Source organism: Oligoflexia bacterium, from assembly GCA_035326705.1.
In the GTDB taxonomy this organism is placed as follows: Bacteria; Bdellovibrionota_G; JALEGL01; order JALEGL01; family JALEGL01; genus JALEGL01.
Window position 1 is genome coordinate 1 of the sequence record DAOLES010000004.1, and the last position, 115,343, is coordinate 115,343.

Annotated in this window: 109 protein-coding genes and 1 tRNA gene (1 of these 110 running past the window's edge); 58 read left to right on the top strand and 52 right to left on the bottom strand. The window is 37.9% G+C overall.

Annotated features, from left to right (window positions below; translation table 11 throughout):
* Positions 1-999, bottom strand: a 999-nt coding sequence (locus PKC21_06565; GenBank protein ID HMR24998.1) for a hypothetical protein, incomplete at its 3' end; no start/stop codon positions are given.
* A 432-nt stretch (positions 1,000-1,431) separates the two neighbouring features.
* Between PKC21_06565 and PKC21_06570 the strand changes: the two genes are divergently transcribed.
* Positions 1,432-3,429, top strand: a complete 1,998-nt coding sequence (locus PKC21_06570) for a hypothetical protein (GenBank protein ID HMR24999.1) — start codon at positions 1,432-1,434, stop codon at positions 3,427-3,429.
* Positions 3,430-3,575: 146 nt separating this feature from the next.
* Here the strand turns inward: PKC21_06570 and PKC21_06575 are convergent, their stop codons facing one another.
* Positions 3,576-4,310 (bottom strand): hypothetical protein, encoded by a 735-nt coding sequence (locus PKC21_06575; protein ID HMR25000.1) that lies wholly within the window; start codon positions 4,308-4,310, stop codon positions 3,576-3,578.
* A gap of 49 nt (positions 4,311-4,359) precedes the next feature.
* Here PKC21_06575 and PKC21_06580 point away from each other — a divergent pair, with 49 nt between their 5' ends.
* From PKC21_06580 to PKC21_06590, 3 genes are read left to right on the top strand one after another with little or no spacing between them, the layout of a single operon-like run.
* Positions 4,360-6,081 (top strand): ABC transporter substrate-binding protein, encoded by a 1,722-nt coding sequence (locus PKC21_06580; GenBank protein HMR25001.1) that lies wholly within the window; start codon positions 4,360-4,362, stop codon positions 6,079-6,081.
* 60 nt (positions 6,082-6,141) lie between these two features.
* The gene (locus PKC21_06585) at positions 6,142-7,068 is read left to right on the top strand and encodes an ABC transporter permease (protein HMR25002.1); all 927 of its coding nucleotides are present in this window, start codon (positions 6,142-6,144) and stop codon (positions 7,066-7,068) included.
* Positions 7,068-7,916, top strand: coding sequence for an ABC transporter permease (locus PKC21_06590; GenBank protein ID HMR25003.1), 849 nt, complete (start codon positions 7,068-7,070; stop codon positions 7,914-7,916). Before PKC21_06585 ends, PKC21_06590 begins: the two co-directional genes overlap by 1 nt.
* On the opposite strand, the gene PKC21_06595 is transcribed toward PKC21_06590, so the two are convergent.
* The 7 genes from PKC21_06595 to PKC21_06625 form a co-directional block, all read right to left on the bottom strand.
* A complete protein-coding gene (locus PKC21_06595; protein ID HMR25004.1) occupies positions 7,908-8,555 on the bottom strand; it encodes a hypothetical protein in 648 nt (215 codons plus the stop codon). The two genes, PKC21_06590 and PKC21_06595, sit on opposite strands and share 9 nt — an antisense overlap.
* A gap of 83 nt (positions 8,556-8,638) precedes the next feature.
* A complete protein-coding gene (locus tag PKC21_06600) occupies positions 8,639-10,033 on the bottom strand; it encodes a TolC family protein (protein HMR25005.1) in 1,395 nt (464 codons plus the stop codon).
* 2 nt (positions 10,034-10,035) lie between these two features.
* Positions 10,036-13,146: an efflux RND transporter permease subunit gene (locus tag PKC21_06605; protein ID HMR25006.1), complete on the bottom strand. Its 3,111-nt coding sequence runs from the start codon at positions 13,144-13,146 to the stop codon at positions 10,036-10,038.
* A gap of 81 nt (positions 13,147-13,227) precedes the next feature.
* Positions 13,228-13,476, bottom strand: coding sequence for a hypothetical protein (locus PKC21_06610; GenBank protein ID HMR25007.1), 249 nt, complete (start codon positions 13,474-13,476; stop codon positions 13,228-13,230).
* Between the two features lie 51 nt (positions 13,477-13,527).
* Positions 13,528-15,702 carry an AMP-binding protein gene (locus PKC21_06615; GenBank protein ID HMR25008.1) on the bottom strand — a complete coding sequence of 725 codons (2,175 nt, stop codon included), beginning with the start codon at positions 15,700-15,702 and terminating at the stop codon, positions 13,528-13,530.
* Positions 15,695-17,023: an MFS transporter gene (locus PKC21_06620; protein HMR25009.1), complete on the bottom strand. Its 1,329-nt coding sequence runs from the start codon at positions 17,021-17,023 to the stop codon at positions 15,695-15,697. Before PKC21_06620 ends, PKC21_06615 begins: the two co-directional genes overlap by 8 nt.
* Positions 17,024-17,059: 36 nt before the next feature.
* The gene (locus tag PKC21_06625) at positions 17,060-17,698 is read right to left on the bottom strand and encodes a TetR/AcrR family transcriptional regulator (GenBank protein HMR25010.1); all 639 of its coding nucleotides are present in this window, start codon (positions 17,696-17,698) and stop codon (positions 17,060-17,062) included.
* Positions 17,699-17,912: 214 nt separating this feature from the next.
* Between PKC21_06625 and PKC21_06630 the strand changes: the two genes are divergently transcribed.
* A complete protein-coding gene (locus tag PKC21_06630) occupies positions 17,913-20,645 on the top strand; it encodes a DUF2339 domain-containing protein (GenBank protein HMR25011.1) in 2,733 nt (910 codons plus the stop codon).
* Between the two features lie 457 nt (positions 20,646-21,102).
* Entirely contained in the window at positions 21,103-21,522 is a 420-nt protein-coding gene (locus tag PKC21_06635) for a hypothetical protein (protein ID HMR25012.1), read from the top strand.
* A 279-nt stretch (positions 21,523-21,801) separates the two neighbouring features.
* Here the strand turns inward: PKC21_06635 and PKC21_06640 are convergent, their stop codons facing one another.
* Positions 21,802-22,293 (bottom strand): DUF2391 family protein, encoded by a 492-nt coding sequence (locus PKC21_06640; protein HMR25013.1) that lies wholly within the window; start codon positions 22,291-22,293, stop codon positions 21,802-21,804.
* 37 nt (positions 22,294-22,330) lie between these two features.
* The gene (locus PKC21_06645; protein HMR25014.1) at positions 22,331-22,855 is read right to left on the bottom strand and encodes a hypothetical protein; all 525 of its coding nucleotides are present in this window, start codon (positions 22,853-22,855) and stop codon (positions 22,331-22,333) included.
* Between the two features lie 173 nt (positions 22,856-23,028).
* Here PKC21_06645 and PKC21_06650 point away from each other — a divergent pair, with 173 nt between their 5' ends.
* A complete protein-coding gene (locus tag PKC21_06650; GenBank protein ID HMR25015.1) occupies positions 23,029-23,679 on the top strand; it encodes a hypothetical protein in 651 nt (216 codons plus the stop codon).
* Between the two features lie 10 nt (positions 23,680-23,689).
* Here the strand turns inward: PKC21_06650 and PKC21_06655 are convergent, their stop codons facing one another.
* Both PKC21_06655 and PKC21_06660 read right to left on the bottom strand, forming a co-directional pair.
* Positions 23,690-24,724, bottom strand: a complete 1,035-nt coding sequence (locus PKC21_06655; protein HMR25016.1) for a metallophosphoesterase — start codon at positions 24,722-24,724, stop codon at positions 23,690-23,692.
* Between the two features lie 31 nt (positions 24,725-24,755).
* Entirely contained in the window at positions 24,756-24,905 is a 150-nt protein-coding gene (locus tag PKC21_06660; protein HMR25017.1) for a hypothetical protein, read from the bottom strand.
* A 215-nt stretch (positions 24,906-25,120) separates the two neighbouring features.
* On the opposite strand from PKC21_06660, the gene PKC21_06665 reads away from it, so the two are divergent.
* Positions 25,121-26,023: a hypothetical protein gene (locus PKC21_06665; GenBank protein ID HMR25018.1), complete on the top strand. Its 903-nt coding sequence runs from the start codon at positions 25,121-25,123 to the stop codon at positions 26,021-26,023.
* Positions 26,024-26,040: 17 nt separating this feature from the next.
* Here the strand turns inward: PKC21_06665 and PKC21_06670 are convergent, their stop codons facing one another.
* Entirely contained in the window at positions 26,041-26,550 is a 510-nt protein-coding gene (locus PKC21_06670; GenBank protein HMR25019.1) for a DUF2628 domain-containing protein, read from the bottom strand.
* Positions 26,551-26,592: 42 nt separating this feature from the next.
* A complete protein-coding gene (gene bcp / locus PKC21_06675) occupies positions 26,593-27,048 on the bottom strand; it encodes a thioredoxin-dependent thiol peroxidase (GenBank protein ID HMR25020.1) in 456 nt (151 codons plus the stop codon).
* 302 nt (positions 27,049-27,350) lie between these two features.
* Between bcp and dksA the strand changes: the two genes are divergently transcribed.
* Both dksA and PKC21_06685 read left to right on the top strand, forming a co-directional pair.
* Positions 27,351-27,731, top strand: coding sequence for an RNA polymerase-binding protein DksA (gene dksA / locus PKC21_06680; GenBank protein ID HMR25021.1), 381 nt, complete (start codon positions 27,351-27,353; stop codon positions 27,729-27,731).
* A gap of 129 nt (positions 27,732-27,860) precedes the next feature.
* Complete coding sequence (locus PKC21_06685; protein ID HMR25022.1) at positions 27,861-28,736, top strand: UTP--glucose-1-phosphate uridylyltransferase; 876 nt, start codon at positions 27,861-27,863, stop codon at positions 28,734-28,736.
* Between the two features lie 6 nt (positions 28,737-28,742).
* Here the strand turns inward: PKC21_06685 and PKC21_06690 are convergent, their stop codons facing one another.
* Positions 28,743-29,261 carry a hypothetical protein gene (locus PKC21_06690; protein ID HMR25023.1) on the bottom strand — a complete coding sequence of 173 codons (519 nt, stop codon included), beginning with the start codon at positions 29,259-29,261 and terminating at the stop codon, positions 28,743-28,745.
* Positions 29,262-29,453: 192 nt separating this feature from the next.
* On the opposite strand from PKC21_06690, the gene PKC21_06695 reads away from it, so the two are divergent.
* Positions 29,454-29,996, top strand: coding sequence for a hypothetical protein (locus tag PKC21_06695; protein ID HMR25024.1), 543 nt, complete (start codon positions 29,454-29,456; stop codon positions 29,994-29,996).
* A gap of 123 nt (positions 29,997-30,119) precedes the next feature.
* A complete protein-coding gene (gene priA, locus PKC21_06700; protein ID HMR25025.1) occupies positions 30,120-32,543 on the top strand; it encodes a primosomal protein N' in 2,424 nt (807 codons plus the stop codon).
* Between the two features lie 11 nt (positions 32,544-32,554).
* Here the strand turns inward: priA and PKC21_06705 are convergent, their stop codons facing one another.
* Positions 32,555-33,175 (bottom strand): hypothetical protein, encoded by a 621-nt coding sequence (locus tag PKC21_06705; GenBank protein ID HMR25026.1) that lies wholly within the window; start codon positions 33,173-33,175, stop codon positions 32,555-32,557.
* Between the two features lie 203 nt (positions 33,176-33,378).
* Between PKC21_06705 and PKC21_06710 the strand changes: the two genes are divergently transcribed.
* The gene (locus PKC21_06710; protein ID HMR25027.1) at positions 33,379-33,984 is read left to right on the top strand and encodes a biotin transporter BioY; all 606 of its coding nucleotides are present in this window, start codon (positions 33,379-33,381) and stop codon (positions 33,982-33,984) included.
* Between the two features lie 48 nt (positions 33,985-34,032).
* Positions 34,033-34,563 carry a YiiX/YebB-like N1pC/P60 family cysteine hydrolase gene (locus PKC21_06715; protein ID HMR25028.1) on the top strand — a complete coding sequence of 177 codons (531 nt, stop codon included), beginning with the start codon at positions 34,033-34,035 and terminating at the stop codon, positions 34,561-34,563.
* A gap of 262 nt (positions 34,564-34,825) precedes the next feature.
* Here PKC21_06715 and PKC21_06720 read toward each other — a convergent pair whose 3' ends face one another.
* The 4 genes from PKC21_06720 to dnaN form a co-directional block, all read right to left on the bottom strand.
* Complete coding sequence (locus PKC21_06720; protein ID HMR25029.1) at positions 34,826-35,317, bottom strand: HIT domain-containing protein; 492 nt, start codon at positions 35,315-35,317, stop codon at positions 34,826-34,828.
* 44 nt (positions 35,318-35,361) lie between these two features.
* Complete coding sequence (locus PKC21_06725) at positions 35,362-36,573, bottom strand: hypothetical protein (GenBank protein HMR25030.1); 1,212 nt, start codon at positions 36,571-36,573, stop codon at positions 35,362-35,364.
* A 28-nt stretch (positions 36,574-36,601) separates the two neighbouring features.
* Positions 36,602-37,657 (bottom strand): lytic murein transglycosylase, encoded by a 1,056-nt coding sequence (locus PKC21_06730; protein ID HMR25031.1) that lies wholly within the window; start codon positions 37,655-37,657, stop codon positions 36,602-36,604.
* A 367-nt stretch (positions 37,658-38,024) separates the two neighbouring features.
* Positions 38,025-39,137 (bottom strand): DNA polymerase III subunit beta, encoded by a 1,113-nt coding sequence (dnaN, locus tag PKC21_06735; GenBank protein HMR25032.1) that lies wholly within the window; start codon positions 39,135-39,137, stop codon positions 38,025-38,027.
* A gap of 759 nt (positions 39,138-39,896) precedes the next feature.
* Between dnaN and dnaA the strand changes: the two genes are divergently transcribed.
* Both dnaA and PKC21_06745 read left to right on the top strand, forming a co-directional pair.
* Positions 39,897-41,252: a chromosomal replication initiator protein DnaA gene (dnaA, locus tag PKC21_06740; GenBank protein ID HMR25033.1), complete on the top strand. Its 1,356-nt coding sequence runs from the start codon at positions 39,897-39,899 to the stop codon at positions 41,250-41,252.
* Between the two features lie 216 nt (positions 41,253-41,468).
* Complete coding sequence (locus PKC21_06745; protein HMR25034.1) at positions 41,469-41,900, top strand: hypothetical protein; 432 nt, start codon at positions 41,469-41,471, stop codon at positions 41,898-41,900.
* 311 nt (positions 41,901-42,211) lie between these two features.
* Here PKC21_06745 and PKC21_06750 read toward each other — a convergent pair whose 3' ends face one another.
* Both PKC21_06750 and PKC21_06755 read right to left on the bottom strand, forming a co-directional pair.
* Positions 42,212-42,715 (bottom strand): hypothetical protein, encoded by a 504-nt coding sequence (locus PKC21_06750; GenBank protein HMR25035.1) that lies wholly within the window; start codon positions 42,713-42,715, stop codon positions 42,212-42,214.
* A 51-nt stretch (positions 42,716-42,766) separates the two neighbouring features.
* Positions 42,767-43,183, bottom strand: coding sequence for a hypothetical protein (locus PKC21_06755; GenBank protein HMR25036.1), 417 nt, complete (start codon positions 43,181-43,183; stop codon positions 42,767-42,769).
* A 351-nt stretch (positions 43,184-43,534) separates the two neighbouring features.
* On the opposite strand from PKC21_06755, the gene rpmH reads away from it, so the two are divergent.
* The 8 genes from rpmH (at position 43,535) to mnmG (ending at position 51,767) form a co-directional block, all read left to right on the top strand.
* Positions 43,535-43,687 (top strand): 50S ribosomal protein L34, encoded by a 153-nt coding sequence (gene rpmH, locus PKC21_06760; GenBank protein ID HMR25037.1) that lies wholly within the window; start codon positions 43,535-43,537, stop codon positions 43,685-43,687.
* A gap of 17 nt (positions 43,688-43,704) precedes the next feature.
* Positions 43,705-44,058, top strand: a complete 354-nt coding sequence (rnpA, locus tag PKC21_06765) for a ribonuclease P protein component (protein HMR25038.1) — start codon at positions 43,705-43,707, stop codon at positions 44,056-44,058.
* Positions 44,059-44,077: 19 nt separating this feature from the next.
* Positions 44,078-44,287, top strand: coding sequence for a membrane protein insertion efficiency factor YidD (yidD, locus tag PKC21_06770; protein HMR25039.1), 210 nt, complete (start codon positions 44,078-44,080; stop codon positions 44,285-44,287).
* Between the two features lie 48 nt (positions 44,288-44,335).
* On the top strand, positions 44,336-46,048 hold the full coding sequence (gene yidC / locus PKC21_06775) for a membrane protein insertase YidC (GenBank protein HMR25040.1): 1,713 nt from the start codon (positions 44,336-44,338) through the stop codon (positions 46,046-46,048).
* 261 nt (positions 46,049-46,309) lie between these two features.
* Positions 46,310-47,359 (top strand): R3H domain-containing nucleic acid-binding protein, encoded by a 1,050-nt coding sequence (locus tag PKC21_06780; GenBank protein HMR25041.1) that lies wholly within the window; start codon positions 46,310-46,312, stop codon positions 47,357-47,359.
* Positions 47,360-47,416: 57 nt separating this feature from the next.
* Positions 47,417-48,796 carry a tRNA uridine-5-carboxymethylaminomethyl(34) synthesis GTPase MnmE gene (mnmE, locus tag PKC21_06785; GenBank protein ID HMR25042.1) on the top strand — a complete coding sequence of 460 codons (1,380 nt, stop codon included), beginning with the start codon at positions 47,417-47,419 and terminating at the stop codon, positions 48,794-48,796.
* 31 nt (positions 48,797-48,827) lie between these two features.
* Positions 48,828-49,661: a glucose-1-phosphate thymidylyltransferase gene (locus tag PKC21_06790; GenBank protein HMR25043.1), complete on the top strand. Its 834-nt coding sequence runs from the start codon at positions 48,828-48,830 to the stop codon at positions 49,659-49,661.
* Between the two features lie 228 nt (positions 49,662-49,889).
* Positions 49,890-51,767: a tRNA uridine-5-carboxymethylaminomethyl(34) synthesis enzyme MnmG gene (gene mnmG, locus PKC21_06795; GenBank protein ID HMR25044.1), complete on the top strand. Its 1,878-nt coding sequence runs from the start codon at positions 49,890-49,892 to the stop codon at positions 51,765-51,767.
* A 15-nt stretch (positions 51,768-51,782) separates the two neighbouring features.
* Here the strand turns inward: mnmG and PKC21_06800 are convergent, their stop codons facing one another.
* On the bottom strand, positions 51,783-53,288 hold the full coding sequence (locus tag PKC21_06800; protein HMR25045.1) for a hypothetical protein: 1,506 nt from the start codon (positions 53,286-53,288) through the stop codon (positions 51,783-51,785).
* Positions 53,289-53,509: 221 nt separating this feature from the next.
* Here PKC21_06800 and PKC21_06805 point away from each other — a divergent pair, with 221 nt between their 5' ends.
* From PKC21_06805 to PKC21_06820, 4 genes are all read left to right on the top strand, one after another.
* Complete coding sequence (locus tag PKC21_06805) at positions 53,510-54,325, top strand: AAA family ATPase (protein ID HMR25046.1); 816 nt, start codon at positions 53,510-53,512, stop codon at positions 54,323-54,325.
* A gap of 35 nt (positions 54,326-54,360) precedes the next feature.
* Complete coding sequence (locus PKC21_06810; protein HMR25047.1) at positions 54,361-55,275, top strand: ParB/RepB/Spo0J family partition protein; 915 nt, start codon at positions 54,361-54,363, stop codon at positions 55,273-55,275.
* 111 nt (positions 55,276-55,386) lie between these two features.
* Positions 55,387-56,352, top strand: a complete 966-nt coding sequence (locus PKC21_06815; GenBank protein HMR25048.1) for a hypothetical protein — start codon at positions 55,387-55,389, stop codon at positions 56,350-56,352.
* Between the two features lie 126 nt (positions 56,353-56,478).
* Positions 56,479-56,994: a hypothetical protein gene (locus PKC21_06820; protein ID HMR25049.1), complete on the top strand. Its 516-nt coding sequence runs from the start codon at positions 56,479-56,481 to the stop codon at positions 56,992-56,994.
* A gap of 53 nt (positions 56,995-57,047) precedes the next feature.
* Here PKC21_06820 and PKC21_06825 read toward each other — a convergent pair whose 3' ends face one another.
* A complete protein-coding gene (locus tag PKC21_06825; GenBank protein HMR25050.1) occupies positions 57,048-57,860 on the bottom strand; it encodes a prepilin-type N-terminal cleavage/methylation domain-containing protein in 813 nt (270 codons plus the stop codon).
* Between the two features lie 327 nt (positions 57,861-58,187).
* On the opposite strand from PKC21_06825, the gene PKC21_06830 reads away from it, so the two are divergent.
* Positions 58,188-62,834: a hypothetical protein gene (locus PKC21_06830; GenBank protein ID HMR25051.1), complete on the top strand. Its 4,647-nt coding sequence runs from the start codon at positions 58,188-58,190 to the stop codon at positions 62,832-62,834.
* A 17-nt stretch (positions 62,835-62,851) separates the two neighbouring features.
* Here the strand turns inward: PKC21_06830 and PKC21_06835 are convergent, their stop codons facing one another.
* From PKC21_06835 to PKC21_06845, 3 genes are all read right to left on the bottom strand, one after another.
* A complete protein-coding gene (locus PKC21_06835; GenBank protein ID HMR25052.1) occupies positions 62,852-63,097 on the bottom strand; it encodes a glutaredoxin domain-containing protein in 246 nt (81 codons plus the stop codon).
* Positions 63,098-63,154: 57 nt separating this feature from the next.
* Positions 63,155-63,583: a DNA starvation/stationary phase protection protein gene (locus tag PKC21_06840; protein ID HMR25053.1), complete on the bottom strand. Its 429-nt coding sequence runs from the start codon at positions 63,581-63,583 to the stop codon at positions 63,155-63,157.
* A 132-nt stretch (positions 63,584-63,715) separates the two neighbouring features.
* Entirely contained in the window at positions 63,716-64,927 is a 1,212-nt protein-coding gene (locus PKC21_06845; protein HMR25054.1) for a fatty acid desaturase, read from the bottom strand.
* Positions 64,928-65,062: 135 nt separating this feature from the next.
* On the opposite strand from PKC21_06845, the gene PKC21_06850 reads away from it, so the two are divergent.
* The gene (locus PKC21_06850; protein HMR25055.1) at positions 65,063-65,827 is read left to right on the top strand and encodes a type II secretion system protein; all 765 of its coding nucleotides are present in this window, start codon (positions 65,063-65,065) and stop codon (positions 65,825-65,827) included.
* Between the two features lie 22 nt (positions 65,828-65,849).
* Here the strand turns inward: PKC21_06850 and PKC21_06855 are convergent, their stop codons facing one another.
* Positions 65,850-66,353, bottom strand: a complete 504-nt coding sequence (locus PKC21_06855) for a hypothetical protein (GenBank protein HMR25056.1) — start codon at positions 66,351-66,353, stop codon at positions 65,850-65,852.
* Positions 66,354-66,432: 79 nt separating this feature from the next.
* Between PKC21_06855 and PKC21_06860 the strand changes: the two genes are divergently transcribed.
* Both PKC21_06860 and PKC21_06865 read left to right on the top strand, forming a co-directional pair.
* A complete protein-coding gene (locus PKC21_06860) occupies positions 66,433-67,065 on the top strand; it encodes a class I SAM-dependent methyltransferase (GenBank protein ID HMR25057.1) in 633 nt (210 codons plus the stop codon).
* A gap of 1 nt (position 67,066) precedes the next feature.
* The gene (locus tag PKC21_06865) at positions 67,067-67,471 is read left to right on the top strand and encodes a hypothetical protein (protein ID HMR25058.1); all 405 of its coding nucleotides are present in this window, start codon (positions 67,067-67,069) and stop codon (positions 67,469-67,471) included.
* 46 nt (positions 67,472-67,517) lie between these two features.
* Here the strand turns inward: PKC21_06865 and PKC21_06870 are convergent, their stop codons facing one another.
* Positions 67,518-67,979: a GNAT family N-acetyltransferase gene (locus PKC21_06870; protein ID HMR25059.1), complete on the bottom strand. Its 462-nt coding sequence runs from the start codon at positions 67,977-67,979 to the stop codon at positions 67,518-67,520.
* A 182-nt stretch (positions 67,980-68,161) separates the two neighbouring features.
* Complete coding sequence (locus PKC21_06875; GenBank protein HMR25060.1) at positions 68,162-68,425, bottom strand: Trp family transcriptional regulator; 264 nt, start codon at positions 68,423-68,425, stop codon at positions 68,162-68,164.
* A gap of 311 nt (positions 68,426-68,736) precedes the next feature.
* Between PKC21_06875 and PKC21_06880 the strand changes: the two genes are divergently transcribed.
* Positions 68,737-69,693: a hypothetical protein gene (locus PKC21_06880; GenBank protein HMR25061.1), complete on the top strand. Its 957-nt coding sequence runs from the start codon at positions 68,737-68,739 to the stop codon at positions 69,691-69,693.
* A gap of 18 nt (positions 69,694-69,711) precedes the next feature.
* Here the strand turns inward: PKC21_06880 and PKC21_06885 are convergent, their stop codons facing one another.
* The gene (locus PKC21_06885; GenBank protein HMR25062.1) at positions 69,712-70,614 is read right to left on the bottom strand and encodes a COX15/CtaA family protein; all 903 of its coding nucleotides are present in this window, start codon (positions 70,612-70,614) and stop codon (positions 69,712-69,714) included.
* 68 nt (positions 70,615-70,682) lie between these two features.
* Positions 70,683-72,086, bottom strand: a complete 1,404-nt coding sequence (locus PKC21_06890; protein ID HMR25063.1) for an aminotransferase class V-fold PLP-dependent enzyme — start codon at positions 72,084-72,086, stop codon at positions 70,683-70,685.
* 123 nt (positions 72,087-72,209) lie between these two features.
* On the opposite strand from PKC21_06890, the gene PKC21_06895 reads away from it, so the two are divergent.
* Both PKC21_06895 and lpdA read left to right on the top strand, forming a co-directional pair.
* Positions 72,210-72,953, top strand: a complete 744-nt coding sequence (locus PKC21_06895) for a DUF547 domain-containing protein (GenBank protein HMR25064.1) — start codon at positions 72,210-72,212, stop codon at positions 72,951-72,953.
* Positions 72,954-72,959: 6 nt separating this feature from the next.
* On the top strand, positions 72,960-75,101 hold the full coding sequence (gene lpdA / locus PKC21_06900; GenBank protein ID HMR25065.1) for a dihydrolipoyl dehydrogenase: 2,142 nt from the start codon (positions 72,960-72,962) through the stop codon (positions 75,099-75,101).
* A gap of 88 nt (positions 75,102-75,189) precedes the next feature.
* On the opposite strand, the gene PKC21_06905 is transcribed toward lpdA, so the two are convergent.
* Together PKC21_06905 and PKC21_06910 are read right to left on the bottom strand one after the other, a co-directional pair.
* Positions 75,190-75,387 carry a DUF2892 domain-containing protein gene (locus PKC21_06905; protein HMR25066.1) on the bottom strand — a complete coding sequence of 66 codons (198 nt, stop codon included), beginning with the start codon at positions 75,385-75,387 and terminating at the stop codon, positions 75,190-75,192.
* Positions 75,388-75,459: 72 nt separating this feature from the next.
* Positions 75,460-75,771, bottom strand: a complete 312-nt coding sequence (locus PKC21_06910; protein ID HMR25067.1) for a metalloregulator ArsR/SmtB family transcription factor — start codon at positions 75,769-75,771, stop codon at positions 75,460-75,462.
* A gap of 95 nt (positions 75,772-75,866) precedes the next feature.
* Here PKC21_06910 and PKC21_06915 point away from each other — a divergent pair, with 95 nt between their 5' ends.
* The 6 genes from PKC21_06915 to PKC21_06940 all read left to right on the top strand — a co-directional run bounded on the left by PKC21_06915 (position 75,867) and on the right by PKC21_06940 (position 80,384).
* Entirely contained in the window at positions 75,867-76,391 is a 525-nt protein-coding gene (locus PKC21_06915; GenBank protein HMR25068.1) for a rhodanese-like domain-containing protein, read from the top strand.
* Positions 76,392-76,416: 25 nt separating this feature from the next.
* Entirely contained in the window at positions 76,417-77,292 is an 876-nt protein-coding gene (locus tag PKC21_06920; protein HMR25069.1) for an MBL fold metallo-hydrolase, read from the top strand.
* 67 nt (positions 77,293-77,359) lie between these two features.
* On the top strand, positions 77,360-78,859 hold the full coding sequence (cls, locus tag PKC21_06925; protein HMR25070.1) for a cardiolipin synthase: 1,500 nt from the start codon (positions 77,360-77,362) through the stop codon (positions 78,857-78,859).
* 95 nt (positions 78,860-78,954) lie between these two features.
* The gene (locus PKC21_06930; GenBank protein HMR25071.1) at positions 78,955-79,917 is read left to right on the top strand and encodes an ankyrin repeat domain-containing protein; all 963 of its coding nucleotides are present in this window, start codon (positions 78,955-78,957) and stop codon (positions 79,915-79,917) included.
* The gene (locus tag PKC21_06935; GenBank protein ID HMR25072.1) at positions 79,907-80,029 is read left to right on the top strand and encodes a hypothetical protein; all 123 of its coding nucleotides are present in this window, start codon (positions 79,907-79,909) and stop codon (positions 80,027-80,029) included. Before PKC21_06930 ends, PKC21_06935 begins: the two co-directional genes overlap by 11 nt.
* Positions 80,030-80,072: 43 nt before the next feature.
* Positions 80,073-80,384 (top strand): DUF2947 family protein, encoded by a 312-nt coding sequence (locus tag PKC21_06940; protein HMR25073.1) that lies wholly within the window; start codon positions 80,073-80,075, stop codon positions 80,382-80,384.
* 92 nt (positions 80,385-80,476) lie between these two features.
* Here the strand turns inward: PKC21_06940 and PKC21_06945 are convergent, their stop codons facing one another.
* Positions 80,477-80,998 carry a hypothetical protein gene (locus tag PKC21_06945; protein HMR25074.1) on the bottom strand — a complete coding sequence of 174 codons (522 nt, stop codon included), beginning with the start codon at positions 80,996-80,998 and terminating at the stop codon, positions 80,477-80,479.
* 355 nt (positions 80,999-81,353) lie between these two features.
* Between PKC21_06945 and PKC21_06950 the strand changes: the two genes are divergently transcribed.
* Positions 81,354-82,106, top strand: a complete 753-nt coding sequence (locus tag PKC21_06950; GenBank protein ID HMR25075.1) for a prepilin-type N-terminal cleavage/methylation domain-containing protein — start codon at positions 81,354-81,356, stop codon at positions 82,104-82,106.
* Between the two features lie 97 nt (positions 82,107-82,203).
* A complete protein-coding gene (locus PKC21_06955) occupies positions 82,204-83,409 on the top strand; it encodes a hypothetical protein (protein ID HMR25076.1) in 1,206 nt (401 codons plus the stop codon).
* 84 nt (positions 83,410-83,493) lie between these two features.
* Here the strand turns inward: PKC21_06955 and PKC21_06960 are convergent, their stop codons facing one another.
* Genes PKC21_06960 through PKC21_06975 form a run of 4 tightly spaced genes read right to left on the bottom strand, consistent with a single transcriptional unit; the run spans position 83,494 to position 87,480 of the window.
* The gene (locus tag PKC21_06960; protein HMR25077.1) at positions 83,494-84,252 is read right to left on the bottom strand and encodes an SDR family oxidoreductase; all 759 of its coding nucleotides are present in this window, start codon (positions 84,250-84,252) and stop codon (positions 83,494-83,496) included.
* Positions 84,253-84,277: 25 nt separating this feature from the next.
* Positions 84,278-85,027, bottom strand: coding sequence for a protein kinase (locus tag PKC21_06965; GenBank protein ID HMR25078.1), 750 nt, complete (start codon positions 85,025-85,027; stop codon positions 84,278-84,280).
* Positions 85,024-86,046 carry a succinylglutamate desuccinylase/aspartoacylase family protein gene (locus tag PKC21_06970; protein ID HMR25079.1) on the bottom strand — a complete coding sequence of 341 codons (1,023 nt, stop codon included), beginning with the start codon at positions 86,044-86,046 and terminating at the stop codon, positions 85,024-85,026. Before PKC21_06970 ends, PKC21_06965 begins: the two co-directional genes overlap by 4 nt.
* Entirely contained in the window at positions 86,047-87,480 is a 1,434-nt protein-coding gene (locus PKC21_06975; GenBank protein HMR25080.1) for a hypothetical protein, read from the bottom strand.
* A 141-nt stretch (positions 87,481-87,621) separates the two neighbouring features.
* Here PKC21_06975 and PKC21_06980 point away from each other — a divergent pair, with 141 nt between their 5' ends.
* On the top strand, positions 87,622-88,629 hold the full coding sequence (locus tag PKC21_06980) for a questin oxidase family protein (GenBank protein HMR25081.1): 1,008 nt from the start codon (positions 87,622-87,624) through the stop codon (positions 88,627-88,629).
* Positions 88,630-88,661: 32 nt separating this feature from the next.
* Here the strand turns inward: PKC21_06980 and PKC21_06985 are convergent, their stop codons facing one another.
* The 3 genes from PKC21_06985 to PKC21_06995 are packed head-to-tail and all read right to left on the bottom strand — an operon-like array spanning position 88,662 to position 91,221.
* Positions 88,662-89,219: a MarR family transcriptional regulator gene (locus PKC21_06985; GenBank protein HMR25082.1), complete on the bottom strand. Its 558-nt coding sequence runs from the start codon at positions 89,217-89,219 to the stop codon at positions 88,662-88,664.
* 6 nt (positions 89,220-89,225) lie between these two features.
* The gene (gene ectA, locus PKC21_06990) at positions 89,226-89,726 is read right to left on the bottom strand and encodes a diaminobutyrate acetyltransferase (protein HMR25083.1); all 501 of its coding nucleotides are present in this window, start codon (positions 89,724-89,726) and stop codon (positions 89,226-89,228) included.
* A gap of 4 nt (positions 89,727-89,730) precedes the next feature.
* Positions 89,731-91,221 carry a KamA family radical SAM protein gene (locus PKC21_06995; GenBank protein HMR25084.1) on the bottom strand — a complete coding sequence of 497 codons (1,491 nt, stop codon included), beginning with the start codon at positions 91,219-91,221 and terminating at the stop codon, positions 89,731-89,733.
* A gap of 573 nt (positions 91,222-91,794) precedes the next feature.
* On the opposite strand from PKC21_06995, the gene PKC21_07000 reads away from it, so the two are divergent.
* The 3 genes from PKC21_07000 to PKC21_07010 all read left to right on the top strand — a co-directional run bounded on the left by PKC21_07000 (position 91,795) and on the right by PKC21_07010 (position 94,138).
* On the top strand, positions 91,795-93,006 hold the full coding sequence (locus PKC21_07000) for a hypothetical protein (protein HMR25085.1): 1,212 nt from the start codon (positions 91,795-91,797) through the stop codon (positions 93,004-93,006).
* A gap of 140 nt (positions 93,007-93,146) precedes the next feature.
* The gene (locus PKC21_07005; protein HMR25086.1) at positions 93,147-93,626 is read left to right on the top strand and encodes a hypothetical protein; all 480 of its coding nucleotides are present in this window, start codon (positions 93,147-93,149) and stop codon (positions 93,624-93,626) included.
* Between the two features lie 128 nt (positions 93,627-93,754).
* Positions 93,755-94,138 (top strand): DUF393 domain-containing protein, encoded by a 384-nt coding sequence (locus tag PKC21_07010; GenBank protein HMR25087.1) that lies wholly within the window; start codon positions 93,755-93,757, stop codon positions 94,136-94,138.
* Positions 94,139-94,185: 47 nt separating this feature from the next.
* Here the strand turns inward: PKC21_07010 and PKC21_07015 are convergent.
* A tRNA-Trp gene (locus tag PKC21_07015) sits at positions 94,186-94,261 on the bottom strand.
* 268 nt (positions 94,262-94,529) lie between these two features.
* Here PKC21_07015 and PKC21_07020 point away from each other — a divergent pair.
* The gene (locus tag PKC21_07020) at positions 94,530-95,870 is read left to right on the top strand and encodes an MATE family efflux transporter (GenBank protein HMR25088.1); all 1,341 of its coding nucleotides are present in this window, start codon (positions 94,530-94,532) and stop codon (positions 95,868-95,870) included.
* A 20-nt stretch (positions 95,871-95,890) separates the two neighbouring features.
* Here PKC21_07020 and PKC21_07025 read toward each other — a convergent pair whose 3' ends face one another.
* From PKC21_07025 to PKC21_07045, 5 genes are all read right to left on the bottom strand, one after another.
* Positions 95,891-97,276 (bottom strand): zinc-dependent metalloprotease, encoded by a 1,386-nt coding sequence (locus tag PKC21_07025; GenBank protein HMR25089.1) that lies wholly within the window; start codon positions 97,274-97,276, stop codon positions 95,891-95,893.
* Between the two features lie 119 nt (positions 97,277-97,395).
* Positions 97,396-98,358: a hypothetical protein gene (locus PKC21_07030; protein ID HMR25090.1), complete on the bottom strand. Its 963-nt coding sequence runs from the start codon at positions 98,356-98,358 to the stop codon at positions 97,396-97,398.
* Between the two features lie 10 nt (positions 98,359-98,368).
* Positions 98,369-99,286: an RNA polymerase factor sigma-32 gene (locus tag PKC21_07035; GenBank protein ID HMR25091.1), complete on the bottom strand. Its 918-nt coding sequence runs from the start codon at positions 99,284-99,286 to the stop codon at positions 98,369-98,371.
* A 65-nt stretch (positions 99,287-99,351) separates the two neighbouring features.
* Positions 99,352-99,852 carry a DUF523 domain-containing protein gene (locus PKC21_07040; protein ID HMR25092.1) on the bottom strand — a complete coding sequence of 167 codons (501 nt, stop codon included), beginning with the start codon at positions 99,850-99,852 and terminating at the stop codon, positions 99,352-99,354.
* Positions 99,853-99,957: 105 nt separating this feature from the next.
* The gene (locus PKC21_07045) at positions 99,958-101,553 is read right to left on the bottom strand and encodes a DegQ family serine endoprotease (GenBank protein HMR25093.1); all 1,596 of its coding nucleotides are present in this window, start codon (positions 101,551-101,553) and stop codon (positions 99,958-99,960) included.
* 93 nt (positions 101,554-101,646) lie between these two features.
* Here PKC21_07045 and ftsH point away from each other — a divergent pair, with 93 nt between their 5' ends.
* The 5 genes from ftsH (at position 101,647) to PKC21_07070 (ending at position 107,026) form a co-directional block, all read left to right on the top strand.
* Positions 101,647-103,500, top strand: coding sequence for an ATP-dependent zinc metalloprotease FtsH (gene ftsH / locus PKC21_07050; GenBank protein HMR25094.1), 1,854 nt, complete (start codon positions 101,647-101,649; stop codon positions 103,498-103,500).
* A 129-nt stretch (positions 103,501-103,629) separates the two neighbouring features.
* The gene (locus PKC21_07055; GenBank protein ID HMR25095.1) at positions 103,630-105,051 is read left to right on the top strand and encodes a sodium:solute symporter family protein; all 1,422 of its coding nucleotides are present in this window, start codon (positions 103,630-103,632) and stop codon (positions 105,049-105,051) included.
* A 74-nt stretch (positions 105,052-105,125) separates the two neighbouring features.
* Complete coding sequence (locus PKC21_07060; protein HMR25096.1) at positions 105,126-105,449, top strand: cupin domain-containing protein; 324 nt, start codon at positions 105,126-105,128, stop codon at positions 105,447-105,449.
* 38 nt (positions 105,450-105,487) lie between these two features.
* Positions 105,488-106,426: a tRNA epoxyqueuosine(34) reductase QueG gene (gene queG / locus PKC21_07065; GenBank protein ID HMR25097.1), complete on the top strand. Its 939-nt coding sequence runs from the start codon at positions 105,488-105,490 to the stop codon at positions 106,424-106,426.
* Positions 106,427-106,462: 36 nt separating this feature from the next.
* Complete coding sequence (locus PKC21_07070) at positions 106,463-107,026, top strand: hypothetical protein (protein ID HMR25098.1); 564 nt, start codon at positions 106,463-106,465, stop codon at positions 107,024-107,026.
* Positions 107,027-107,056: 30 nt separating this feature from the next.
* On the opposite strand, the gene PKC21_07075 is transcribed toward PKC21_07070, so the two are convergent.
* Positions 107,057-108,088, bottom strand: coding sequence for a serine/threonine protein kinase (locus PKC21_07075; protein HMR25099.1), 1,032 nt, complete (start codon positions 108,086-108,088; stop codon positions 107,057-107,059).
* Positions 108,089-108,230: 142 nt separating this feature from the next.
* On the opposite strand from PKC21_07075, the gene PKC21_07080 reads away from it, so the two are divergent.
* From PKC21_07080 to PKC21_07095, 4 genes are all read left to right on the top strand, one after another.
* Complete coding sequence (locus PKC21_07080) at positions 108,231-110,093, top strand: 2-oxoacid:acceptor oxidoreductase subunit alpha (GenBank protein HMR25100.1); 1,863 nt, start codon at positions 108,231-108,233, stop codon at positions 110,091-110,093.
* A gap of 52 nt (positions 110,094-110,145) precedes the next feature.
* A complete protein-coding gene (locus PKC21_07085) occupies positions 110,146-111,159 on the top strand; it encodes a 2-oxoacid:ferredoxin oxidoreductase subunit beta (protein HMR25101.1) in 1,014 nt (337 codons plus the stop codon).
* 90 nt (positions 111,160-111,249) lie between these two features.
* On the top strand, positions 111,250-111,696 hold the full coding sequence (locus PKC21_07090; protein HMR25102.1) for a DUF2214 family protein: 447 nt from the start codon (positions 111,250-111,252) through the stop codon (positions 111,694-111,696).
* A gap of 68 nt (positions 111,697-111,764) precedes the next feature.
* Entirely contained in the window at positions 111,765-112,634 is an 870-nt protein-coding gene (locus PKC21_07095) for a hypothetical protein (protein HMR25103.1), read from the top strand.
* A gap of 259 nt (positions 112,635-112,893) precedes the next feature.
* Here the strand turns inward: PKC21_07095 and PKC21_07100 are convergent, their stop codons facing one another.
* Complete coding sequence (locus tag PKC21_07100) at positions 112,894-113,736, bottom strand: 2-oxoglutarate and iron-dependent oxygenase domain-containing protein (protein ID HMR25104.1); 843 nt, start codon at positions 113,734-113,736, stop codon at positions 112,894-112,896.
* A gap of 177 nt (positions 113,737-113,913) precedes the next feature.
* On the opposite strand from PKC21_07100, the gene PKC21_07105 reads away from it, so the two are divergent.
* Positions 113,914-114,186, top strand: coding sequence for a hypothetical protein (locus PKC21_07105; protein ID HMR25105.1), 273 nt, complete (start codon positions 113,914-113,916; stop codon positions 114,184-114,186).
* Between the two features lies 1 nt (position 114,187).
* On the opposite strand, the gene PKC21_07110 is transcribed toward PKC21_07105, so the two are convergent.
* Positions 114,188-115,343, bottom strand: partial view of a DUF3488 and transglutaminase-like domain-containing protein gene (locus PKC21_07110; GenBank protein ID HMR25106.1) — the 3' portion only. The gene runs 995 nt beyond the window's last position; the window shows 1,156 of its 2,151 coding nt (coding positions 996-2,151); its start codon lies beyond the right edge, outside the window; it ends in the stop codon at positions 114,188-114,190.

Sequence of the window (115,343 nt, forward strand, 5' to 3'; positions counted from 1 at the left end):
TGTAGATTCATTGACGGCAATTAAACTGCTGCCAATAATTTCTGAGGCATCATCTCTAAATTGCTTGTAGCTTCCTGTATACGTTAAGGTAAAGCCACTGCTTAAGGTTGTATAATTAATATCAATACTACCGCCAGTTGCAGAAGAAATGTCAGGTGTATAACTACAACTGCTAGGAGCAGGGATAATGGTAAAACTACTGCAATCTCCTGGGTCAACCACCTCTAAAACTTCTGGAATCACTTCGTTGATGGTCACATTGTTTAAGGTGACAGGCCCTGCAACTGTACCCGTGATGGTGACTGTTTCAGGATAGGATGGCCCAGCCCCAATGGCTAAATTTGCACTCAAACTGCCTTTACTGCTGGCAACTTCTTTATCCAAATCAAATATTTTGGCTGTAACATCATCTGTTGCTGGCACTGAACAAATGGTGTTTGCAGTACCGCAATCCCCAGCTACACCATTGACCATACCACCAAGCACATACATGCCTTGCGCATTTTTAAAAGTATAAGGTGTGCCTGCTAGGGCTGTAGGTGATCCCATGCCATCATCTGTAAAATCAAAACCAACTGTACACTCAATATTGGGTTGGCTGGGAGCATGCGAACCGATATTAGGTTTAATGGCAATAAAGGTTTCTCCGGGTAACAACGTGAAGATTTCTCCGGTAAAAGGGTCCTCTGCATCCAAGTTTGCAACTGCCGAAGGGTTGTTTTGCACATTGATACTTGAAACACCCAGACTTTCACAATCATTGCTGCCATTGTAGGTAAACTCAGCCGGTGCTATAAAGTGAAATGCTGGAAAAAACCCCGAATCCGCTAAGTCTGTATTATCTAAAACCAATCGCACAGAAAAAGGTGCATTTAGTAGAGGATCAACGTTATTAGAAGGTGCAGTAAAATTTAAACTAGGGACTGGAGCTGCAAATACGCCCGAGGTCAGTACACCAACAATGAAAAAAAATAAAACTTTGGTTAATGGATATTTCATAAGCACTCTCTAGTTTTTGTATTTAGATTGATCTCTTAATCATTAAAGCTGAAACTTTAATAAAACTCACCTAACAACTTGAAATCGTGAAGTAAAATTCAAAACTTGGCAAGCTTTTTCACCAAAACCTTGGCTTTATTTTTTGACGCTTCTTTGTTTTTTTACCTCTATTAACATGGAGATCTAATATTTTGAAAACATTACTTTTTTTTTGCATTTTTCACCTTGCACAATGCGTTATTTTTGTTATATAGAGTATTGCGTGTGGCATGCGTGCCCCGCTTGAGTTGATTGTTCCAAGCATTGGTAACTTTAAGTTGCTGATTTTATTGGAATAAAAAAATCAAAACTTGGTACGCGCTTTGCTTTAAAGTATTGCACGGACAAAGGTTTGTTAAAAAACCTGTGAACAAAGTTAAAAAGGTTAGGCTTATGAAATATATGCAAACATACAAACAATCATCTCTCCTACTTTTGATGACGGCCCTGAGCATGGGTTTGGCATCCTGTTTTCCTGATAGCAGACCTCAACAAGGTCTTATGGGCAACGGTGTTATCAGCAATGGTCGTAGCGTTGAAATTGGTGGTGATGGTATCAATGGTAACAACAATGGCTTAAACAATGGTAACAACAATGGCTTAAACAACATGGGCGACCCCAATCAAAGAAATGTTAATCAACCAGACCCTAACCAAGAACAACCTCAAACCAATGGTTTACGCTTTACCAAAAGAACAGAAGAATTATGGGAAATTGCCTGTAGCCAAGCCACCTTGGGCGATATTGGCATGAAAATCGATGATCCAAGTAATCCTGGCACACAAATTCCTGATCCCACTGCTATTGAACCCAGAGGAGAACCTGACAGTGACAACGATGAAATATCGGATAATTGTGAACTTTATCTTTCCAATCATAAAGCTTTTGAAGCCATGAACCCTCAATTGTTACACGGCTATGGCGTTGGTGTTGTAAGGCTCAGCGCACCTGTTCTTAGTAAAATTGCAGTTGATGCGGCAACCATCAACGGTAGTGAGGCGCCAAAATACAAAGAAGCATGGAATACTTTGGCTGGTGATTGGGCTGATCAAGCCGAGGGAACTGGTTTTATCAACAATATTACCAGCCGTTCAGAAAATGTACGCTTGTGGTTGGGTAGAGCCATGTGTGCTTTAAATATCTCAGGTAAAGTCAATGCCAGTGATCCTAAAAACACCTCTGACTCTGGCGGTGTTGTACGTGTGATTTATCGTGAGCACATGAAAGATGAAGCTTTACGTGTACAAATGGAACCGTCTAAAACTTTCAGCAGTAAAATTTTAGGGGTTCCTGGCCATCCAGAGGAAGAACCTTTTGCTATTATCACCGGCGGCATTACGCAAGCCTTAATACACAATGCTTTTTCTGATGGCAGTGATAAGTTTTTAAATGGTCCAGCTGATGACTATACCCGTGAAGATGTAGACATGTTGTACATTGCTGAAGCTTTGATCAACCCTAAAAAACCAATGAAAGCACAGTTGGTACATTTAAACAATCTGAATCAACCCACCAACGGTGAAGTGAAATCTGCATTCTTAATGACTTATGATGGGGATACAGAAATTTCATCTGTCAACGTTAAAGGCAGTTTTGACTTTTTCCACAACAAGCTGCGTTTTACAAAACCGGCCTTGATGGCAGATATTCAAAAAATTCAAAGTGAATGCGTGTTCAACAAAAAAACGGGCAACACTCAAACCACAATTCCTGCCAGCAGCAAGCCGGTGCACTTCATGTTGGCTTCATTCTTTTTGGGTAAGCAAAGTCAAGATACCTTTTTCAGAGATAACTTGATGGTACAATATGTAACACCTGAGCATTACGCTACCAGCAAAGAAGGTACAGCAGATACAGAAGCTTATCATGCCCGCATGAAAGAGCATGAAGAATACAAAGACGATGAAATGGGCGATAAATCCATGGCGGATATGGCTAAAGCCACCTTTGAGTTTATGCCACAAAACATTGCAACTTTAACCGATTCGCAACCAGAGTGGGGTGAGCGTGACCCAGCCTTACACAGAAATAGGGTATTGATGCCGTTTTATCCGGAAAAAGATGAGCTGCGTAACATTGCCTTGCACAGTGAATTATCCGGCAGCAAATATTGGGATGCATACAAAACAAGTGGTAAACGTTGGCCACAGCTTTTAACTGATCCAATAACTGTTACTGTAGGTGAGACCATCACTTATCCCGGTTTTGCAGCCTTGGAAATGTTCTTGGACCCAGACGCTCCTGACCCTTATGCAGGGTATGCCAATCACAACTCAGTTGAAGTTGATGGCGATGGCTCTTATGCCGGGGAACCTGTAGACGAGGAAAGTTATGTTGACCCTGAGGCCGCTGCTTATGCAGAAGAAGAACGCCAAGGTTTAGACGCTTAAGCCAAGAATTATAATCAAAGCTAACAGGAGCCTCCATTGTACAGTGGGGGCTTTTTTATTTAGTTAAACTTCTTCATTTAAACTTAAGGTGATCCCCTTTTGTTTTTCCCTCAATTTATCCCCTAACTGTGCACCCAGTAGCAAGTTTATTGAATCAACTTCCACTCTTTGCCTTCTAAAACAAATTTAAGTACCTGTGAATCTGATTTAAGACCATAATTCCAGGTGGCTTCTAAACTGGCTTGTGTGCCTTGATAATAGACCTGACCCAAACTAAATAAAGTGTTTTTACTGATGTCTTGCATTTCTCTGCGCTTGTTTTTGGGGATTTTTTTAAGTTGCTTGCGCACTTGGTTTTGCCTAAATTTGGCATAACAGGCAACCATGCCTTTCATATCTCCTTTCACAGAAGCACGACGCCAGGTTTCAAAGGTGTGTTTGGGTGTGACATAGGGCCCTTGTTGCATGTCTTTATCATTGGGGCCATTGAACAATTGCTCAAACAGCTCTTTGTCTTGTGCACTGGGCTGACTGAGCAAATCTTCATTTTGCTGTTCCAGCAAGGTATCTTTATTGTTTTTAATTTGAGCTTTTGGCTCTGCCTCATCATTAAAAATAATCTGGCTGATGTTTTCTTTAATAATTTGGCTTTTTTCACCTTGCTCATTTTCAATGCTCACGGTTTGCTCATCCATATTCAGGATTTTACCCACAACGGGGGCTTTGCCATTTTTTAAAATCAGTGTCGCAGCATTTACCGAGCATAAGTTATGATTATTAAAAAAAATTATACTAAAAAAAGTAAAAATGCCTACAGTTTTTAAATACTTTGCGTTATGAAGCATCATGATGAAAAAATTATTATGTTTAAGTTTAGTCATAGTCTTTAGTTTACTTCAGACTGCCTGTACAAAAAAGAATAAAGCGACAGTGAGCACAAAAAAAGTGCTGAATCATGCATTGGATGCAGAAATTAAAGGTTTTGATCCCTTATTCTGTGACGATAAATACACCAATGAAGTGCAATCGCAAATTTTTGAAAAACTGTTTGAGTACCATTACCTCAAACGTCCTTACGAGTTACAACCCATGTTAGCCAAAAGCATGCCTGAAATTTCAGAAGATGGCTTAACCTATACCATCAAACTGCGCAAAGATGTTTATTTTCATCAAGACCCTGCCTTTGGTGAAGGTGAAGCACAAAGCCAAAGAAAATTTAGTGCCCATGATGTTGTCTACTCCTATACTCGTTTTGCAGACCCACATTTAAAACATACCAGCTGGTGGATTTTACAAGATCAAATTGCTGGCTTGGATGAAGCCCACGAAAAAATGAAAGAGATGACTCCTCCCATTGATTACAAAACCATTGCCGTAGAAGGCCTAAAAGCTTTGGATGATACAACCCTACAAATCAAACTCAAACGTAAAAACAAACAGTTTTTATACCTCTTGGCCATGCCTAACACCGGTATTGTGGCACATGAAGTTGTGGATAAATACAAAGAAGACTTTGTTAACCACCCTGTGGGAACCGGTCCATTTGTTTTAAAAAACTGGGTGCGTAATCAAAAATTTGAGTTTGTTAAAAATCCAACCTACCGCAATGAGTTCTATCCAAAGTACGGTGAAGCAGGTGATGAAGAAAAAGGCTTGCTTAAAAATGCCAATCAAAAATTACCTCTGGTTGATGAAATGGTATTCTGGGTTTACACCGAACGTCAACCGATGTGGTTGAACTTTAGAAAAGGGAACCTTGATTTTTCAGTTATCTCCAAAGATGCTTATGAAAGTGTGATCAACAAAGACGGTTCTTTGAAAAAAGAGTACTCGGATAAAGACATGGTTCTCAATACCGCTGAAAATTTGGATATTATTATCAAAGTATTCAATATGGAAGATCCCATCATTGGAAAAAACAAACCTTTACGTAAAGCCATCAGTGCGGCCATCAATCGTGAAGAAAAAATTGAATTGTTTTACAATGGTAGAGCCTATGTGGCTCATGGCCCCATTCCAAAAGGTTTAGAAGGCTATGATCCTAATCTGGTTGATCCCAACGGTTACAATGTAGAGAATGCTAAAAAGTGGTTTAAAGAAGCACAAGCCATTTATAAAAAAGAGCACGGGACAGAAAATATACCGCCTTTGTTGCAAGATTTATACAGCTCAAGCTTTAGCCGACAAATGGCGGAAGCTGTTGATTATGAACTTAAAGAAATTGGTTACAGCAGCACCACGCGTGTGGGTACTTGGCCTCAATTTTCTGAGCGCATGAAAAAAAGCCAAGGACAGTTTTATCCTTATGCTTGGAACGCAGATTATCCTGACCCTGAGAACTTTTTACAGTTACTTTACGGCGGGAATAAAGCGCCAGGACCCAACTCTGCCAACTTTGATAACCCTGAGTATGATAAGTTGTATCTAGAAATGAAAAATATGCCTGATGGTAAAGAACGCAATGCCATCATTGCTAAAATGGTTAAAATCATTCATGAAGAATGCCCATGGGTCTTGTTTGCTCACCGCAAACGCGGTAACTTAGCCCATGGTTGGTTAAAAAATTACAAGGCGCATGCCATTAACACGGCACCTATGAAATATTTTGACATCGACGTGGATAAAAAAAATAAAATCTTACCAACTTTATAAACCTAAAATAAAGGCCCAAAGATTCTGTTTTGGGCCTTTATTATTTCTGGGGAACGCACAATGTGGAATTACTTTATTAGACGCTTGTTACAAACCATACCCATTGTTTTTGGTGTAGCACTGATAACCTTTACCTTGTTTCATTTTGTTGGAGGTGACCCCATCATCCAGCTCTTGGGCCCGCATGCCACGGCCAGTGAAATTGCCCGCCTGCGTGAACAGTATGGTTTAAATGATCCAATTTATGTTCAGTTTTTCAGATACCTCAAAGAAATTGTTACTCTAGATTTTGGCCGCTCTTTTCAAAGCCACCAGGTTATTTCCAGTATGATCAAAGACGGTGCTTTAATTTCTTTAAGCCTGACTTTACCCGCTTTTTTTATGAGTTTAATTGTGGCTATTGCCTTTTCCATGCTCAGTGCTTTTTATCGGGACACATGGTTAGATAGGGCACTGGTTATTTTTAGTATTGCAGGTATGAGTATCAGTATTTTGGCTTTTATTTTGTTTGGCCAATACATCCTGGCCTTTCAAATGAACTTGTTCCCTGTCTCTGGTTATGAACCCGGTCAAATTCAATACCTTTTGTTGCCTTGGTTGATTTGGATTATTGTAAGTAGCGGCGCCGATGTGCGTTTTTTTAGAACTGTTTTTCTTGAAGAACTTTCCAAAGACTATATCAGAACTGCTTATTACAAAGGCGCGTCCACAGCGCGGGTGTTGATTAAACACGCACTCCCCAATGCCATGCTACCCATCATCACCAGAGTGGTGATCAATATTCCTTTTTTATTCTTGGGGTCTTTGTTGTTGGAAAACTTTTTTAGCATTCCTGGCTTGGGCAGCATGACAGTAGATGCCTTTAACAATGCGGATTGGCCGGTGATCAAGGCCATGACCGTCTTGGGATCTTTGCTTTACATTGCTGGAAACATTTTATCTGATTTGTTGTATGCCAAAGTTGATCCACGTGTGAGGCTAAACTGATGCTGCTCCAACATACATACAATTTTTTAGGCAGCCTTAAACGCAAACCCTGGGCTTTAGCTGCTTTTGTGACCATTCTTATTTACATTATTATTGCTGTTTTGGTTTTAACAGGTTTGATGCCCGCTGATCCTTTTGCCAGAGATGGGCAAGCCTTCATGCCCCCGGGTGATGGATTTATTTTTGGTACAGATTACTTGGGACGCAGTATTGCTGCTAAAGTCTTGCATGGAACTTACATTGCTTTATCTGTAGGTTTTATTGCTTCATCCATTGCTATTCCTATTGGTGCCAGCTTAGGCTTGGCTGCGGGCTATTTTGGTAAACGGGTGGATGATTTTGTGGTTTGGCTGTATTCCACTGTTAACTCCATCCCTTCTATTTTGTTGCTCTTGGCCATCAGTTTTGTGATGGGTAGGGGACTGAGCTCCATTTACTTGGCGGTGGCCTTAACCTCTTGGACCAGCATTTGCCGTTTGGTCAGAGCAGAAACCTTTAAGATCAAACGCATGCCGTATGTGACTGCGGCTAAAAGCTTGGGTGTTTCCAAGTTTAATATTATTTTTAAACATATCTTACCCAATGTGTTTCACTTGGTGGTCATTGATTTTTCATTGCGTTTTATTTACGCCATCAAGTCTGAAGCCATCTTAAGTTACCTGGGGCTAGGTGTGCAAGGTCAACCCAGTTGGGGGATCATGATTGCTGATTCAAAAAATGAATTGCTCAATGGTTACTGGTGGCAATTGGCAGCAGCCACCGCCGCCATGTTTTTCTTGGTCTTGGCCCTCAATATTTTAGCCGATCACTTAAGAGATGTCTTGGACCCTAAAACTGAATCAGATTAGACCTTGTTTTAAACTCAATAAAAATCCTTCAATACAATGGGTAAGGTTGTAATAAAACTGTTTGTCTTTAGTTTCATAGACATCCATGGTTTGCATGATCTGAGGAAATGTATTTTTAATGGTCTTTATACCAAATTCTATGGAGTTTAGTCCTATCGCAACCTGTTTATTCAAACCTTGCTCAGAATAAATGTTGTTCAATTGGTAAAATTGTTTTTCATCTAGTTTAAGTGCGCTCAAGGCTGTTAAGTTGAAACTGTCTTCAACATCCATTAAATACTGTTCACTTTTTGTATGGTACTCAATGTAATGGTAGTTGGCATAACCCAAAGGTTCAGAAAAAGAAACATCCATCGCAATTGTAATATCTTTGTGGCTGATAAAATCATTCAGTTTGGCCATCATACTCATGCTTTGGCTATTTTTATTGATAGAAAACATGTAAACATTATCCATTTTGCCAACAATCAGTGCATTAAGTTGGGCTGGATTAAACACTGCACTGTCAAGATATTGGCAGTGCTCTATACTGTTATAGACTTCTGTAAAATTACATCCATTATCAGTACAGTGCATTTTTTCTTGGGCATACAGAACATTTAAACCCAAACAAAAAAACAAAAATAAAATTTTTTTCATTAGCTCTCCCCACTATTTTTAATAGACTGTTTGGAAATATCTTAATTAACTTTATAAAGCAACCCTCTTAGCACAAAGCGGCTTTAAAAAATACTTTCAACCAACATATCGTGCATGCTTAACCAGGCAATCATCAGTTGCGCATAATTTAATGATGCTTGTTGATTTTCATTGTTGTATTGAGCAAAATCTTTTCTCAGCTCTATCAAATCACTTAAACTGCGCGAACCAATTTTATAACGGCGTTCTTCATCTTTGATGATTTCTTGTTGCAAGTCTACTTTGCTTTGAGTTAATTCTTTTATTTGTTGTGCTTGTTTAAGCCTAACATACAATGTATCTCTGTCATTTTTTAAATCCAAGATCACTTTTCTTTTTTCCTCTATGGATTGTAAAAAACTGATCTTAGTCAAAGCGGCTTCAGCTTTGGTTTGTCTATCACCAATAGGGAAAGATAAATTTAATCCAAAAACGGTTTCTTGGCGTTCAATGGCTGTATTAAATCTAACAGAGTCATCCACTGTATAGCCCAGAACAAACTGCAAGTTGGGTAGTAAATTATTCTTGGATAAACGTGCTACTTTATTGGCAGCTCTTTGCTGTAAACTAGAAATTTGCACCAGCCGCAAATTATCAAGCTCATTGTTTTGTTTATCATTGATATCAATCACTTTTTGGTTGAGTACAGCAAACAAACTGTTTTTTTCTTGCTTGCTGATGGCAATATCATCACTGGCCAATCTATTGCTTAAAATGGCTTTCATTTGTTCAACATTGTTTTGATTGTTAATATAATCTTCGTAACTTAAAAGTGTCCCCAGTTTTGCCCGCGCAAGGTCTGTTTTACTGGCAATGCGTAAAGAATATTTTGACTTCACTTGTTTTTCCAAGTTTTGGGTGGCCTGATAAAGATCATCCGACAAAGAATAACTTTCTTGTGCAATATGATAATTAAAAAAATCATTGAGCACTTGTTCAACATACTGCTCATAACTTTCTTCAAGTTGCAACAGCTGAAGTTGCACTTCATCTTGTAAAGATGATTTTCTAAGCCTGGCATTGCGGCCAAAAATATTTTTTAACAATGATTGTTGGAGCAGCAAGCGGGTAACTTTTTCTTCTCTGTCTGGTCGTTTTGTCTGATTGTATGAAACTGACGTAGAGGTGCCGGTTTCAACAAACTCTTTGCTGAGCTCACCATTTAAACTTAAGGTTTGTTGGTTGCTTTCAGAACTAAAGCCTTTTTGTGCTGATAAATCCAAGTTAACCGCATTGGACATCATCTGCTGATCAATGTAGTGTTGCAGTTTACTCTTTTCATATTCAATAATTTTATAATTAGGATCATTTTGTTTGGCTTGTTCTAAAAGTTTTTCAAAGCTTTGCGCTTGAATTGTTTTACAAAAGACACATATGAAAAGCAAAAATAAACCTTGTATTTTTACACATCCTAAACCTTTATTTTTGTTCAGCTTCATATTTAAACTTCTCCAGAGATTTTATTGCGAAAATCATTGTAGTAAGAATACAAGCAAGGCACTAAAAATAATGTGATGAACATACCAAACAGCATACCCCAACCCATGGCCAACATCATCTCTGCTAACATGGAGTCATAACCTCCCAAACCATAAGCAGTAGGGAAAAGTCCAGCAACTGTAGTCACCGTGGTCATGACAATGGCTCTTAGTCTGGTTGAAGAAACCAGAGCTATGTTCAACAATCTTTTTTTATTATTAATTTTTGAATGGTTGAGCTTATCAATCAAGACAATGGCATCATTAATCACAACCCCCATCATGCCTAAGGTTCCAACAATGGCAAAAAACCCATACTGATCATAACCATGTAGATAAAAGGCTAGTGTTGTACCTACAATACCAAAAGGAATAATCATAGCGATCACCAGAGGGGTTAAAAATGAATCAAACAACCATATCAACAACAAATAAATCAAGGTCAGTGCCATCAATACTGAAACCAAAAAGTCAGACTGTGACTCTCTTGATTCTTCAACTTCACCTCTAAACATAATATGCGTTGATGGGTTGTTGTTAAGAACTTTAGGAATAATATGTGTTTCAATTTGTTCTGCCATTTCTAAAGGTGTCATGGAGCTACCGGCTTTGATATCTGCATACACTTTACTGGCTCGTTTGTAATTGACTCGTTCTATGGTTGAAGGTTTTTTTTCTGGTTCAAACTTTAAAATACTAGAAATAGGGACCAAGTAATTTTCTTGGTTGGCTACAGTTAAGCGAGAAATTTTGTTGATATCATCCTTGCTGACATCTTGCCCTGTCAATCTAACATCCACTTCTTCATCACCGTTATTAAGCGTATATAAAATATCACCTTCAACATAGGTTCTTAAGGTACTGGCAATGTCTTGATAGGCAATACCCAAGCGATCAACACGCGTTTTATTTAAAATCAACTGATAGCGATCTTTCTCTAAGGGCTTTTCTATTTCTACGTGATCAATATCTTTTAAATTTTCCATTTCCTGTTTAAGTTTTTGCGCAACACTGTCACGCAAGTCATCATTGTTTTCTTGAATCTCTAAGGCAATGGGACTTCCACTGTCAAAACCAAATCTGGATTTTAAAAATGTGATTTCTTTAAAACCGTTGAGTTTTTCTGTTTGTTGTTTCCATTGCTCAATCATTTTATTTAAAGAGACATCTCTTTCTGAGGGAGGGACAATTTCAACAATAACGGTTGCTTCATTTTCTCTGACTTCACCCCCACGCCAGCTTTGACCAATATATGTTCTAACTGAGGTCACACCATTGTCAGGCTTATCTAAAAAAATATTTTCTACTTGGCTTACTTTTTCAGCCATTTGCATGCGCTTAAGATCTTGATCAGCAACCACCTTCACTCTAAAGTCTTTAGATTCCTCACGGGGAAACATCACATAACGAAGATGCTGTTTAAATACATAGCCTGACAAAAACAAAAGACCTAAAAACAAGCCCAAAAGTAAAACTCTGTACTTTAGTGCACTGTAAAGAATTTTTGCATAGCCAGACTCTACGCGTTTTAAAAAACGTTGCCGCCAGTTTACTCGCTTTGGCTGTTTAAATTTATGCCATAGTTTTTCTAGCTTACTTTTTTTAGAAATATGTGCCGGTAAAATAAAAAAGGACTCCAATAAACTGGCACCCAACATTAAAATAATAATGGTAGGAATGTATTTAACAAACATGCCAAAACGTCCTTGAAAAAAATACAATGGCAGAAAAGCTGCACATGTTGTCAAGACACTGGCTACAACCGGTGAAGTCACCTGCAAAACACTGTCTACTACAGAACTGTCTTTGTAGCTTTTACCTTTATGTCTAACAATATTCTCTGCCACAATGATGGCATCATCAACCACAATCCCCAGAACAATAATGATAGAGGCTAGGGTCATGTTATTGATGGTATAACCCAAGACCAAAGCCGCCAGTAAGGTAAAGCCTAAAGAAAAAGGAATACCCATGGCCACCCATAAACCTGATCTTAAATCTAAAAATGCAAATAAGAAAAAAACAATCAGTATAAAACCAATCAAACCATTGGTGCCAATCAATTCTATTCTATTTTTTACGTCATAAGACTCATCATCAATAAAAACAAACCCAACGGGGGCATTAGGGTTACTCTTTACGTACTGTTCAAGAAAAGCATCAATAGCAGCTTGTGCGGATAAAATATCTGAGGTTGTGGTTTTTTGTACATTAAGGATAATGCCCTCTTTACCTTGTACTTTATGCACGCTGTTGCTTTTTTCAAAATTTTCTTCAACGTGCGCAATATCTTTTAACTTTAGACGTTGGCCTTCAAAACCAACATTAATCACGGCATTGGAAAGTGCGTCAATGTCCACCAACTGCGCATCTAAATTAATTTCTGTTTCTTTTTTATCCATTAAACTCCCAATAGGGTAGCGCACATGTTGATTGATGATTTGCTGTTTGACTTGTTCTAAAGCAATTTCATAGCGTTCTAATTTTTTTGGATCGATTTTAATTTGTATTTCTGGGCGTAAGTATCCTGAGCTATCAACACCGCTGACTTCTGGCAGGGATAGCAGGCGATTTTTAAAGTTAAGCACATAAGCTTGTAATTTTTGTCTGTCCTTAACATTTAAAATGTCCACATCTTTTAAATACACCCCTATATCAATGATGGCTTTTTCTGAGCTTTTAAATTGTCTGTAAACGGGGTCTTGCGCTTCTCTTGGAAAATCCACACTGTCTACCGCATCTTTTACTTCCTGCACTTTTTCACTTAAGTCAGGAACATTGGCATCAAAAAAAACTCTGACATTGCTCACCCCGTAAGAAGAGCTGGCATTGATTTCTTCTAAGGCTGAAACACCTTTAAGTTTTTCTTCAATGGGTTTGGTGATAAACAATTCAATGTCACTGGCTGACGCTCCCGGATAAACAACATTGATCCGAACCGAGTTAAAGGCAAATTCTGGCATTTCTTCTTTGCCAATTTTTTGCCAAGCCAGCACACTGCCAAACAGCACCGCCAACATCATGGCATTGACCAAAGCTGGACGTTTTAAAAAATAATGAACTAGATTTTGCATGCAGTGTATGTCATACCTAAGCACTTACAAAAAATAAACAAATATAAGGCTTAACTTCTTTATTGTTTTATTTTATGAATTTTAGGCTTTAAAATTACCTAATAATAAAATAACAAAAACAAAACAAGCTATACAACAACTGATGTAGTTGATCCATAACCATTTTTTTCTATTCTTTTTATAATAGTCCGAGTTTACTTTGTTGGCGTCATAGGCATTTTGATGTAATTTTTTAATGCGACTAAACGTGTATACAACAATCAAAATCAATGACAGCATAAGAACATCAAGAAAATCCATACCATAGCCAAACCTTGCTTTACTAATCATCTGTACTTCACGCATATTGATTTTATTCTCTCATCATACTGTTACTGTTGCTTAACTGTCTAAAAGATCTTTTTGCAGTTGCACATAGTCTGTTTTACCGGTGGCCAATAAAGGTAACTTGTCCATATGCATGATTGTTTTAGGAACATACAGCTCCGTCATGCCTTTGGCTTTGGCATGGGCTCTTATATCTTCTTTTTTGGCTTTTTTATTTTCGGTTACCAACAACAAAGCCTCACCTTTTTTGGCATCCGGTATGGCAACTATGGCATGATGATGCTTGGGCCATAGCTCTGCAATGTACATTTCAACTGCGGTTAAAGATACCATTTCACCGGCTATTTTGGCAAACCGTTTGGCTCTACCTTCTATGCTTAAAAAACCTTCTTCATCAAGACTGACAATATCACCGGTATCATACTCATCATTTTTGGGTGGCTGAATCACCCCTGGTTTGTCCGCTAATAAATAGCCTTTCATGATATTGGGACCTTTGACAATCAGTTTACCGCCCTGTTCAATACCTGGTACGGGTTCTAATCTATACTTAATACCAGGCATCATCCGGCCCACTGTTCCAGACTTATTGTGCATGGGTGTGTTGGCAGAGAGCACGGGTGATGTTTCCGTAGCACCATAGCCTTCTAAAATACGCACACCATATTTTTCTGACCAGAGTTTGCGCGTTTCATCTTTGAGTTTTTCTGCGCCGGCAAAAACGTACCTGACTGCATAGAAATCATAGGCATTGGCAAAACGGGCATAGCCCGATAAAAATGTATCGGTTCCAAACATCAAAGTTGCATTGCTGTCATAAACCAACTCTGGAACCACTCTGTAATGTAATGGAGAGGGGTAAAAAAATGTTTTTACGCCACAGAGCATGGGCAATAAGGTTCCACCGGTTAAACCAAAAGAGTGAAACATGGGCAGGGCATTGAACACAATATCGCCTGGTCCAAAATCAACTCTGGAAGACAACTGATAACGGTTGGCTTGAATATTTCTGTGTGATAACACCACCCCTTTGGGTGTACCTTCAGAACCCGAGGTAAATAAAACCACGGCTGCGTTTTCTGGTTTTTCCTCAGCATTGTATTTAAAATAATAGCCATAGGGGATAAAACTTTTAATCACGCCTTTAATTTTTTTAAACACGCTTATTTTTTTAGCCAAGTCTTCAAGGTAAACAATCTTAACCCCATGTTGGGTTATAGCGTCTATTAATTTATCTAATTTGGCCTGGCTAACAAAACGCTTGGAGGTTAAAATGCTTTTGATACTGGCTGTTGTACATGCAGATAAAACGTTGTGTGCACCTGTAGAAAAATTAATCATGGCTGGCACACGTCCATAGGCATGCAAAGCAAAAAAAGTAACCGCCGTGCCAATCATGTTGGGCATCATTACACCCACATATTCTTTTTCTTGAGTATAGCTTTGTAAAGCTTCACCCAAAATAAAACTTTTACTTAAAAACATGCCATAGCGAATAGGTTTACGACCCGTGTCCTCAGCAATGATATGCCTACGGCCATGAATCTTAACTTGATCCAACAGAGATTCAAACAAACTTTTTTCATAGTCTGAACTGTCAAACAACATTTGACTCATCAGATCATACAATTTCATGGCTGATAAATGCCTACGTTTTCTGCCTTTGATGCTTTCATCCAAATCAAAACGGCAAGGCTCAAGCATGGTTAAAGTGATTTTTGGAAACCAACGGGTGCGGACTTTACCCTTAAGCCTAGAAAAAAAACTGTACTGAGCTCCATCAATTCTAATGGGTAAAATCATAGCGCCAGATTTATCCGCTATCATTCCCGGACCATTGTAAATTTTCATCAAAGAACCGGTCACCGTGATTCTTCCTTCTGGAAAAATAACACATTTTTGATCGTTCTTAATTTCTCTAATAATGGCTTTGGTGGCCATGGGGTTGGTGGGATCAAGCGCAAAGGCTTTAACCAAAGATAAAAAAGGTTTAAAATACCAGGTTTTGGCTATATAACTGTTAACGGCAAACATAGGTTTTTCTGGCAAATAGACTGCAATCAACAAGGCATCCAACAAAGACATGTGGTTGGCTACAATCAAGACTCTATCACCTGCCTTATGAAAATTATCCAAGCCTTTGACTTCTACTCGGTAAACCGTGTCACAGAAAAACCGCAAAACAATTTTTAATCCTTTTGTTCCTAAGTCTGCAAGTGCATTAAGCATGTTTAAGTCTCCTTTGGACAACCCCTCTAATAATAAAGTAAACTGGAATGTTGGCCAAAGCCAATATTAAAAACAATTGTAACAAAGTTATCTTCATCGCAAATAAAACCAACATCAAGACACTGGCCATCACCATAAACAAGGCATTAATCACGTTGTTGGCGGCAATGACCCTGGCCATGTATTTTTCTTCTGTTCTATCCTGCATGATGGCATACAAAGGAACAATGTACAGGCCAGCACAAATGGCAAGACTGAGCAAACTTAAAACAATGGCCCAACTGCTTAAGCCCACTGCAAAAAATTCCTGAACATTGAGTATTTTATCTTGATACAACAGAACATGCTCTAAGTAATGCATTCTCTGTACTGTATATAAAAATGAGCTGCCTACAAAAGCAAGAATGGCCACTGTTAACCCAATTGAACCATAGGGCACCAACTTACCATTGATTTTACCTTTTAATAACTTGTTGCACCAAGCAGAACCTAGACCAATCCCAATTGAAAACAAGGTTAAAAACAAAGTCACTGTATGTTCATTACCGCCAATAACATCTTTGGCATAGGTTGGAAATTGCGTTAAGACCACAGAGCCAATAAACCAAAACCAAGATACACCTAAAACCGATAACCATACCGTGCGTTCATGTTTGGCATAGGCCATAATAGACCAGGTGGCTTTAAAAATATTTTTGTTGATCGTCAAGTTTACATCTCCAATAGGGGCTTTGGGAATGTTTCTACTGGCAAGCCAACCCATGCAAGCAAACAAAACTACAAAAACTGAAATCCAGAATAAACCCTGATGGGTTCTTACCACCAGCCCCCCAAACAAAGTACCCAACAAAATGGCCAAAAAAGTTCCAATTTCAATCAAACCATTGCCAGCCAACAATTCATTTTTGTGTAAATGCTCTGGCAATAAACTGTATTTGATGGGGCCAAAAAAGGTGGATTGCAAACCCATAAAAAACAAAAGGATCAACAAGCCCAAAACACTTTGCATATAAAAACAAACTGCACAGGCTAGCATCAGAACAATCTCAACCAATTTAATAATTTGTGTGAGCTTGCTCCTTTCATACTTATCTGCAATTTGTCCGGCGGTAGCAGAAAACAAAAAGAAGGGCAGAATAAACAAGCCCGCCGCCACACTGACCAAGGTTGCTGGATCCATGCTGCTTTTGCTGGCCATGTCATAGGTGAACCAAATTAAAAATGCGTTTTTAAAAGCATTGTCATTAAACGCCCCAAAAAATTGCGTGATAAACAAAGGTAAAAAACGCTGGGTATACAAAAGATGACTAAGTTTGCTCATAATACTCCCGCTCTACCAAAAGCTACCGGGTACCTTTTAGTACTCCTCTTTTTTATTCAACATTTTAAGTCCCACCAAAACTTGGTTGATGAGTAAATCCGTCATTTGACCAATAGACTCCGCTCCAACAGCTTCAAGTTTACCGGTAAGCCCCAATTGACAAATGCCATGAATGCTGGCCCAAATGACTTTAGCCATACTTTGTGCATGCTCTTGATCCAAAGTATGATCAACAAGTGACTGTTCCACCAAATCAAACAGTTTATGAATTTTAGCTTGATAATAGTTTGGTAGGACTTCGCCTTGCGGTAAGTTAAATTCAAATAAAGCTGTCCAAGCATGAAAATTTTTATGCGCAAAGTCGATGTAAGCTTTCGCCAGTTCCTTAATGTTTTTTTGGTTTCTCCCAGGGTAGGCCGTAGCTGGAGGGAAGTCTGTTGCTTTTGTTTCACTAACAAAGTGATATAATTTATCCAGTGTCATGGCATTAACGCGCAAAACAAACTGATTGTAAGAGCCAAATAAATTGTAGATGGTGCCCACGGTATAACCCATGTTTTTTGCCACTTGTCTAATGCTAAACTCACGATAACCTTTTAAGGCCATCATTTCATGGCCGATCTGAATGGCCAACTGGCTTAGTTCTTCTCTAGTATGATCACTTCTTCTTGCCATAATGTACTACATCCCTACATGCATAATTAATTGAACAGTGTTTAATTATCAATCAAAACATGGTATAAGTCAAGGCTGAATTTTAAACTTCAACCACGTTAATAATTAAGCTTATCAAGATAATTAAACAGTGTAAAATTAATAATTGAACAGTGTTGAATTTTATGCTAGAGTTTACGCTTAATCATTGGCTGCGGCTTATGGGAGAAGTTTTATGTTCTATTTGATTGGCATTGGGATTTTAGTGTTTGTGTTTGTTTCAGGGATTATTTTACCCTGGAGAAACAAAGCCAGAATTGATGAATTGCTGCAAGAAGTGAATGCTTTGCGGCATGCGCTGTGGGAAAAAATGGCTCAACTGGAAGCTTTGAGCAGAAATACAAAAAGTGCCGCTAAACATTCTGAGCAAAAAATCAATCAAGAGCCAGAAATAGGGCAGAAAACGGATACCGCTCCTAAATCCATGCCGCCGCTTGAATCCTTAACTCCAGTCAGCAAAACATCCGCACCGCAACAAGCCAATAAAAGCATGGCCTCTGTCAGCAAAACGGCGTCGGCAACCGAGCTTTTGCAACTCAAACCTGAAGCCATAAACATAGATCATGAACAAAACAACAATGACTCTTTTATCAATAACCTTGCCACCCAACTACCGGTATGGTTGGGAGCCATGGCCTTGGTCTTGGCTGGGTTTTTCTTGGTCAAATACTCTATTGAAAACAACTTAATGGGACCCAAAGTGCGGATTATTTTAGGTGCTTTAATGGCCTTTGCCTTTTTAATCAGTGGGCATCTAATCAGTAAGCGCCCCAAATTTGCCAATGGTCAACGTATCTCGCAAGCACTTTTGGGCGTTGGTATTGCTGTTGCTTACTTAGACCTTTTTGCGGGGTATCGTTTGTATGACCTCATCCCCAATGCTATGGCCTTTTTTGCTATGGCAGGCGTCACCGCTTTGGCGGTCTTTTTATCGTTAAGACATGGTATGCCTATTGCCATTTTAGGTTTGGTTGGCGGGTTTTTAACCCCAATCTTAATTGAGTCTAACAATCCTTCTGCTCCCGCTTTGTTTGCCTATTTGTTCTTTGTTTTTTCAGGGCTCATGTATGTCATCAAACAAAAAAATTGGTGGGGCTTGGCCATACCAACCAGCCTCATAACCTTTTTATGGACTTTGTTTTGGATTCTTAACTATTTCAGCGCTAGTGATGCGCCATGGGTCAGTTTATTTTTAATAGCTGTATGTATCAGTACAATACTTCATTCTAAATCAGCTTATCAAGAAGCACTGAACAAAAAAAATGAGTATTGGCCCTTGATTCCTGTACTTAATTACACAACTCTTGGCTTAACTTTACTGTTAATGGCTACCATCATCAGTACATCCAATTACACTTGCTTTGAATGGGGGTTTTTTGCCATGATCAGTGCTGCTACACTTGTTTTAGCACGGCTCAAAGAAACATTGTATGGTAAAGCACCTTGGATCAGTTTAAGCTTAAGTGCTGTGCTCTTGGTTTTATGGTCAAATCCTCCTTTACCAAGCTTTGCTATCATCCTAATTGGTTTTACTTTATTGTTTGGTCTAAGCGCCGTGTTATTTTTAAACCAGCAACGACAAACTTTATTGTGGGGTTTATTGCATGTCATCAGTAATGTTGTCTTTTTCTTGATTGCTTATTTTAGTCTGCATGTACGCTTGGCGGATCAGCTTATTCCATCTTTTTGGGGTTTTGTTTCTGTGTTGCTTGCACTTAGTCATGCCTTTGTATTTTTATACATCAAGCAGGATCAGTTTAAACATCCTTTTAAAGCTCAATTACTCGCCTTGTATGCTGTTGGTTTTTCAACTTTTCTATGTATGGCTTTTTTAATAGAACTGGAACAAAGTTTTGCCTCAGTTGCGGTTTCCATTCAATTGGCTGTCAGCGCTTGGTTTTATCAAAAACATAGCATCAAAGCCTTGCGCTCTGTTGGCATAGGTTTAAGCGCTGTGTTTATTGTACTTATTTTTCCACAAATTTTAATGCTTTTACAAATTGCAGCTTTTGCCTTGGTCGATGCTCAACTTAAACTCAGTAGCAACATTCCTATGGTGCAATGGCCGTTGTTGCAATTAGGTTTACCAGCCACCGCCTTTTTATGTGCAGCGTACTTCATCCGGCAAAACAATGAAGATGGTCCTGATGTTCATTGTTTAGAGTACATCAGTATTGGCCTCTTAACCTTGATGACTTACTATGGCATGCGGCATGTGTTTCACACTGACAGCACTGTTTTGTTTGAAAAAGCCTCTTTCTTTGAACGGGGTATCATGCATAATATTATTGCTTTAGGTAGTCTCTTGTGTTTTTACTTGGGTCGTTCATATAAACGCATGAGCTTTTCTAAGGCAGGCTTGTTGCTTGCAGGTATTGCCTGTTTTAGAATTTTTTATTTTGATGCTTTGATTCATAATCCATTGTGGACGCATGCGACCATTACTGGTTACCTTATCTTTAATACTTTATTGTTACCTTTTGCTCTGCCTATTGTTTGGGCTTATTTTATTGGTAAAGAACTCAAAGCCTTAAACTTAAACCCTTGGAAAAAGTTTACCGAGGTCTTGATGTTTATTCTTGCCTTTATCTTCATCAGTCTTAATGTTCGCTTTGCTTTTCATGGACACTTGCTCAATGCAAATCAAAGCAGCGGGGCAGAAATTTACACTTACTCTGCTGTTTGGTTGTTGTTTGCCATAGGTTTATTGATCATGAGTACTGTTAAAAAAAGTCAGGCTTTGTACAAAGCCAGTTATGCCATGCTCAGTTTGGTTGTAGCCAAAGTCTTTTTGTATGATGCTTCTGCTTTAAGCGGTTTATATCGAGTAGTATCTTTGTTGGGCCTTGGTTTAAGTTTAATTGGTATCAGCTGGTTTTACAGCCGCTTTCAAATCAAACGTGAATAGATTTTTTTGATCATTATCTTAGCTGACAAACATACTCTTACTGACCTAACTAAAGTTTATAGAATAAATTTATAATTTATATATTCTATCAGTATAGACCATCAAAAGGAGGGTTTTGTGAGCAGATGCAATGAACTTAGAGATAGATATCAAACACATTTAAAACTGAGTAAAAAATATAGGGCATTTATCAAAACCAAACCCTATACCTCTGAGTTCTATTATAATAGAACTTCTTTAAGCCTAAAACAACTTAAATTGTTAGCTTCAATGGCTTCTTTTATGACACTGTATATAACTTCTACTTTGAGCCAAAGATCACTGTAAATAATTTTGTGTCGGCATTGAAATTTTTTTACCCGTTAATAAATTACAGTCCCATAAATAAACGAAGGCTCAGCTAAAAATAAAACATTGTTCAGTTTCTGTTCATCTTAAGTTGCTAAAAACCTTAGCTATGAAACAGATTAATATTCCATTTACACAGAAAAAAATAAGTTTTATTCAATGGCTCTTGTCTTGGGGCGTTTTATTTTTAATTGGTAGTTTTTGTACCGAATATGTTTTAAAGAATCGCTGGGGGTTTTCACTCTCTATGTATTGGCTTTATTTTATTGGTACTGTCGGGTTAATCTCCTATGAGTTTATCCGCCGTGAGCCTTCTATTATTATTGCCAATATTTATGCTGCTGTCCTTTGGTTGTTGCATGCCTTTCTTTATACAACTATTCTTATGCAATATGTTTCTGGTCATTATGAAGCTTTAAAAGTTTTGTATGTTTTAACCATCATAGAAATTATTATTGTCAGTGTATTTTTAGTCACCAAAATCTTAGTAGGTGAGATAAAATCTAAAGATATAAATAATTTAGAGTAGTTTTATAGTTTAAATTTTAAGCATGCATTAGCTTGGTTTTATGATTAAAAACAGTGATCCGTATTTTAAAGCTATGGAATATGTGCATGCGCATCACTCAAGCTGTTATTACCAAAAATTACGGCTTGGGTGCCGGTGCCATGCCTGATCATGAATTTAAGAATATCCTGTAAACCTTCATTGGCACAATACAACAATCAACAAAGATCTTTTTTTGAAAAACATGCTCTTATAAGTTTATTAAAAACTAGATCTAAACAGAGTACATGTTTCAAATGCTTATTTTAATTGATCAGAAATCACTGCCCCAAATAAACTGGGGAAGCCAATGATAATCACTCTTTTTAGAGCAATCAGAGGCTGATCCAAAGGCAGCTTATCAATTAAAAATAAAACGCATATTACTGAACTTAAACAAATAATATAGGTGGCAAAGATCCGTTTAAAAAACTCTATCACATGACCTTTTAAGCGAAAACGATAAAAATTGTAGTAAATAAACCCGGTAATCACAAAAACCGAGACCAACAATAAACTTAAAACTTTTTCGCTTTTTAACTGAATGCTTAAATTCCAAACTTCCTCAGTAAAACAAAGTGAAAACGACACCAACAATGAACCCACAAAAATTTGCAAGATATCCCTAGGTTTAAGCTCTACCATCAATGGATTGATCACATATGATATGGGTTTGCCCGTGGCATCAAAAAAAGTGGTGACTTCTTTTAAATAACCATTGATGCGTTTTATTTCTGTTTGATGTTTGGACATAAAAAAATTCTACCGTGCTTTAAAGCATTTTATCCATTTAAAAGTTTGTTTTGTAATAAAAACCTAAGGCACCTTGATGCATGCCTGTGTTGTACTCTTTAAAAAGTTGCGTGTTATTCCATTGTTTTGCATTAACATTAATCTTTACCGTTCTTTCATCTGTTCTGATACTCATGGTGTAATGATAGCCTTCACCGTTTTTACTACTGATCATTGATCTTTCTTTTCTGATAATTTTTCCAATCAGAGGTTTTTTATCGCCAAAAGAAAACATACCATTGTAAAAAGTGACATACCCTATGGTTAGCATGGCTTGAATTGTACTGAATATGAGTCCTGTCATCAAACCCAAAAACAAGACTTGGCTTGGTTTGCGTTTTTTTTGTTTGACTTCTCTAAACAAAGCAAAAAGCAAAATTATAAAATTGCCAACAATCAAAATAGCTGCAAGATTGTTTACTGACCTGGCCAAAGGGGGTCCAACTTCTGTTTCAAACAGTACAATACTTATTAAAGTAACCAGTATTGTTAACGCTAAAAAGATTGCTTGATAAATAATCATTTTTTACCTTTATGTTTTTGCTTGGGATTTGTTACCGCATTATCCGCTAAGCTTAAACTAAAACAAACTTACAGCAAATAAAATGTTTATGTTTTCATTTCTTGCTTGATTGAATGATTAACAACAAATTTAGACATTGACTTTGCCATAATGACTTAGTATGTCATTTGTCTATGAAACAGTTCTTATGTAGATTTATTTTTTTTAATCTCAGTTTTTTTAGCTTGTTAACTTTTGCCCAAACAAGCACAGCATTTGTCAAAGGTCCCTTGCCCAGTAAAACATTTATTAATAACTTAGTGGGGACATATAAAATTGTTAAAACCGATGCCCAAGGTCAGTGTCCTTTAAACATAGATGATGAGTTCATTATCTCCTATACAACCGCTAACCATGGCCAAAAATCTTCTGTGGGTAAATTTACTGTTGAAGCGCATACAAGAGATACCTTTTATTTAGGAAAAAAAAATCTTCCCAACCTTAGTTCTGATCAGAGGGTGTCGACCGCTGTTCAAAGTACCGTTGATGAACAATCCTCCATACTCAGACGGCAAAAAACAGAATATCGCTCTGATGTAAATGCTTGGTTGAGAACAGTCCTAACTTTTGATGTTTCTTATGCACCCGGAGTTTATTTGCAAATTTGGCAAAACTCCAGTGTCTGCAACTCCTTTGAAAATGACATGCCAATTTGGAATGGTGGTTCTTCACAAAGGTTACCTGATAGTTGTACATTTATTGAAGATGAGAGTGACCTTATCCCAGCATCATTTTATTGCCTGGCAGTGAAACTTAATTTAGATAGCTTACATGCTGCTGAATAAAGCTTGGAACTCACTTAGGCATGTTTTTGGCTAAAAGTTGAATGCTGGTTATTTCTGATCGCCCATAAAAACGCATGGGTGGCCCCCAAAAACCTGTACCCGGATTAACATAAATTTGGGTTTGGCCATGTTGATACAAGCCTTTAAGATACGGTTGATCCAAAGCCACCAAAAACTGAAAGGGCCAAATTTGTCCATTATGGGTATGGCCTGATAACTGTAAATCTACTGCATGCTTTTCTGCTGCTCTGATTGACTTGGGTTGATGCGCCAGTAAAATATTAACTTTGTCTTGATGACACTGCTGCATGGCTAGTTCAAGGTTGGGGCCATGGCCTGGTAAAAAACTAGCCCCTGATTCATCATCTATACCTATCAAGTTAAAGCTATCTTCACCCTCAGTAATTTTCACTGATGTGTTGTGCAACGTTTGTATGTTTAAGCTTTGTAAATAGTCCATCCAAGCTTGCGCTCCCGCATAGTATTCATGATTACCGGTAACAAAATAAACTCCATGCTTGGCTGACAGTTGTTTTAGTCCTTGTGCTAAATGCGCCACATGCTCAAGCGGTGCATCAACCAAATCTCCAGTAATCACAATGAGGTCTGGCTTCTGGGCATTGCATAGATTAACCGTGTTTTTTATATACGCCTCTTGAATGATGTCTCCAATATGCAAGTCTGAAATTTGCACAATTTTAAAACCTGATAAATTTTTGGGTAATTTTGTCAGCGTGATATTTTGTGTTTTTATTTTAGGCCCTCGCTTAGCCTGCCAAAAAGAAAAAAGACTCACCACACTGGTTAAACCAATTGCCAAAATCATTTTAGTATAAGCATTGTTGATACTCATGTTTGCATCGTCTGCCGCAAACGACGGCAGAATAAAAACAAGATCAATCAGAATGAAACTGCACAATAAATAAAACATCATCCCCAGCCAACAATAGGCCAGATAGGCATGCACACTATGCAATACTTTGGGAATACGCCGGTACAGGCTAAGTCTACTTAATAAAGTTAAAAATAAAAAACCGATCAACACGCTCAAACTCCATTGCCAGACCAGAGATAACTTAGGTGCAAAAACCAGTTTCCAAAGCAAATAACAATGGATGCTTAACAAAGTGCTCATAAACACAACAACGATTGTTGGCAATCTTCTCTTCATCCATCTCCAGTTTCATATTCTTTTCTTTTCGTCTAATATATTCATCTAAAACCATTGCAGACCGTTTATGGCTTTATAACGATGTTTAAAAAATTATAAAATAAATAAATTATAATTTGACAAACATAAGTTGGTGAATTTACAATGCCCTTAGTGGTTGTTGCAACTTTTTGCTTTTTGCATAAGATTCTGTTTCATTACACGGCTTCTTACTCCACCCTACTCAACAGGTTGCCCATAACCAACTAACCTTTTTAAGGAGTGTGCCCCATGTCTAAAGACAAATTCCCAACTAAAGATGCCTATCAGGTCATGGAGCATAATCATCAGCTTAAAGAATTGGATAAGCTAGAGGATGCATTTTGGGATAACATTGATCAAGCCTTAGCAGATGAACTGTCTCCCACCACATTTGATGAAGAGATGTTGGTGGCGCATGACACCTACCACTCAACTTTTGCCAATATGGACCCTCCTGTCTCTCCTGCCATGTTGGCCATGCAGGAAACTTTATTGGCGGCCTTAGCCCTTCATCTCAATCCGCTTGCCCGATACATGAAAGCTTTATCCAAAGGCGAAGAGTCCACTGAAGTATTTGAAATCATAGAAATGATGATCTCTTCTCTGATTCCCAAATTAGAGGAAGCACAGTTGACCAAACATGCTGAAGAACTGATCTTTTTTAGATCGCTCATGTTTTTGATTTTGGGTGAATCTGATCAACACGCCATAGATCAACTTAAAAATATTATTTTAGAGGCCTATAAGGATATTCAAACAACATTTCAATTGGAGTATAGAGGTTACAGAAAAGCCATTGAAAACATAGTAGAATTTTATAGGGCTATGAAGCGAACACCCAGTATTCATGCTGAAGACATCCGTAGATTTTTTGGCATAGGCGTACCCTCAATTACTTGGGTTCGTAAAACCAAAAGCGAAGAACTCATTTCACTCAGTGGAATCAGCCAACAGAGCATGACAGAAATGAAAAAATTGGCCAATGTTTATCATTGCTTGCCCACTGGAGCACAAAGCATGCGCAGCAATTTTGGTAGAAGACAAAGTCTCAAACCTGAACCGTCTGTACCAACAAACACAACAACTCACAGTTTTGATGATGATCTTGAAGCCACCAAACCTGATATTTATGTTGATATTGCTGACTTCTAATTGATTCCCTAAAACCATTAATCTGGAATAGGTCCAAACATAGTCTCTGCTAGCATATACATGAGGATAATGATAACCATCATTCCAAAACCAGCCAATAGAGATAATGGCCAAGATTTTGCTGCTTTGTTTTTCAACTGGCTTTGTATTTCCTCTACACTTAAGTTTTTTGCTTTTAACTTTAGATGGTCCTTGTTGGCTTGATTGAGTAAAAAACCATTGCAAAATATTCCTAAAACAAGGGTTGCGCCTGTTGTCCTAATTGACGATAAAGAAAAATAAGCTTCAATAAACGGCAAGGCTGAAAAAATGCCCAACAAAGAAAAGTAAATAGGCCATTGTCGTCTAAACCCCAACCAAAACGGAAGCACTAAAATAGCGCCCCAATTGGCACTGATAGTCATGCTATTTTCATTTTCTTTGGCTTTATCATAAAATGACATCAGTTTATCTGAACCTTGGCCACAATACAGGGCAAAGGTTTCTCTATCTATCCATTGGCTGGTATCTTTGGGGTTAAACTTCATTGTTTGGTGCTTCCTTTAAACTAAATGTTTTTTTGCTACAAACTAACCAATCTCTTCCAACAGTTTTTGTGGGTGCTCCGCCGCTTTGCTGACTTTAATGGCTTTTTCTATTTTACCTTTTTCATCAATTAAAAATGTGCTGCGAATCACACCCATGACTTTTTTGCCATACATGTTTTTTTCACCAAAGGCACCAAAAGCCTTGGCCAGCTCATTGTCTTGATCCACCAATAAATGAAAGCCAAGGTCATATTTATCAATAAATTTCTGGTGGGATGCTTGTGAATCTTTGCTTACACCTAAAATGGTATAGCCTAATTTTTTATAGTCTTTGTACAACTGGGTAAAGCCTTGTGCTTCTTTGGTGCAGCCTGGCGTGCTGTCTTTGGGGTAAAAGTACAATAAAAGTTTTTTACCTTTAAATTGGCTTAAAGAAACCATTTCACCCTTTTCATTGGGCAATTTAAAATTTGGGGCTTTTTTTCCAACTTCTATCATTGCATACCTCGTTTTTTAGCTTTAATCTTAAAGACTTATCCTTAGACACCTTTACTACAGAAAGTACCCTGCATGCAACACATTGTCTCCCTTCGCTAAACTCGCACTTGCTTCCAAGGGCTTAAACAGCATAGTAACCGTGGATGCTATTTTTTTTCAATTTTTTTCTCCAAGTTTAGCCTTAATATGCTAATATGTTGCCCTGGCTTGGTTAACAAAAAAACACAATATACTTTAGTCTATTTGCATTAGCTTAGCAGTACATATATAGACGGCTGTTAACGTGTCCAAGGAGAAGAAGAATGGCAAAAAAGTTAAGTAAAAAAAAGTTAGAAGAATTTCGTAAAATCCTTTTAGAAAAAAAGAAAACGCTGGTGAATGAAGCTGTAGAAACCATGGGCGACCTAACTGAATCACAAGAGAATTATGCCGATATGACCGATCAAGCTTCTGCTGAAATGGATAGAAATTTTTTATTGCGCGTGCGTGATCGTGAACGCAAATTGATCATGAAAATCAACTCTGTTATTGCTAAAATTGATGATGGCACGTATGGAGTTTGCGATCTTTGTGGTGACCTTATTTCTGAAGCCCGTCTTTTAGCGCGTCCAGAAACCACGCAATGCATTGAGTGCAAAACCGATATGGAAGAAATGGAACGCAAAGCCAAAATGGTTGGTTAATTTTAACCTTTCAATTTTTCCAAGAGCCGTTGATTCACGGCTCTTTATCCACGCTTAGGCTTGGTAAATTTCCTTCAATTTTAAACCTGGCTTTTGACCATTGCTCTATTTCACTGTAGAACTTTGCGCATGAGCAAAATTAAAATTGCTGTGATTCCTGCTGCGGGTTTAGGCACGCGTTTTTTGCCGGCCACCAAACAAATACCCAAAGAACTTTTACCCATTGTCAACAGACCTGCCATTGAATATGTGGTGGATGAATTGGTTGAAAGCGGCATTGAAACCATTGTTTTTGTCTTGCATCCCAGTAAAATGGCCATTTTGGAGCATTTTAAAAAAAATGAACGGCTAGAAGCCGCTTTACAAACTCCAGATAAACAAGATCTTTTACATGCTGTCACGGCATACCAAAATAAAGTTAAGTTTGATTATGTGTTTCAGCATGAAGCCAAAGGTTTGGGACATGCTATTTTATGTGCAGAAGAAAAAATAAATGAGGATTATTTTGTGGTGGCGCTTCCTGATGATTTGGTTTTACACACTACACCTTGTCTTAAACAGCTGTTGCCTTGTTTTGAAAACTATCAATCCTCTGTTTTAGCCTTAGAGCATGTACCCATGGATAGAGTGCATCAGTATGGGATTGTTTCTGGGCAAGAAGTTGCACCACAAACCTTCAAAGTAGAGCATTTGGTAGAAAAGCCCAAAGCCGAGGATGCCCCCAGTCAAGAATCTGTCATTGGTCGTTATATTCTGCACAAAAATATTTTTAATTACATCAAAACCCAGCCCAAAGGTGCTTTGGGAGAAATTCAACTCACCGATGCATTATTAACTTTGGCCAAAGAGCAGGGCCTGTATGGTTATAGCTTTGCCGGCAAGCGCTTGGATACCGGTCAAGCGCATGGTTTTATTGAAGCAAACATCATGTATGCGCTTGAAGAAAACTCTGTTTACAAAGATAAAGTTAGAGCTATCTTAGAAGCAATACACGCAAACTTATAAAACTTTTTATGGCTGAGGATAACAATGCCGTATATGCAATAACTTCACTGCAAGCGGCGGATCAAGCGTTTCTTCGCTTGGTATTTCCATTAAATGTTGGCTAAGAAATACCATTTTATACTCATTCCACAAATAAAATGCCTTGGTATGCATCAAATCTTCATTAGAGGCAAAATAAATAAACACATCGCTGCCTGATAAACATTGCTTGTTTCTACGCGTATCCCCGGATAACCACATGGGTTGCGCCATTAAGCTTGTTTTATTTAAAACTGAAAATGATAAAATTTTACTTTCTACAAAATAAGAGCCTTGTTCTGTTTTTAAATGGTGAGGAACTTTAAAAATACTAAAAATTTTTTCTTCTACATCTGTAGCAAGCATTCCTTGTTCAACCATGCAACTCAAATAGGTTTCTGCGTCCCCATAACAATTATCATTCTCTTGAGCCAAGACTGATCCATGCCACATGAATAACATTTCTGCTGCCATAAACAGGAAAAATTTGTTTTTTATTTTTTTCATTAAAAATAACCCCTTACATCTTTTTTACTGCCATATTTAGTAGGGATTGGCAAATTCTTATTTTGCTTGAATGAATAGCAAAAACTAACTCTTAAAGCCATTGTGGGTTTTACACTGCGGCTTTTTTACGTCTTGACCTGGCCTGCATAATTGCATAGTCTTGCCAAAATCTATTGTATAGAAAGGGATGAAATGAAAAAATTAGTTTTAGTGTTATGTTTATGTTTATCAAGCCTAACCTTTGCGCAACAAGGGCTAAGCAACAATCTTGAGTTGACCAATTTGGTGATTAAACCGACCACCGAAGCGTTTGATGTTGAACAACTCAGTGCTTTTACCGGGACCTTTTATCCCAAAAACTGTGATGCCCGTAAGTTTTTTCCGCTTCAGTTCAGTGATGTCTTTTGGGCCACCGCTACCGATGGTGAAAACACTGCTGTAGGAATTGATATTTCTGGTGGTCAATATTTTTTGGGCAGTATTGAAATGGATGCCAAGTCTGTAACAACTTTGCCTAATCAAGGCCCCGGATCTTTAACCGGCGTCACTCAAACGGGGAAATATATTATTAAAACCAGTTTAAATGGTTCAACCTTGACTGTTTTTACCCGTAAAATGAGTGAAGATAACACCACCGTGTATAACTTAGATGAAAGTGGCAACAGCTTAACCGTCACCGTTAAAAACTCATTTAACCAAGTGACTGGAACTTGTCAGTATCAGCGCAGAGATTAATCACTGAATACCGTGTATTTGCTTTATCCAATTTTAAAGCCCAGCCTAAACATAGGCTGGGCTTTTTTGTTTACTTTAAAAAGCACTGGTCGCCCATGGCTGTTTTAAGGTATAAGCCTTTGGGTGACTCCTGTTGTTGACATTGCCTTAACGCTACCCTTGGATCAAACCTATACCTACAAAGTTCCAGAAGGTTTTTCTCCTCAGTTGGGACAAAGGGTATTGGTGCCTTTTCAAAACCGAACCTTAACCGGCTTTGTGTTTTCTTCCGTTAGACAAATGGATCCAGACCCAAACAACAGCAAACGTTATAAAAACATTCATTCTATTCTGGATCAACACGCTTTACTCAATGAAGAACAAATTGAACTGGTTCATTATTTGAGCCAATATTATGGCGCCTCTTTGGGTGAAAGCCTCAATACAGTTTTACCGCCGGGTTTATTGAAACAAAGCAAGCGCAAAATTGTGGTTGTTGCCCAAGAAAGTGCGCACACAGATACTAAGATCAATGCCGTTTGGCAAAACTTGTTTGGCCGCAGCACTTTAGATTATCAACATTTTTTACGGCAACACCCAAAAAGTCAAAGCCTTTTAAATAAACTGGCACAAGAGGGTTGGATACGTATTGAAAGTTTACTGCAAAACAGCACGGCCATTGAACATTACGAGAGTTATTATTCTTTATCTAAAAATGTAAGTGTTATTGGTCGTTTGGGAAAAAATCAAAAAAAGCTGCTTGATTTATTTTTGCATGACAATGTGATTATCAGTAAAAGTGACTTGGCTCACGTTGATCTTAAACTCACGCAAACCGCTAAGGACCTGGTAAAAAAAGGTATTTTGCTTGAAGAAAAAAGTTTAAAAGATCTTAACAGTCATGATGTTTTTTTACATGCGCCGCAACATACACTTAACCCTGAGCAACAGCATGCCGTTGAGCAAATTAACAAGGCTATTCTTGGTCAACAAGCACAAGAGTTTTTACTGTATGGTCCAACAGGCAGCGGTAAAACTGAGGTTTATTTAAACTGTGCTCAAACTGCATTAAGCCAAGGAAAAACCGTTTTGGCTTTGGTGCCTGAAATTGCCTTAACCCCACAGTTTATTGGCAGATTCAGAGCCCGCTTTGCCGATCAAGTGGCCGTCTTGCACAGTGCGCTTAATGCCAGTGAACGTTTAACCCAATGGCAAAGAATAGTGCAAGGTGAGGCCAAGGTTGTGATTGGTGCGCGCAGCGCTATTTTTTCACCCTTAAAAAACATAGGTTTGCTCATCTTGGATGAAGAACATGACAGTTCTTACAAGCAACATGAAGGTTTAAAATACCACTGTAAACATTTGGCACAAGTAAGGACACAAAAACAGCACGCTGTTTTGCTTTTAGGTTCAGCCACCCCCAGCATGGAAAGTTATTTTACCAGTACATTAGATCAATCAAAGTGCTTAACTTTATTAAACCGTGCGCATAAACACAGTCAGTTGGCAGACACAGAAATTGTTAACATCAAACAGGAGTTTAAAAGCTTTGCTGAAAAAGGTTTAATTTCAGAAAAATTAAAACATGCCTTACAAGAAACCTTAGAAAAAGGACAGCAGTCCGTTGTTTTCCTGAACCGCCGTGGTTTTGCCCCTATTATTTTATGCACCAGCTGTGGTGAAAGCCAAAAATGCCCGCATTGCAGTGTGGCCTTGACCTATCATAAAAGCAGTCAAAGTTACGAATGTCATTACTGTGGTTTTTCTAAACCCAAACAAAGCCGCTGCGGCCACTGCCAGCAAGGCAAAGTCATTCATTTGGGTTTGGGAACAGAAGCCGTAGAGCAAGAATTAAAACGCTATTTCCCGGACGCTAATATTGCCCGTATGGATCGTGACATCTTAAAAAAGAAAAACGCGCATAAAGATCTTTTACAACAATTGGCCTATGGTCAAATTGATATCTTGGTGGGCACACAAATGGTGACCAAGGGCTTGGATATAGAAAACGTTACTTTGGTGGGTGTATTATTGGCTGATCAAAGTTTACATTTTCCAGATTTTAGAGCGGCTGAAACGACCTTTGCTTTGTTAACCCAAGTCATTGGCCGCAGTGGTCGTGGTCAATTTAAAGGCAAAGCCTTAATCCAAACCATGCAACCTGATCACTACGCCATCAAACATGCCATGCAGCAAGATTATGCTGCTTTTTATGCGCAAGAAATTCAATTCAGACAAGAGTTGGCTTATCCACCTTTTGAACAAATGGCTTTGTTTAATTTTAGCAGTAAAGATGAACGTTTGTGTCAACAAACAGCACAATGGCTGGCTAAGCAGGCCACAGCTTGGCAAAAAAACTTAAAACTTGAACTTTCATTTTTGGGTCCAGCACCCTCACCGCTAAAAAAAATTAAAGATGTGTATCGCTATCAGTTTTTGCTTAAAGGCAAAGATAAAACAATTTTGCATGACTTTGTATTAAAGCTGCATCATGCTGCTAAACAGGCTTTAGCCACAAATAAAAAGGTCAACATCCATATGGACATTGACCCCTATCATTTTTTATAAGTTTTTAAAGTTTAGCTGGTGTGTTGCTTACAGGAGTATTCAACAAACACGATATTGCTTTGATTTTCTCCCTTTAGCAAAGAATACAACGGCATTTTAAACTCAGAATAGTTAAAAATTAAACCATAGCGGCTACCGTGCTTAAACGAAATTGGATCAAATACCAACATGGAAGGGAAACTCTTGCTAACTTCACCCGATGTTATTAATTCACTGGGTAGAACAAACATACGGGTATACGGTCTAGGACATCGCTCTGGATCAGAAATAATATCAGTAGATAAAAAATTATCTAGATCACCGTTCAATTGTTCATTGCTCATACTCCCCAAATATTCAATGAGAAATATTCTACTGCTTCGAGTATACGCTACTTCATCAATACGATAGCCTTCTTTTAGCATAACCACTTGTTCTGAAATGGTCCGTTTAGCGTGCGCATTCATGCGTATTAAACTGTTATTATCCTGCTTCATATAAACTAGACCATCTTGCAGCATGCTCCAAAAATTAACATCCACATCTTCCACATCTATCTCTACGACCGATCTTGGATTGAATGTTTGCGCCCAAACACAGGTTGTAGCCAAAAACATGCTTAAAAAACTTAACTTAAACTTTTTATACTTCATAATCATTCCCCTTGATAAAGTTACCCCAAACTTATGCAAATATGGCATTTTTGTCAAAAACATATTTTGCCTAATTTTTAATGCTATCTAACTGGTTTTATAGGTTTTTCTAGGACTATTATTTTTTTGACAAGGCCTTATAAAGTCTGTTTTAAACAATACTTAGGAATTGATGACCTATTTTTTAAAAAAAAGGAGCCCTTATGCACAAGCGTTTTACCCTGCACAAATCTACCACACTTATTGATGTTCTTTGGCACCCTGATACTTTCAATCAGACGCAAAGTTTGTTGCGTCAGATCACCTTGATTGTCTTGGGTTCAGTCTTGATGGCAGCCAGTGCCTATGTAGAAATTCCTTTTTATCCAGTGCCCATTACCGGACAAACCTTTGCCGTGATTTTAATTTCTTTATGTTTTGGCAGCCGTTTGGCTTTTTTAAGTACTTTAACCTATTTGGCTGAAGGTGCCTTAGGCTTACCGGTTTTTGCTGGTGGGGCAGCAGGTTACATCCATTTATTTTCACCCTCAGGTGGGTATTTGTTTGGCTTCTTGGCCGCAGCTTTGGTCAGTGGTTTATTTGCCGAACAGGGTTATGATAAACACCCCATCAAATTGGCTTTGGCCATCACCTTGGGTCACGCCATTATTTTTGCCTTTGGCTTAGTGGGTTTAGGTTTGTACTTTGGTTTTGATCAGCCTCTGCTGACCTGGGGCTTGTATCCTTTTATTCCTGGTTTATGCGTAAAAACCTTGGCCATTTTGGCAGTACTCTCTCCCGCTTGGGCCTGGGTAAAACGTTTTAAATAAACGGTTCCAAAAGGTACCCTGTACCTTTTAGTAATATATAAAAGTCCAATGGATTGTTTTTTTCAAGCTGCAGATTTGCTTTTTCAAAAACGGCTGAGTCCGACTGGGGATGCTATTCTTGCCTCACGCAAAACTTTTGAAAAAGTAAATTTTAATCATGTTGCCTTATTTATTTCTGACTGTGAATTAATCCATGCCGTTGACCCTGGAGGTGTTGAGCGCATTAGTTTAATGGATCTGTTAAGTTCAGGACAAAACATACACGTGATGCGGATTAAAACCTTAAGCCAAGATGAAAAAAATAGGGTGATCAACAAAGCTTTGGCACAATTGGGAAAACCGTATGACTTGGCTTTTTGTGGAGCAACAGACGCCTTTTACTGCAGCAGCTTTATCCAGTTTTTATTTCCGCAATACTTTGATCTGCAGCCCATGACCTTTAAGGATAAACAAACACAAATGTTTCATCCGTATTGGCTTGAGCATTTTAAGAAAATTGGCCAGGCTATTCCTGAAGGCGCTTTAGGCACGCATCCCATGGGTTTATTTCATTCTGAATATTTATCTGAGGTTTCTTAACACCTTATAATCCATAACGCTGATGACACGCTTATTTTTATATGTGCTTGGCTGATTGGGCTTTAGCCCTCAAGATCTTGGCACAATAAAAAATAGTCCTTCAAAATTAATTATAGCAAATGTGTAAAGCTTATACCTCAAGAAAATTTCTTACTCTCGCTAGTCCTTGCTACGCTGCGGAGACGATCGTTTAAAGAAATTTTCTTGTGCTAATATCACTCACTTAAAAGATTTACCTTATCAGTACATTCAACGCTGCTTTTTAAAACTCAGGCTTTAATTTTTGGTAGGTCTGTTCTAAGGTTTCTGGTAACACGCGGGTTTCACCAATGATGGGCATAAAGTTGCTATCGCCCACCCAGCGTGGGACCAAATGATAATGCAGATGTTGCGGAATACCGGCGCCACCGGCTTTACCTATATTCATACCTATGTTGCAGCCATCCATGCTGCTTTTGTTTTGTAATGCTTTTAGACTTTGTCCCATAAAGTTTTGCATTTCCTGATGACAGGCTTGGGATAAATCCAAGTAGTCATCACCATGCTGATAGGGAATGACCATGATGTGCCCGCAGCTGTATGGAAATTTATTCAGAATAATCAAACTGTGTTCACCGCGATACAAAACCAAATTTTGTGCATCGTTATTGGCATCATCTTCAATGATGCCACAAAAAATGCAAGTGTGGTTTTTTTGTTTATGCGGATTGTTCTTGATAAAATCCAAACGCCACGGTGTAAATAAACGCTGCATGCTTTATGTTTACCGTATCTTTGTCTATTGATAAATAAAAAAACTTACTGATCTAGGCCATTGATATACTTTACGGCAATATTGGGCGATTGTTCATACTCAACCAGTTTTTTAATTAAAGTAAACCTTTCATCTATGCGTTCTAAAAAACTCATGTTTTGTTGACTGTGCTTTTGATAAGCATGATGCAATCTTGGATAATCTTTTTTTATCTTTTTTATATGTTGTTGAACAATGTGAGTAAGTGCTCTTTCTTCTATGCTGTAGAATTGATCATTAAATACACTAGCTTCATTGTCTTCCATAGAAAATCTTTCAATCATCACTTTGACTGTATGAATGCCAGTGTCTTTTAACTGTTGCGCTGAAGGTAATTTTTTCATTGCTAAGGGTTGTTCTAAACTATGTGTATCAGAAAAAATAATCGCGTTTTTAACTTTTGCTGATTGGGGGGTGTACAAACCTAAATCAACATGACTAGCATCAATCTTTTTTTCAATTTTGTTACAATACATACGTCGGTATTTTTCAATTAACATAATTGTTAACCCTTGAGTGATGTTTTTTTCATCATGATTTTGGCCAAAATGTACTTCCTCTTCTTTAAAAAGGTCTTTTCTCAAACTGAAAACTGTTTTTTCAGGTATAGTGGTTACTTCATTCAATACCCATTCATAAAAGTCTACTTTTTCTTGTCTCAAATCACTTTGAATATTGCTATCATCGTCCACTTGAAAAAAAACACCCGTACTTTCCAGTGTTTTTGCTCCTAAGGCTAAAAAAACATCGAGAGCGTGAGATTTTCCTGTTTCAACAATAAGTAATTCACCTGCACTAAGTTGTGTGATTGCATTTAAAATAGTCTGTTGATAATTTTGTGAACGTTCATCCATAATATGATCACAGTCTATACTGCTGGTATTGATAAAAAATTGATTTCCGTCTGTAAATACATTGAAGTGACTAAAAAATTGTTTTTTTGTTAACCAATTTAAATTGTTAATAAAATCTTTTGCAAAAAAGGGTAACTTAATTTCTTGATCTTCTGAGTTGAAAAAACTTTTAAGATGATTGTCTGGTAATAATAAATAATTTTTTTCTATGGGTATTACTTTTCTTTCTGCCATAAAAAAATTACTGTGAGCATATTGGTTTAGCCAATCATTAAGTTCTAAATTGCCTGCTTGGGTCAATTGTACAAAACATACAATATTAAAAAACAATACAACAAAAAAATTTTTATTATTCTTAAACATCACTACTTTATTTAACCTTTATTAATATTTAATTTTTATTATTTTCTTCTATAAGTTCTTGCCAGCGTTTTATGGTTTGATCAGCAACATTAAACACATGTTCTCTATACCACACTGGGCTATTGTAAGAGCGTATAGCTCTATCAATTTGTGACCTTGACTCTCCCCATCTAAGAGCCAGATAACGTCCCATCATAGGAATGATGTCCGTTAAACTGTTGGGGTCTATATTTTCTTCCGCTTTGAGTATACTGCGCAAAGTTGTGGGCATAAACTGGGCGGGTGTAAAGGCCCCCACCCATGAGCCATGTGTATCTAATACAACTTGCTCTTGCCACTGCATGCTGTGCGCTAGATTCAAAAAATCACGCAACTGCACTAAAGATTTGTTAGCTCTATTATTGGCTCTACTGATCCAGGTATTTTTATTCACAAATCTAGAACCGCTGATAAAAACTTTATCGGTTTGATTGTCAGTAAAATTATGCGCTAGATCTATGGCTGTATAGTATTGTTGCAAGACATGATCTCTAAACCTTTCATCTTGCATGGCAACCCAGCTGACCAAGGTAGCTAAAGTAGGAAATTTAACCACGCCATCATAACTACCAAAAAAAGTTTCAATATTAACAATACCGCCAATAAACTGCGCGTTGACACCACAATTTTGTTCCATATCTGATAAAGTGTAACAATATTCTTCTAAAAATTTTTCTGTTTGTTCAATGGATGTTTCTGATTGCAGACGCTCTAAGACTTTGGTTAAGCCGCGGTTTTCATCTTTAAATTTTGCGCCAATGCTTAAATCAATCCACACCGCATAGATTTGAAAATCTAAATTTTCCGTTTGGATCAAATCCACCCAAGCCAGGTCATAAATGTCATTGTTAGTTTGTCCTGCACTACCCGAGCGTTTCGTGCTTAAGCGTTCTCTCACACTGGCTAAGGCTTCTTCCCAAAGCTGTGGATCAATCTGAACATTCTCAGTCCATTGCATAAACTCAGGCTTACTTGAAGAAGTTTCCTGCGCCCAAGTATTTTGCACAGACAATAAACATACAAAAATATATAAAAAAGATCTCATTACCCTAGACATAAAGAATCTTTAGCGCAAGTGGTCAAAATCAACAAAACAAAAACGTTTATAGAGGTATAACTATTTTTTATACTATTTTTAAAATTAGATCTCTGTAGAAACTGTAATTAAAAAAGAAAAAGATTTCTAGCCACTTAGACAGTGGGCCGTAAAACGGCCCAAACTCGTGGTACGAAATTCTTTTTCTTTTAATTTAAAATTTCAACTTCAAGCGCATTTTCTAATATACGCTGTTTTTCTTCCAATGTTTTATTTGATAATTTAAAGTTGTTGATAACATAAGGTCTTTCATCTTCAGGTAGAATCTAATAAACGCCTAGTTAATTAGATTTTCTTGTAGGTGGATATTTTTTCATCAAATCCGCATTGGCATGATGACGCTGACGTAGTTGTCTGTGTCAGGAAGTTTTACCACGCCGGGGCTTTGGTTGTGATCTAGCTCTAATTTGACTTTGTCAGTTTGCACAACAGATAGTGCATCCAACAAATAGCGGGCATTAAAACCAATGGTCATTTCATCCCCATTAAATTCTGCCAAAATATCTTCTTCTGCTTCTCCCAGTTCTGGAGAGTTAGCCGATAAATGTAAGCCATTGGGCTTAAATTGCATTTTAACGCATTTGGATTTGCCTTCAGATAAAAGGGATACACGTTTTAAAGATTCTTTTAAATCGTTTTTTTGCACCATCACTGTTTTGCGATCCCCTTGTGGAATGACTTTGTTGTACTCAGGAAAATCACCCACCACCAATTTCATAAAAATAGTGTTGCTATCATTGCTAAATACACAGGTGGCAGGAGATACTGAAACATTGATATTATTTTCTTCACCTTCGATTAAAATTTTCTTTAATTCCATAATACCTTTGCGCGGCAGAATAATTTTCTTTTCCATTTGCATGGTCTCTTCACTGCTTAGAGGACTTTTGTACAAAGACAAGCGATGACCATCGGTGGCCACCATGTTTAAATTTTTATCTGGGCCAATTTCTAATAGAATGCCGTTAAGGTTAGCACGTACTTCATCTGTGCTCATGGCATAAGAAGTGTATTCAATGCCTTTAAGTAAGGTATCTTTATTGACTTTGTAAAAAGTAAAATCTGTTTTGCGTGGCATTTGTGGGAATTCACCAGCATCAATACTGGCTACTCTGAAATGAGCTTTACCACTGGTGATATTTAACCAACCATTGTCATCTTTTTCTAAAACAACGGTGTTGTTGGGTAATTGTTTAACAATATCAATTAAAGTATGAGCGGATGTGCATAATTTACCTGCAAGTTCTGTATTGACACTGCAGGAACTTTCTACAGATATTTCTAAGTCTGTACCGTAAACGGTCAAGGTATTGTCTTTCACATCCAACATGATGTTAGATAAAATAGGCATGGTGGTTTTTTTTTCAGTTACACTGACCACCGATTGCAATACTTTCATTAGATTTTGTTGTTCACAGGTCCATTTCATGGGCTTTATCCTTAAAGTTATATAAAAATTAACGGTTTAATCTAACTATGCTTATACGATTTGTTTTGCTTTTTGTAGTTTTATTTTCATTTGCAGAGAAGAAATTTATTTAAATTGTATTTACTCCTCTAAGGTTTAATTTCAGATGTTAAAAGAATATATATATTATATATATAAAGTTAATCATCATAGTAAGCGTTGTGGATAAGTACTTTTAATGGAATAAGTTTTTATAATTTAAGCTTTTTTTGTTTATTTTAAATGTGGATAAAGATGTGTTTTTTGTGATTGCTTAAGGGATAAGTAATTTTAGGTTTAACTTATCCATGGTTTATCCATAAGCTCTTAACAGCTTATCCACAAAAACTATCCACAAGATAAAGTGTTTTTTACTGCATGGCTTTGATATTGTTGATTTTTTAGAAACGTTTTTTTTTATTTAGCCTGGGGATAAACATAGAACTATTTTATAAAATATTAAATTTAAAAAATGTTAAATATAAGCTAAAAAATAAATTATTAAGCTAAAGTGCTTATAGATATTTAATTTTAGGGTCATTCTTCTGTAAGATATTGAAAAAATGAAAAATTATAAAATGCGTCAAAAACAATAACAAAAGCAAAGACTTAAATTAGAAAATAATAAAACTTAAAACCATTGAAAAACCAAGGACTTATCCACAGGTAAAAAAAAGTAAATTTTTATTCTCCGATAAGCTTGACGGCTTTGCTTGTTTTCTGGCTTAGTAAAAAGTTCCTATGGAGAAGACTTGGCAAAAAACAATTCATCATTTGCAAGAGCGTTTGCCTGCGCATGCTTTTAATACATGGATTAAACCGTTAAGTTATAAAAATACCCAAGATGGGCAAATTTTTGTTGAGGTGCCCAACACGTATTATCGTGATCGTTTACAAAGTACGTATTCTAGTATGATTAAAAAAACTTTGCGTGAATTCAGTCAAGATTTGAATATGGATGTTTCTTTTGTAGTTTCAAGCAACACACCTGTTTATAGTCAGAATCAATTACAAAAAATATCTCAGGAAAAAACCAGGCAAAAATTAAGCCAAAGTAAACAGCAAGAAGAAAAGACCAACCCCAACTATTCTTTATACCCACAATATACTTTTGATCAGTTTGTTGTGGGTACGGGCAACCAGTTTGCCCATGCTGCAGCCCAGTCAGTGGCCAGTCAGCCGGGTCAGCAATACAACCCGTTATTTTTATACGGCGGCGTAGGTTTAGGAAAAACCCACCTTTTGTGTGCTATTGGTCATCAAATCAAGCAAAACAATCCGGGTGCTAAAATTATTTACGAAACCTGTGAACAGTTTACCAATAGCATGATCAATGCCATTCGTTATCAAAAGACTGAGAACTTTAGAAACCGTTATCGTAAAAACTGCGATTTACTGTTGTTGGATGATATTCAATTTTTGTCCAAAAAAGAACGTACACAAGAAGAGTTTTTTCATACCTTTAATGTCTTACACCAGCAAAATATTCAAATTGTAGTGACTTCGGATGAGTTGCCTAAGAATATTCCAGACATAGATGAAAGGTTGCGCTCGCGCTTTGAGTGGGGTTTGATGTGTGATATTCAAGCGCCGGATTTGGAGACCAGGGTTGCTATTTTGGAAAAAAAGATCAGTGACTTGCACTTGGACGTGGATCAAGAGGTTTTGGTTTACTTGGCAGAAAAGTTTCAAAACAACATACGGGCTTTAGAAGGCGCTTTGACCAGACTCAGCGCGCAAGCCACTTTATCTAACTTAAATATTGATAAAGCCTTTGCGCAAAAAGTATTTTCAGATCATGTCAGTGCCAGCGTTATCACCCTTGAAAGCATTATGGACAAAGTGGCCAACTTTTTTATGCTTGGTGTGGCTGACTTAAAATCCAGCAGCCGCAAGAAAAACATTGCCCTACCCAGGCAAATGGCCATGTATTTGTGCCGCAAACATACCAGACACTCCTTTCCGGAGATTGGGCAAAAATTTGGTGGCAAAGACCACACCACCATTATGCACGCAGTAAAAAAAATAGAAGACTTGTGCAACAAACAAGACGACATGGCGCATACCTTGGCGGCGATTGAAAAAGGTTTAAAATAGTTATTGACACAACGCATATATTTTATTACATACTGTGTCACTATGAAAAATTACATTAAATTTTATATACTTGCTTTTACTTTAAATTCATTGAGTGCGTCTTATGCATAAAATAATGATTATGTAGATGAAAACTACATAAGGAAGCAAATTACAGAACAAGTTGAAAACATTGTTGCCTGTAACGGTAAAATTAAAAATAGAAGAAAAGTAGGGATGTTTTTTGCTAAACATAAATTTTTAATTCTTGGTGAAACCATTGCAGCGGTTTCCAACTTAGCCTATCAAGACCAGTATAGATCGCGCATTGATGTTGGACAGTATGTTGCTGTTTCTGCAGGTGGAGCGCTTGCGGGGGCTTTTGTAGACAAACTGTTTAACAGGCATAAAGGCGCACTTTATAACCAAACTACTGAGGAGCTAAGACAATTAAAAGTCCTGCGAGCCATGATTGCTGATGAGACAGAGTCTAGTTCAGACTTAATCAACGAACACATTGAATCATCTTTAGGTTACATTCAATACAATGAGGATTTGGTCACAAAACTATTTTCTCAAGATGAAAAACTTAACCCTTTAAATGTTTATAATTCAATGATATTGCCTAATATTGTGTGTAAAGATTCTTCTGGTCAAACTTGGTATTAATAAAAAGTACCCTATAATACTAAGTGAGCTAAAAGATTATGAAAAAAACCAACTTAATAGTTTGGTTTTTTTCTTTGTTTATAAAGCATTTGGACCAAAAGTTTACAGTAAGCAAATACGGTAAAATTTTTAAGGATACGTTAATGATTTGGCCACTTGGCTTTGAACCATAGGTATACAATCTATGTTTAACAATGCCACACATGATCAATCGGTTAAAATATCTCTATGAATCAAAATACAGTGTTAAAAAGGTTATAAAAGTTTCATGTTGTATATGCACAAGCTTCTGCTGAGCTACAATGTACAGTTTAATTGTTGCATTCGGGCTGGTCATTTCTTAACTGCAAAAGTTTGTTGCGTATAAATTCTTTAAAATCGTGCTCGGTATCATGTCTTGCCACATTTTTATTGATGGGGCAGTCATGGTAGAAATAAATTTTATCGTTATCTCTAACATTAATATACTCAATGCCCGTATATATCGTAAGGCAGCTGGTGCTTGTATCTGGCTCAAGTGAATATCTCAAAGAACTTAGGGTTTTTTTAAGAATTTGTAATTCATTGTTGTTCATAAAATTAAATATGAAACAATGCTCATTTGAACTGTTTATTTTTGAAACCTTGCCAGCTATAACTTTATTATTCAAATCCAAGTCTATGTCTGCGGCAGCGAGTGCTTGTTGATTAAGTTTGTCTAAATGATATTCTATCCAGGCAACGTTTTCTAGGTTTAGTGCTTGATTACTGTTGCCACAAGCGTGCATAAAAGCAGTACTCAAAGCTAAAATCGATAACAATATTCTTTTTTTCATATCTTACGTTCTTTCTATAAAATGACTGATGGAAACAGTTAAATTGAAGTTCTAGCAATAAGGTTTACTTAGAGTAAGGTTGATGAAGCCTTCTCCGTTATCATCAACATAAATAACACCTTCGGCAGCCGTGACGCCACCACCACCGCATCCGGGGCCAAAAGCAAGGTTTATCTGGTAATACCCTTTTTGAAGACTGTTGGCCAAGCTCATAAAGCTTGGAAGACTTGTGTGGTCAGGATGTTGAGTTATTTCAAAGTCAATTTCTCCATAATATGGATTTGATGCAGGTGTTCCGACATCACAGCTTGCATTATTTCCTGTGGCGCTGGCTTCCAAACATCTTTTAATATCCAAGTGAATGGTTTTATTGTCATTAAAGAAAGTAAGTGTTTGCTGGCTATCCATTTCATTATTGTTAATTTTAATACCTATGCCGGTGTTTGATCCACATGATGCTGTAATCAAGCAGGCCCCCAAAATGAAGTAATATGCATGTTTCATAACTCTACTTTAACAAGTCATAGTTTTTGAATGTGAAAAAGATGCTCAAAAATTAAAAAGTTTTTAACTTTTGTTAAAATAACAGCTCAGCATTCACACACAACATTATAAAAAATGCTACTGAGGAACCTTCAGGGTTCTGCTCCATGCTTCTAAAGGTATAAATTAAGTTGATATAAGGATTGACAATTGTTGTGTAATATGGTTTTTAATGGGCCTGTTTCGTATTTGATTTTGCAGTTTTGAAAAAACTGAAGAAAAAACAGATTAATTTTAGGGATTTAAAGAGTTTAATAAACAAGGAAGAGTTGTAGTATGTCTAAAAGAACCTATCAGCCCAGTAACTTAAAACGTAAAAGAAAACATGGTTTCCGTGAACGCATGAGCACCAAAGCCGGCCGCGCTATTTTAAATGCACGTCGTCGTAAAGGTAGAAAAAGATTAGTTGTCAGTATCGCTAGCAAGTAATTGGATGATCTAGCGTCATGTTTGCCCAAAAGCATGATTTTCCAAAAAAGCAGCGGATAGCAGATAAAAAAGATTTTGCCCTGTCCAAAGCTGTAGGAAAACGTTTTTATCAGCAGCATTTGTTTTTATCTAAATCTGAAAACTCTTGTGGCTTTGCACGTTTGGCTGTGGTGGCCAGTAGAAAAACGGGCAATGCAGTTTTAAGAAACCAATGGAAAAGACAAATCAGAGAAGTATTTAGGCACGGTAATCTACAAGCTGGGGACTATGTGGTCATTTTAAAACCAAGCATTAAACAGCAAAGCAAAACAACGGTTGTCCAGCAAGTTAAACAGCTGTTTGTCCAGCATTCTGCAGATAAGGATAATTAAAGCGATGATACAGGCTGGCATGGTTGGAGTACTTAAAGTTTTGTTGAAACTTTACAAGCTTTTTTTATCACCTTTTTTAGGGACACGATGCCGTTTTCACCCAACGTGTTCTGTTTATTGTGTTGAGGCTATTGAAAAAAAAGGTTTAAGCTACGGCACTTTTTTAGCTTTAAAGCGTATCGTTCGTTGCAACCCTTGGTACAGCGGCAAAGACCATGTTTTAGAATAGATTAATTTTGGATTGAACGTAAAAGGTAAAAGAGAGAAGGATATCAATATGCAAAACCAAGAAAGTAAACCAGAAGGCCGTTTTTTCCTGGCCATGGCCATGACCTTTGGTTTTTTGTTTGTCTGGTACAATTATCTTGCGCCTAAACCGGCAAGCGCTATCAAAGAAAACGTTTCTAGTCAGCAAGATACATCAGTTGAAGATAAAAATACAAGCTTGCGTCAAAAGCAGGAAGTCACCAATAAAGTTGATACTGCCAAGCAAATGCCTGAACAAGATAAAAGCCTTGTTAACATTGCCACAAAACCTACAGCGCAACAATCAATCAAACCCGAACAAAAAACAGTTGAAACCAATAGTTTTGCTCTAAGTTTTAGCAATCAAGGCGGCGGTTTGTTTAAAGTTGTTTCAAAAGAACATATGAAAGTTAAAGGGGGTGAAGAGGGAGTTGTACTTTTGGCTGCAACCAAACATCATGCTTTACCACTGTCTTGGTTGTTTGACATCAATGGCCAAATTATTGACACAGGCAACATGCCTTTTAAGATGGTTTACAATGAAAGTGAAAAAACAGTTGAGTTTAATCAGCAGTTGGCTGCAGACCTGTCTTTGAGCAAAACTTTTTCTTGGCAAGAAGAGAGTCATTTGATTGGACATGCAATAAAAATTAATAACACAGGATCTAAACCCTATACCATTAAACCCATCATAGAATTGGCAGCGCAAGAAGCTGTGCAGACAGAAAAAAAACGCAGTTTCTTTTTTGCACCACAACTGAACCAGCTTAGCGGTTTGGCGGACATTGGTGATGATGTTTCACGTTGGCCAGTGAGTAAGTTTGGGACGGATGAAAAACCCACCAAAATTCCAACAGGAGGCATTGAGTGGTTTGGTTTTGATCAACAATACTTTTTGTTTTCAGCTTTACCTAAAGAAGGACGTTGGGAAAGCCTTAAAGTTGAAAAAGCTATTGGTGAAAATGAAGGTGTGATTTCTGCCCAATACCCAAGTTGGAGTTTGGCAGCGGGCCAGCAAAAAAGTTATGCGATAGATATTTATGCTGGACCAAAAGATATTCATGTCTTGGAGCAAACCAAGCCTGGACTTGAACAAGCCATTGACTTGGGGTCTTGGTTGGGGCCTATTGCTAGACCCATTTTAAGGTTTTTAAAATTTTTACATGATTTTGTACCCAACTATGGGGTGGCCATTATTTTACTCACCGTACTTGTGCGTTTGTTGATGTTTCCGTTAACGCAAGTGCAAGCCAAGAGCATGAAAAAAATGTCTTTGCATAAACCACAAATGGATGCACTGAAAGAACAGTACAAAGATGACAGAGAAGCTTATTCTAGAGAATTGATGGGCTACATGCGTGAGCATAAAATTAACCCAGCATCGGGTTGTTTTTTGCTTATTTTACAAATGCCGGTGTTTTTTGCTTTATACCGAGTATTGTATAACTCTATTGAACTAAGACACGCGCCATTTTTTGGTTGGATAAACGATTTATCGGCGCATGATCCCTTATTTATTCTTCCTGTGCTTTTGGGTATCTCCATGTTTTTTCAACAAAAACTTACCCCAACAGCTGGGGTTGATCCTGCTCAACAACAAATAATGAAATTTATTCCACTGATATTTACAGTGTTCATGATCTTTTTACCGGCAGGTTTAAATTTATACATTTTGGTCAGTACCTTGTGGGGCGTAGGCCAACAGTACTGGATTCAAAAAGGAACAAAGGCTGTGACAGCCTAAGTTTTTAAAAGGAGAGAAAAAGAAAGAGATTATTTTATGAACGTTCGGCTGATCGGGCAAGAGCCCTCAAGGCCTTCACTTATCATAAAGAATAATCTCATTTGAGATAAGAAGTAAGTTTCGCGAAGTCACTGTATGTGACTGAGCGCACGGGAGTGAAAAAACAAAAACCGCGGTTTTTGTTTTTAAGAGGGTCTTAGGACTCTCTTAAAAAAAGAGTGAAGCGGGAGGGGGAAGATCCCCCCTTAACAAGGAGGACAAATGAATCAGGCAATTGAACAGGATTTAGACCACGAGTGGTTAGAGATTGAAGGTAAAAATAGAGAAGATGCTTTGGAAAGAGCTTGTGTAGCTTTAAATACCACTAAGGCTTATTTAGATTTTGAATTTTTAAACGATAAGCAAACCAAGTTGCGGGCAAGAAAAAGCGATGAAGAACAAAACCATAGCCATAAAGCCAAGCCGCGCAAAAATGCAAACAACAAAACACATGAAAAAAATACAGAGCATGATGGCGATGATTATCAAGATGAAGCTGTGGAAGAGGTTTATGTTGATCCAACCGATATGGGTAAAAATGCTAAAGCCATTTTAGAAAAAATATTATCTTACATTGATGACAATGTTGAGGTTGACCTTAAGGAAACAGAAAATAAAATTTATTTGGATATTTTAGGTGAAGGTACAGGCTTGGTTATTGGTAAACGTGGTCAAACTTTAGAGGCCTTGCAACACGTTGTTGCCAAAGGTATTGGCTTGGATAGAAGTTCTGATAAACGTTTGGTTTTAGATGCAGAAGGTTATAGAGAGCGTCGCCAAGAAAGTTTACGGTCTTTGGCTTACAAAATGGCAGCCAAAGCCAGCCGTGAAAAACGTTCAGTTAGTCTTGAACCTATGAGTGCTATGGATAGACGTGTGGTGCACATGGCCTTGGCCAATAACCGTCATATCAACACCAAAAGTGTAGGTGAAGGTTTAGGACGTAAGGTCATGATTGTTCCTAAGAATGTAAGAAAAAATGGCAACGGTCGTTCCAATGATAGAAACAATAATCGTAGAAGTAATGGCAACGGTAATTACAAAGGAGATAAAAACTCTCCGCGCTTAGCCAGTGGACCAAGCCGCATGCACGATTCTTATGATGTGCCACATGCGCCAAACATGGATGTTTTTCCAGATAATATTGATGAGCTTGCAGACTTGCCAGAGCATGAGTTGGAAGCCCATTTAGAAGGCAATACACCAGAAACACAAGCCAACAAAGAAAACAAACCAAAAGCAAAATTGGTCACCCGCCAAGATAAAGAGTAAGGTTAAACAATAAGCCTATCTAAATTGTAGATGGGCAACATTGTTTATAAGGCTTGTATGTCAACAAAGATAAAGCATCGTCAATGTATTGTTGCCCCTGCTACTGGGCCAGCGCGCGGGGGTTTGGGAGTTATTCGTTTATCTGGTGAAGATGCTTTGTCTACCGCAAAAAAATTCTTTAAATTTAGAGATAAAATTAAAGATGTACGCAGTCATCAAATGTACTACGGGCACTTTGTTGATACCAATCAAAGTGTTGTCGATGATGGGTATTTTGTTTTTTTTGAATCTCCATATTCCTATACTGGAGAAGATACCGTTGAGTTGACGGTGCATGGTAATCCAGTTACCCTCAATCATATGGTTGATTTGATTTGTCAAAATAGCTCCGCCCGTTTGGCTGAGCCAGGGGAGTTTACGCAACGTGCTTTTCTCAATGACAAAATGAACCTAACGCAAGCAGAAGCAGTTGCAGAATTTATTCATGCTTCTTCTGTTGAAGCGTCCCGTTATGCTCAGTTGCGTTTGCAAGGGGGCTTGGCCCAACAAATTGAACAACTGTACATATTGGCTTTGGAAGTTTTAGCCGAGTGTGAAGCAGACATTGATTTTCCAGATGAAAATTTACCCATAGAAGACAAAGACCATATTTTAAAAAAACTGGATAATGTGATTGGCAGCTTACAGAGTTTATCCACAAGTTATAATGCAACGCGTAAAATGCATGATGGTTATAAGGTGGCTTTTTTAGGTCAACCCAATGTTGGCAAGTCCTCCTTATTTAATGCAATCTTGCAAGAGGACAGAGCCTTGGTGTCTGATATTGCTGGAACAACCCGTGACCGCATTCACGAAAGTTTATTGATAGAAGGTTGCCCGGTACAATTGATGGATACCGCCGGTTTACGTGCGGATACAAAAGACAGTATTGAACAAGCGGGTATACAATTGAGCTTAAAAAGTTTAGAGCAAGCAGATTTGGTTTGTCTGCTCACCGATAATCCGGAGTTTATTGAGTGGGATGCAATTGTTCAGGCGCAACAGCAGTACAATTTTAAACTTTGGAACGTGATAAATAAAGTAGATCTTAAGCCAGATTTACAAAAATTACACGCACCAAAGGACAATACCTTTGTTTTATCGGCTAAAAGCAAACAAGGTTTAGATGAATTTATGGCAGCTTTAACGCTACTGATACAAAATGAACTCAGTGATGAAAAAGTGTTGCTTGGAAACCTACGTCAAAAAAGGCTTATAGACCGATCATTAGAATCGTTTTTAAGCGCAAAAAAAAGTTGGCTAAGGGGTCAGGCTGAGGAATTTGTGGCTTTGGAGCTTAGAGAGGGCATGAGTGCTTTGATGACTTTACTTGGAAAAGAAGATATTACGGAAGAAATTTTGGATACCGTATTTTCTAAGTTTTGTGTGGGCAAATAATTGAGAGCAAGCCCTTTGTTGATCCCTATGTTTGGCTTATTGGATTAGCGTCCTTAAACCGGTGCATTGGAAAAACAAAGGTTTGTTGTCATGGAAAGAGGGTGATTATATGGATAATGTTTCACGTGAAACATCGCTGGATATAAACAGCTATATCAATGTAAAAAACTTATGGTTTAAAGATGTTTTTCCGGAGGCTGAACCTTGGGCAGTATTGGCGGCCAAATACAAAGAAGCGTGGTTACTAGCGTTTATTGAGCAAAAAAAATACATCGATTTGAAGGGACTTGAGCTGCCTGCGGTGGGTTTGGTGCAGGAGGATATAGTCTTAGAACATCCGCAAGCTGAAAAAAGTATAATTAAAGCTGGAGCCATCATTGCCAGCAAGGATGTTGTTGTTATGCCCGGGTGTAAGGTAGAGGCTGGAGCTTATCTTAATGGTCCCAGTATTTTAGGTCCAAAAACCATGGTCAGACACGCGGCTTATGTTCGTGGTGGCGTGCTGACTGGAAAAAACTGTGTTATTGGTCATAGTACTGAGGTTAAAAGCTCTATTTTTGCCAACGATGCCAAAGCCGCGCACTTTGCTTATGTAGGAGATAGTATTTTAGGCAATGCGGTTAACTTGGGAGCAGGAACCAAGTTATCCAACTTAAAGATAGTGACCGGTAATATAAAAATAAAAATTGATGGTGGAATGGTGGACACAGGTTTGAGAAAATTTGGGGCCATTATTGGAGATTCCTGTCAGACGGGATGCAATGCTGTGTTGAATCCTGGTGTGATTTTAAGCAAACAAAGCTTGGTTTATCCTTGCGTGTCGGTAAAAAAGGGCTTGTATAAAAGCAAAAGTTTAATTAGATAAGCGCTAAGTGGTCTTGGTCTTACGCTTAAGGTTTCTGGGCAGCATGTTTCACGTGAAACATATTAAGCTTTTAGGGCAGGGCTTAGGAATAGAAAGTTTTTAAACTATCAAGGTCTGCTTATAAAAAACTGTGGGCCTAGGTTGATTTTTGATGTTAAGTTTAGGTAAGCAACATGCTAACATGGAGTAAGGAAAAAAATGGTAGTTCCATTTTGAAGTGAGGATTGAATGTACGATGTATTGGTTATAGGCGCAGGCCATGCTGGAATAGAAGCAGCCTTGGCGGCGGCACGCATGGGAGTAAAAACCTGTTTACTCACCGGCAATCTGGATAGAATAGGTCATATGTCCTGTAATCCAGCCATTGGTGGCGTGGGTAAGGGCCATATTGTCAAAGAAGTGGATGCGCTGGGTGGAGAAATGGCCAAAGCCATTGATCATACCGGCATACAATTTAGAACCCTCAATACCAAAAAAGGACCGGCGGTTAGAGCCAGTAGAGCACAAGCAGACAAGTACCTTTATGCCGCTTACATGAAAAAAGTGGTTGAAAACACATCTAATCTTTATGTTAAACAGGGGATGGCGGTTGACCTGTCTTTTAATGATCAAGGCTGCACAGGTGCCATCACTGAAATGGGTGAACAAGTTTTAGCCAAAAAAACCATCATTACCACTGGCACCTTTCTCAATGGTTTGATCCATATTGGACAGTTCCAGCAAGCAGCAGGCAGACATGGAGACTTGCCAGCCTTGGGCCTAAGTGAAGCCTTGGCCAAAGCTGGTTTTAACATGGGTCGTTTAAAAACAGGGACTGTACCAAGGTTGGATGCCAGAAGCATTGATTACAGCAAGCTAGAGGAACAACCCGGAGATACGCCCTTGCCTTTGTTTTCTTTTTTTGGGCAAAGCACACAGGTTAAGCAAGTGCCCTGTCACATCACTTATACCAATCTTGATACCCATAAAATTATTGAGGATCATTTGCATGAGTCTGCTATGTACAGCGGCAATATCCAAGGGGCAGGACCGCGTTACTGTCCATGCATAGAAGATAAAGTGGTCCGTTTTGCGGATAAAGACCGGCATCAAATTTTTCTTGAACCAGAAGGTTTGAGCACGCAAGAAATTTATCCAAATGGCTTATCCAATTCACTGCCATTGCCTGTGCAATTAAAGTTTTTACGCAGCATTGAAGGTTTGGAAAATGTGGAGATGATGCGCCCCGGTTATGCCATAGAATATGATTATGCTGACCCAACCCAACTCAAAGCCAGTTTGGAGACAAAACTGGTGCCTAACCTATATTTGGCCGGACAAATCAATGGAACCACAGGCTATGAAGAAGCGGCTGGGCAAGGTTTGTTGGCAGGGGCCAATGCTGCTGCCAGTGTTTTAGGAAAAGACACACTAAATCTTAGCCGTAGTAATTCTTACATTGGTGTGATGGTGGATGATTTGATCAGCAAAGGTGTTAAAGAGCCTTACAGAATGTTTACCTCAAGGGCAGAGCATCGCTTGCATTTACGTGAAGATAATGCCGATGAGCGATTGATGCCCATAGCATATGAACAAGGACTTGTTTCACGTGAAACATTTGCTTTGTTTGAACAAAAAATGCAAGCCATTACCAACTGTGAGCAAAAACTCAAAAGCCATAAAATATCACCCACACCTGATATGCAACAACAACTGAATGATTTGGGAACCTCAGGCTTAAAAAAACAAAGCGATTTAACGGAATTGTTAAGACGTCCAGAGATCTCATGGGAAGATATTTTGGTCTTGGACCCAAGCTTAAAAGATGTTTCACGTGAAACATTTGCCCAAGCCTGTATTCGCATCAAATATGCTGGCTACATTAAACGAGCACAAAATGAGGTGAGTTTGGCTGAAAAAGAAGACAATGCCAAGATTCCAGACGATATAGACTACAGCCTAGTCCCCAGTTTATCCAATGAAGTTCGAGAAAAACTCAATCAACTCAAACCAGAAACCTTGGGCCAAGCCTCCAGAATATCTGGTATGACCCCGGCCGCGGTTGCTATTTTACATGTGTATTTGAAAAAAACCCAAAAACCTAAGCAATTAGCCAATAGCTATTAAATAAACCATTATAAATTAATACTGGTAACTGCAGCTTGATATGCAGTGAATGGCGCCACCGCTTAAAAAATCACTTCTAACGGGGATAACATGCTTAAAAACTTTTTTAAGCTCTTGCATGGCTTTAATGTCACTTGAACCTAAAACGTCAAAGGCTTGCTTGATTTGTACTTCATTGCGGCCGTATTCAACATCGGCTTGATCAAAGCTTGGAAAAACCGGCATGAGATAGGTATCATTGATAATCACACCGTTGACATAGGAGGCCGCATACGTATTGTCATTATTTTGATTGTCGGAGTAAACACCGGGTGAAGTCAACCAGTGAATGTTTTGTTGGTTAAAGCCTGCCCTTAGCAAAGCTTGGTAGTTGTAAGCATCTATGCTTTTTGCCTGCTGATTGAGCTGAGTTGCAATATTTTGATAGCAAGCATAGAGCTGATTAAAGTTGGACCAACGGTTCTGAGCCGCCTCCAAAAAGTCTTCTTGCGATGCGTGGTTTTTGAGCAGCTCAAAGCCACGCAGGCTGCTTTTAAAATTAAAAGGGTCATCCCAACGATTGAAAACAAAAACTCCCATTAAAAACAAGTCTTGGCTGGCAACACTGCACTTGCCATTTTCTTTGTTGCTGGCTTGACCCAAAGTTAAAAAATCGCCCGCAAGGTAGCTGCTGCTGGCTAAACTTCTTCGAGTCACAGGTCCATCTGGATGTTGAGTGAGAAAAGCATGGATTTGTCCAGTTTGATGATGTTTAGCAAACATGACAATGGTATCGGTGTCTTGGGTATGCTCCCATGGGTTGGCTTGAAGAAAAATCAACTGCTCAAAGTCAATGGATTGGCGTAAAAGCTGTTGAGCATCCACGGGGGATAAATTATTTTGGTCAAGCACGCGTTCAGTCATGTACAAATTGCCCTTGGCTCTGTCAGTAAATAAGTCTGCTGGACCATTCCAGTTTAAAGGAATACCAACAATGGTTGTGCCTTGGGGTAAAAGCTCTTGGCTATAAGCGTGATCCTTGTTTTGCATGCGCAAAAAAGCTTCATTTCCATTAAAATCTAAAACCTGTAAATGGGCTTTATTTCTCAACCAACTATAATCACGCTGTGTACACTGGTATTTTATATGATTAAGTTTACAGTTGTTTTGTGTTTGAGAACAACGCCCTAAAAAAGCTTGTTCAAATCGGTCAATGGCAGGATATTCAGACTTATAATCTTCTATAAGGTGTTTGCTGTTGGGATCGCAGTGAGAAAAATCAGATACAGTAAGCAATAAATTTAAATCAACTTGATTTTGCTGGGTTTGTTGGGCAATTCTTATGATGAACTCTTGCCATAACAAAGGCAGGCTGCGTTTGCCAGAAAAGTCATTGGCATAGTATTGTAAAGGAAAACTTAAGTTTGCAAGTTGACTGTACTCCGGTTGCACGGTTACTTGGCCGTAGCCAGCAAAACTGACACAAAAACAAGCTAAGAACAGCAGGTCAGTCACCAGCCTATAAAGGACATATTTTTTCATGATACCCCCGTAAAATGTTTCTACACCTTTAACAAAAAGCATGGGTGCATTGCAAGTCAAAAGCAAACTTTATATTCTATAAATAAAAACGAAGGTGCAGAAAGCTAAGAAGTGAAGCGCACTAAAAAAGAATAAAGAATTAAATAATATCAAGAGCTTAATCGTTTAAATAAAACATAGCGCTTTTCAAAATAGTTTTTGCGTGGTAAACAAGTCCACTTATGACACAGATTATTGCCATGGCCAATCAAAAGGGTGGAGTGGGTAAAACCACCACTTCCGTCAATTTAGCGGCCTCTTTAGGGGCGGCAGAAAAAAAGGTTTTGTTGATTGATATGGACCCACAGGCCAATGCAACCAGTGGTATAGGGTTGACAGAGAATGTAGCTGAGCAAAAAACCATTTATGAAGTCCTTTTGGGTGAACAAAACATCAATGACTGTATTCTTCAAGCCAAAACACCGTTTGTTTGGACTCTCCCAGCCACATCAGACTTGGCTGGTTTTGAAGTTGAAGCGGTTGATTTACAGGACCGTGAGTTTTTATTGCACAAAGCCATTCAAAATTTAAACACAGTGTTTGATTATATTTTGATTGATTGCCCACCGTCTTTAAGTTTGATTACCATCAATGCCTTGGTAGCGGCCAAGGATGTATTGGTGCCTTTGCAAGCAGAGTACTATGCTCTTGAAGGTTTAAGTAGGTTAACAGAAACCATTGAACTGGTACAAGAGAACTTAAATCCGCGGTTGAATATCAAAGGCATTGTTTTAACCATGTTTGATAAACGAAACAATTTATGTCACCAAGTGGAGACAGAGATTAATACCCACTTTCCCAATTTGGTCTGGCAAACCAAAATTCCGCGCAATGTACGCTTAAGCGAAGCCCCAAGTTTTGGTCAACCCATCATTCAATATGATATTACCTCGGTTGGATCACAAAGTTATTTAGACTTGGCTGCCGAATGCATCAAAAAATATGAAACATTATCAGCAACAAAACAGCCCAACAAGACAACAAATGCGCAGGCATAAAGCTGAAAATTAGATAAGAGTAAGGAGAAAATTTTATGGCACAACAACGCAAAGCTTTGGGTAGAGGCATATCCTCTTTGATTCGCAAAAACCCAGGTGTTATAGCTGACACAGAAACAAACTCTAACAATCAAACAGCAACTGCGCAAGTGGGTGAACTTAAAAGTAATAAAGGTTTTGTTGAGTTAAATATTAAAGACATTCAAGTCAATCCTCGTCAGCCCAGACGGCATTTTAATGCGCAAGCTTTACAAGAACTTAAACAATCCATTGAACAATCCGGAGTGATTCAACCTATTTTGGTGCGTGAAATTTCAGGTGGTTATGAGCTGGTTGCCGGTGAACGCAGGTTTAGAGCCAGTAAAATGGCGGGTTTAAGTACCATTCCTGCTGTGATTAAAAATATGAACGATCAAACGCAACTGGAAATTGCCATTGTGGAAAATTTACAACGTCAAGACCTGACACCCATTGAAGAAGCCAAGGGTTATGAACGCTTGAGCCAAGAATTTAATTTAAGTCAGGCACAAATTGCAGAGAAAGTGGGTAAAGATCGTTCAACAGTAAGCAACTTGCTCCGCTTGTTAAAATTATCACCGATGGTCCAAGCCTATGTCGATGAAGGAAAAGTGAGCATGGGCCATGCCCGAGCTTTATTGGTTTTGGATGTTGTCCAGCAAGAGCAGTTGGCTAAAAAAATCATTGATCAAGGTCTGTCAGTTAGAGCGGTAGAACAGTGGATCAAACAAAGCACAGAAAGCACCCAAAAACAAAAGTCCAAAAAAACAAACGCAGTGAATTTGGACCCCAATTTAAAATTTGTGCAAAATAAAATGCAACAACGTTTGGGAACCAAAGTCCACATTAAACCCAAAGGCAAAGGTGGAGAAATCAGTATTACTTATTTTAATTCACATGACTTGGAACGGATGGCAAAGCTTTTAGGTTAAAGAAACTTTTAAGATGGCTAAACAATTAATACAGTTATTACCTTTCTAAATATAAAGAGCAGGAATAAAAAAGCACTTGTCAAACGCTGACAATAAATTTATAGGCAGCGTATGATTAAAATATTACAGGTAGGTCTTGGACCTCTAGGACAAAGTATAGCTAAACAAATTGAACAAGACCCGCGTTTTACAACCGTGGCCAGTGTTGATTTAAATCCTGATTTTGTGGGTAAGAAGCTCAATGATATCTGTCAAGACAGCAATGATTCACCCATTTACCAAGATCTTAAAGAGGCTGTTGACAAGCATCAACCTGATATTGCCGTGGTCACCACCGTATCCAGTTTGGCCAAAGCCATGGAAAGTTTTAAAAGTTTACTCAATCTACAAATACCCATTGTTTCTTCATGTGAAGAACTCAGTTACCCATGGCGCGAGCAGCCAGAATTGTCTAAAGAATTGGATGTTGTTGCCAAAGCCAATAATGTTGCCATTTTGGGAACAGGTGTTAATCCGGGTTTCTTGATGGATGCTTTACCCAGTCACCTAAGTTTATTGTGCAAAACCGTAAACCACGTCCGGGTTAATCGTTACCAAAATGCTTTGAGCCGCAGAATTCCTTTTCAAGAGAAAATTGGAGCAGGCTTAAGCATGCAAGAGTTTGAACAAAAAAAACAAGCAGGGACTTTACGGCATGTCGGTTTAACAGAGTCCATGCACATGATTGCAGCGCAATTGGAATGGCCCATTGACAGTTGGAAAGATGAAATTAAACCGATCATGGTCAAAGAAAACATGCACTGGAATGGCAAAGACCTAACACCAGAACATACAGCAGGTGTAGAACAAGTAGGCACAGCTTTGGTCAAGGGTGAAGAAAAGATCAAATTGCATTTTAGAGCCAGCATTGTTGAAGATGAAAGTTATGACCAAGTGGTTTTAGACAGTGAACCTAAGATTGATTCAAAAATTATCAATGGTGTGCATGGGGATGTTGCCACCCACTCCATTTTGCTCAATACCATCAAAAAAGTTCTTAACGCCAAACCCGGCCTAAGAACCATGATTGATATTTAGTTTTTTTTGGATAGGCAGCAAAAGGTAAGACCTAGCTTTTTTATGCTTGTGAATTGATTTTGGACGAGTCTCTTTTAGTTAAGGCAGGCATAGACTTGCATGTATGTTTATGGTAGATCTGATCAAATGCCACAAACACAAGAGACCTTTTCTCAACGTTTAAGTTTTTTATCATCCATACAGTTTTCATTTTCTAAAGCTTATCAGGTGGATATTTGTGCCCAATCTTTTTTTTCTAAGACTGAGTATGGTATTGATCTATTTAAAATAGACCCAAGTCCAATACGAGAGTCTTCTTTGCATATCAAAAGTTATTTTTTTGGATTTATTTTACTGGTATTTTCTTTCTTATTGGCAGTGGCAAACCTTTCTGACCAAGACCAGACTGATCTGATGCCAATATTGATATTATCCGGCTTGTTTTTATACGGGGCAATCCATCAGTTCATTACAGGATATTTTCTGAGTAGAAAAAAAATTATTTTTTGCGATATGTTCGGTAACCCACTTTTTACGCTGTTTAAAACAAAAAAAAATGCAGAAAAAGCGGAAAGCTTTGCCCAAGTGATTGTAGAAAAAATTGAAAAACTACGTCAATCAAGTTTTTCTGAGCAAGCTGAGCAAGAAAAGTTAGTTCATTAAGAGGCCAAGGCTCAAATCATGTTAAGCACACAATAAAAAGCTGCACCACCTTGCTACTCGCCCAGGTTTTCTTTGATTAAGCCGGGAGTACTTTTTAACTCGCCGGTATTTTGATCAATATACAAAGCCCTAGAGATATAGGTGAGGTTATCGACATGTCTGGAAAATTGAGCACTATACCGACCGGCATTAAGATAATCACTATTATTAACAGAAGAAAAACCATCACCATCAAGATCAGCTATTACAGTAAGAAGGCTTGATTGAAAAATATCAGAGCCAAATTTATTACGAACTGAATGGGCAGCGGGGAGTCCATCTGCGATAAGAAGGTTTGCCAGTTCTGCATGACTAGAAATTGTAGGTAAAAAATAGCTCTTATTGGTGCTGTATAAGTCAACGCCTCTTACTTCAATTAATGTGAAACCCATAGATTCTAGGTAGTCTTGATTTTTTATATAAATTGCCCCACATTGCTTTAGCGTATGGTCAGGGTCAAGGCATACATCATCCTTTCGTACTCTAAAGTCATTGTTTTTTGTATTAGGCAGAGGTGCATAAGTTCTGTAGCGAGTACCTTCAACACGAACAGCCTGTGAAAGAAGGTTGATATTGCCTGTTGGAAAACGAGACTCGCCAAAATAGGTTTCACCATTAACCAAGACTTGAGGTGTTTGACCAAAGTTAGCATAAACTCCATGCGTCATTTTTTGCAGCATGATATAGCCTTCTGCAATTTTAGATTTTTGTACATACTCTAGATAAGAAGGGATAGCTATAGAGGCAATAGCAGCCCCAATAGCAATGACAACCATCAATTCAATGATTGAAAATCCAGCACACTTTTTTTTTGATAAAACCAACACAATATAAAATCAGTATCTTAGCGCATTTTAACAGATACAATAAGCCAAATACAATTTTATTTTTGATTGGGGTGCAAAATACTGTGTTTTAGCAAATACTGCTGAAAGCAGCCTTGGTGAAAATAGATTTAATCTCAAGCAAAAGGTCTTGTTGTATACTAAAAAACACAGTCTAACGCAACACGCTGTTTAAAAAATTTTTTTAAAAAAGTTAATTTTTTTTTAATATTTTTGTGTTAAATCGGCGTTCCAAGAGTTGATAAAACCATTGTTCACTTGGGGGGACACGTGAGAGCTACAATCAGGGGGATATTTTTAGCCATAGCTATGTTGTGGCAAATGATATTTGCAGGCGACTATATTATTTTAGATCAATGCCTAAACGAGGCCACAACAATGGACATGTTTAGAAATGCAGCAAGTTCGCAAGAAAAACTAAATTTTTTACGTAAAGATTACAGCGGTGGACGCTTATACAGTTACACGGCCTTAAGACAAAACTTAACAAACAATCTCAATGAAATTCAAGTTGAATTAAACAACAATCAATCTCTTATCAACAAGCACTTGCGAATGTGTATGGTCAATGAACGTTACTGCCATATATACTTTAATCCACAAAATGAGATTCACCAACGGTGGTTTTGTGCCACCCATATTTATAGAAATGTTCTTACTGATCAATATACGCAATTTAATACTTTAGTTGAAAGGTGTGGCGAGAGTTCGGTTATGTTTCACAGCTCATATTTTCCAGCCAGTGATCACCCAGCCTATCAAAGAGATTGCTACGATAGAAATGGAAACTCAAAGCTTGAGTACTACAAAGGTCAAAGGAATGTTGTTGAAACGGAGATGCATCGCTACTACCAACAAATAGAGAACAGGATCCATCAGTCAAGTAAACCTGAAGCGATGGCTTATATCATTCGTAAGCTTGATGAAACTTTAGGAGAAATTGAGTATGGAGATGTAAGGGTGACGCACCAACAGTATCAAATCATGCGCTTTGCTAACAGCTTGGCTCAATGCACCATAGGAGACAACAGTTCTTACAATAGAAGAACCCTCGCCGCAACATCAGATTATGCAGTCTTCGGTCAAAATATCCTATCCATGTATGAAGGTGTCCCAGATTCAATGGTCTATAATCCGCAACAAACATATGAACGAAGCCAAATGGTGGATGGGTTTACCCCGATAGAGCGCTTTGACCCTGAAGTTGCGTTATTTTTGAACAAAGAGCAATATAGAATCAACACCGCAGCATGTGATGAGCTTCCAGAAGAAGAAAAAATAAACTGTATACTGCAATCTTACAGTCAACTGCCATGGTTGGATCGCAGTGAAACTGAGCAAGAAGTAGAACGCAGGTGGCAGCAACTTTATGAGAAAAACGCAAGGGCAGAGCAAAACAGACGTGTAGAAAATTTAAGTGAGGCGGCTTACCCTAAAATTTTTCGTGGGTTTTTACCGTATCAGTTTTATCGCACCACCAATGCAAAAATTCTGATGGAACTGCAAAAAATGAGTGTTAATCAAGGACGGCAGTTTTTGGCAACAGAACAAAGCTTTATCGACTATGCTGAGCAATTGGTGTGTGGAAAAAGTGCCTTTCATTTTTGTCAGGAACAATACCAAGCAAAACGCATTGAATCGAGGAAGAAACTCTATCAAAATATTAAAAGTGGAGCGTATAGCATCACGTTTCATCCCACCCCCCAACAAACCGCGCTTCGTCCAAGCATGGTGGATTTACTCAATGCTAAAATCACCGACATTAACGACTACTGTTACAATACCGCAGCCCAGTTGAAAAGACGCTTTGACAATGAGACTTACAATGAATCCTACCCATTGAATGCCATTGGTGAAAACGAACGTTATGAACTGATGGGTGCCTTGGAAGAGAAACTGCAAAACTTGTATACCACGCCTAGCTTTGGCAGTTACTTTGCTCACTCGAGCATGATTGCTTTGTTGAAGTTTGATGCCCAAGCACGTTACAAAACCTGCTTCAACCAAGGTTATATTTTTGGAGGACCTTTAAAAACCACAGAAAGCTATAGAAGAATGATGGAAGATGCTTCGCATGGAGTCATATCTCCGGCAATGCGTCACATGCATTTCAAACAACGTAAGTTGGCTCCAGATTTTCAAGTGAGTATGGCCAATCTTCAAGCGGTTGAACAGGCTTTGCAACAAGACATCATGACTGAACTCAATATATTAGAGCAAAAAAGAAACCTTGATACGCCAGAAGGACAACTAAATTTTTTAAAAGAAAGCATTAGATCACGTGTCTTTGCACTTCTAGATTTTGCTTTAGATAATCCATCGGAAGGTTTGGGCGATGCATATTGCAAACTACTGGATGAAGCCAATTGCGATGAAGTAATGAAAGAAAATATGATTAAAATGGCCATGATTGTACCGCATGTGATGGCTCTGTTTTTATTGCCGGGGGCAGGCAATATAATTATTGAATTAGCCATTATAGGTACGGCGGTTAGTATTAGTGGCGTGGCGACCTATCATATGATTGTCATGCGTAAAAATCAACAAAGTCAAGTGGATCGTTCTTTGGCCAGTACCAACATCAGCCCACAAAATGCAGCCTACTTACAGAGTTATTTTAGAGAAGATATTAAAAACCTAAACCTTATTCTGGCTTTAGAATTGGCTATATTTGTAGCCACAGACTATGTTTTGCTCAGAGAAGGGGTAAAAACCATAAACTATATTAAAAAAACAGGGGCCTTTCAAAAATACTTTTCACGGCAAATGTTGATTGACCATGCCATTCGTATTGCCCCAAAGGGTTCAGTAGATTTTCTCAATCAATACAGGTATTCCAGAGAGTTGTTTGCACGCTCTGATCAAGTCTCTGATCAAGTCTTTGATGATTTTATCCGTGCTTTAAAAGAGGGTGATGGTTTAAATTTTGCTAGAAACAATTTTCCCATTCATTTTCCAGAGATTAATCCAAGTTTAACTTCTCAATTATTCAGTGCTGTTGGAGACGGTTTAAATTACATATGGAAAAGAATATGGGACATGCCTCTTTTAAGACAAGTCAGTATCAATTATTATAAATTGATGTACCAATACACAAACAAATGGTGGGTAACAACCAAGCGCATGATAGAAATCCTTAACGAAGCCTTACAAAGAGGACGAATCAACCAGCAGCAATTTGAAGAATTGATCAATGGTATGCCGGAAGTCATTATTGTCAATGGTAAAGCTGTTTTAAAAATCAATTCTGAAATAAAAGCTTTGGCCGGACGCTTCTTGGATGAGTATGTCATGGATACCAATGGCATGCGAAGCTTTTTAGAGCCTTTTGTCTACAGTGATATTCTTAGCCCACAGCAATGGCAGCGTGCTATTGCTAACTTTGAACGCACAGGCAGAAAAATATTAACCAAAGAAGATGCAAAAATGTTCATTTCTGTCATTAAGTTTTCCCGGCGTGAAATCAACTCTATAGCGGATGAATTAAGACGTTCTGGTCAGTTTGTAGCGGGTTACTATCAAAAGCGCACCAATTTTATATTGGATCATATAGATGAATTTTTAGATGTTGCTCATTTGGAACGTTTAAAACAAAGACAACGCTTTATTCAATACCTAAAACAAATGGGTAGAACATCTGAAGATGAAATTGATGAACTGCATCGTTTTATCAATCAGATTGATGATTATGATTTGCATTACGCTTGGAATCATCAAAGTGAGATTGCCCAAAAAATTGATGATATCACCGAAACATTGCGAGCAAAGCCAGGATCTTTTCTCAATGATGAGCATGTTCAGTACTATATCCGTGAGCAGCAACAGTATGTAGATTATTTTTTTAAATCTTTGGATCAAGCTCTAGGTATAGGAAATGCACCGGTTATTAGACGTATTCGTACCAAACGCTATGGTAGCCCAGAGCATAGAAACTTTACCGATGCTTATGCTGAAGCAAGACATAAAACAAGAATGCGCAAGACCATTCATGGTGAGTGTTCTTTGCCTAATTCACCGGTTAAAAAAATTGCCAATAAAGTAATGGCCAATCAGGCCAAACAAATAAGTTTGGTGTCGAATATGTGGGGCTATGTCAGTGTAAAATATGATGATTATGATGTACATCAGGGCTTAGACTTAGAGTGGATTACACGTTTGGCATATGATTTGGCGGTACCGCAGTTGGGTACGCACTTATCCATGAAGGCCTTAACTTCGGGTGAAAAAAGAGCTTTATCTAAAATGGGGCTGGAGTGGTTGGGAGGCATTCCTGTTTCTGCGGTAGAGTTTGGAGGCTATTGGTTTTTCAGTGAGTATTTATGGAACTCAAGCAATCAGGCGGAAGCTCTTTTTGCCAAAGAAGTCAGGCAATCCGAAAACTTACCCAAAGATTTCGCAGAGCTGTTTAAAGACTACCCAGAAATCTATCAAGGTGTGATGCAACGTTTGGAAAAAGTTGAAAACTTTTTAATTCATGAGCATCCACCTGTAGTCATGAACGATGAATTTTTATACGACCTGGCCGTCAAAGAAGGTTTGATCGAAGAAGTTTTAGAAAGTGACGCTGACTTTGAAAAAGAACTTTTAGATGCACTGTCTGATTTTATGTATGATGAAGCCTATGACAACAGACCACAATCTAATTTTCCAATTTTAGGAAATAAGGTCCGTTTGTTTGGTGATGGCTTTAAGTCAAGAGAGTGGTTGTTAGAGAACCAAGATATTCCAGCCTCAGTGCATGAATCTGTAGATCGAATCATGTTTTATCGTTTATTTGACTTATTCCCCAATAGCCAAATTAAATACATCAGAAGTCAATTGGTATATTCCATGCTTTGCAAATATCGGTACAGTCAGAGGGTGACGGTCCCTGCAGCCATTGCTGTGTTTGCAATAATTAAAGGTGCAACAGACCCCATTAAGTATCACTTGCGTGAACAAAACACGGGACATTAACCATAAAAAGCAAAACTTTATTGTTTGGCTTGGTTTTCTAGCCAAACTTCTAAATCATCTGAGCCACCAATATGTTGGCCATCAATGTAGATTTGCGGAACAGAAGTTCTTCCACTCAGCGGTAAAATAGCATCCATAGGAATATCTTGGCCAGCTTTGATTTCAATAATGTCATAACCATGATCGGTGAGCATGGCTTTGGCTTTGACACAAAATGGACACACTTGAGTTGAAATCATGACAGCAGTTTTTGTATACGACATAAAAATATCTTTCTTGTTTTAAATTTTGGGGACAGGGGCCTGTCCCCAGAGTTTTGTTTAGTCAGCTAAAATCGAGCGTAACATCCATGCAGTTTTTTCATGCACGTCCAAGCGACCAATAAACAAATCTTCACTGACATCATCATGTTCGCCTTCAGCTAAACTTTTTTTCAAAGTGGCAATGATTTTTTCATGACCTTCTAAAAGTTGAGACACCATGTCTTTCCAGTGCAGTTGACCGGTAGACTCTTTAATTTGTGTCAACTTCATGTACTCTTGGTATGAACCTGGAGCATAGTCACCTAAGGCTTTGATACGTTCAGCAATAACATCTATGGCCGCAAAAAACTCATTGTACTGTGCTTCAAATAAAGTGTGCAGAGATGAAAACATCGGGCCAGTAACATTCCAGTGATAATTTTGTGTTTTTAAATTTAGAGTGTAGCTATCGGCTAACAATTGTCTTAAAGTTTCTTTTGTAGTCATTGTATTAATCTCCTTTTGTTATGAACTCATCATAGACAAAATCGGAGCATTTGAACAGTTGAAAAAAACTATAGCCTCATTGTTTTTAACAATGAGGCTATGAAAGTTGATTATTTTTAGCTATAGATAAGGTTAAGCAGGTTTTGCAACTTTGGACCACTCTTTGAGTTGTTTGTACAAAGCTTTTTGAGTTTCTTTAATGGAATGTTGCAATTCCAACTGCTGTTGGTCAATAGAATGAACCAAAGAAGCTTTCTTTTGTCTAAGTTGTTTGTAAAACGCTTCTTGGGTTTGCTTAAAGCTTTGTTGTAATTCTTGCTGTTGAACATCCAAAGAGTTCATAAAAGCAATCTTTTTTTGTTCAGCTAACTTTGAAAGTTCCTGTTTTTTAAGCTTGAGATGTTCAATTTTTTGATAAGCGTCATCAAAAAGCTGCTGGGCTCTTTCATTTAGCGGTTGCTGCAACTCTAAACGTTTCTTTTGCATTTTTAAGCGTGCCTGCAAAATGGCTTCTTGCGAAGCTTGTTTTAAGTTCCAAGTTAATCCCAACCAGTTCATGCTTTTGATGAACCACTTGCTAGGGTCCCAGTGATAAGCACGAATGCCATTTCGGTAGTCTCTGGCATACCAGTGATGAAAATTATGATAGCCTTCACCAAAAGTGAATATAGCGGTAATCCAACTGTCCTTGGCAGAGTTGGTATCAGTATAGTTTTGTTTGCCTAAGGTATGAGCCAATGAATTGATGGCAAAGGTAATATGATGGGAAATAAATAATCTTAGAACGCCTCCATAAATAAAACCACCTAGAAAGTCATTCCATAAAAAATGAGCAATCAGAGCAGGCATCAAGCCGCCAACCAAAGCTCCAATCAGCATCCAGTATTTTTCTTGCCAGATCACCAAAGGATCATTGAGTAAATCATCTGGACGAGAAGCATTGGCTTTTTTAGAAGATAAAATCCAACCCATGTGCGCCCACCAAAAACCTTCTTGAATGTTGTAAGGGTCTTTATCATGGTCAACATGCTGGTGATGGATACGGTGCTCAGAAGCCCATTGCATGCAGGACTGTTGGTAACAGCTGGCACCAAAAACCAAATACAAAAATTTCAAAATAGAAGAAGCTTCATAGCTGCGATGAGCAAATAAGCGATGGTAGCCGCAGGTGATGCTCATCAGGCAGGCAGCCAACATCAGGACAAACAAAACTATATTTTGCCAGGCCACACCATGCTGGTAAATATGCCAAGGTGTTAGAGTCAGAGCACTTATGGTTAAAATGACAAAAAAGGGCGCTGTAATAAGATTATAACGTGATAAAAATGCTTTAAAATTTTGCATAATGTGGGTGAGTATAACATAAAATCAGACCTAAACCCTAGAAAAAATAAGATGGTCAGATTGTGTATGATTTATGCTACAATAAAAAATGTAAATAATTTGCTAGGAATAGAAAAATTACTTTACTCTCATAAAATGAAAAAAACGCAGAAAAAAAAAGGGTTTACACTGGTTGAGTTGCTGGTTGTCATTGCAATTATGGGCATTTTAATCATTACTGTAACCCCAATTTTTCAAAAATATTTACTCAATTCCAAAATGTCTGAAGGTTATTTGCATTTAAAACATATGTATGAAGGCGCTGTAATTGAAGCCTCGCATCCGAGTTTGATGGTGCAAGCGGGAGGCAACCAAACCTTTTGTAAAAAAAAGTGGTTGTTTGGCAATTTTGCATCGCATATTGTTGATGGTGGTAGCGCATTGTATATTCCGCCACGGGGAGGGGTAAAAGAAAAAATAGCACTTTCCCCAACCACCAATGGTACAGAAGTAGGACCAGATGGGGGCTGCTTGTATAGCAATGATTTTACCAGTTTTGGACAATATGGTTTTTCTCCAGCGCCAAGCGGCAATCATCAAACCGAAAACCCCGGGTATTTTGCGGTCAGCAATATACCGGACAGTGTTTTGGCCACAGAATTACAAAACGATGGCAAAAGTTTAATGGGCACAACCGCAGCAGGGGTCATAACGCATAATTCGCTCTGGGCCTATGCTGATCTAGATGGTGATTTTGATTATCAAGCTGACAGTTCAGCCCAAGATCAATTGGGTTTACAAATCAGTACAGTAAGCAACCGTTCTAATAAGGTAACTTATCTGATGCGTGGTATTTATATCAGCAATCGTGGAGAAGTTAGAGGTACAGACGCAGTTTACACGGAAAATTTGGGTGAATGATCTGATCTAGCGTGAGCTTTTTCTAAAACGGAAAGTTATCTAAACTTTTGTAGATACAAGATAAATAGGCTTGAACCAAGTGGTTTTTACTGTAAATAGAAGCTTGATTTTGTTTTTCATAGGCGCCGGCACAATGCTGTAAATGAAAGGTTGCTAGATTGCTTAGACCTTGTTCTTGACCAATGATATGAAAACAACTTTCTAAACAAGAGACTTGTCTGGATAAAAACCCCAGCTTATAAAGGGTGGTTAAAGGTTTTTCTAATTCATTGTTATAGGGCATGGCATAGCGTTGACAAATAGAGGCAATGACGCTTGATAAGTTTATCTTGGTGCCAAGGTCCATTTTATTAAGCATCAATTCAAGTTGTTCAAGACAAGCTTGATTGCTTATTTCATTGCCGGCAGAACAAGCCATTTCTAAACGTGACGCCAAAGCTTGTGTTTTAGCAGGATCAACTTGAATATTTTGTGCAAGACCAGAATAAAATGAAAATAAAATACAACAAATTAAAAACTGTTTCATAAGTAAAGTGCTCCCATAAATTAAACTTAAAACAATATATGATGCTTTGCCTTTGTTTTTCAAGTAATAACGCTTTAAGATGCAGTGTCCATTATGTAGTACAGATAATCAAAACCATTTTAGTGTTGTAAATGAAAAACTCTACTATGACTGTCACTGCTGTGGCTTGGTTTATTTGGATCGGCGTTTTTATTTATCTGAGCAAGAAGAAAAACAACGCTATCTAAGTCATGAAAATAATCCCAAAGACCCTAGGTATCAAACATTTTTGCAACCGGCAGTGGACAGTTTATTGCCGTATTTAAAAAACAACTGTTTGGGTCTGGATTTTGGTTGTGGGAATGGCTCGCCTCTGGCCCATATGTTTGCTCAATATGGTCATAAGTTATATGGATATGATCCTTTTTTTTATCCTGATCAAGAACGATTAAACACATACTATGATTTTATTGTTTCCACAGAAACTTTTGAACATTTGCATCAGCCCAAACAAGAGTTTAAACGTTTATTGACCTGTCTCAACAAAGGAGGGTATATCTGTGTGATGACACAATTTTTAATAGATAAGGCTGATTTTGAGCGCTGGTACTATCATCGTGATCCAAGCCATACTCTATTTTTTAATACAATAAGCTTTCAATATTTGGCCCAAATGTTTGATTGTGCGGTCAGCTTTCCTCAAAAAAATATTGCCTTGTTTAAGGTGGAATAAAATGAAACAAACCATAAAAATGGTATTGTTGATTTTAATATTAGGTTGTATCCATACAGCATGCCAAAAAAATACAATTCAATATGTGAAAAATCAGAATCAACGAGATGAACTAGACGTAGTTAAAGATATTCAAGAAGGTTACTTTTCATATATGGCGGATGCCAATATGTTTATTAGTTGTGATGGAAACAGTAAAAACAGTATTTTAATGCAGGGAAAGACTTATCTTGAGTTGGAAAAAAAATATTTAGCCCTGAACCTATCACCACAAAAAGTGTATTTAAAAATGCAGGCAAAATTAATCAATAACAAAACCGAGCAAAAAGAATTAAAGAAACCGGTTTGGTTGATTGAAAATCTTATTGAATTGGATAAAAATAAAAGCTGCTCAAAACAACAATAAAGTAAAGACTTAAGTTTTGTTGTAAAAAGACTAAGAAACTTAATCATTAAAGGTACATTTTGTAGCCAACATGGGTTGGCTTAAAACCCAAGTTGGTGTAAAAACGATGCGCATCCGTACGACTTTTATTGGAAGTAAATTGAATGATCTTACAATTGTTTTGTTTTGCAAGAGCAATACAATGGCGCATCAGCTGTTTACCCAAGCCTTTATTTCTAAATTTTTTTTCAACTCGGATGCTTTCAATTTGCAAGCGCATAGAGCCTTTAAAACTTAAATGCGGTAAGTACATGACTTGAGCACAGCCAAAGATCTCATGGGTAATGGCCTCTTCCATGATGACGATGTCAAAAAATTTACTATCAAGCAATTGTTTAAAAGCTGTTTGATAATGGTGAAGGATTTTTTCGGATATCGATTCTCGGGTTTTTCCAAGATGATCCTGATTGAGTAATTTAATAATGATATCCAAGTCATTCAATTGGGCAGAGCGGAAACAAACATCCATATACAAAATTCTACACAAAATTGATTAAAAAAACCACAAACGCTTCATCATTAAGTTTGATAGAAAATATAAAAAGAGTTTTAAATGGCTTGCGATCAAAGACTGAATTCAAAGAAGAGAAGTCAAAATATAAATTTTGACAAAAAAAAGGGAGGTTTTAACCTCCCTAAGGTATTTTAAGATTAACTTAATACTTTTTCAAAGCCGCCACTACCATACTTCAAGGTTGCAGCACCACGGGATACTTTAGAAATACTGGCTTGTTCTTCAGTGCTCACTTGACGTTGAGGTTTTTCTTTAAGCAAAGATTTTACAATTCTAACGCGTAAATCTAAATCTTCAATTTCTGCAGGTGTTAACAAGTCAGCCAAAAAAGCTTCCATGGTTTTTGGACCTTTTACAGATAAGATGATTTTAGTTAATTTTTTTAGTTTATTTTTATCCATCGAATTTTCCCCTTTTGTTTTGTGCTAATGACGTACTGTTATTTAGCTACATATTAATTTATCTCTCTTTGGTTACATATGACAAATCAAACAATAAATAAATAGAAATATTTACTTTTTTTATGTTTTTTACAAAAAAAGGTAACTTGTTTACACTTTTCTCAACAATAAGGATTAAATTTTGGCCAAAATTATCGTTATGGAGCATGTTTTACAAGGGTTAGACTGCAAAAATAACGCATTGAGTTTTTCTGCATTATTTGTTAAGAAAAAAAATTAAGTTATTTTATATAATATTTCCAGGGGGATGTATGATTAGATTAATTGGAACGGTCAGTATGCTTTTGTTAGGCATTGTCCACGCTCAAGAAAACACGATCTTGAGTATTCAGCAAGATTATCAAAATAAGTTGGCTCAGCTTGAACAGCTTGGCCATGATCAGATCGGTTATTACCCCTATTGTTCAGATGTGGTCAATTTGTACTTAGAAGAAAAAGAAGCCATCTTAAAGGCAGTGCAACAAAACTACCTTTTGCCTGAAGAACAGCAACTGCTAAACATCAAGGTTGATCTTGATAGAAGCCAAGAACGCCAGAGACACGCTGCTTTGAGTCAAGAAGATGTTGATTGGGTTTCAAGTGGTCAAAAAGGTTATAACAGAAGCTACAACAACTGTTTTACCGGTAATACACCAGTAACCGTGTTTTTCACCCTAACCACAAAGATATCGTGGAATCAGTATGATCATAAAATTGTGGCTACTACAATGGAACTGCAAGAAATGTATGAGCAACAAGAAGACAAAGGTTTTCATGTCTTGTCTTCAAGTTTAGGAAAAATAGAAAAAGCGCCGTCTCGGTATAAAAAAGATTGCTGGGCACGGGTCAATCAGGTGCATTTGGGACATGTAAGAGATGGCAAAACCATGAACATGATTAATGTTGGTCCTTATGGCTCAGACTATACTTTTAAGGTTACACCCCAACATCGTTTTTATGCCTATGTTCAAGATGAGTGTTCTGAGGAAAGCATGTATCAGTGGCAAGAGGCCCAAAATCTTGAACCAGGAACAGCGCAACTGTATCAAGGAGAAGATGGCCAACTTTGTCCAATCAATGCTACAAGTGAGTATGCGGCTGAAAGCGAAGGCTGGGGTAATTTTATGCCACTAAAAGTCTATAACCTGAATACAGAAACCCATGCCTACTATGTTGGACCCAGAGGCAATCAGGTTTTGGTGCATGATACCAAACTGATCAGTGAATAAAACCATGCAAAACTGAAGCTAGGCTTTTTTTGCAATTAAAAAAGCGTAGCTTAGGGCAATAATTGTTCCATGGGCTAAACATAAATGCAGTAGTTTCATCCAAACGGGACTTAAATTTAATAAAGTGGCCCAACCAAAACTTAAGGCAACAATAAGGTAGCTGCCCAAAAGACTAAACTTACGTGAAGAAAAAGCTTCTTGCTGTTTAAGTAACCATACAAAACTCAAAAGACAAAATAAACTGGCCAATACAGGGTGTGATAGACGCAAACGGATCAATAGGGGACTGGCAGAGTTGATATCGGCCAAAAAGCCAGTGATTAGGTTCATAGAAGGGTATAAGGTGCCAGCCAAGGCTGCCAAAGCCCCGGTAAAAGCTACGCCGGATAAAAACAAGAGCAAAAGTTTAAACGCAAATTTAAATTTAGGGTGAAGTTCATGTAGGGTTTGGGCTTGCATAAAGCTTAAAAAAATACACAAGGTCAAGGCTAAACTATTGATTTGATGAAAGCCAATGGCCCAAGCTCTAAAAATAGAAGCATTGTTGCCCACCAATTCCAGTTTAACCAAAGCCGCGCCAATCAAGGCTTCAGATAAGGTGAACAGTAACATAAAAATTAAACTTGTTCGGACGGGGTGTTTTTTGGGATAAAGCTTTCTGCCCCAAAAAAACAAAGTCAAAGCCACAAGACCAAAAATACCGGTGGATAAGCGATGCGACCACTCAATCCACTGGGCCATGTCCGCCGCTTGCGGTATAAACTGATCATCACACAAGGGCCAGGACTTACCACAGCCATCACCAGAAAAACTGATTCTTACCCAAGCCCCCCACGCAATCACTAAAAAATTATAGCCAAGAAAAGTCAACAGGCTTAAGGCAAAACATTTACGTCTGGAAATATCTTGATCAACCGTCATGCAAAACTTGTATATAATGAAAGTCTTTCCAGCAAGCAAATAGTGCCAGTTGTAAACAATGCAGTTTTTTAAAGTGATGCTAAATATTTTTGTATGGATAAAAGCAATAAATCAACATCATCCGTATCATGAAAAATATGAAATGAAGCCCGGATAGCATCCAAGTTGTCTTCATAGATATGTCGTAAACGCAAATAAATCCGTTGATCATTAAGTTTGAGCTTGCTTATTCTTTCATAGGCCAGATCTTTGCTGTCTAAGTAAGTACGGTTTAATTTGTCTTCAATGGCAAAACTAACCATGCCACTGTAGCTTGTTGAATCGGCATTAACCACATCATGAATGTAAAAACGCGATTGAGATTGATTGTAGTGTTGTAAACCCCGGCGAAAATATTGAGCCAAAGAAAAGACTTTATCTTGAATGGTTTTTTTACCTAAACTCTGAAAAAGATCAGCAGACTTGGCCAATCCGGAGAACAATTGCATGCTTTGTGTGCCATAAGTATAACGGTAGGCATTGTTGGCAAAGTCTATCCTTAAAGGCTCAAAGCTGGCATCACAGGCATAGGCACCTACAAACTCTGGTTGTATAAATTTTTGTGCGGATGAATGGATGTAAAGAAGACCGGTTCCTTTGGGGCCACAAAGCCACTTATGGCCGCTGGCAGCGTAAGCGTGGCATTGGTATTGTTTGACATTGACATCAAGCATCCCTAAAGATTGAGCACCATCAACAAAATAAAAGATTTTATTTTCTCGTTGGGCATTAAGCTCAGCTATTTTAGCACCAATACGCTCTACTGGAAAAAGATAACCATCCGATGCAATGTGAGGAATACTAAGAATAATAGCCTTATCAGGAAAAGAGCTTATTCTTTCAAGGATCAGGGTATAACATTCATCTTGGCTTAGTTTATTACAAGAAAAAGTAACAATATCTATATCTTTCTGGTTTTGTGAACGGTTGACCCAAGCTGCAATATTGCCAATGTGCTCTTTTGTACTGGTGATTAAGACATAAGGATCATGTCTTTTAGGCAGACCATGGCAAATAATATTAACCCCTTCAGTGGTGTTTCTGGTTAAAACCAATTCATCTGCGCTGCAATGGATAAATTGAGCTAAAGTTTCTATGTGTTTGTTCCACTGCTGACTACCATCATTGGGAAGGTATTGTTTGTTATCAACAACAGCGCCGTTTGTAAGGTGTATTTCTTTGCACAAATGTTCAATGACAGCATTTGAAGATGGACCTAAAGTACCTGTATTAAAGTAACGAATTCTCTGATTGCTGGTATGAGGAAAAAGATGTTTGATATTTTCTAAAACACTGTCTGAGCCAACAAAATTTTCCAAATCGTCCGCTGTTTGCGCATAAACTGAAGGCAAGAGCTTTTTAATGTCTAGGATGGATAAGCCAAACAGAGCCAACAAAGACTGTATAAATGTTTTTCGATTGGTTTTTAACATATTGCGTTATACACCATATCTTATGCAAAGTAAAATCGACTTTGCTCCTAAAAAAAGCATTGAATATAAGTGTATTAAAAAGTTAAAAGTGGTTTTTTTGTTTATTTATGTCACTATACAGGCATGAAACTTCAATTAATATACTCCATATTGCTTTGTTGCAGTTTGAGTTGGGCCAATGGCAAAGCAAAGCATGAGCAATGGACCAATGTTCTAAAAAAATACACCCAAGAAAAAAACCAACAAGTCTTGGTCAATTATCAAGCCATCAAAAAAAACATCAATGATTTAAACTTATATTTAAAACAACTTGAGCAAATCAACACCAAAGATTTTAATAAACTTAACAAAAAAGAAAAACTCGCCTTTTGGATCAATGCTTACAATGCCTATACTGTACAACTCATCGTGGATCATTATCCAGTACAATCAATCAAAGATATCAATGCCGGCTGGTTCAAAGGGGGGCCGTGGAAGAAAAAATTTATTAAACTTTTAGGTAACAGTTATAGTTTAGACAATATTGAACATGATATTATCCGTAAAGACTTTGCTGAACCTAGAATTCATTTTGCAGTCAACTGTGCGTCTATAGGTTGTCCATCTTTGTTTCAAGAAGCTTTTATTGCAGAAAAACTTGATGAGCAACTCAATCAGGCAGCCAAACATTTTTTAAGCAATCAAAATAAAAATCAGATTAAAGACAACACAATGCAGCTGTCAAAAATTTTTAAATGGTACGGCGGTGATTTTGAAAAGCAGTATGGCAATTATCAGCAGTTTATTATTCAAACACTAGGGCTTGAAAAGAAAAATTATTCAGTGGATTTTTTAGACTATGACTGGTCACTCAATGAAACAAAGTAAAATAGTATGAAAAAAAAAATTAGTTTAAGAGTAGCCCTTATCCTTGGCTTGCTTGCAGTTGTTTTATTGGCCAAGTATTTTGGGCTTACGGAGTATTTAAAACTTAACTACATTAAAGAAAACTTAGATGCCTTTGCCAGCTACTATGAGAACCATCAAGTGCTAAGTTTAGCTTTGTTTTTTATTGTATATGTTGTGGTTACTGCTTTGTCGCTACCGGGTGCAGCAGTCTTAACCTTGGTAGCAGGAGCATTGTTTGGTTTTGTTACAGGCACTGTGTTGGTAAGTTTTGCAAGTACGATAGGTGCAAGCTTGGCCTTTGTTGGTGCGCGTTTTTTATTAAGAGATAGCATAGAGCATAAGTTTTCTAAGCAGTTTCAAAAAATCAATGAGGGGGTTAAAAAACAAGGCGCCTTTTATTTGTTCAGCTTACGTTTGGTTCCCATCATTCCTTTTTTTGTCATCAATGCCGTGATGGGTTTGACCCAAATGCGCTTATGGACTTTTTATTGGGTGAGTCAAGTGGGGATGTTGGCTGGAACCATGGTCTATGTGAATGCCGGAAAGCAACTGGCCAGTATTGATGCTTTATCAGAGGTGATGTCCTTAAACGTGTTATTATCTTGTGCTGCATTAGCCTTATTGCCGTGGTTGACCAAAGCCATACTTAAAACAATCAAAACAAAAAAAATCTATAAAAACTACAGCAAACCCAAACACTTTGATTACAACATGGTGGTCATTGGTGCGGGCTCTGCCGGTTTAGTGACCGCCTATATCAGTGCAGCAGTTAAAGCCAAAGTGGCGTTGATTGAAAAAAATAAGATGGGAGGAGATTGTTTGAATACGGGTTGTGTTCCTTCTAAAGCCATCATAAAAAGCGCAAAATTAGCGTATCAAATGCAACATGCCAGTGAATATGGTCTTGAAGATATAAATCCTAGTATTGATTTTAAAAAAATCATGCAGCGTGTGCAGCAGGTGATTAAAGATATAGAGCCACATGATTCGGTGGAACGCTACACAAAACTAGGTGTAGAATGCATAAAGGGTGCAGCTAAAATAATTTCACCGTGGGAAGTTGAAGTCAATGGTAAGATTCTTAGTACTCGCAACATTACAATTGCCACAGGGGCCAGCCCTTTTGTGCCAGCACTTGAAGGCATAGATCAAATCACAGCGCTGACGTCTGAAAATTTATGGCAACTGCCAGCGCTGCCTAAAAAATTGATTGTCTTGGGCGGCGGACCTATTGGCTGTGAAATGGCGCAAAGTTTTGCACGCTTGGGCAGTCAAGTCACGCAAGTAGAAATGATGGATCGACTTATGGGAATTGAAGACGAGGCAGTGAGTAAAATTTTACAAGAGCAATTTGAAAAAGAAGGAATAGAAGTTTTAACGCAGCATCAAGCGCAAGCAGTTGTAATTAAGGATGGTAAAAAATACCTACAACTTAAATGCCAAAATCAAACAATAGAAAAAGAGTTTGATGAATTGTTGGTGGCTGTGGGCCGTAGAGCGAATATCAAAGGTTTTGGTTTAGAAGAAATGGGCATACAGTTAAGAGAAAACAAAACCATTGAGGCCAATGCGTACTTGCAAACCAACTTTCCCAACATTTATGTCTGTGGTGACGTCACTGGACCGTATCAATTAACGCATACAGCTTCGCATCAAGCCTGGTACTGCGCCGTCAATGCACTGTTTGGCAAGTTTAAAAAATATAAAGTAGACTACTCAGTGATTCCTTGGGCAACATACACAGATCCAGAAATAGCAACAGTAGGCTTAAATGAACAACAAGCTAAAAAACAAGGTATAAGCTATACCCTAACCACCTATGCTATAGATGATTTAGACCGAGCCATAGCAGACAGTGAAAATCGTGGAATGGTCAGGGTTTTAACCAAACCGGGTACAGATAAAATCATTGGTGCAAGCATTGTGGGTCAACATGCAGCAGATTTAATCATAGAGTTTATAGCGGCCATGAAACATGGTTTTGGTTTGAACAAAATTTTATCCACCATTCACATTTATCCCACCATGGCAGAAGCCAATAAGTTTGTTGCCGGCAATTGGAAAAAACAGCAGACCCAAGCGTATGTTTTTAAATGGCTTAAAAAGTTTCATGCTTGGCAACGCTAAATTTTTTGCAATTTAAGTGGGCTTTGTTAGCCTTAAAAAATATAGATTTTAGCAAAGATCTTATTTATTTTGTTGTTTTACTTAAGCCTTATGCATTTTTTGAACAGGTATTGATACCAAAAACGGTGTACAAAGGGCAAAAATTCAAGAGTGCAGTTGCCAATGGAACAATACCTACAAGCCCTAAATATTTATAGGGACTATCCAAAACAAAAAATAGACCAAGCAAGGTTAAGCCGGTAACAATCCGTAAAATTTTATCAATTGATCCAACGTTTTTTGTCATAACAACTCCTTGTATTAAGATATACATACAATTAAGCTTTTAATAAAATAAATTAAAGCTATTCATGGATAGTTAAAGATTTTTGCAAACAAGTTGGCATAACTTAAATACCATGGGATCCGCAATGGTATAATAAACAGATACCGCATGTTTTTCTTTATTAAGAAAGCCAGCCTGTTCCAAAACTTTTAAATGCTTGCTAATGTTGGGTTGGCTGCTGTTTAAAGCCATATGAATATCAGTTACATTTTTTTCTCCATCCATTAAGAATTGAATAATGGCTAAACGCAAAGGTTCAGAAAGAACTTTAAATTTTTCGGCAATATTATTGAGTTCATGTTGAGAAAATTTTATTTTTTTGTTGCGTAAGTTGGTCTTTTTCATTATATTCTTTTATAGTTATATAATTATGTTATAATAAATTAGATGTTAAAGCAAATAAATTTATATGCTAATAATAAAGAAAGGTAAAGATAGCTATGGCCATTAAAACCATAAGTATTGAACAGCTTAATAGTATTGTAAAAGATAAAGGGTGCAACTGCATTATTGATGTACGAGAAGCATCAGAATACAAAAGTGAACATGTTGAGGGATCTCAGCATATACCTCTTTCAACCATTCATGAAACCAGCCATACAAAAGATCTTGATACAGAACAAGCAGTCTACATCATGTGTCGTACTGGAATGCGTGCAAAAAAGGCTGCTGACCAAATGCAGAGCAAAGGCTTTAACAATATTCATATTGTTGAAGGTGGCATTGAAGCTTGGAAAAGTTTAGGTCTAACAACATTAAAAAACAAAACCAATATCTGGTCACTTGAAAGACAGGTCCGATTTACAGCTGGTTTATTGGTGATGTTGGGTTTTGTAGCCAGCAGCATGATACATTCAAATTTTATTTATTTGAGTGCCGGAGTGGCTTTTGGATTGATGTTTTCTGCCCTGACTAATACTTGTGGCATGGGTATGCTTTTAATGAAAATGCCATGGAATAGATGAATATAAATTGATAGGAGATACAAAAATGACTCATAATAAACATTATCAAGTACAACATTTTTTTGACCAAGAAACATGGACCTTAAGTTATGTTGTCTATGATCAAAGCAGTAAAGATGCAGTCTTGATTGATCCAGTTCTAAACTATGACCCTGCTTCATCTAAATACAGTTATGAATCAGTGAATGAAGTCTTGGATTTTATTAAAAACCATGATCTTAAAATCCATTATATTATGGACACTCATGCACATGCTGACCATGTAACGGGCATGAAAGAAATAAAAAAACATTTACCAGAAGCTAAAACGGTTATTGGTAAACATATTGACTTGGTACAAGCAGTATTTAAAGATATTTTTAATCTCAAAGATTTGAGTCCAGTAGAGCAAGTGTTTGATATTCTTGCTGATGAAGAAAAAGATCTACAAGCAGGGACATTGAATATTAAAACAATCTTTACTCCCGGTCATACACCCGCTTGTGCATCTTATTTGATTGGAGATGCTGTATTTACTGGAGATGCATTGTTTATGCCGGACTTTGGAACAGGACGTTGTGATTTTCCCAAAGGTAGTGCAGAAGACTTATATCATTCAGTGCATGACAAGCTTTACGCTTTGCCTGATGAAACAAGAGTGTTTACTGGGCATGACTATATGCCAGGTGGCAGAGAGTTGAAGTTTGAATCAAGTATTAAAGAACAAAAAGAGAATAATATTCAACTTAAAGAAAATACAAGCAAAGAAGAGTTTATTGCTTTTAGAACTGAACGTGACCGGCAGTTAAAAGCACCTCGTTTATTATTGCCCAGTATTCAATTAAATATACGAGCAGGAAACTTTCCTCAAGCAGAAGATAATGGAACAAGTTATATAAAAATGCCATTGTTTAAAAAGTAAATTGTAGAATGGCTGTCGTCAGGTACCTTTATATTATATGACATAGGTAGAGCAATGCACAATAGCCTTGTATCTTACTCAAAACAATGCTTATGATAGCAAAGATATGTTGGCTGATTTTTATATATTTATCATCAACAATACAAAAGTGGCGTGGCCATATATCAGTTTTGTATTTTATCTGACCTTATCCATTATGGTCAGTTTGCATATTATCATGCGTAGACAAGAAAGTAGAACAGCCTTGGCCTGGTTGGCCCTGGTTTGGTTTTCTCCTTTTTTTGGATCAGTGATTTATATGGCTTTTGGCGTTAATCGCGTTTGGCGTAAAACTAAACTTTTAAAATCACCTGCCATAAAAAAAATGATTGAGCAACTGTACCAAACAGATATTTTTCAAGAACTAAATATTCCATTAAGCTTACAAAAAATTGCAAACACACATTCAAGAATTAGCTATTTTTCTTTGTGTGGGGGCAATCAAATAAAAATTTTAATCAATGGTGAACAGGCTTATCAACCTATGCTGGAGGCAATTGCAAGTGCTAAGCAGAGCATTAGCATGTGCAGTTATATTTTTGATGATGACAAGCTAGGAAAAAAATTTGCAAGAGCCTTGATTGATGCCAGTGAGAGGGGTGTAGAAGTACGCTTGCTCGTGGATGCTGTAGGTTTAAGATACTCTTTTCCTTCTATTTTTAAACAATTTAAAGGGACACAGGTCAAAGCCAGACGTTTTTTACCAACCTTTGTTCCCTGGAAAATGTCTTATATCAACTTACGCAATCACCGTAAAATTTTGATTATTGATGGTAAGCAGGGTTTCACCGGCGGAATGAATATAAGAGAAGGACATTGTTTAGAAAGTAACAGCAAACATAAAATTCAGGATGTGCACTTTTGCATTGAAGGCCCAATTATTAGACAAATGCAAATCGTTTTTGCCATGGATTGGTTGTACAGTTCTGGAGAAACATTAAGTGGAAAACTTTGGTTTCCAAAACTTAAAGAAGTAGGGACCAGTAGTATGCGGAGTATTTTGGATGGGCCAGATGAAGATATTGATACCTTAAAAATGATTTTGATCAGTGCCATTACCCAGGCACAAAAAAGTATAACCATTGTTAATCCATATTTTTTACCCAATATAACGTTGATTAATATGTTAAAAATTGCCCAACAAAGGGGACTGGAAATAACAATTATTGTACCACAAGAAAATAATTTAAAATTGGTTCAGTGGGCCAGTCAAAAAACATTAGAAGAAATGGTCAATGCTGGCTGTCATGTTTATTTAAGTAGACCGCCATTTGATCATAGCAAAATTATGCTAATAGACGATGCTTGGTCCTTTATTGGTTCTGCCAATTGGGATTCACGCAGTTTAAGATTAAACTTTGAATACAATATAGAAGTGTATGATGAAAATTTTGCTCAAGCCCTAAAAAAAATAGTTGATGAAAAAATAGAACAAGGAAAAAAATTAAGCCTACAAGATTTTAAAAATTCTAGTACTATCAATCAGTTTAAAAGAGGTCTTGCTAGATTATTTATGCCATATCTTTAAACAGCAATGATCTTCTCAGAGTAGAAAGCCAAACTCAGCTGTTAAAGGTGCTTTATATAGACTTTTTTAGCCTATGAAATTATATTCATGCCATTATGGAAACATCAAGTTCACTGTCGATAGCAACACTCATTAAAGCCAGTATCGGTATTATTATTTTAGGTGTGTGGGTCTATAAAAAATTTTTTTCACCTTTGGCCTGGGTTAAAAATGATAATGTTAAAAAACTAAGTCATTTTTTAAAAAAACATCCTGAGTATATCACCAGTCCTTATAAGAACAAAGAACCTTTCATTCATTATGCAGCTGCACGAGGGTCAACAGAGGTAATTAAGTATTTGTTGGAGCAAGGTTGTCCGGTTGATTTAAAGCATGATTACGAAGAGGAAGAAGGTGATGCTACCCCATTGCATGCAGCGGTGCTCAATCAGGAAATAGAGGCGGTCAAACTTTTAATCAAAAAGAAAGCCAATGTCAATGCTCTAACACGTTCAGACCTATCGCCATTGAATTGGGCGCAAGCTGTAGAGGATGAAGCAATTTATGACTTACTATTAAAAGCAGGTGCAGATAAAAGTCATGTGCCCAGCAGTTATGAACAAGATGATGATCAATTTGTATCGTACAGGCAAGAAGATGATGCTTTAATGGCTAAAACTGTAGAACAAGCACAAGCAAATATCGATGAACTTAAAAAATTATTTATCAATCACAAGCAAGATACCAGCATTAAGTTTAAATTTTTAACCAATGAAAATGTCATTGAGCATATATGGGCCAATGTGACTAAAATTGAAGGGGATCAATTTTATGGGACCATTGTTACCCCACCAGTCAATCACAAAGGCCGTTTAGAAAAAAAGCAAGTGATTGCGCAAAAAGACATTGAAGATTGGGTGGTTGAAGTGGATGAAAAAACGGTTCGTGGCGGCTATAGTATTCAAGTGGCCATGATCAATGACAAAGGTAAAACAACCAAACGCGCACAAATGCTTGAAGAACAAGCGCATCGTTATGTTGATCATGATATACCAGCACTGATAAAAAATGAGCAGTAAAAACAAAAAATATTTACCATTTAAAGAAATTCAAGGCGTATTGCATGATGATCCGCCAATCAGTGAAGCAAATAAAAATAAGATTGAAATCTTAAGCAAAAGACTACAGTAAAATAGTTTGGGATAAATATGTAAGTGTTTCATCAAGACATTTTATGTTGATGAATAATGATGAATGGCCAACAAAGATTCAAAAAAATAACGTATTTTATGAATGGACTGATAATTGGAATGCAAATGAACCTTTGATTTTTCAAAACAAACTCTTGGGCTTGGATATTACGCCCAATGAAACAATTTATATTTTTTGGATGCGTGAACTAGCCATAAAAACATTGTGGCAGGTGTTTTGTCATAACTGGATTAACTTTTTGTATGAAGATGAAGGGTGTCTGGTTTTTGGAAAACAGATGGATACCGCTTTACTTTTAAGTAATGGTAAGTGTTGGGTTGGCAGTAAAACTTAACGATGATTGATATAGACAGACTACTTTGACCAAAAAGCAATCCGTCCATATGCTTAATTTTTAACAAACAGAATCAATTAAAAATACAATACTTAAACTGGGTCAGGACAGTATTCGTATGAACCTTCATACAACATCTCAAACATTCTTGAAATCACTTGGTCTTTATGTTTTTGATTGATGTGGATTAGAGATTCAAGGTATCTACACTGTACTTTTTGCATACCATCGTAGACAACAATTGTAATACAGCCATTTTGAGTGTTGTAGTAAATAGCCTGTTCTTGAAAAAAAGGCATGCTTGGATCTTCTACGTAAGAGGGTCTTTTTTGTAAGTACTCTATAACATGATCATCAAGGGTTCTATTTTGATAAAAGTCATTGTTATTGTAGTTTTTCTCCAAAGTAGAAGGTATTTCTTCTTGGTTAAGCAAGTCTTTATAAATACCTTCGGTGATGACTTTCCCATTAATTATAATCTTATTTTGATCTGGAGAGATCAGTATTTCCAAGTCTCCAGAGTTCAATAAGGGCAATAAATTTTGTGCTAAGGCATTTTGAGTTAAGTTCAGACAGCCAATAGCCAGACATAATAGTTTTAAATAATGTTTCATTTTTTTTCCTAACAAAGAGTAAGGTTTGTTTTTAAAATAATAATTAAGAATGTGTGGGGGAAAATATATGTGGCGCTAGGCGCCAAAATAGAAAAAGAAAGCAGCAAAGAAGCTGCTAGAAGTAAATGAATTATGCCATAAAGTATTATGCACCAAGCACTTGATTAGTCTAAAGCTAAGTTAATGTCAATAGCAATATTATAAATAGTTTTTATAAGACGAAATAATAATAATTATCAATTTGCAGCATAGTCATCCTATTGCATGATCTAAAATAAATTAGCACAGGGGTTTAAGAAGAGTCAGCGTATCGATACAATTGTCTTTTTAAGCTAAAATATGAGACAATGTATAGGTGTCCAGAAAAAATAAAGGGTTTACGCTTGTGGAACTGGCGGTTTCTGTTGTTATCGTTGGCGCAATTATGGCTGTAGCCATACCGTCTTATTTAAGATATGTTTTAAAAGCAAAAACGGCAGAGGGCGCGTTGTTGGTTAAGACCATTTATGACGCTGAATTGGTGTTTGCCAGTCAAGAATCCATGCTGATCCGTCATTCACAGTATGGTGATGTCTTGTGCAAGACCGTTCCAAGGTTTGCACCCATCTGCCTGCAAGATGAGGCCAGATTGTACAAACCGATCAGTAAAAAAGTAAATTTGTATTATCATGGCATAGGTGAGTTGGAATATGATCCAGTGGAACAAACCTGCACCACAGATACGTATTTTATTCATCCTAAATATTTGGGTTTGAATGAAGCGGCTGATCAAGAACAGATTACAACCAATCAGTACTCTAACAATATCCGCGTAGGTCCGTTTTATTCTTTTCCACAATCTTATTATTTGATGCGGGCTAAAAAAGACGTGCTGTTGGCTGATGAGTATGGTGTTCCTGTTGATGATACCATGATGGTCACGGCCATTGGAGATCTTGATGGAGATCATAATTTTAGTGATGAACCCACTTGGTGTGGAAGAGGGCCGTCACCATCAGATGCTTACTTTTCTTATAAAGATATTAGTATTATTGCCAGGGGCATGTACCGTGATGAAAATGGTGAGATACGCAGCACAGAACTAATAAAACTGAATCTCCAAGAATAAAATACACTTTCAAAACACAGCAAATTCGCCAAATTATTGACATATTGCATAATCTAAATGTATGTGTTCTCAAACTATTCTAAAATTTGGAGGAAATATGCAAAGCTATTTTAAATTGATTGTGACCAGCGCTTTTTTATTTTTCATAAGTATTGCCGTTGCAAAAGAACCTTGTTTACAGAGAGTTATTGCTTTTGACATTGGTTCTGGTGCAACCCGTATGTCTATTGGTCGAGTCAATACATGCAAAACTGAAAGTTATCAGCTCAAAGTAGGAGAAAAAGCACTCAAGGTCTATCAAAATATAGAAAAGGTGGACATGAATGGTTTGTTTGCTAGCAATGGTTTTAAAGAAAGCTATAAAGTGGACTATGGTGAAGCAGTGAAAAAAGACCGTAATAAAGATCAGGTAGAAGATGGCATCATAGATCAAGAAACTTTATTACAAGGTAGACAAGCCATAAAAGTTTTATTGGCGTGGGCAAATCTAGAAAAAACAGTATTTGAGCAACAGTCTCAAAATCATAAGCAAGAAAAATATCGTGATAAAGTTGTAGCGGTGGCAACTTCTGCATTTAGAACATTTCAAAAAACAGATGCAAAAGCAGCCCAAAGAGCTATAAAAGAAATAAAACGTTTAGGGGTAGATGAAATTCAAATCATCACTCAAGAACAAGAAGCTGCTTATGGTTTTGTTGCAGCTGTAACAGCATTGAATATTAGCAATCCAAAAAATATCTTGGTATGGGATATTGGAGGTAGGAGCACCCAACTGGTAGCAGCAGATTCGCAAGGAAAAGTAAAAATTGTAGGACAAGGGAATATGGCTTCTATTGATTTCCGTGAAGCAATTCTTAAAAAAGTTAAACCAGAAGGATGGGAACATCACTTTGAAGATGGAACCAGTCAAGCAGACAATCCAAATCCAATCACTGAGGATGAGATAGAAGCAAGTACAAAACTTTCTTATGAATATGCTTTAAATTTAGAAAATCAAAACATAAAAACAATTGAGTGGTTAGACAACAATCCTATAGAGACCGTCATAGGTATTGGAAGTGTTTTAAAATATGGAGGGTATAAACGCTTAAACAGTCTAGGAATAACCGAGACATCTTATTTTACAATTGCGGATATGCAAAATGGTGTACAGGCCATGACCAAGTATAATCCTAAAGAAGATTACGCTGAAGGAAATGTGTCCAATATGTATTTAATTTTGGGACATATGATGGCCCTAGGGTTTGATGAAATTCAATGTACTGGCTCAACCATGAGTGATGCCTTATTACAAATACACTAAAAAGAAATCATTTAAAAGGCTCTACGCTTAAGAGCCTTTTATCAATCAATGCAACAGTCAAACAAAGTTCTTATATAAGTTAAGTTATTTGATTAAGGGCAAGCCTACAGCCTCTCTACCTTCATTGCTTTTAAGTGAAAAATCTTGGCCCAGAAAATCATTACCTCCTGGACCACAGAGGTAGGCGATAGCTTGGGCAACCCAAGCAGCAGGAATGTGATCTTGCCAATCCAATTGACTGACAGGGTTTACGCCAGAAGCTTTAATGGTTTTTTGCATGTCAGTAGCAACCGTACCAGGACTTAAACCTATAACCCGCAAACCTTGTTCAGCATACTCTTTATGCGCACATTGGGTTAAAGAAAATACGGCTGCTTTACTCGAACAATAATGGCTCCAGCCTTCTAAAGCGCTTCTAGCAGCACCAGAACTTATATTGATAACAGTTCCCTTGTTTTTTAATAAGTAGGGGATAGCGTATTTAAGAGCGTAATAAACGCCTTTAACATTAACATCAATGACTTTGCTCCAAGCTTCAACATTAGAATCAACTATTTTAGCAATGGGATCAATGATACCCGCATTGTTAATTAAAACGTCCAAACGACCAGTTTTTTCTATGGCCAATTGTACAGCTTGCTTTACATTTTCACTGTTAGAAACATCACCAACAAAAAAATGACTGTTAGGGATTTTGGCTGACATTTTTTGCAAGGTAATTTCACTGCGAGCAAACAAAACAACACAAGCCCCCAGTTCAGCTAAATAATAAGCAGCAGCTTCACCAATACCTTTGCTGGCACCGGTGATTAAAACAGTTTTATTGCTTAAAATGTTAGACATAAGATCTCTAAAATTTTTTCTAAGATTAAAATACTTCCCAAGGAGTTGTTTCTAAAAAATCTTTAAGGATACGCGTACTTTTAAACTTCTTTTTAATTAAACTTTTTTTACGTCCACAACAAATATCCTTGATGATTTGCGGTTGTTGAGCATAACGTTTAGAACCTCCAATCAATTCATATAAAATATCACAGACATCATACAGGTCTTCTAATGGACTGCCTTTATCATTAGGGCTGTGAGCAGTGTGAAAAATATCAATCAATTTTATATCATAGTGAAAACCTGATTGTTGCAACATGATGTTTTCCAGATGAAGATCACCATGCCACTCTTTATGTTTATGAATTTCCTGACAAGCACAAACAATGGCATAAAAAAGATGCAAGGCTTGATAATACGGCATACCTTTGGGGTGAAATTTTTTCAAATAGGCTTGAACAGAGCCTCCTTCTATATACTCTGATAATAAGTATTGAACACTGTGACCTTTAAACCTAAAGTTTTCTTTATTGATATACTTGATGAGTCCGGTACAGTTTCTAAGTTTATGTAACTTTTTAGCATAGCTTTTTACAGTTTTATTGTTGAGGTTTCTGTGAGGATAAAAAAACTTTGCGGTTCTTTCTATGTTGGTGTCCAGTTCTTTAACAAGATAAACTTCACCTTCCCAGCCTTCTCCAAGTTTTTTAACAAATTGATATTTGGACGAAATCACTTTTCCATCTTCAAAATCAAATGCATCTATACTTGCTGGTGTTTTACTTGTTTTCATGTTCCTGAAATGTAAGCGTTGTTGCCCGGTATATTATTAGCTTTGGGCTTGATATAATCTACACCAATATGAAGCAAGCGCGAACCAGCATCACAATTAGGGATCACGTTTTTGCCAATAACAATTCCTGATTTGTTAGTGGTAACTTTTTCTTTGATTTCACCAAAAACATTGTAAACATGAGCAATCACTTGGCCTGCTTTGATTTCATCGGTTAAGTTAGGCAGAACATCAACAATGCCACCACGGGTGGAGTATATCCAAAAAGAATTATCACAAATGGTGCTTTCATGAATCATGTCTTTGACTTTGCCTTCAATCATATGAAGATGACGCATTGTATTTAAAATGCCTTCTAAGGTTTCATCAATCAAATTGTGTTGAAAGGCATTGGGATTACCAATTTCTATGGTGATGGAAGGAATATTGTTTTCATTGGCCCAAGCACGCAAAGTTCCCTCTACATCATATTTTTGCACTATAATATGTGGGTTTTGTAGATACGCCAAAGTTCTACAAGCATCATTTTCTAAATCGGCCCTGATATACAAGCTGTTGACGCGTCCATAGCTTGCTGTGTGTAAATCTAAAAGGTAATCAAACTTGCTGACCAGTTTTTTTATAAAATAATGGGCGTAAAGCTGGCTGGTTTTCCCTACAGCCTTTCCAGGCATGATACGATTAAGATCTTGGTTATCAGAAAAATAGCGCTGGTTCATCAAGTACCCGGGAGTATTGCTGATGGGAACCATGACAAGCGTGCCACTTAATTTTTTTGGATCAATTTTTTCTGTCAGTTTAAAAATAGTTGAGATGCCATTAAGTTCATCACCATGCAAAGCGGCGGTAATACCTAATGTTGGACCTTTGTCCTGTCCACGCAAAATAATAACCGGCACCCGCCAAGGTACACCTAAAGCGTTGTCGGATAATTGAATATGTAAACGGTGAATTTCACCACGTTTTAAAGAAGCAATTTTTAAATCTTCTTTGGTTTTTATTACTTTAATCGATGACATTTAAATACAAATCTCCTTAAGCAACGAAGCATCATTATCTAAAGATTTAAACAACTTCATTCTAAACTGACCTTTTTTATTTACCAAGTTTTGTGCCATTTTATCAATGGCAACAATGGTTAATAGGGTTTGAATATAACCTTCAACCAAATCATCAATGCCTATGCCAAGCATATTAAAGTCTTTGCGGTCCAGCAACATCAAGCGTGAGGTGTCTGAAGACCACTGGTTGTTTTCCAATTTTATAGATAAGTTGGTTCCTAAAACATCCCAACTTTTTCCAGTAAATGTTTCTGCCAAAGGGCTCTTGGCGCGCCTAGCATACAAAGCACAAGGAGAAAAACCAGTCTCAGATCCACATACCATCATTCTAAGATCTGCAATATAAATATTGCCTTTTTTATTGGGCATGGTGCCAACATGAAAGTACTTGCCTTGCACACTGTTGGAACTCCAAGCATAATGACCAATAAGGCTTTGCACAATAAATTGATCGTAGGGATAATCTTGCTGCATAAAGGCCGCAAGTTCTTCTTCATTGGTAATGGTAAACACGCCCTGTCCAGCATTGGTATAAGGAATTTTGATCACAGCTTTACCACCAAAACGTTTGACCCAAAGCGGGACTTCAGGTTTGTAAACGTCTTTAATGGTTTCAGGTGTATTAATTTTTAAACCTGTTCCTGCCAACTCAGAATTGAACATTTCATAGGCTTTGTTGGCTAAAAGTTTATTTCTTCCACCGGCTAGACAAATTAAAGTAGAATTGTAAATTAAAGTTTTACAAATGGGAGGAATACGGTTCCACGGTTTTTGCGTTACGTATCTAAAGGCTGCGCGGATGGGGATGTTTTTTTGTGTCTCCGTGTTGATGATTAATACACCATCTTTTACATAAACATTGTTTTGATCATCATCTGAATAAAAGGGTACCAAGTAAACAGTTTCTTGGGTCAAGTCAGCCAGAGCCGCAGCATAACCAGAAACTTCCATGTAATTTTTATCATAAATGACTGCCAAAGCGCCATCAATCAAGCGCTTCCTTTTAAGTAAAGGTAAAAAAGAATGTTGAATGAGAAAACGATAACCCCTATACTCATCTGATTCATCTCCACGCTGTGGCATGGATTTTTGCCCAGATGGACATGAGTTGGTTTCTAAGACCACCATTTTACGGTTGCCAGATTCGGTGGTGACATAAAATAAATCAGAGCCGCCCCAATAATAATATTTACTTTTGTAGCTTAAAATCTGACTTAAAGCTTCTGAATTCACTTTTGGATTTAAGTGTTTGTAACGCTTGATAATCCGTTCATGATTCATGTTAAAAAAATAACTGACCATGGGGTGCAATTGAGCATTGAGCGCTTTAGGGTAGAAGTGATTTTCTTGTTCAAAGCTGTTGGGAGCAATGCTTTCAATAAACCGATTCACAGCGCAAAGGTATATGAATATAGAAGTGTTAGCAAAGAAAATAATGTAAATTGCTGGGTTCAAAAGTAATTTTAGAGATCGATAGAATTTTTCTATACGATCATAGGGATTAAAGAATAAAATTTTTTATAAAAATCAATTATGATTCAAAACATGTTAGCACAGTCATTGATACAAAAACATAACACTGATTTCAGTAGCTATTATAAAACAGAACTTTACACCCATACACCCATGGCTTTACTGGCGCTAAAAGAAATGGGAGCCAGTGATTTAAGACTAGAGGATTTTTATAAAATCAGTGTAAAAAAGCTTAAAACAAAATCCGCGCCTTCAGTAGTCATTACAGCGAATAATTGGAAAGAATATTTGGGGCAGCATGCGCATGAAGCGGCCTATATTCAATTTTTTAAAAAAGAAATGAAACATTTGGGGCAAGACAAAGTTATTGCTAGTTATTTTGATCAACTGATGCCGGGGGTAGCAGCGGCGGCATTTCATCCCTTGATTAGATTATTTTATGCAGTACGTTTTAATATACCAGAAGAGATAGTGATCAGTTTGGCAACGTGGGCAACAAGTTATTTAGACTTGGGCTTAGATGCACATTTAAGCCATCAACTCAGTCTGGGCCATACTTTAAAACAGTTTGAGGAACAAAAATTTAATCAAGGTCAAAAAATTATTGGATCCAATATTGCTAAACGTATGTTAGCTGTATCCAAGATGACCATGTTTAAAGAGTTATCTAATCTTGTTGATCAAAATGATTTGCAGCCTTTAAAACTAGAGCAAGCATTGTTATGGTTGTTTTCACAAAACAATAACTTTACATTGCTGCATGCCATTACGTCTCAACATGCTTTTGAAAGTTTATATCACTTTTCATCCAAATCAAATGAAAGCAGAGTTATAATGTGGAAAGCCTTGTTGGCCGCTTATTTGTCCACCACAGGCAGTGTTAACATTGATTTTAATTGGCAGTATCCAGAGATCAAGCTTCCAGATTGGGAAGTGCTTACTGCAAAAGCCATACAAAGCAATGATGAACACGTTATAAAATTGTTGCATGTTTTGAGCATTAAAAAAACAGAAGGTTTAGAGAATAATTTGCGATATGCAGGAGCGTTGAAATTAGGGTTAAATTGATTAATAAAACAAGGTTTATTCGATTATAAGATTTAAATATGTAAAATAGGTGCGGCGTCCAACTCTTTTACTTTCATCAATTCAACAATCCGTTCAAGAGATACTGCCAGTGTGGATTGTTCTTTATGATTAAGATCAGATAAAGCCTGCAGTAAAGTTTCCTGCAAAGGAGAAGGGGCTTCTGATACAAACTTGCTTCCAGACTTTGTGATATGAAGGTATATTTTTCTGCGATCATCAACATCACGTTTTCGTGTAAGCCATTTTTTAATTTCTAGGCGGTCTATTATGCCCACCAGAGTGCTAGGACTAAGATGCACCTTCTGGGAAAGAGAGGCAATGGTTAAAGGACCATGCTCAGAGATGGCCAGTAGACAAACCAGTTGTGGGGTGGTGATATCATAACGCTGATTGAGTTGACGTGAATGTATATCCACAGAACGCATGATTTGGCGTAAAGCGTGAAGAATACGCAAGTCATAATCATAACCAGCATCTGATGAAACTTGTTTTACGCTAGATTTATTGTTTTTACTCATCGCATGAGTGGTTTTTGCTTTAACCATAACTGTATGGGTCTTATATTCCATAGTTTTTTAAATTGAACTAGCGTTTTTTTGTATGGGACCCATTCTAAAAAGTACTTCATCTTCATGATTTTGTGTTCCAAAATGATCAGATGCAAATAAAACTTTTTGTGAAAGTTCACAGGCAAAATTTTTAGACAGTTGTTTCAAGCGTTTGATAAAGGTTTGGTTAGAGGGATTGACCGTGGCTTCTATATAGTTTGGATTGATCCGATTAAAAAGTTTTTCTATCATTTTCTTGTTCAGGTTGTTGCCATGGTAGCCTTTTTTGACAGCCACTTCCCATAAAAACAATGTATTTTGTTTTTTTGGAGGCTGATAAGCAGAAATAAAACCTACAATTTCATCTGATTCACTGGTCACAACAATACTGGTATCATCAAAATGTTCGCAAATCAGCAGGTAAGTATAAACCGGGCTGGTACCAACATAAGGTTTGTACGGCTGTAACATGGCATGAATTTCTTGCGCGTCACTTTTTTTTGGTTTTCTAAATATAAAATTTTTCATGGTTCTATGAGGCAATACTAAGTTTTTTAAATCCAGATTGTTTTAAAGCATCATCAACCATCAGTTTTCGTTGAGCTGCATCCAACCAACGTTTTTGCATATCATCAGACAAGGCATGCAATGGATCATAATAGAGATAAACTTTTTCATCATCAACACTGGGGCTTCGATAAACACTGATGCCTGTTTCTTGATTGTAATAATCAAAACTATGGATATCACGTTTTCCACCACCACCTGGAGCATCGGTGACAAAGGTAGGCGTGTTAAACCCGGCAGTGCTGCCACGAACCATACGTTCAATTTCTAGTGTGGTTGCCACACTGGTTCTTAATTCATCAACGCCACTGACCATGTCATGTTGATACACATAGTAAGGTTGAATGTTAAGATAAGACAGTTTACGGGTCAGGTGAATCATGTCTTCTGCGCTGTCATTGACCCCACGAATTTGCACGCACTGGTTTCTCACTTTTACGCCACGTTCAAACAATTTATTCATGGCTTGACGGGTAATGTCCGTAATTTCATTGACGGAATTAAAATGGGTATGCAAACAAACTTCTTTATGCAGCTTACGTCCCTTTTCAACAATGCGAGTTAAGGTATCTGTCCAATCAGTATCGGTTAAAATTTTCATAGGCATCACAGCCGGCCCTTTGCTTGCAAAACGAATGCGTCTAATGTGAGGAATAGAAAGTAACATGTCACCAATATGGTTTAAATGATCAGTGGCCAACATGTAGGTGTCGCCGCCAGATATAACAACATCTTCAACTTCTGGTCTTGAGGCCAAATAAGCAAAGGCATCATTCCAACGATCAACATTGGGTTTGTAACTGACTTTATCCACACTTTCTGTATCACTGCCAATGGCATAACTTCTTGTACAAAAACGGCAGTACACTGGGCATACGTCCAATGGAAGAAACAATACTTTGTCATAGTAACGATGAACCAAACCCGGAACCGGGGAGTCTTGCTGCTCATGCAATGAATCCAGACTCAATTGTGGGTGGTCGGGGAGAAATGTAGATTTTACTGGCATAAACTGGGTTCTTATGGGGTCATGGTAGGGATCAGTCCAATCAATTAAGCTCAGCATATAAGGAGAGATGCGCATGTTCATTGGCGCTTGGGCTAAAGCTTGTTGAACATCTTCAATAAAATCTGAGTCAGTGACACCTTTAAGAAAGTTTTCCAAACCTTTTTTGTTGGTAATACTGTGTTTATTTTGAAAACGATAATCCAGAAATTCTTGTTCAGAAACATCTTTAAATGCAGGAATAGACTGCCAGAAAGGTCCTGTTTTAAAGGTTCTATGGATACTGTCTTCTTGTGGAACAGGGTCTTTGATTGCGGTGGGTATGGTGTGATTAGCAATAGTGTATAAAGGAGAGTCTTGAGGAATTTTTTTATCAAGGGCATCTTGCACACGGTTAGTGTCATCCATTGTATTGATTAGGGGTAAGGCTGATTTTGTCATAATACTCATTTCTTTTTATCTAATTTGAAGTTGTCAAAACTTATAACAAAAACAGTTACAAGTCAAATGATTCGTGTACAAATTAATTTATATGAAAATAGATATAAAAACGCACAAACACTAAAGTATAAGTTAAAGTGAGAATGGAAAATCATATAGAGCATGATGCAAAATGGAATCAGCAATATGAGGTAGTTGAAAAAGATGGTTGGTACGTTGCTATGCTTGAAGAGTAGAGAGTCTTTATTTTTTTGCTTATAACATTGGTTTGCTTAACAAGGATTGGGTATTTATCACTTTTTATATATTATAAATTTGGCGGGATACACGGTGTATTTTAATAAAGAAATATGGTATTCTATAAAGATAACATGGTGCAAGCTCTGATCTCTATTGTTTTTTTAATCTAAAATACAGTAAAATAAAGTGAGCACAATTTAGGCACTGCCGAAAAATAGGCAGGGCAACTTTAAGGCTTTTTTTGTAAAAATAATTTTTATTACAATAAAAACAAATACTTAGGATTTGGCTCGAATTTTGAATGTAATAGGAGCGAATCAAAAAAAGAAAGGCTAAGTGCGTATGTATAAAAAATTGAGTTTAAGCATTTTAACGATGGCAGTGGCATTGATGTCCTCTTGTCTAAGTGAAAACTCAACGGGTTTCTTAATTGGTGGAAGAGGCGGCGTGAATACACCGGGTTCAACCGTAAGCGTTGGCGGTGGTTTGTTGGAGTCTACATGGACACAGATTGCGGTGCCTAATCCAAAGCTTGATTTATTGTTTATTGTGGATGGTTCAGGATCGATGGACGGTGAAATTGAAGCCCTTCAGTCCGCACTGAGCAGTTTTGTCGGTGAAATTGTTGATAATGAAGATGTAGACCTTTGTGTGGGGATTTCTTATGCCTACCCAGAAAACAGTCCAGCCAACCATCTACTCAACAGCGTAACCCAGTCACCAGTGGTGTGTTCATCAGACTTTTCAGACACCAGCAGCATGGTTTCAGCCGTAAGTGATAATTTTCAAGTGGCCATTGACAACCTAAGTGGTACAGATGCCGAAGGTGGCTTAATGACCTTGCTAAGAGCGGTGGGATCGCAAAGAGGGTTTTACATCAGCAATGGCTTTTTTAGGGACAATGCAGCTTTTGCTACAGTTTTTGTTGCCGATGAAAATGATTATTCTGAATCCAACGGCACAGCAGCATGTTCCGGGTTCAGCGTAGACTTAACCCCGCAAGGTTTAGCCGGAACAGACTGTTTAGAAGCTCTATTCCGTTATAACTTTTACAGTGATCAATCTACAGGTGTGCGTATTTGGGATAGTACCTCAATCACCAATGCTGTAACAAGCTTTCAAGGTACCTTGCAAACCTACTATGCTTTAATTGGTATTAAACAATCCGGTCACGGCGCAGGCGGTATCACCCATGGTTACAATGAAGCGATTGATTTGTTAAATGGTGAATACGTTCCCTTAAGTTTGGCACAAGCTGCCGGTTCAAGCCCAGCAGCTCAAGACACCTTCAATCAGGCATTGGAGCCCGTTGCTCAAGGGGCATCGCAAGCGGCGCAAATTTTAACCGTGTTTGACCTTTCGCAAAAAGCCTGTGAAGATGAAAACCTAGAAGTTAGGGTTGCAAGCCAAGTATTGAGTGACAGCGAATACAACATAAGCATCAAAGTTGCCAATGGTACTGAGCTTACACGTATTACTATTAACGCTTCAAGTGCTGGTGAAGCAGGAGATCTTATTAAAATCACTTACAAGCCAGATGAAGGCGACTGTTAATGTTGAATTAAAATTTTAGTTAAAAAATAAAAAAGCTGGGTCCCACAACCCAGCTTTTTTATTTGGATTACTAAAGTGATTTAAGATGCAACAAAGTAAAAAAACTTCTGACAACAATAGTGTGTGTTAATATTTCAGTTATGAAAAAAATTGGAATTGTTATGTTGTTTCTGACTATAAACATTACATTTGCTTGTGAATGCATCTCTTCAGCTTCTTTTTTAGATGCTGCTCAGTCTGTTGAGTTAATTGTAGTTGCTAAAGTCAATAAACATACAAAATTTTCAAAAGAACCAAGTTATATTTATAATGATCAAAAATTTCCAATAGAAATGGAGTTAGAAATTATTGACAAGATAAAAGGGGAAGAAGAAAAGAAATATATTTCTGTTCGAGGTGATCGTGGAGCAGACTGTCTTCGATATATTATGGATTTTCCAGTAAAAACAGAGTGGGTTTTTGCATTAGTCAGAGATAAAAATTCATATGCAATTGTTAGCTGTGGAGATTATGCTCTGAAAGTAAAAAATAAAATGGTTTATGGGAGCATTAGCCAAAAAGATAAAGCAAAGAAAAGGTCAATACGTCGATTAAAAAAAGAGATACGAAATAATTTATAAACACCAGCCAATAAAAATATTGTTATACCATGTTTTTATTTTGCTATTTTATTAAACGAGAAGGCTTAAAGGTGCGACAAATCAGGGCTGTTGTTTAAACTGTTTTTTAGTATTATGCTATGACCAGTATGAATAAATACAAAATTCATAAACCAGTTGTACTCTTTGATGGATCATGCAATTTATGTAGAGGAAATTTAAAGTGGTTGCATCGCATTGATTTTTTTAAAGTGTTTGATGATGTTCCATATCAAGATAAAGTTGTGCCAACGCTCTTCCCAGACATAGCCCAAGAACAATTTGAAGAGTCACTGCATGTTATTTTTCCAAACGGTAAAATTTACACAGGCTTTGATGCTTTTAGAGCCGTATTTTTTAAGTCTCCTTGGATGTTTTTTTTGGCACTTTTGCTTAGTATTCCTCCACTACCATGGCTAGGCAGAAAGCTATATCCCTATGTAGCCAAAAACCGGTATAAAATAGCTGGACAATGTTCATTGCCAAAAAAATAAGCCAAGATAATTCCAGGGACAGCTGCCGGAGTTTTAATTGTAAAAAATGGCAGGCGAGACAGGACTCGAACCTGCAACCCTCGGCTTTGGAGACCGATGCTCTACCAATTGAGCCACTCGCCTGAGTGAGCAAAATTTAAAGTCTTTGCTATAGACTAGGCTGAGGGTTTACCCTCGCCATGTTGCCGTAAGGCAACCCAAAAAACGGCGGAGCTCGGTGCGCAGCAATTGAGCAACTCGCCTACAGCTTTAAAATTGATAAAGTATAAAAAATTTATTCAATCTTAAAAAACCTCTATTACAATCGAATGCAATAAAGATCAATGATAAAAACATCTTTATTTACATGCTTATCGTGTGTATGCTGGGCGTTTTCTTTAGGAGTTTAGTGATGTTGGTTCATTTATTAAAAGATGTCATAAAAATTTTAAAATTTTCAGCGCCCTTGATTTTTGCCAGTTTGTTACAAATGGCCATGGGGATTATTGATAATATGGTGGTGGGACACTATTCCACCCAAGCTTTGGCCAGCATGGCAGTGGCGCATGGTATTTTTATTGTGTTCTTTCTGCTGGGATTGGGGGTGCTTTTGGCCTTACGTTCCTTGATTGCCCAGGCCTATGCGGCAGAACAAAAAGAAATTATTGGTCAGTATGTCTGTCAGGGCATATTGTTATGTATTCCGTTTACATTGATCACATGGCTGGCGTTTTATGCTTATGAGCCCATCTTGACCTGGGCCAAGCAAGATCCCAGTTTGTTTCATTATGCAGGAGATTATTTAAAAGTTTTGGCATTAAGTATTCCAGCTGTTTTTGCCTTTATTACTTTACGCCAATTAACTGAAGGTTTGGGTGATTTAAAAATATCCATGTGGATTGCTCTAGGCGGAGCATTGCTCAATATACCTTTTGACTTGCTTTTTGTTTTTGGTTATGGACCCATCCCCACTATGGGAGCTTCTGGGGCTGCACTAACCACAACGGTGTTAAACTACTTAATGTTGGGTGCTTTATTACGCTACATCTTAAAGGGTAAAAAGTATCAAGATTTGTTTTTGTTCCGCAAAGATGCCTGGTTGTGTTTGTCTCGCTGTAAAGATATTTTAAATATAGGGTTGCCTTTAGCGGGTGTCCGTTTGGGTGAAGTGGGCTTTTTTATTTATTCTATGTTGCTTATGGGTTGGTTGGGAGTGAACACCTTGGCCAGTCATCAAGTGGCTATCAATGCTGCATCGGTAAGTTTTATGATTCCTATGGGGATATCTATGGCCATGACGGTTTGGATTGGCCGTGAAGAAGGTAAAAAAAATCTAGAAGGCGTGCGTTACTTTGGCTGGTTGGGCTTTTTAACCGGACTTTTGGTGATGTTGCCAGGCGCATTTGTATTTTGGTTTTTTCCTGAACCAGTTGCGGCTTTGTTTACCAGTGATGTTCAAGTGATCAAAGATGCAGCCATACTTTTGCATTATGCAGCCATTTTCCAAATTTTTGATGGGACTCAAGTCATGGGAGTAGGAATTTTACAAGGGGTGAATGATACCAAGATTCCCTTTCTTGTGATTATGATTACTTTCTGGTTGATTGGGGCGCCGTTAAGTTACTATGCAGCCTTTACCTTGGGCTTTGGCGGACAGGGAGTATGGGGTGTGTTGATCTTGGCTTTGGCTTTAACGTCTTTAGCGCATATGTTGCGTTTTGCTTTGGTGTTGAGAAAAAAAACACATGCTTGAAATAATTCATACTTACGTTTTTAACTTTGTTTAAAAAATATTTTGTAGCTTAAGCTGCGCAAAGGTTTTTCACCATGCTTGGTTTTAATATCTATGGTTTGTAAGTGTGAAGGATAAAGGTCTAGCTTAAGAAAATACATGCCGTTGGGTAAAATTTTTCCAACCTGACCGTCCCAAGTAAACTGGCCTTTGTTTTGTGAAGTTTGTTGGTAAGTATCCAATACATGTTCAGACATTTTTCTTCCCGATAGGTCAACGATAGTTAAATATGCTTTTAAGCTGACTTCATCTTGCGTGGATACGATAATGGTAAGGGTCTCACCGCTGTTGGGTACAAAAGCGTTAGGATAAACAGTGTCAAGACTGTACACCGTTTCACTGATAACACCTGTACGATAATCTAAACCAGCATTCATCACTGCGATTTGTCCAGAACTAAAGTGAAGACCGCAGGCATCAGGTGAATAGGACATGATATTGGCCATGTCAGGTTCATACGGGTCACCCAAGCTATCATGAGTCTCTTCACCGATATAACTGCAAGTTACGGTCAGAGGTGATTCATTGATAATATTGATATCCACATAAGTGTTGTACAAGCCTGGATCGGCAGGTGTATCACAAAGGTTATCTCCACGGTACATGCAGTTATTAGGTTCCCGGTTGACCAGTTCAAAAATAGGCTTGTCGCGAGGGCGGGTCCATAAAAAGTCATGGGTATGGCGAGCATTAAAAAAATGACCTATTTCATGCGCCAAGGTTCCAATTAAACTGTCATTGGGATTTAAACCACTGACATGGGCCAAGTCATCATGCAATTTTACACATGTTCTATCTTCTTGAGCAACCGTTGCTTCTGTAGCAATACTGATACCTTGTTGAGGATGGTAGAGATAGGAGCTGCTTCCACAAACGGTATTTTCAATACGATTAACAAAAAAGATGTTGAGTTTGTGTTTATGGGTATCAACTGAGTTGGCGTGATTTTTATAAAGTATAAAGTCTTCATCAGAATGAGAAGACAATTCAAAAAATGAACTATCGTTAACGGTGTTAAACTCAATGCTATCCATTGCAAATTGCACGCGAGAACCGCTAAGATCAAAATACTGGGCAGCTCTTTGAAAAACTCTCCGCGCTTCAGATTCTGTGATACTTACTTGACCATTTTCAGATTCGACAGCATGCAAAACAACAGGGACCTTGTTGTTTGCATCTAAGTGTATTCTGTACACAGGCTCTTCTCTAAAAGATACTTGATTGGGGTCATTTAAACTCTCAATAAAAGCATCCAGTAATTGGCCATCTTCATGAGTTGTTGTGCACTGGGCATGGATTTGATTTTGAGCGTAAGCAACCCAACTCAAACAAAAAACAGTTAAAATAATGATATACTTTGTAATCATAGAAACACCTTTTAAAAATTTAAAACTTTTTAGCATTAAATTGCGCATAATGTCAATTACAGTTTGTTTTACTATAGCGTTATCGTAAAGAAGAAATCTGAATCAAGATTTTTTTAAAATTAAGGATAACAACCTAAATCTTGAGCAATGCCTAAGGCTGCGCGTTCACCCAAACGATCTATGCCGTTGGCATTGAGATGAATATAGTCACCTGTATGATGAAAATGTTGTGGGTCCAAATCTGATCGTGAGTTAGGGTAAACCAAAACAAATTGTTTGGGCATTTCTTGCGCCAGTTCTTGTTGTACTTCTTCCAATAAATCAACACCAGAAATAAACGTATCCTCACTGGCAAGATCATGCATGATGCTGGCATACACTTTTTTGGCTCCAGTCTGAGCAATCATATCTAAGATGTGTCCACGCAATTGCTGTTTAAAGTTGGCTTTGCTTATATCACCACTATTTAAAGCAAAGGCATCGTATTCACCGGCATACATGTAAATATAAACCTCAGCATTAGGCAGTGCTGCTCGGGCTTGATTGACTTTTGCGTAACCCGCTTCAAGCCCAGGCCAAGAAGAATTGTTAATCCAGTATTTATCGGGTTCACTGCTAAGCGCAGCTTGCATGGTTAATGATGTTGCTCCGCGGTATATCGGTACAGCAATCACTTTTTTATTGGTCAATTCATGGTAGGTTTTAGCAAACATATAATACCAACTGTGGTATTTGGATTCTGCCAAAACATAGTTTGGGTAGCCTGGAACATTGTACTCACCAATGCCAGTGCCATTGCTTTCATCATAAGGAATAAGACCAGAAGATGTTTTAAACTCCATGGCAATCGATTCAGGTAAACGTTTCCCAGGGGTGTAAGAAGACTGGGATTCTTCACCTTGAATGTTGCTTTGACCATGTGCAATCCAAATCTGTGGTTTTTCATCTAAGCAGTTTGCCTTAAACGATGAATTTTTTGATGCACCGTTACACTTGGTTTGATTGAGAACGCAAAAAAGAAAAAGAGATAAAGTAATTTTTTTAGAGTTACAGAAAAATTTATTTCTGTTTAAGCTAAGCATAAAGCAGGCTTTAATCTTTTTTAAGATACACATCCCCAACAGCTGGCAAAAGATGCTTTTTCAGCTTATCCATCAAACGTGATTCAATTTGCCGAACACGTTCACGCGTAACACCAAAATCTTGACCAATGGCTTCTAAGGTCATGGGTTCATCACTGAGTAAGCGTTTATCCAACAGCAAGCGTTCACGTGGTTTCAGATCATCATAAATGCTATCAAGTTTACCCTTAACAATTTCAGATAAATCATAAGAAACCAACTGACTTTCAATATCAGAAGATTCGTCTTCAAGGGTGTCACCAAAAGAACGTTTTTCATCACCTTCATTGCTCAGGGGTTGGTCAAGACTAATGTCTTTGCTTTGGATTCTGGCCATGGTGGCTACAAAATCTTCTTCTTCCATATCCAAAGCTGCTGCTAGCTGTTTATTGGTAGGGGCGGTTCCAGGGCTCATGGCAGCCACTTCTTTACGGGCTTTTTGTAAAGAGCTAAATAGTTTGCGTTGGGCACGTGTGGTTCCAGTTCTAACAATGCTCCATGAACGCAAAACAAAAGCCTGAATATAGGCTCTGATCCACCAAACTGCATAGGAGATCAGTCTAAAGCCTTTTTCTGGATCGTACTTTTGTACGGCATGCATTAACCCCAAATTACCTTCTTGAATCAACTCAGACATGTTGACCCCGTATTTGGCATATTCGCGGGCAATTTTAACCACAAAACGTAGGTTAGAAATCACCAGTTTTTCAGCAGCATCCCTGTCTTTATGTTTGTACCAACGCATGGCCAAATCATATTCTTCTTCACGAGACAAAACGGGAAATTGTCCAATTTCCTGCATATAATGATCAATGCCAGAGTGTAGGCTGGGTAAATTACTGGGTTTTTTCTTAACTACCGGTGCGTCGGTCATGGTGGATGGTAACATAACCTGTATAGGTTTTTTGTCAAGGGCTGTCTGTGGGCCTAAAATGGGTGAATTGGCAGCAAGCCTTAAGCAGTGTTTTCGAGTTTTTGCAAATAATCCTGAGCTTGTTGGAGCCGTAACTCAGAAAAACATTGGATGCCCGCTTGACTCAGAGCTGCTGCGGTTGTTCCCATGCCTTCAATTTTGCTTCCATTAAACTTGCCATTGTAAACTTTTTGACTGCCACAAGAGGGGCTCCCAGCTTTAAGAATGGCCAGTTTAATTTGATATTTTTTGCACAGATCAAGAGCAATCTGAGCACCTGCCAAAAATGCTTGGGTAAAATTATCACCTGTTTGGCTGACAACTTTAGCTTCACCCTTGAGAACTGCCAAGCCAGAACCGTCACCTTTAATTTCACAAGCCGGTCTGGGTACCGGCAAACCACCAGCCACTTCTGGGCATAAAACAACACATCTTCCCTCTGCTTGCCATTGGTCAAAAATTGTGTGCTCAACTTTATTATCGGTTCCTAAGTAATTAACTTTTTCACCTAACAAACAAGCACTGACCAAGATTTTTTCCATGAGAAAAGCTTAACATTGTTTAGATAAAAAAATAAAAGATTTATTAAAGGTATTTTTTTGCCATCATTTGTTGAATCCAAATGATGGCAGTGCATCAAGCTCAATTTAATTGATCAAAGTAAAAGCAATAAACTGGCGGCCAAATTTTGGACGTTCAGTGTACAACAAAACGGACTGATCTTTTTTAAGCTTGCTCACAATTTCTTGGTATTCACTGTTAGACTTTATGGCTTGGTCGTTGATTTTTAAAATAATATCACCTTCACGCAAGCCTTGGTCAAAGACCTTACTGTTGCGATCAATATCCGTAACAAGGACACCTTGCGTACCCTCATCCAGCTTTAATTGTGCCCGCAAGCTATTGCTTAAGGTTTTTGTAATCAAACCCAAACGATCTGGTTTATCAGCTGGGCTTTCTTCTTTTTCAGGGCTTGGTTCTTTTTGCGCCAACTCTTCATCATTGGGAAGTTTGCCAATGGTGAGAGAAACATCCAACTCTTTTTTATTGCGCCATAAAGTCAAGTTTACTTTTTTACCCACTTGCAGGTTGGCAATTTTTTTAGGCAAGTCATTAAAGTTGATGATGCTTTGACCATCTACCTTCAAAATAACATCTCCAGCTTTAACACCAGCCTTGGCCGCGGGGCTGTCTTTTTGAACAGAAGAAACCAAAGCACCTCTATTGTTAGGTAAACCCAAAAACTTGGCGTGCTCATCATCTACTTTTTGGATGTAAACCCCCAACCAACCTCGGGTGACACTGCCTGTCTCTTGTAATTGTGTGATAATATTTTTAGCTAAATTAATAGGGATGGCAAAACCAATGCCTTGTCCAGAAGCAACAATCGCCGTATTGATACCCACCACTTTGCCTTCTAAGTTAAACAAGGGACCGCCTGAATTGCCGGGATTAATGGATGCATCGGTCTGAATAAAGTTATCATAAGGACCAAAACCTATGGTCCGCTCTTTGGCACTGACAATGCCTTGGGTCACGGTGTGTGATAAGCCAAAAGGGTTACCAATGGCTACCACAATTTCACCCACTTGCAATTGATCAGAATCACCCAAAACCAAAGGTTGTAATTCTTCTTTGGGTTCAATTTTTATTAAGGCCACATCGGTCTTGGGATCAGCTCCCACCAACTTGGCTTTGTATTCACGATCTTGACCAATGGTCACCGTGATTTCACTGGCTTTTTCTACCACATGGTTGTTGGTGACAATCAGACCATTTTTATTGATGATAAAACCAGAGCCTAAACTAGGACGCTGAATTTCTTGTTGGGGTTCGCCTTGCTCACCAAAAAAATGTTTAAAAATATCTGAGCCAAAAAACTCTTCAAAAGCATCGTTGTTTTGTCCATTGGGGCCGCCAAAAAAACGCGGCTGATTTTGTTTGATGATTTGGGTGGTTCCAATATTGACCACACCAGCATCTGAGTTTTTGGCCACTTTGATGAAGGTATCAGCAGCAATGGCACCACCTTTCCAAGGAACAGTTAAGGGGGTTGTTTCAGCTTCTTCCACCCAAACTTTATCTTTGCTATCTAAAGCACCATTTGTTCCAGAGGTGTTTTTTTGTTTGTGCTGAGGCTTCCATTTGTTAAAAAAACTTTGCCCATCTTCACCGCAGCCATTTAGGGCCAAGGTTAAAAAAAGCGTGAAAAATAAAGGTTTTAGTAGTAGTGAGCGTTTCATTGTATCTTCCTTAAAAAATAAATCCCCATTAATTGTCAACAAAGCATAGACAAATCATCAATACAGCTTATATTAATCCCCCAGGATATTTTTATGCAAAGAAAAAAACAAAAAAACAAAAAATCACCCAATCCAAAACGTTCACCCATGCAGTTTTTACTGATTGGCTTAGGCCTTTTGCTGGTGATTAATTTGTTCATGTCACCCAGTCGTCCAGATAAAATTCCTTACAGTGAGTTTAAAACTAAAATAAAGGAAGGCGCATTCAAACGCGTGTATTTTTCTGATCCTTATGTTGTGGGTGAGCTTAAAGAGGGTGTTGAACATGAAAGTAAATTTACCGCTCCATCATGGATGAAAATTGAACCGTCATTGTCTGCTGTAAAAGTGGCAGAAGATAAAAGCTTAATTGAATTGCTGGATCAACAACAAATCCCTTATGAGCATAAAATTCAAAATCGGGCGTTTAGAGATTTTTTACTGACCTGGATTTTACCTTTGGGTTTGATGTTTTTCTTATGGACTCTGTTCATGAAGCGCATGGGCGGTGGACCGGGTTCAGAAATCATGCGTTTTGGTAAAAGTAAAAATAAGATGCAAGCGCAAGACAACATTAAAACCCGTTTTAAAGATGTTGCTGGCCAAGATGAAGCCAAAGATGAATTGGTTGAGATTGTAGATTTTCTTAAAAACCCTAAACAGTTTACACATTTGGGCGGTAAGTTGCCTAAAGGCGTTTTGTTGGTAGGTCCTCCCGGAACCGGTAAAACCTTATTGGCCAAAGCTGTGGCCGGTGAAGCCAAAGTTCCATTTTTCTATGCCTCAGGTTCAGATTTTGTTGAGATGTTTGTGGGGGTTGGAGCTTCACGCGTCCGGGATTTGTTTGAACAAGCCAAAAAACAAGCGCCCTGTATTATATTTATAGATGAGTTGGATGCAGTGGGTAAATCCAGATCAGCCTCTAATTTAGGTGGTCATGACGAGCGTGAGCAAACCCTCAACCAACTTTTGGTGGAAATGGATGGTTTTGATTCCAAAGCCGGGGTTATTGTTTTGGCGGCCACCAACCGGGCAGAAATTTTAGACAAAGCCTTGTTGCGCGCCGGTCGTTTTGACCGTCAGATTGGTGTGGGTCAACCAGACGTTAAGGAAAGACAAGCTATTTTAGAATTACACGCAAAAAACATTAAAATGGATGAAGCGGTTGATTTAGAGGTGGTGGCCAAAGGTACCACGGGCATGGTGGGTGCTGACTTAGCCAATGTTATCAACCAAGCCGCTTTGCTGGCAGCCCGTTTTAAACGTAAAACGGTTATGCCAGAAGATTTTGAAGAAGCCATTGAACGGACCTATGTTGGTTTAGAGAAAAAGAAAATGGCCATCAGACCGCATGAAAAGAAAGTGATTGCCCATCATGAGGCGGGGCATGCGATTGTTGCAGCCTTTAATAAAAACACAGATAAAGTGCATAAAATTTCTATTATTCCAAGAGGCTTAAGTGCCTTAGGCTATACCCGCTATCTTCCTATTGAAGATCAGTATTTATCCAGTAAATCTGACTTGATTGGTAGGGTTGATTCTTTGTTAGGTGGGCAAGCCGCAGAAGATATTATTTTTGGTGAAATTTCTACTGGTGCATCGGATGATTTAAAACGTGCCAGTGCCATTGTCCGTAATATGATTACCAAGTATGGCATGGGAGAGTCTTTGGGCTCAGCCACCCTGTATGAAGAAAACAATGAATACAGCGATGATACTTTGAAAAATGTAGATCAAGAAGTCAAAGGCTTTTTAAAACAGAGAATGGACGCGGTTAAAGCCCTGTTGAAAAAGCAAATTAAATTGCTTGAAGAAGTGGCGCAAACCTTATTGGAAAAAGAAGTGATTGAAGCCAAAGAGTTTGAAGAACTGGTGAGTAAACACACCGGTGGTAAAATGGCATTTTAATTTCAATCAACGGTTTAAACAATCTAGAGTCAAAGCTTCTCCAAACATAATAAACATTAAATGTTTTGAAGAACTTACGCAGGCTATTTTTTCCTTGCTGCTTACGTGTGCTTGCGTTAGTTAACATAAATGGACTTAGATGTAAGCAGTGTTTATTTTTATGGAGTTTTAACTTATTTACTCATGCTGGTGGGGGTAGCGTTTTACTTAAGTAAGCGAGTGCATTCGCAAGCAGACTTTGCCGTAGCTGGTCGAAACTTACCTAGCTTTGTGGTGTTTGGGACCTTGGTGGCCACTTGGATGGGCAGTGGTTCTTTATTTGGCCATTCAGAAAAAGCTTACAATAGCGGTTTGGTGATTACCTTGATGCTCTTGGCAGATGTTTTGGGTTTTGGTCTATTGTACCTGCTTGCGGGAAAAGTGAGACGCATGCAAGAGTTGACCTTGCAAGATTTATTGGAAAAACGTTACAACCGTTGGGTACGCTTGTTTGGTTCTATTGCTTTGATCATTGCTTACACCACCATTGTATCCTATCAATTTAGAGCAGCAGGTTCCGTACTTAATTTAATTAAACCATCTATTTCTGTGGGTAATGCAACGCTTATGGCCGCAGTATTTATCATGCTGTTCACGGTAACTGCAGGCCTACTCTCAGTGGCTTATACGGATGTGATTCAAGGCGTGACCATGATTGTGGGTGTATTCATTGCTGTGCCCATTCTTGTTTCTAAAGCGGGTGGCATGGGTGAAATTATGGCTCAACTACCACAGAGTTATTTTAATCCTTTTCATGATTTTAGTTTTACAGCATTTTTAGGTTTGTTTTTACCAGCCTTTTTATTGTTATTGGGGGATGCCAATATGTACCAACGTTTTTTTGCTGCGCGCAGTGAAGGCTCAGCCAAAAAAGCTGTATCGTTTGTGATTGTTGGAATTTTGGCCGTTGAGCTGGCCATTATTTTTATGGCCATGATTGGACAAGTTTTAGAGCCAGGTTTGGCCAATCCAGGAAAAGTGATTGCCGTATTGGCCATTAAACATGTGCCCATGATTCTGGGTGTTATTATGATTACAGTCATAGCGGCAGTTGTGGTTTCTACTGGCGACTCTTATTTGTTGTCACCGGCTACATCGTTTGCCCGTGATATTTATCAAAGTTTTTTACGGCCACAAGCTTCAGAGAAAGAGATGTTGTTGGTTTCAAGAGCCAGTGTCATTGTTTTAGGTTTGATTGCACTTGGTCTAACCCAGCTTTCAGACCAGTTTTTAGCTGTAGCGTTGTATGCATACACCATATATGGTGCGTCCATTACCCCAGCGTTGATGGCAGCCTTATTCTGGAAAAGGGCAACAACGGCTGGCGCACTGGGCAGTATCATTGGTGGAACGGTAACCACCTTGTTGTGGGAAATGGTTGATCATTCGTTTCAAATTGATGCGGTTATTCCAGCGATTACAGTATCATTAACCTTGCTCATTGGTTTAAGTTTGGCCACACCCAAACAAGGCATAGATAAGTTAAAGCCTTTTGGTTTAGACCAAGCTTAACCTAAGATATTTAGCAAAAGCGCAGGCTGTCTTTTGCTATTCACTAATGTTTAATAATTTGGTATAAGGCTTTGGTGAAAACAGTTCAACTCAAAGACGTGATTCAATTTTCGCCAGAAAAAATGCAAACCCTGACCATGTTTAAGTCCAAACGTTTGCATACCGAGTTGGCTTGTTTTGAGCCAGGTCAGGCGCAAAAATCTTCCATTTTACCGGATCAAGATAGAACCTATGTTATTTTAGAAGGCCGGTCACGTTTTACTGTGGGTAGAACCACACGTGAATATGAAGCCGGAACGGCCATCCATGTTAATGCAGGTCAAGAACACGGCGTGATTAATATTGGTGAGCAAAAAATGGTAATTTTGATTGCTACGTCTATTCCACAAAAAAAATAATTATTAAATTAATAGGCTTAGGGCGGTGAACCCGCATTATGAAAAGTACAACACAGCACAGCCAAAAAATTAAAGACCATGTTTTAAAACAAGGCTTTGATAAAGTGGGTTTGTGTGCACCGCAGGATGTGCAAAGCTATGCTGCTTACCTTAATTGGGTCGACAAAGGTTTTGCTGGCAACATGCATTACATGGCTGAACAAGAGCGTAAACAGAAACGACAAAATGTTCAAAAACTCATGCCCAAGTGCCAAACTGTTTTAATGGCCAGTATATCTTACAAACCCAAAGAGGAAAATGTACAAAATTATGAGGCAAAAATAGCACGTTATGCTTGGGGTAAAGATTATCACAAACTGTTGAAAAAAAAATTAAAGCAAGCCATGCAAACCTTTATGGAAGAACAAGAACTTGAGTTTGACTACAAAATCTATGTCGATACCGGGCCAATTTTAGAACGCGATTACGCTGTACAAGCGGGCTTAGGGTGGATTGGCAAAAACACCTGTTTGATTGATACGCACTTGGGATCTTATACTTTATTAGCTTGTGTACTGTTGAATCTGGAATTGATGCCAGACCCACCCATGCTCAGACAACATTGTGGAACCTGCACCCGTTGTTTGGATGCTTGCCCAACAGACGCTTTTGAAGCTCCTTATGTGCTCAATGCCAATAAGTGTATTTCTTATCACACAATAGAAAATAGAGATGAAGACTTACCCAACAATATTGCTGAAAACTTAGAGGGGTGGATGATAGGCTGTGACATTTGCCAAGAAGTCTGCCCGTGGAACAGAAAGGCCCCGGCACATAATAAAGAGGCGTTTATACCTAAAACCCATGTGGGTCTAAGTATACAAGATATTCAAAATATGGATGAAGCCAGTTTCAAGCAACATTTTGCCGGGACCAGTCTATACAGAACAGGTTTAAAGAAAATAAAAATGACCGCTAAAAGTAGCAAGAAATTTTAGATTGACACATTGCATTTTATTAATTACTTAATCCTTATGAAAATTAAAAACATTATTTTTACACTTATCGTATTTGTTTCATCCATAACTGTTTATGCACAAAGCAATGATTCTATTCCAAGCAGCGAACTGTTTCGAAGGGTTCTTGAAGTTGAGTCTCTAGAAGAGTTGAATAGAGTGATTGATTTACAGCAGTTTTACGGGCCATATATAGAGGCTTTTAACAATGCAGATCAATCTCTGTTTAAAGTTATTGAGCAAGCAGATATATCAGGAAATTGGAATGCTCACGCTTTGTATATGGGTGGAGCCATGGGCTATATTACCTTAGGGGATACGTTTAATGTCTGCATGCGTTTAAATTTTTTAGAAGATCAGAATGCCACGTATGAAAGTGGTTGTGATGATGCTTCCTATGCACAATGGGATTTAAGTTATGAAATTTCAGAAACCCATCTTAATCTCTATGATGATGGAAGTAAGCTATTAAATTGCCGTATTCTTAATCTTAATAGTGCGCTCGAATACATGTTATGTAATCAGCATGCTTTGGACGGGCCGACCAAAAATTTTTCTATGTATATTAAAATACTGCAATAAACGATGTGCAGCAATTGATGCCATTGAGTTTTAATGAAAGTTCTGAACAATATTCTCTAGTTCGTTAATTTGCTCTTGCCAATATTTTTCACTGTTGAATTCTGGGAAGGCTTGTGGGAAAGACGGATCTTGCCAACGTCTGGCAATCCAGGCAGAAAAATGAATCATGCGCATGGCTCTTAAGGGAGCTGCCAGTTGTGCTTGCGCTGGATTAAAGGGTCTGATCTGTTCATAACCTTCTATCAGTATGTTAAAGTCTGGATTGGTAAAAGGTTTAGCTTCTGTAACTTTGGCTAAAAGCCACAGATCTTGAATTTCAGGGGCAGCAATACAGTCATCAAAATCAACAAAAAACACTTGTTCCTGATTTTTTAAAATATTACCAAAATGACAATCTCCATGCAGACGGATAGACGTAAATTGTGCAAATAAGGGTTGGGCATAATGAGCAATATCTGTGACCAAGCTAGAAAACTTTTGTGCATGATGCATGGGGAACTCTTGCCATTCTTGAGTCAAGAACTGCAAGTGATCCAAGGCAAAGCTTTTTTCATTGAGCTGATAACGATGAGCAAAAGATTGGCTTTGACCCACTTGATGTATTCTTGCCACCAGACGTCCCAACTGTAAATAATCATCGGTATTGGGTTCTTCCAGTAAACGGCCACCCACTTTTGGAAAAACACAAAAGTGAATGCCAGTGTCGGTTGTTTTTAGAGTGGTAGCATCTGGAAAAATTTCAGGCGCAACCACGGGGATTTCATTTTTTTGTAAGTCTAATAAGAAGGCATGTTCTTCTAAGATTTGTGCTTTACTCCAGCGACCGGGGCGGTAAAATTTGGCTACTTTTTTATGGGCCAAAGGCGTTTTGTCATCGCTTTCAATTTCTATTTCATACACTCGGTTTTCAAAACTGTTTAAGGCAAAACATCTGCCAGTACAGATATAACCTTGTTGTTCTATAGCATTTAAAATTTGATCGGGGCCAAGTTCAAAAAAATACTGAGTTTCTTTGCCCCAAACCAAGGATGAATGGGTGGTTGATTTTTCTTGGTGAGACACAATTTTATACTCTTATCATTGGATAAAGGTTTATGCAGCTGAAAATAGCAAAAAAGAGCTTTAAAAACAAAATCAATCAGGCAAGATTAAAAGAAAAACAAGACCTGTAGATAAAATAATGTTACATGTTGGCTGCAAGATCATGAGTCAATTACCAACGCTAAAAAAACAGATGCTTGAACAGGTCACCATTCGTTTTGCAGGTGATTCAGGCGATGGAATGCAGTTAACGGGATCACAGTTTACCAACACCTCAGCCGTCATTGGCAACGATGTTGCTACCTTTCCTGATTTCCCAGCAGAAATTAGGGCACCAGCCGGTTCATTGCCCGGCGTCAGTGGCTTTCAAATAAACTTTTCTAGCCATGATATCAGAACGCCCGGAGATACACCGGATGTTTTGGTGGCCATGAATCCTGCCGCTTTAAAAGTACATCTTAAAGATTTAGCCAAAGGTGGCTTGATTGTTGTTAATGAAGATGCTTTTACCGAACAAAATTTAAAAAAAGCGGGTTATAGCAGCAACCCCTTAGAAGATGATAGCTTAAGTTATTATCGTTTGATTAAAATTCCCATCAGTGACTTGAATGCCAAAGCTTTGGTTGATGTTGGTTTAAGTAACAAGGAAGTCAATCGCAGTAAAAACTTTTTTGCTTTGGGCTTGATGTATTGGTTGTACAACAGACCGCTTGAAACCACATTAAAATGGATAGGCGATAAATTTGGCAAAGCCCCACAAATTGTTGAAGCCAACACCAAGGCCCTTAAAGCCGGTTATTTTTTTGGTGAAACGACAGAACTGTTAACGACCAGCTATGAAGTGCCCAAAGCACAATTACCAGTTGGAACCTACAGGCAATTGACAGGTAATCAGGCTTTGGCCCAAGGTTTGGTTGCGGCTATTGCTTTGGTGAATAAAAATCGTAAAGATAAGAAAAAAGCATTTTATGCCAGCTATCCTATTACGCCAGCTTCAGATATTTTACATGAATTGTCTAAACATAAAAACTTTAATGTGATGACCTTTCAAGCGGAAGATGAAATTGCTGCTGTGGGAGCAGCCATTGGCGCTTCTTTTGGTGGGCATATTGCCATCACTGGCACCAGCGGTCCCGGTTTAGCCTTAAAAAGTGAAGCCATAGGTTTAGCAGTGATGACGGAGTTGCCTTTGGTGGTGGTAAATGTTCAACGTGCTGGCCCCAGCACGGGAATGCCTACCAAGACCGAACAAGCAGACTTACTGCAAGCCATGTATGGTCGTAATGGAGAAAGCCCTTGTATAATATTGGCGCCAGGAAGCCCAGGCGAATGTTTTGATTTTGCCATTGAAGCGGTGCGCTTGGCTATTGAATATATGGGTCCAGTGATTTTGTTGAGTGATGGCTATCTGGCCAATGGTGCTGAACCTTGGATGATTCCCAATATAGACAATTTAAAGTCTATTGCCATTGAAGACATGAATGCAAATAATGTGAAAGGCTACCAACCTTACATGCGTAATCAAAAAACTTTGGCCAGACCATGGGTAAGTCCTGGAATTAAAGGTTTAGAACATCGTATTGGCGGCCTAGAAAAACAGGATATTACCGGCAATGTGAGCTATGATCCGCAAAACCACGAGCATATGGTGCATTTGCGCCAGGCCAAAGTCAATAAAGTGGCAGAAACTTTTCCAGCAACACAAATCTTGGGTGAAAAACAAGGCGATGTTTTGGTTATTGGTTGGGGATGTACGCAAGGTGCAATCACCAGTGCAGTAGAACAGCTACAAAAATTGGGTAAAAAAGTCAGTAGCCTGCATGTGCGTTACATAAACCCTTTGCCCAAAGACTTGGGTCCAATCATGCAGCGGTTTAAAACAGTTTTGGTGGTGGAGTTGAATATGGGACAACTTAAAAATATCTTACGCAATGAATTTGCCTTGGATATCAAAGGCTATCATAAAGTACAGGGACAGCCTTTAAAAATTAGTGAAGTTAAACAAGCGATTTTGGAGTGTATATAATTTCTTAATGCCAAAGCATGGCATTGAGAAGAAATGTGGATAAGTTAAGACAATGCAAAGCAAACCATTAACAAAAGCAGATTTTAGTTCAGATCAAGAAGTACGTTGGTGTCCAGGCTGCGGTGATTATGCTATTTTGGCTGCAGTTCAACGCATGTTGCCCAACTTAGGGATAGACAAGGAAAAAATAGTTTTTATTTCTGGTATTGGCTGCTCCAGCCGATTCCCTTATTACATGAACACCTATGGGTTTCATACCATTCACGGTCGAGCTTTAACCATTGCAACGGGCTTGGCCTGTACACGTCCTGATTTAACCGTTTTTGTTATTACCGGTGATGGTGATGCTTTGTCTATAGGCGGCAATCATTTTTTGCATGCACTAAGACGCAACGTTAATCTCAACGTTTTATGTTTTAACAACAAAATTTATGGTTTGACCAAGGGGCAGTATTCACCTACATCAGAAGTGGGCAAGAAAACCAAATCCACACCCTATGGATCTATTGATACACCCTTATCTGCTATGTCTTTGGCTCTGGCAGCGGAAGGAAGTTTTGTGGCAAGATCAGTGGATATTTTTGCAGCGCACTTGACCGAAACGTTGGAAGCCGCTGTGGCCCATAAAGGCTTGTCCTTTGTAGAAATTTATCAAAACTGTAATATTTTTAATGATGGTGCCCATGCTGAGATCACGGATAAAGATAAACGAGATGACAATATTCTTTATCTTGAAGCTGGCAAAGCCATGGTGTTTGGAAAAAATAATGACAAAGGCATTGTCATGAATGCGGCCAATGAATTGGCTGTGGTCCAGTTGGGTAAAGATAAAACAGAAAAAGATTGTTTGGTTCACAGTACAGATGTAAATAACTTGGGGGTACATCACCAATTGGCCAAAATGAATGTTCCAGATTTTCCTGTGCCTATGGGAATTGTAAGACAGCATGCACGACCCACGTATGATCAGCTCATCAATGAACAGTTGGATGCAGTCATCCAACAAAAAGGTGAAGGTAATTTACAGGAGTTGATAAAAGGTCCACAGACCTGGACAGTGGGTTAATCTCAAAAGGTACGGCCTTACTTTTGAGATAAAGATAAAGAGAGTGTATCAAAAGTAAGGCCGTACCTTTTGAGATTAGGAGGAGAAATTATGAGTGTTTTTATTTCAGGTTTACATTATTATGGGTTTGCATTGGCCATTGCAGCTTATATCATGCGATCACAATGGTTTAAACGAGCTGGCGAGCAGTCTTTAGAGTTGGCACTAAAACGCATCAAGGGTATTCATATTCTTTTGCATGTTGCTTTATTATTATCATTACTGACAGGTTTTTATCGATTATTTGCTGGAACTGACAAAGCAGTGGCTTTTTATATGAAGCAGGGCATTTTTCATGGCAAATTAGGCTTGGTGTTTTTAATTATTTTTATTGAGTTGGTTTGCGTATTTAAAGCGGCTTCCTGGGCAAAAAAGGGTTATGTGCAAAACTCTAAAATGCAAGCCAAGACCTTTAAAATCATGCATATGATCAGTTCACATCTATACGCTATCATTCCTTTTATAGCGGCAGCAGTTTCTAGAGGCATGGGATTGTAGTAAAAAAACTTGCAAAAAATTATGCAACGCACTAGGACTGATTTAAAGTTTTAAAAGGAGTCATGCCCATGCGAAAATATTTTATCTTATCAATTTGTTTAGTAGTCATTGCGGTGAGTGCTCAAAAAATAGTCTTTCAAGTTAGTAAAGCCCCAGAAAAACTAACGGCTATTTCACCTCAATGGCTTGATTTAGATGTTGCAGCTGAACAATGGTTGAACGTCATTAAAAATATTACTGCACAGATGAGCTTGGGCATTCCTATTGATGAACCAACTTTGGACCCAGATATTTTATTAGCAGACGGTTTGTTAGCAGAAGAAGTGGGTTATTGTTACAGAAACCACTATGCTGATGAAGATCAGTTTAATTATGATTATGATAATGACGTTTTTAAAAAAGAAACCGACTATACCCAATGTAGAACAGAATGGTATCCGCAATTTGATACCCGTGGACTTGCCTATTGGTACGATAATCCAGACAATCAAGCGCCTGCTGTGCATGATTTTATGCACAAAGTTTATGCATCAGAAACATTAAGAAATGTAGCTTATGCGTGGTTGGCTCCGGTATTTGTTGATTTGTTTGCGGATGTCAATGGAGAAAGAAAAGTGATTATGTGTCGTATCATAGAACATGGTTTTCACTACACCAACACGCTCATTGATTCACCGGAAAATTTAAGTTGTGAGTTGAGTTATTTAGAAGCGGAAAAACGACGCGCTTTTGATGATAGTGAATACTATGCAAAATTCCATTGGCGCCGCCCAAACAGTGAGTGTAATGCTCCAAAAAAATGGGATGAAAATGAACAACCTTTTAGAAAACTAGAAGCTTGGGTCATACGCAGGCATATTATGCAACATATGACTTTAGAAGAAATGAGAAACTGGTTTTATAAGATAAAAACTGAACTATTGGTTTGTGAAGCATAGGGCAAAAATAAAACAGATTAATATTATACTTGAGCATACATTATTTAAGTTAGTCAATAAAAGGGGATAGCCTAAAACAATGCCTATCCCCTTTTATTATTGAACCAGTTTACATGCATTCTTGTTGAAATGCGATACACTGTTTTTAAGGTTTCAAGTAGACTAATAAGATAGGGCGCATTTGTGGCTGGTGGTGGTTCATAACCAAAAACAGCTATGGGGCAATATGATTTGAGTAGGCAATAAAGGTAAAGATGGTTTATTTTAAACCAATTTCTCTAAGCCGTTCATCCAAGTAGCTTTTTGCGGTGTAACGCTTGGATAAAACCACTTCCGGTTTAGCGTGTACAAATAAAGGTATAGAGTAACGTGATGACCGCATAGCCTCTTGCTCTGGGTTAATCACTTGGTGCGTGGTAGATGGCAAGTGGCCACCGGTGGCTTCTTGCAACATATCACCAACATTGACGGCAATCATACCGGGGTCACAACTGACATCATGCCAATTGCCTTGGGTATCTTTAACTTGCAAACCAGGAGCAGAAGCAGCTGGTAGTAAAGTGATAAGGTTAATATCTTCATGGGCGGCAGCTCTTATGGCACCTTGTTTTAAGAGAGCATCATCTTTAACCGGTGGATAATGAATGGGACGCATCAGTGTTTGTTGACTGTCACGAGCCATGCTGGATAAACTTTGGCTAAGATTTTGGGTGATGTTTTGTGGTAATACTTCATCCAACCAATGCAGCAAGGTGTGGGCAAGAGAAATAAGTTCTTGATGTAAGTTTTGGGTTATGTGTTGGCAAGCGTTGGGAATTCTGTGATGTGGGTAGTAATGAAAAAATTCTTTTAAATCTGGTAAAGCTTGGCCTTTAGCATTTTCTGAAAGCATAGGAAAGTAACCGTCTTGGGTTTCAGGATTAAACAAATAATCATGTTTTGCGGGGCTTGCAAAAAAATCTTTCCAAGCGGTATAGCTATCTTCAATCAGTTGCGCGTCAATAGGATGGTCAACCAAAACAGCAAATCCTGTGTTTTTAAAGGATTCTAGCAGTTGATATTTTGCTCTAGGGTCTTTAAGGGATACCTTTTCTACGTACATAATCAAGAGTCATAGCATGGCTATTAAAAACATCTCAAGCTAATTTTTATGAGTTATTTTTTAATATTTTTTATCTAGGTTGCAAGTTTACTAACAAGCGCGTAGTTTTATGGGGTGAAATACAATAAAGTTTTATCCATTTTCAAATTCAGTGTCTTAATTTTTTTATGCGGCTTGATGCACACGGCAAAGGCCAACGAAACCATTATCAATGAATCAGAAGGGATGTTTTACTGTTCTGGGGGTGCGCAAACCTATATTTTATCCACCAATTGTAAAAAACTAACCCTTAAGCGCATTATTGTTGGTTCTGCTATGGCCTATGAAGGACAATGTTTGGATAATAACAATAAGGATCACGTCTTTGCCTGTCAGAGTTACGCATTTACCTATAAAAACAGAGTCATCCAAAAAGAAGATTTTTGGACCAAATCAAAGAAAAACAAGTAAATTATTTTTTCTTTTTTAGTTTAAGCATTTTTAGCAGTTGATGCCAATGCGCCAAGGATAAAACTTTTTTTCCAAACCGATGGTGCAAATAATAGGTGTTGATAGATGTTAAACTTTTCTCTAGTTCAGGGTGTTTTTGTAATACCCGTTCTTTAAATTCATCAACGGTTTCACTGGGGTATTTTTTAAAGCCTAAAGAACGCAATTTTTTTAAGACCAGATTGTATGGCGAGGACTGCTGTCTAAACCTTGATACAATGACAGCCAATAAAATAAACAGTAAAACAGCTACCAAGATGAATAAAAAGACAATAGGGTTAAAGACTTGACCAGAATTGTCTTTGGCATTGTTTTTTATTTTTTGATCTTTGTTTGGTTTTTGTTTTAAAGCCGCAAAAGCTTGGCTGAATTTTTCAGAAAAAGATTTAAGTCCAGCCAATTGTTTTTTAAGATTGTAGTCAACAACATAGCGTTGCCAGCGTAATTTTAAATAGTCTGAAAATTGTAACAAAGGTTTGATAAAGTTGTCTGGTAATTTAAAAGAGGTGTTGGCTGGGGTTGGATCAAAGCGCAACCAGCCAAAATCAGGAAAATAAACTTCCACCCAAGAGTGGGCATCGGATTGGCGGACAGAAACGTAGTTTCCATAAGGATTGTATTCACCCCCTCTAAAGCCCATAACCTGCCTGGCAGGAATACCAATATGCCGGAGCATAACAATCATGGCCGTAGAAAAATACTCGCAATGGCCAGCTTTGGTGTTTAAAAAAAAGTTGTCCAAGGGATTTTTTTGACCCACGTCTTGTATGTTAAGGGTATAGCGGTACTGTTTTTTTAAAAATTCTTGTGCCATATAAGCTTTGATAAAAGGAGAAACATTGGGATAAGCTATGGTGTTTAGATAATCTGTTAATGGCTCAGAGAGTTCTGGCAATTGTAAGTAAAGATCTTTAATATGTTCTGGATAGTCTTGATTAAAGTTTTCTTGCAAGCGAGTAATGCTGGGCATGTTGATTGATGAAACAGCCGTGTATTGTAAATCAGATTGATAGCGCGCACTGGTGTGCATTTCATAACTGTCTGATTCAGGATAATAACGAATCATAAAGGTTCTACGTAAAAACCGCTCAAGAAAAGACCTGTCCCAAGTAGCCTCA

Coding starts and splice junctions, on each gene's coding strand:
- yidD (HMR25039.1), top strand. CDS start 44,078: ATGGTTGGAGTACTTAAAGTTTTGTTGAAACTTTACAAGCTTTTTTTA.
- rnpA (HMR25038.1), top strand. CDS start 43,705: ATGTTTGCCCAAAAGCATGATTTTCCAAAAAAGCAGCGGATAGCAGAT.
- PKC21_06885 (HMR25062.1), bottom strand. CDS start 70,614: ATGACGGTTGATCAAGATATTTCCAGACGTAAATGTTTTGCCTTAAGC.
- PKC21_06860 (HMR25057.1), top strand. CDS start 66,433: ATGCAGTGTCCATTATGTAGTACAGATAATCAAAACCATTTTAGTGTT.
- PKC21_07020 (HMR25088.1), top strand. CDS start 94,530: ATGTTGGTTCATTTATTAAAAGATGTCATAAAAATTTTAAAATTTTCA.
- PKC21_06725 (HMR25030.1), bottom strand. CDS start 36,573: ATGTTTAAGAATAATAAAAATTTTTTTGTTGTATTGTTTTTTAATATT.
- PKC21_06820 (HMR25049.1), top strand. CDS start 56,479: ATGCCACAAACACAAGAGACCTTTTCTCAACGTTTAAGTTTTTTATCA.
- dnaN (HMR25032.1), bottom strand. CDS start 39,137: ATGAAATGGACCTGTGAACAACAAAATCTAATGAAAGTATTGCAATCG.
- dnaA (HMR25033.1), top strand. CDS start 39,897: ATGGAGAAGACTTGGCAAAAAACAATTCATCATTTGCAAGAGCGTTTG.
- PKC21_07040 (HMR25092.1), bottom strand. CDS start 99,852: ATGGAAAAAATCTTGGTCAGTGCTTGTTTGTTAGGTGAAAAAGTTAAT.
- yidC (HMR25040.1), top strand. CDS start 44,336: ATGCAAAACCAAGAAAGTAAACCAGAAGGCCGTTTTTTCCTGGCCATG.
- PKC21_07055 (HMR25095.1), top strand. CDS start 103,630: ATGGACTTAGATGTAAGCAGTGTTTATTTTTATGGAGTTTTAACTTAT.
- PKC21_07010 (HMR25087.1), top strand. CDS start 93,755: ATGAATAAATACAAAATTCATAAACCAGTTGTACTCTTTGATGGATCA.
- PKC21_06730 (HMR25031.1), bottom strand. CDS start 37,657: ATGAGATCTTTTTTATATATTTTTGTATGTTTATTGTCTGTGCAAAAT.
- PKC21_06805 (HMR25046.1), top strand. CDS start 53,510: ATGACACAGATTATTGCCATGGCCAATCAAAAGGGTGGAGTGGGTAAA.
- PKC21_07085 (HMR25101.1), top strand. CDS start 110,146: ATGCAAAGCAAACCATTAACAAAAGCAGATTTTAGTTCAGATCAAGAA.
- PKC21_07095 (HMR25103.1), top strand. CDS start 111,765: ATGCGAAAATATTTTATCTTATCAATTTGTTTAGTAGTCATTGCGGTG.
- bcp (HMR25020.1), bottom strand. CDS start 27,048: ATGATAGAAGTTGGAAAAAAAGCCCCAAATTTTAAATTGCCCAATGAA.
- PKC21_07035 (HMR25091.1), bottom strand. CDS start 99,286: ATGTTACCATCCACCATGACCGACGCACCGGTAGTTAAGAAAAAACCC.
- PKC21_06570 (HMR24999.1), top strand. CDS start 1,432: ATGAAATATATGCAAACATACAAACAATCATCTCTCCTACTTTTGATG.
- PKC21_06940 (HMR25073.1), top strand. CDS start 80,073: ATGTTGATGAATAATGATGAATGGCCAACAAAGATTCAAAAAAATAAC.
- PKC21_06920 (HMR25069.1), top strand. CDS start 76,417: ATGACTCATAATAAACATTATCAAGTACAACATTTTTTTGACCAAGAA.
- PKC21_06685 (HMR25022.1), top strand. CDS start 27,861: ATGAGCAAAATTAAAATTGCTGTGATTCCTGCTGCGGGTTTAGGCACG.
- lpdA (HMR25065.1), top strand. CDS start 72,960: ATGAAAAAAAAAATTAGTTTAAGAGTAGCCCTTATCCTTGGCTTGCTT.
- PKC21_06840 (HMR25053.1), bottom strand. CDS start 63,583: ATGACTACAAAAGAAACTTTAAGACAATTGTTAGCCGATAGCTACACT.
- PKC21_06585 (HMR25002.1), top strand. CDS start 6,142: ATGTGGAATTACTTTATTAGACGCTTGTTACAAACCATACCCATTGTT.
- PKC21_06845 (HMR25054.1), bottom strand. CDS start 64,927: ATGCAAAATTTTAAAGCATTTTTATCACGTTATAATCTTATTACAGCG.
- PKC21_06890 (HMR25063.1), bottom strand. CDS start 72,086: ATGTTAAAAACCAATCGAAAAACATTTATACAGTCTTTGTTGGCTCTG.
- PKC21_06965 (HMR25078.1), bottom strand. CDS start 85,027: ATGAAAACAAGTAAAACACCAGCAAGTATAGATGCATTTGATTTTGAA.
- PKC21_06935 (HMR25072.1), top strand. CDS start 79,907: ATGAGCAGTAAAAACAAAAAATATTTACCATTTAAAGAAATTCAAGGC.
- PKC21_06905 (HMR25066.1), bottom strand. CDS start 75,387: ATGACAAAAAACGTTGGATCAATTGATAAAATTTTACGGATTGTTACC.
- PKC21_06810 (HMR25047.1), top strand. CDS start 54,361: ATGGCACAACAACGCAAAGCTTTGGGTAGAGGCATATCCTCTTTGATT.
- PKC21_07090 (HMR25102.1), top strand. CDS start 111,250: ATGAGTGTTTTTATTTCAGGTTTACATTATTATGGGTTTGCATTGGCC.
- PKC21_06620 (HMR25009.1), bottom strand. CDS start 17,023: ATGAGCAAACTTAGTCATCTTTTGTATACCCAGCGTTTTTTACCTTTG.
- PKC21_06600 (HMR25005.1), bottom strand. CDS start 10,033: ATGAAGCTGAACAAAAATAAAGGTTTAGGATGTGTAAAAATACAAGGT.
- PKC21_06850 (HMR25055.1), top strand. CDS start 65,063: ATGAAAAAAACGCAGAAAAAAAAAGGGTTTACACTGGTTGAGTTGCTG.
- PKC21_07045 (HMR25093.1), bottom strand. CDS start 101,553: ATGAAACGCTCACTACTACTAAAACCTTTATTTTTCACGCTTTTTTTA.
- mnmE (HMR25042.1), top strand. CDS start 47,417: ATGTCAACAAAGATAAAGCATCGTCAATGTATTGTTGCCCCTGCTACT.
- PKC21_06665 (HMR25018.1), top strand. CDS start 25,121: ATGTCTAAAGACAAATTCCCAACTAAAGATGCCTATCAGGTCATGGAG.
- PKC21_06880 (HMR25061.1), top strand. CDS start 68,737: ATGATTAGATTAATTGGAACGGTCAGTATGCTTTTGTTAGGCATTGTC.
- PKC21_06835 (HMR25052.1), bottom strand. CDS start 63,097: ATGTCGTATACAAAAACTGCTGTCATGATTTCAACTCAAGTGTGTCCA.
- PKC21_06640 (HMR25013.1), bottom strand. CDS start 22,293: ATGTCCAAACATCAAACAGAAATAAAACGCATCAATGGTTATTTAAAA.
- PKC21_07080 (HMR25100.1), top strand. CDS start 108,231: ATGAGTCAATTACCAACGCTAAAAAAACAGATGCTTGAACAGGTCACC.
- PKC21_06650 (HMR25015.1), top strand. CDS start 23,029: ATGAAACAGTTCTTATGTAGATTTATTTTTTTTAATCTCAGTTTTTTT.
- PKC21_07005 (HMR25086.1), top strand. CDS start 93,147: ATGAAAAAAATTGGAATTGTTATGTTGTTTCTGACTATAAACATTACA.
- PKC21_06690 (HMR25023.1), bottom strand. CDS start 29,261: ATGAAAAAAATAAAAAACAAATTTTTCCTGTTTATGGCAGCAGAAATG.
- PKC21_06930 (HMR25071.1), top strand. CDS start 78,955: ATGGAAACATCAAGTTCACTGTCGATAGCAACACTCATTAAAGCCAGT.
- PKC21_06875 (HMR25060.1), bottom strand. CDS start 68,425: ATGGATAAAAATAAACTAAAAAAATTAACTAAAATCATCTTATCTGTA.
- PKC21_06960 (HMR25077.1), bottom strand. CDS start 84,252: ATGTCTAACATTTTAAGCAATAAAACTGTTTTAATCACCGGTGCCAGC.
- PKC21_06645 (HMR25014.1), bottom strand. CDS start 22,855: ATGATTATTTATCAAGCAATCTTTTTAGCGTTAACAATACTGGTTACT.
- PKC21_07000 (HMR25085.1), top strand. CDS start 91,795: ATGTATAAAAAATTGAGTTTAAGCATTTTAACGATGGCAGTGGCATTG.
- PKC21_06995 (HMR25084.1), bottom strand. CDS start 91,221: ATGAGTATTATGACAAAATCAGCCTTACCCCTAATCAATACAATGGAT.
- PKC21_06780 (HMR25041.1), top strand. CDS start 46,310: ATGAATCAGGCAATTGAACAGGATTTAGACCACGAGTGGTTAGAGATT.
- PKC21_06870 (HMR25059.1), bottom strand. CDS start 67,979: ATGGATGTTTGTTTCCGCTCTGCCCAATTGAATGACTTGGATATCATT.
- PKC21_07070 (HMR25098.1), top strand. CDS start 106,463: ATGAAAATTAAAAACATTATTTTTACACTTATCGTATTTGTTTCATCC.
- PKC21_06985 (HMR25082.1), bottom strand. CDS start 89,219: ATGGAATATAAGACCCATACAGTTATGGTTAAAGCAAAAACCACTCAT.
- PKC21_06635 (HMR25012.1), top strand. CDS start 21,103: ATGAAACAGATTAATATTCCATTTACACAGAAAAAAATAAGTTTTATT.
- dksA (HMR25021.1), top strand. CDS start 27,351: ATGGCAAAAAAGTTAAGTAAAAAAAAGTTAGAAGAATTTCGTAAAATC.
- PKC21_07030 (HMR25090.1), bottom strand. CDS start 98,358: ATGCTTAGCTTAAACAGAAATAAATTTTTCTGTAACTCTAAAAAAATT.
- rpmH (HMR25037.1), top strand. CDS start 43,535: ATGTCTAAAAGAACCTATCAGCCCAGTAACTTAAAACGTAAAAGAAAA.
- PKC21_07100 (HMR25104.1), bottom strand. CDS start 113,736: ATGTACGTAGAAAAGGTATCCCTTAAAGACCCTAGAGCAAAATATCAA.
- PKC21_06625 (HMR25010.1), bottom strand. CDS start 17,698: ATGGCAAGAAGAAGTGATCATACTAGAGAAGAACTAAGCCAGTTGGCC.
- PKC21_06980 (HMR25081.1), top strand. CDS start 87,622: ATGATTCAAAACATGTTAGCACAGTCATTGATACAAAAACATAACACT.
- PKC21_06955 (HMR25076.1), top strand. CDS start 82,204: ATGCAAAGCTATTTTAAATTGATTGTGACCAGCGCTTTTTTATTTTTC.
- ftsH (HMR25094.1), top strand. CDS start 101,647: ATGCAAAGAAAAAAACAAAAAAACAAAAAATCACCCAATCCAAAACGT.
- PKC21_06705 (HMR25026.1), bottom strand. CDS start 33,175: ATGAAGTATAAAAAGTTTAAGTTAAGTTTTTTAAGCATGTTTTTGGCT.
- PKC21_06710 (HMR25027.1), top strand. CDS start 33,379: ATGCACAAGCGTTTTACCCTGCACAAATCTACCACACTTATTGATGTT.
- PKC21_06715 (HMR25028.1), top strand. CDS start 34,033: ATGGATTGTTTTTTTCAAGCTGCAGATTTGCTTTTTCAAAAACGGCTG.
- mnmG (HMR25044.1), top strand. CDS start 49,890: ATGTACGATGTATTGGTTATAGGCGCAGGCCATGCTGGAATAGAAGCA.
- PKC21_07105 (HMR25105.1), top strand. CDS start 113,914: ATGCACACGGCAAAGGCCAACGAAACCATTATCAATGAATCAGAAGGG.
- PKC21_06865 (HMR25058.1), top strand. CDS start 67,067: ATGAAACAAACCATAAAAATGGTATTGTTGATTTTAATATTAGGTTGT.
- PKC21_06610 (HMR25007.1), bottom strand. CDS start 13,476: ATGATTAGTAAAGCAAGGTTTGGCTATGGTATGGATTTTCTTGATGTT.
- PKC21_06720 (HMR25029.1), bottom strand. CDS start 35,317: ATGCAGCGTTTATTTACACCGTGGCGTTTGGATTTTATCAAGAACAAT.
- ectA (HMR25083.1), bottom strand. CDS start 89,726: ATGAAAAATTTTATATTTAGAAAACCAAAAAAAAGTGACGCGCAAGAA.
- PKC21_06590 (HMR25003.1), top strand. CDS start 7,068: ATGCTGCTCCAACATACATACAATTTTTTAGGCAGCCTTAAACGCAAA.
- PKC21_06695 (HMR25024.1), top strand. CDS start 29,454: ATGAAAAAATTAGTTTTAGTGTTATGTTTATGTTTATCAAGCCTAACC.
- PKC21_06745 (HMR25034.1), top strand. CDS start 41,469: ATGTTTTTTGCTAAACATAAATTTTTAATTCTTGGTGAAACCATTGCA.
- PKC21_06855 (HMR25056.1), bottom strand. CDS start 66,353: ATGAAACAGTTTTTAATTTGTTGTATTTTATTTTCATTTTATTCTGGT.
- PKC21_06670 (HMR25019.1), bottom strand. CDS start 26,550: ATGAAGTTTAACCCCAAAGATACCAGCCAATGGATAGATAGAGAAACC.
- PKC21_06910 (HMR25067.1), bottom strand. CDS start 75,771: ATGAAAAAGACCAACTTACGCAACAAAAAAATAAAATTTTCTCAACAT.
- PKC21_06575 (HMR25000.1), bottom strand. CDS start 4,310: ATGACTAAACTTAAACATAATAATTTTTTCATCATGATGCTTCATAAC.
- PKC21_06945 (HMR25074.1), bottom strand. CDS start 80,998: ATGAAACATTATTTAAAACTATTATGTCTGGCTATTGGCTGTCTGAAC.
- PKC21_06615 (HMR25008.1), bottom strand. CDS start 15,702: ATGCTTAATGCACTTGCAGACTTAGGAACAAAAGGATTAAAAATTGTT.
- PKC21_06895 (HMR25064.1), top strand. CDS start 72,210: ATGAAACTTCAATTAATATACTCCATATTGCTTTGTTGCAGTTTGAGT.
- PKC21_06630 (HMR25011.1), top strand. CDS start 17,913: ATGTTCTATTTGATTGGCATTGGGATTTTAGTGTTTGTGTTTGTTTCA.
- PKC21_06830 (HMR25051.1), top strand. CDS start 58,188: ATGTTGTGGCAAATGATATTTGCAGGCGACTATATTATTTTAGATCAA.
- PKC21_07025 (HMR25089.1), bottom strand. CDS start 97,276: ATGATTACAAAGTATATCATTATTTTAACTGTTTTTTGTTTGAGTTGG.
- PKC21_06750 (HMR25035.1), bottom strand. CDS start 42,715: ATGAAAAAAAGAATATTGTTATCGATTTTAGCTTTGAGTACTGCTTTT.
- PKC21_06915 (HMR25068.1), top strand. CDS start 75,867: ATGGCCATTAAAACCATAAGTATTGAACAGCTTAATAGTATTGTAAAA.
- PKC21_06970 (HMR25079.1), bottom strand. CDS start 86,046: ATGTCATCGATTAAAGTAATAAAAACCAAAGAAGATTTAAAAATTGCT.
- PKC21_06605 (HMR25006.1), bottom strand. CDS start 13,146: ATGCAAAATCTAGTTCATTATTTTTTAAAACGTCCAGCTTTGGTCAAT.
- PKC21_06815 (HMR25048.1), top strand. CDS start 55,387: ATGATTAAAATATTACAGGTAGGTCTTGGACCTCTAGGACAAAGTATA.
- PKC21_06800 (HMR25045.1), bottom strand. CDS start 53,288: ATGAAAAAATATGTCCTTTATAGGCTGGTGACTGACCTGCTGTTCTTA.
- queG (HMR25097.1), top strand. CDS start 105,488: ATGAAAAGTACAACACAGCACAGCCAAAAAATTAAAGACCATGTTTTA.
- PKC21_06660 (HMR25017.1), bottom strand. CDS start 24,905: ATGGTTTTAGATGAATATATTAGACGAAAAGAAAAGAATATGAAACTG.
- PKC21_06595 (HMR25004.1), bottom strand. CDS start 8,555: ATGAAAAAAATTTTATTTTTGTTTTTTTGTTTGGGTTTAAATGTTCTG.